97 protein-coding genes, 3 tRNA genes and 11 pseudogenes (2 of these 111 cut by a window edge) are annotated in these 115,343 nt (G+C 35.1%); 47 read left to right on the top strand and 64 right to left on the bottom strand.

What is annotated here, in order from left to right:
• The 6 genes from AAGD69_RS06560 to AAGD69_RS06535 all read right to left on the bottom strand — a co-directional run.
• Window positions 1–328: the beginning of a hypothetical protein gene (locus tag AAGD69_RS06560; RefSeq protein WP_341812083.1), read on the bottom strand. Its footprint begins 1,055 nt before the window's first position; the window shows 328 of its 1,383 coding nt (coding positions 1–328); the start codon lies at window positions 326–328; the stop codon falls past the left edge of the window.
• 104 nt (window positions 329–432) lie between these two features.
• Entirely contained in the window at window positions 433–1,473 is a 1,041-nt protein-coding gene (locus AAGD69_RS06555; RefSeq protein ID WP_341812082.1) for a nitronate monooxygenase, read from the bottom strand.
• A gap of 5 nt (window positions 1,474–1,478) precedes the next feature.
• A complete protein-coding gene (locus AAGD69_RS06550; protein ID WP_341812081.1) occupies window positions 1,479–2,000 on the bottom strand; it encodes a cytochrome b in 522 nt (173 codons plus the stop codon).
• 805 nt (window positions 2,001–2,805) lie between these two features.
• Window positions 2,806–3,045, bottom strand: a complete 240-nt coding sequence (locus AAGD69_RS06545; protein WP_341812080.1) for a hypothetical protein — start codon at window positions 3,043–3,045, stop codon at window positions 2,806–2,808.
• 64 nt (window positions 3,046–3,109) lie between these two features.
• The gene (locus AAGD69_RS06540) at window positions 3,110–3,451 is read right to left on the bottom strand and encodes a hypothetical protein (RefSeq protein ID WP_341812079.1); all 342 of its coding nucleotides are present in this window, start codon (window positions 3,449–3,451) and stop codon (window positions 3,110–3,112) included.
• Between the two features lie 317 nt (window positions 3,452–3,768).
• Complete coding sequence (locus tag AAGD69_RS06535; protein ID WP_341812078.1) at window positions 3,769–7,338, bottom strand: peptidase M2; 3,570 nt, start codon at window positions 7,336–7,338, stop codon at window positions 3,769–3,771.
• A gap of 245 nt (window positions 7,339–7,583) precedes the next feature.
• Here AAGD69_RS06535 and AAGD69_RS06530 point away from each other — a divergent pair.
• The 4 genes from AAGD69_RS06530 (at window position 7,584) to AAGD69_RS06515 (ending at window position 10,542) form a co-directional block, all read left to right on the top strand.
• A tRNA-Val gene (locus AAGD69_RS06530) sits at window positions 7,584–7,656 on the top strand.
• Between the two features lie 11 nt (window positions 7,657–7,667).
• Complete coding sequence (locus AAGD69_RS06525; RefSeq protein WP_341812077.1) at window positions 7,668–8,579, top strand: cation diffusion facilitator family transporter; 912 nt, start codon at window positions 7,668–7,670, stop codon at window positions 8,577–8,579.
• Between the two features lie 52 nt (window positions 8,580–8,631).
• Window positions 8,632–9,525 (top strand): hypothetical protein, encoded by an 894-nt coding sequence (locus tag AAGD69_RS06520; RefSeq protein ID WP_341812076.1) that lies wholly within the window; start codon window positions 8,632–8,634, stop codon window positions 9,523–9,525.
• Window positions 9,526–9,528: 3 nt separating this feature from the next.
• Window positions 9,529–10,542, top strand: coding sequence for a hypothetical protein (locus AAGD69_RS06515; RefSeq protein ID WP_341812075.1), 1,014 nt, complete (start codon window positions 9,529–9,531; stop codon window positions 10,540–10,542).
• Here AAGD69_RS06515 and plsY read toward each other — a convergent pair.
• The 6 genes from plsY to recA all read right to left on the bottom strand — a co-directional run bounded on the left by plsY (window position 10,533) and on the right by recA (window position 16,775).
• The gene (gene plsY / locus AAGD69_RS06510) at window positions 10,533–11,108 is read right to left on the bottom strand and encodes a glycerol-3-phosphate 1-O-acyltransferase PlsY (protein WP_341812074.1); all 576 of its coding nucleotides are present in this window, start codon (window positions 11,106–11,108) and stop codon (window positions 10,533–10,535) included. The two genes, AAGD69_RS06515 and plsY, sit on opposite strands and share 10 nt — an antisense overlap.
• A 124-nt stretch (window positions 11,109–11,232) precedes the next feature.
• Window positions 11,233–12,699, bottom strand: a complete 1,467-nt coding sequence (locus tag AAGD69_RS06505; RefSeq protein ID WP_341812073.1) for an amino acid carrier protein — start codon at window positions 12,697–12,699, stop codon at window positions 11,233–11,235.
• A gap of 1 nt (window position 12,700) precedes the next feature.
• A complete protein-coding gene (locus tag AAGD69_RS06500) occupies window positions 12,701–14,044 on the bottom strand; it encodes an amino acid carrier protein (protein WP_341812072.1) in 1,344 nt (447 codons plus the stop codon).
• Between the two features lie 31 nt (window positions 14,045–14,075).
• On the bottom strand, window positions 14,076–14,846 hold the full coding sequence (locus AAGD69_RS06495) for a CDP-alcohol phosphatidyltransferase family protein (protein ID WP_341812071.1): 771 nt from the start codon (window positions 14,844–14,846) through the stop codon (window positions 14,076–14,078).
• Window positions 14,843–15,535, bottom strand: coding sequence for a phosphatidylserine decarboxylase (locus AAGD69_RS06490; protein WP_341812070.1), 693 nt, complete (start codon window positions 15,533–15,535; stop codon window positions 14,843–14,845). Before AAGD69_RS06490 ends, AAGD69_RS06495 begins: the two co-directional genes overlap by 4 nt.
• Window positions 15,536–15,707: 172 nt before the next feature.
• Window positions 15,708–16,775: a recombinase RecA gene (gene recA / locus AAGD69_RS06485; protein ID WP_341812069.1), complete on the bottom strand. Its 1,068-nt coding sequence runs from the start codon at window positions 16,773–16,775 to the stop codon at window positions 15,708–15,710.
• A 141-nt stretch (window positions 16,776–16,916) separates the two neighbouring features.
• Here recA and truA point away from each other — a divergent pair, with 141 nt between their 5' ends.
• Entirely contained in the window at window positions 16,917–17,654 is a 738-nt protein-coding gene (gene truA / locus AAGD69_RS06480; protein WP_341812068.1) for a tRNA pseudouridine(38-40) synthase TruA, read from the top strand.
• Between the two features lie 96 nt (window positions 17,655–17,750).
• Here the strand turns inward: truA and dnaN are convergent, their stop codons facing one another.
• The 3 genes from dnaN to AAGD69_RS06465 form a co-directional block, all read right to left on the bottom strand.
• Window positions 17,751–18,908 (bottom strand): DNA polymerase III subunit beta, encoded by a 1,158-nt coding sequence (gene dnaN / locus AAGD69_RS06475; protein ID WP_341812067.1) that lies wholly within the window; start codon window positions 18,906–18,908, stop codon window positions 17,751–17,753.
• A 123-nt stretch (window positions 18,909–19,031) separates the two neighbouring features.
• Entirely contained in the window at window positions 19,032–19,529 is a 498-nt protein-coding gene (locus AAGD69_RS06470) for an invasion associated locus B family protein (RefSeq protein WP_341812066.1), read from the bottom strand.
• Window positions 19,522–20,415, bottom strand: a complete 894-nt coding sequence (locus AAGD69_RS06465; protein WP_341812065.1) for an RNA polymerase factor sigma-32 — start codon at window positions 20,413–20,415, stop codon at window positions 19,522–19,524. The genes AAGD69_RS06470 and AAGD69_RS06465 overlap by 8 nt, the downstream gene beginning before the upstream one ends.
• A gap of 443 nt (window positions 20,416–20,858) precedes the next feature.
• Between AAGD69_RS06465 and AAGD69_RS06460 the strand changes: the two genes are divergently transcribed.
• Window positions 20,859–21,671 carry a transposase family protein gene (locus tag AAGD69_RS06460; RefSeq protein ID WP_410529822.1) on the top strand — a complete coding sequence of 271 codons (813 nt, stop codon included), beginning with the start codon at window positions 20,859–20,861 and terminating at the stop codon, window positions 21,669–21,671.
• A 64-nt stretch (window positions 21,672–21,735) separates the two neighbouring features.
• On the opposite strand, the pseudogene AAGD69_RS06455 reads toward AAGD69_RS06460, so the two are convergent.
• From AAGD69_RS06455 to AAGD69_RS06430, 6 genes and pseudogenes are all read right to left on the bottom strand, one after another.
• A pseudogene (locus AAGD69_RS06455) lies at window positions 21,736–22,032 on the bottom strand (transposase); the annotation flags it as partial.
• A 9-nt stretch (window positions 22,033–22,041) separates the two neighbouring features.
• Entirely contained in the window at window positions 22,042–23,052 is a 1,011-nt protein-coding gene (locus AAGD69_RS06450; protein ID WP_410529846.1) for an IS630 family transposase, read from the bottom strand.
• An 84-nt stretch (window positions 23,053–23,136) separates the two neighbouring features.
• A pseudogene (locus tag AAGD69_RS06445) lies at window positions 23,137–23,532 on the bottom strand (IS110 family transposase); the annotation flags it as partial.
• 72 nt (window positions 23,533–23,604) lie between these two features.
• Window positions 23,605–24,951: pseudogene (locus AAGD69_RS06440) on the bottom strand (IS110 family transposase).
• 244 nt (window positions 24,952–25,195) lie between these two features.
• A pseudogene (locus tag AAGD69_RS06435) lies at window positions 25,196–25,897 on the bottom strand (transposase family protein); the annotation flags it as partial.
• Between the two features lie 690 nt (window positions 25,898–26,587).
• Window positions 26,588–27,724 carry a cysteine desulfurase family protein gene (locus tag AAGD69_RS06430; RefSeq protein ID WP_341812064.1) on the bottom strand — a complete coding sequence of 379 codons (1,137 nt, stop codon included), beginning with the start codon at window positions 27,722–27,724 and terminating at the stop codon, window positions 26,588–26,590.
• Window positions 27,725–27,879: 155 nt separating this feature from the next.
• Here AAGD69_RS06430 and AAGD69_RS06425 point away from each other — a divergent pair, with 155 nt between their 5' ends.
• On the top strand, window positions 27,880–28,578 hold the full coding sequence (locus tag AAGD69_RS06425) for an alpha/beta hydrolase (RefSeq protein WP_341812063.1): 699 nt from the start codon (window positions 27,880–27,882) through the stop codon (window positions 28,576–28,578).
• Between the two features lie 246 nt (window positions 28,579–28,824).
• Here AAGD69_RS06425 and AAGD69_RS06420 read toward each other — a convergent pair whose 3' ends face one another.
• Together AAGD69_RS06420 and AAGD69_RS06415 are read right to left on the bottom strand one after the other, a co-directional pair.
• A complete protein-coding gene (locus AAGD69_RS06420; RefSeq protein ID WP_253309781.1) occupies window positions 28,825–29,499 on the bottom strand; it encodes an ABC transporter ATP-binding protein in 675 nt (224 codons plus the stop codon).
• 39 nt (window positions 29,500–29,538) lie between these two features.
• The gene (locus AAGD69_RS06415; protein WP_341812062.1) at window positions 29,539–30,000 is read right to left on the bottom strand and encodes a HesB/IscA family protein; all 462 of its coding nucleotides are present in this window, start codon (window positions 29,998–30,000) and stop codon (window positions 29,539–29,541) included.
• Window positions 30,001–30,047: 47 nt separating this feature from the next.
• Here AAGD69_RS06415 and AAGD69_RS06410 point away from each other — a divergent pair, with 47 nt between their 5' ends.
• Both AAGD69_RS06410 and ribD read left to right on the top strand, forming a co-directional pair.
• Entirely contained in the window at window positions 30,048–31,229 is a 1,182-nt protein-coding gene (locus AAGD69_RS06410) for a deoxyguanosinetriphosphate triphosphohydrolase (protein ID WP_341812061.1), read from the top strand.
• Window positions 31,229–32,446: a bifunctional diaminohydroxyphosphoribosylaminopyrimidine deaminase/5-amino-6-(5-phosphoribosylamino)uracil reductase RibD gene (ribD, locus tag AAGD69_RS06405; RefSeq protein ID WP_341812060.1), complete on the top strand. Its 1,218-nt coding sequence runs from the start codon at window positions 31,229–31,231 to the stop codon at window positions 32,444–32,446. The genes AAGD69_RS06410 and ribD overlap by 1 nt, the downstream gene beginning before the upstream one ends.
• Before the next feature lie 72 nt (window positions 32,447–32,518).
• On the opposite strand, the gene AAGD69_RS06400 is transcribed toward ribD, so the two are convergent.
• Window positions 32,519–32,878 (bottom strand): hypothetical protein, encoded by a 360-nt coding sequence (locus tag AAGD69_RS06400; protein ID WP_341812059.1) that lies wholly within the window; start codon window positions 32,876–32,878, stop codon window positions 32,519–32,521.
• Between the two features lie 143 nt (window positions 32,879–33,021).
• On the opposite strand from AAGD69_RS06400, the gene AAGD69_RS06395 reads away from it, so the two are divergent.
• A complete protein-coding gene (locus tag AAGD69_RS06395) occupies window positions 33,022–33,834 on the top strand; it encodes a transposase family protein (protein WP_410529845.1) in 813 nt (270 codons plus the stop codon).
• Window positions 33,835–33,971: 137 nt separating this feature from the next.
• Here AAGD69_RS06395 and AAGD69_RS06390 read toward each other — a convergent pair whose 3' ends face one another.
• Window positions 33,972–34,673 carry an ABC transporter ATP-binding protein gene (locus AAGD69_RS06390; RefSeq protein WP_341812057.1) on the bottom strand — a complete coding sequence of 234 codons (702 nt, stop codon included), beginning with the start codon at window positions 34,671–34,673 and terminating at the stop codon, window positions 33,972–33,974.
• On the bottom strand, window positions 34,666–35,448 hold the full coding sequence (locus tag AAGD69_RS06385) for an ABC transporter permease (protein ID WP_341812056.1): 783 nt from the start codon (window positions 35,446–35,448) through the stop codon (window positions 34,666–34,668). The genes AAGD69_RS06390 and AAGD69_RS06385 overlap by 8 nt, the downstream gene beginning before the upstream one ends.
• A gap of 339 nt (window positions 35,449–35,787) precedes the next feature.
• Between AAGD69_RS06385 and rpmF the strand changes: the two genes are divergently transcribed.
• From rpmF to AAGD69_RS06370, 3 genes are read left to right on the top strand one after another with little or no spacing between them, the layout of a single operon-like run.
• Complete coding sequence (gene rpmF / locus AAGD69_RS06380; protein WP_096617771.1) at window positions 35,788–35,970, top strand: 50S ribosomal protein L32; 183 nt, start codon at window positions 35,788–35,790, stop codon at window positions 35,968–35,970.
• A gap of 10 nt (window positions 35,971–35,980) precedes the next feature.
• Entirely contained in the window at window positions 35,981–37,018 is a 1,038-nt protein-coding gene (gene plsX, locus AAGD69_RS06375) for a phosphate acyltransferase PlsX (RefSeq protein ID WP_341812661.1), read from the top strand.
• A complete protein-coding gene (locus AAGD69_RS06370) occupies window positions 37,011–37,967 on the top strand; it encodes a beta-ketoacyl-ACP synthase III (protein WP_341812055.1) in 957 nt (318 codons plus the stop codon). The genes plsX and AAGD69_RS06370 overlap by 8 nt, the downstream gene beginning before the upstream one ends.
• A 129-nt stretch (window positions 37,968–38,096) precedes the next feature.
• On the opposite strand, the gene AAGD69_RS06365 is transcribed toward AAGD69_RS06370, so the two are convergent.
• The 9 genes and pseudogenes from AAGD69_RS06365 to AAGD69_RS06325 form a co-directional block, all read right to left on the bottom strand.
• Window positions 38,097–38,297, bottom strand: a complete 201-nt coding sequence (locus tag AAGD69_RS06365; RefSeq protein ID WP_341812054.1) for a hypothetical protein — start codon at window positions 38,295–38,297, stop codon at window positions 38,097–38,099.
• A gap of 43 nt (window positions 38,298–38,340) precedes the next feature.
• Window positions 38,341–39,153: a transposase family protein gene (locus AAGD69_RS06360; protein ID WP_410529829.1), complete on the bottom strand. Its 813-nt coding sequence runs from the start codon at window positions 39,151–39,153 to the stop codon at window positions 38,341–38,343.
• A gap of 80 nt (window positions 39,154–39,233) precedes the next feature.
• On the bottom strand, window positions 39,234–39,476 hold the full coding sequence (locus AAGD69_RS06355) for a hypothetical protein (RefSeq protein WP_341812053.1): 243 nt from the start codon (window positions 39,474–39,476) through the stop codon (window positions 39,234–39,236).
• A gap of 493 nt (window positions 39,477–39,969) precedes the next feature.
• Window positions 39,970–40,254 (bottom strand): annotated as a pseudogene (locus AAGD69_RS06350) (hypothetical protein); the annotation flags it as partial.
• Window positions 40,255–40,563: 309 nt separating this feature from the next.
• Window positions 40,564–41,643, bottom strand: a complete 1,080-nt coding sequence (gene recF / locus AAGD69_RS06345) for a DNA replication/repair protein RecF (protein WP_341812052.1) — start codon at window positions 41,641–41,643, stop codon at window positions 40,564–40,566.
• A 16-nt stretch (window positions 41,644–41,659) separates the two neighbouring features.
• On the bottom strand, window positions 41,660–42,127 hold the full coding sequence (bcp, locus tag AAGD69_RS06340; protein WP_341812660.1) for a thioredoxin-dependent thiol peroxidase: 468 nt from the start codon (window positions 42,125–42,127) through the stop codon (window positions 41,660–41,662).
• A 302-nt stretch (window positions 42,128–42,429) separates the two neighbouring features.
• A pseudogene (locus AAGD69_RS06335) lies at window positions 42,430–42,645 on the bottom strand (PD-(D/E)XK nuclease family transposase); the annotation flags it as partial.
• Window positions 42,646–42,696: 51 nt separating this feature from the next.
• A pseudogene (locus AAGD69_RS06330) lies at window positions 42,697–43,173 on the bottom strand (ankyrin repeat domain-containing protein); the annotation flags it as partial.
• Window positions 43,164–43,640: a hypothetical protein gene (locus tag AAGD69_RS06325; protein ID WP_341812051.1), complete on the bottom strand. Its 477-nt coding sequence runs from the start codon at window positions 43,638–43,640 to the stop codon at window positions 43,164–43,166. The gene AAGD69_RS06325 and the pseudogene AAGD69_RS06330, both read right to left, overlap by 10 nt.
• Window positions 43,641–43,898: 258 nt before the next feature.
• Here AAGD69_RS06325 and AAGD69_RS06320 point away from each other — a divergent pair.
• Window positions 43,899–44,387: pseudogene (locus tag AAGD69_RS06320) on the top strand (IS481 family transposase); the annotation flags it as partial.
• A 100-nt stretch (window positions 44,388–44,487) separates the two neighbouring features.
• The gene (locus AAGD69_RS06315) at window positions 44,488–45,300 is read left to right on the top strand and encodes a transposase family protein (protein WP_410529838.1); all 813 of its coding nucleotides are present in this window, start codon (window positions 44,488–44,490) and stop codon (window positions 45,298–45,300) included.
• Window positions 45,301–45,351: 51 nt separating this feature from the next.
• Here AAGD69_RS06315 and AAGD69_RS06310 read toward each other — a convergent pair.
• The 5 genes and pseudogenes from AAGD69_RS06310 to AAGD69_RS06290 form a co-directional block, all read right to left on the bottom strand.
• A pseudogene (locus AAGD69_RS06310) lies at window positions 45,352–46,230 on the bottom strand (phage portal protein); the annotation flags it as partial.
• On the bottom strand, window positions 46,231–46,455 hold the full coding sequence (locus AAGD69_RS06305) for a gpW family head-tail joining protein (RefSeq protein ID WP_341812050.1): 225 nt from the start codon (window positions 46,453–46,455) through the stop codon (window positions 46,231–46,233).
• Window positions 46,455–48,272 (bottom strand): annotated as a pseudogene (locus tag AAGD69_RS06300) (phage terminase large subunit family protein). Before AAGD69_RS06300 ends, AAGD69_RS06305 begins: the two are co-directional and overlap by 1 nt.
• A 181-nt stretch (window positions 48,273–48,453) precedes the next feature.
• Window positions 48,454–49,791, bottom strand: a complete 1,338-nt coding sequence (locus AAGD69_RS06295; protein ID WP_341812049.1) for a hypothetical protein — start codon at window positions 49,789–49,791, stop codon at window positions 48,454–48,456.
• 274 nt (window positions 49,792–50,065) lie between these two features.
• Window positions 50,066–50,557, bottom strand: coding sequence for a hypothetical protein (locus tag AAGD69_RS06290; RefSeq protein ID WP_341812659.1), 492 nt, complete (start codon window positions 50,555–50,557; stop codon window positions 50,066–50,068).
• A gap of 45 nt (window positions 50,558–50,602) precedes the next feature.
• On the opposite strand from AAGD69_RS06290, the gene AAGD69_RS06285 reads away from it, so the two are divergent.
• Window positions 50,603–51,415 (top strand): transposase family protein, encoded by an 813-nt coding sequence (locus AAGD69_RS06285; protein WP_410529829.1) that lies wholly within the window; start codon window positions 50,603–50,605, stop codon window positions 51,413–51,415.
• A gap of 188 nt (window positions 51,416–51,603) precedes the next feature.
• Here the strand turns inward: AAGD69_RS06285 and AAGD69_RS06280 are convergent, their stop codons facing one another.
• Window positions 51,604–52,074 (bottom strand): hypothetical protein, encoded by a 471-nt coding sequence (locus AAGD69_RS06280; RefSeq protein WP_341812048.1) that lies wholly within the window; start codon window positions 52,072–52,074, stop codon window positions 51,604–51,606.
• 342 nt (window positions 52,075–52,416) lie between these two features.
• Here AAGD69_RS06280 and nuoE point away from each other — a divergent pair, with 342 nt between their 5' ends.
• From nuoE to AAGD69_RS06260, 4 genes are all read left to right on the top strand, one after another.
• Window positions 52,417–52,917 carry an NADH-quinone oxidoreductase subunit NuoE gene (nuoE, locus tag AAGD69_RS06275; RefSeq protein ID WP_341812047.1) on the top strand — a complete coding sequence of 167 codons (501 nt, stop codon included), beginning with the start codon at window positions 52,417–52,419 and terminating at the stop codon, window positions 52,915–52,917.
• Window positions 52,918–54,135: a tRNA guanosine(34) transglycosylase Tgt gene (gene tgt / locus AAGD69_RS06270; protein ID WP_341812046.1), complete on the top strand. Its 1,218-nt coding sequence runs from the start codon at window positions 52,918–52,920 to the stop codon at window positions 54,133–54,135.
• Window positions 54,136–54,277: 142 nt separating this feature from the next.
• Window positions 54,278–55,399: a hypothetical protein gene (locus tag AAGD69_RS06265; protein ID WP_341812045.1), complete on the top strand. Its 1,122-nt coding sequence runs from the start codon at window positions 54,278–54,280 to the stop codon at window positions 55,397–55,399.
• Between the two features lie 76 nt (window positions 55,400–55,475).
• On the top strand, window positions 55,476–56,288 hold the full coding sequence (locus tag AAGD69_RS06260) for a transposase family protein (protein WP_410529844.1): 813 nt from the start codon (window positions 55,476–55,478) through the stop codon (window positions 56,286–56,288).
• Between the two features lie 664 nt (window positions 56,289–56,952).
• Here AAGD69_RS06260 and AAGD69_RS06255 read toward each other — a convergent pair.
• Together AAGD69_RS06255 and AAGD69_RS06250 are read right to left on the bottom strand one after the other, a co-directional pair.
• Window positions 56,953–58,224: a pitrilysin family protein gene (locus AAGD69_RS06255; RefSeq protein WP_341812043.1), complete on the bottom strand. Its 1,272-nt coding sequence runs from the start codon at window positions 58,222–58,224 to the stop codon at window positions 56,953–56,955.
• 1 nt (window position 58,225) lies between these two features.
• Entirely contained in the window at window positions 58,226–58,834 is a 609-nt protein-coding gene (locus tag AAGD69_RS06250) for a superoxide dismutase (protein WP_341812042.1), read from the bottom strand.
• Between the two features lie 272 nt (window positions 58,835–59,106).
• Here AAGD69_RS06250 and AAGD69_RS06245 point away from each other — a divergent pair, with 272 nt between their 5' ends.
• The 10 genes from AAGD69_RS06245 (at window position 59,107) to dapA (ending at window position 68,504) form a co-directional block, all read left to right on the top strand.
• On the top strand, window positions 59,107–59,559 hold the full coding sequence (locus tag AAGD69_RS06245) for a hypothetical protein (protein ID WP_341812041.1): 453 nt from the start codon (window positions 59,107–59,109) through the stop codon (window positions 59,557–59,559).
• A 253-nt stretch (window positions 59,560–59,812) separates the two neighbouring features.
• Window positions 59,813–60,547, top strand: a complete 735-nt coding sequence (locus AAGD69_RS06240) for a hypothetical protein (protein WP_341812040.1) — start codon at window positions 59,813–59,815, stop codon at window positions 60,545–60,547.
• Window positions 60,548–60,710: 163 nt separating this feature from the next.
• Window positions 60,711–61,718 (top strand): tRNA (adenosine(37)-N6)-threonylcarbamoyltransferase complex transferase subunit TsaD, encoded by a 1,008-nt coding sequence (gene tsaD / locus AAGD69_RS06235; protein WP_341812039.1) that lies wholly within the window; start codon window positions 60,711–60,713, stop codon window positions 61,716–61,718.
• Window positions 61,719–61,892: 174 nt separating this feature from the next.
• A complete protein-coding gene (locus AAGD69_RS06230; RefSeq protein WP_341812038.1) occupies window positions 61,893–63,638 on the top strand; it encodes a type I secretion system permease/ATPase in 1,746 nt (581 codons plus the stop codon).
• A 326-nt stretch (window positions 63,639–63,964) separates the two neighbouring features.
• A complete protein-coding gene (locus AAGD69_RS06225) occupies window positions 63,965–65,404 on the top strand; it encodes a hypothetical protein (RefSeq protein WP_341812037.1) in 1,440 nt (479 codons plus the stop codon).
• A 4-nt stretch (window positions 65,405–65,408) separates the two neighbouring features.
• The gene (locus AAGD69_RS06220) at window positions 65,409–66,017 is read left to right on the top strand and encodes a hypothetical protein (RefSeq protein ID WP_341812036.1); all 609 of its coding nucleotides are present in this window, start codon (window positions 65,409–65,411) and stop codon (window positions 66,015–66,017) included.
• Between the two features lie 4 nt (window positions 66,018–66,021).
• Entirely contained in the window at window positions 66,022–66,837 is an 816-nt protein-coding gene (locus AAGD69_RS06215) for a hypothetical protein (protein ID WP_341812658.1), read from the top strand.
• Window positions 66,838–66,947: 110 nt separating this feature from the next.
• Window positions 66,948–67,021 (top strand) — tRNA-Arg (locus AAGD69_RS06210).
• A 67-nt stretch (window positions 67,022–67,088) separates the two neighbouring features.
• Window positions 67,089–67,562: a single-stranded DNA-binding protein gene (ssb, locus tag AAGD69_RS06205; RefSeq protein WP_096616007.1), complete on the top strand. Its 474-nt coding sequence runs from the start codon at window positions 67,089–67,091 to the stop codon at window positions 67,560–67,562.
• Window positions 67,563–67,571: 9 nt separating this feature from the next.
• Window positions 67,572–68,504: a 4-hydroxy-tetrahydrodipicolinate synthase gene (gene dapA, locus AAGD69_RS06200; protein ID WP_341812035.1), complete on the top strand. Its 933-nt coding sequence runs from the start codon at window positions 67,572–67,574 to the stop codon at window positions 68,502–68,504.
• On the opposite strand, the gene AAGD69_RS06195 is transcribed toward dapA, so the two are convergent.
• The 3 genes and pseudogenes from AAGD69_RS06195 to ligA form a co-directional block, all read right to left on the bottom strand.
• Entirely contained in the window at window positions 68,494–68,721 is a 228-nt protein-coding gene (locus AAGD69_RS06195; protein WP_341812034.1) for a hypothetical protein, read from the bottom strand. The genes dapA and AAGD69_RS06195 overlap by 11 nt on opposite strands.
• Window positions 68,722–69,022: 301 nt before the next feature.
• Window positions 69,023–70,046: pseudogene (locus tag AAGD69_RS06190) on the bottom strand (IS110 family transposase).
• Window positions 70,047–70,742: 696 nt separating this feature from the next.
• Window positions 70,743–72,740, bottom strand: a complete 1,998-nt coding sequence (gene ligA / locus AAGD69_RS06185) for an NAD-dependent DNA ligase LigA (protein WP_341812033.1) — start codon at window positions 72,738–72,740, stop codon at window positions 70,743–70,745.
• 229 nt (window positions 72,741–72,969) lie between these two features.
• On the opposite strand from ligA, the gene gltX reads away from it, so the two are divergent.
• Complete coding sequence (gene gltX / locus AAGD69_RS06180) at window positions 72,970–74,292, top strand: glutamate--tRNA ligase (RefSeq protein ID WP_341812032.1); 1,323 nt, start codon at window positions 72,970–72,972, stop codon at window positions 74,290–74,292.
• A 135-nt stretch (window positions 74,293–74,427) separates the two neighbouring features.
• Here the strand turns inward: gltX and AAGD69_RS06175 are convergent, their stop codons facing one another.
• From AAGD69_RS06175 to AAGD69_RS06165, 3 genes are read right to left on the bottom strand one after another with little or no spacing between them, the layout of a single operon-like run.
• Window positions 74,428–74,805 (bottom strand): cytochrome c-type biogenesis protein CcmH, encoded by a 378-nt coding sequence (locus AAGD69_RS06175; protein ID WP_341812031.1) that lies wholly within the window; start codon window positions 74,803–74,805, stop codon window positions 74,428–74,430.
• On the bottom strand, window positions 74,789–75,829 hold the full coding sequence (locus tag AAGD69_RS06170; protein ID WP_341812030.1) for a hypothetical protein: 1,041 nt from the start codon (window positions 75,827–75,829) through the stop codon (window positions 74,789–74,791). The genes AAGD69_RS06175 and AAGD69_RS06170 overlap by 17 nt, the downstream gene beginning before the upstream one ends.
• Window positions 75,822–76,184 (bottom strand): ferredoxin family 2Fe-2S iron-sulfur cluster binding protein, encoded by a 363-nt coding sequence (locus AAGD69_RS06165; RefSeq protein WP_341812029.1) that lies wholly within the window; start codon window positions 76,182–76,184, stop codon window positions 75,822–75,824. The genes AAGD69_RS06170 and AAGD69_RS06165 overlap by 8 nt, the downstream gene beginning before the upstream one ends.
• An 821-nt stretch (window positions 76,185–77,005) precedes the next feature.
• Here AAGD69_RS06165 and AAGD69_RS06160 point away from each other — a divergent pair.
• From AAGD69_RS06160 to AAGD69_RS06150, 3 genes are all read left to right on the top strand, one after another.
• Window positions 77,006–78,559, top strand: a complete 1,554-nt coding sequence (locus tag AAGD69_RS06160; RefSeq protein WP_341812028.1) for a UDP-N-acetylmuramoyl-L-alanine--D-glutamate ligase — start codon at window positions 77,006–77,008, stop codon at window positions 78,557–78,559.
• Between the two features lie 6 nt (window positions 78,560–78,565).
• The gene (locus AAGD69_RS06155) at window positions 78,566–79,165 is read left to right on the top strand and encodes a COQ9 family protein (RefSeq protein ID WP_341812027.1); all 600 of its coding nucleotides are present in this window, start codon (window positions 78,566–78,568) and stop codon (window positions 79,163–79,165) included.
• Window positions 79,166–79,264: 99 nt separating this feature from the next.
• Window positions 79,265–80,596 carry a hypothetical protein gene (locus AAGD69_RS06150; RefSeq protein ID WP_341812026.1) on the top strand — a complete coding sequence of 444 codons (1,332 nt, stop codon included), beginning with the start codon at window positions 79,265–79,267 and terminating at the stop codon, window positions 80,594–80,596.
• Here AAGD69_RS06150 and rsmD read toward each other — a convergent pair.
• The 8 genes from rsmD to AAGD69_RS06110 form a co-directional block, all read right to left on the bottom strand.
• Window positions 80,593–81,141 carry a 16S rRNA (guanine(966)-N(2))-methyltransferase RsmD gene (gene rsmD, locus AAGD69_RS06145; RefSeq protein ID WP_341812025.1) on the bottom strand — a complete coding sequence of 183 codons (549 nt, stop codon included), beginning with the start codon at window positions 81,139–81,141 and terminating at the stop codon, window positions 80,593–80,595. The two genes, AAGD69_RS06150 and rsmD, sit on opposite strands and share 4 nt — an antisense overlap.
• Before the next feature lie 119 nt (window positions 81,142–81,260).
• Window positions 81,261–81,893, bottom strand: coding sequence for a hypothetical protein (locus tag AAGD69_RS06140; protein WP_341812024.1), 633 nt, complete (start codon window positions 81,891–81,893; stop codon window positions 81,261–81,263).
• A complete protein-coding gene (locus AAGD69_RS06135; RefSeq protein ID WP_341812023.1) occupies window positions 81,877–85,257 on the bottom strand; it encodes a type IV secretion system protein in 3,381 nt (1,126 codons plus the stop codon). Before AAGD69_RS06135 ends, AAGD69_RS06140 begins: the two co-directional genes overlap by 17 nt.
• Before the next feature lie 90 nt (window positions 85,258–85,347).
• Window positions 85,348–88,356, bottom strand: a complete 3,009-nt coding sequence (locus AAGD69_RS06130) for a type IV secretion system protein (protein ID WP_341812022.1) — start codon at window positions 88,354–88,356, stop codon at window positions 85,348–85,350.
• Window positions 88,356–90,788: a type IV secretion system protein gene (locus AAGD69_RS06125; RefSeq protein ID WP_341812021.1), complete on the bottom strand. Its 2,433-nt coding sequence runs from the start codon at window positions 90,786–90,788 to the stop codon at window positions 88,356–88,358. The genes AAGD69_RS06130 and AAGD69_RS06125 overlap by 1 nt, the downstream gene beginning before the upstream one ends.
• Window positions 90,789–90,821: 33 nt before the next feature.
• Entirely contained in the window at window positions 90,822–93,365 is a 2,544-nt protein-coding gene (locus tag AAGD69_RS06120; RefSeq protein WP_341812020.1) for a type IV secretion system protein, read from the bottom strand.
• Window positions 93,358–95,763, bottom strand: a complete 2,406-nt coding sequence (locus tag AAGD69_RS06115) for a VirB4 family type IV secretion/conjugal transfer ATPase (protein WP_341812019.1) — start codon at window positions 95,761–95,763, stop codon at window positions 93,358–93,360. The genes AAGD69_RS06120 and AAGD69_RS06115 overlap by 8 nt, the downstream gene beginning before the upstream one ends.
• Before the next feature lie 9 nt (window positions 95,764–95,772).
• Entirely contained in the window at window positions 95,773–96,069 is a 297-nt protein-coding gene (locus tag AAGD69_RS06110; protein ID WP_253307377.1) for a type IV secretion system protein VirB3, read from the bottom strand.
• Between the two features lie 116 nt (window positions 96,070–96,185).
• On the opposite strand from AAGD69_RS06110, the gene lysS reads away from it, so the two are divergent.
• Window positions 96,186–97,859: a lysine--tRNA ligase gene (gene lysS / locus AAGD69_RS06105; protein ID WP_341812018.1), complete on the top strand. Its 1,674-nt coding sequence runs from the start codon at window positions 96,186–96,188 to the stop codon at window positions 97,857–97,859.
• A gap of 33 nt (window positions 97,860–97,892) precedes the next feature.
• On the opposite strand, the gene AAGD69_RS06100 is transcribed toward lysS, so the two are convergent.
• A complete protein-coding gene (locus tag AAGD69_RS06100; protein WP_341812017.1) occupies window positions 97,893–98,489 on the bottom strand; it encodes an RDD family protein in 597 nt (198 codons plus the stop codon).
• 24 nt (window positions 98,490–98,513) lie between these two features.
• Window positions 98,514–98,596 (bottom strand) — tRNA-Leu (locus AAGD69_RS06095).
• A gap of 107 nt (window positions 98,597–98,703) precedes the next feature.
• On the opposite strand from AAGD69_RS06095, the gene AAGD69_RS06090 reads away from it, so the two are divergent.
• Window positions 98,704–100,155, top strand: coding sequence for a replicative DNA helicase (locus AAGD69_RS06090; RefSeq protein WP_341812016.1), 1,452 nt, complete (start codon window positions 98,704–98,706; stop codon window positions 100,153–100,155).
• 100 nt (window positions 100,156–100,255) lie between these two features.
• Window positions 100,256–101,500 (top strand): hypothetical protein, encoded by a 1,245-nt coding sequence (locus AAGD69_RS06085; RefSeq protein ID WP_341812015.1) that lies wholly within the window; start codon window positions 100,256–100,258, stop codon window positions 101,498–101,500.
• A gap of 83 nt (window positions 101,501–101,583) precedes the next feature.
• Here AAGD69_RS06085 and metG read toward each other — a convergent pair whose 3' ends face one another.
• A complete protein-coding gene (gene metG, locus AAGD69_RS06080; RefSeq protein ID WP_341812014.1) occupies window positions 101,584–103,161 on the bottom strand; it encodes a methionine--tRNA ligase in 1,578 nt (525 codons plus the stop codon).
• A gap of 67 nt (window positions 103,162–103,228) precedes the next feature.
• Here metG and AAGD69_RS07025 point away from each other — a divergent pair, with 67 nt between their 5' ends.
• Window positions 103,229–103,771 (top strand): TrbC/VirB2 family protein, encoded by a 543-nt coding sequence (locus AAGD69_RS07025; RefSeq protein WP_410529843.1) that lies wholly within the window; start codon window positions 103,229–103,231, stop codon window positions 103,769–103,771.
• 60 nt (window positions 103,772–103,831) lie between these two features.
• Here the strand turns inward: AAGD69_RS07025 and ubiG are convergent, their stop codons facing one another.
• On the bottom strand, window positions 103,832–105,004 hold the full coding sequence (gene ubiG, locus AAGD69_RS06070; protein WP_341812013.1) for a bifunctional 2-polyprenyl-6-hydroxyphenol methylase/3-demethylubiquinol 3-O-methyltransferase UbiG: 1,173 nt from the start codon (window positions 105,002–105,004) through the stop codon (window positions 103,832–103,834).
• Between the two features lie 144 nt (window positions 105,005–105,148).
• Between ubiG and dnaG the strand changes: the two genes are divergently transcribed.
• Together dnaG and AAGD69_RS06060 are read left to right on the top strand one after the other, a co-directional pair.
• Window positions 105,149–106,897 (top strand): DNA primase, encoded by a 1,749-nt coding sequence (gene dnaG / locus AAGD69_RS06065; RefSeq protein ID WP_341812012.1) that lies wholly within the window; start codon window positions 105,149–105,151, stop codon window positions 106,895–106,897.
• A 431-nt stretch (window positions 106,898–107,328) separates the two neighbouring features.
• Entirely contained in the window at window positions 107,329–108,411 is a 1,083-nt protein-coding gene (locus AAGD69_RS06060; protein WP_341812011.1) for an efflux RND transporter periplasmic adaptor subunit, read from the top strand.
• A 73-nt stretch (window positions 108,412–108,484) separates the two neighbouring features.
• Here the strand turns inward: AAGD69_RS06060 and grxD are convergent, their stop codons facing one another.
• From grxD to AAGD69_RS06045, 3 genes are all read right to left on the bottom strand, one after another.
• A complete protein-coding gene (grxD, locus tag AAGD69_RS06055) occupies window positions 108,485–108,808 on the bottom strand; it encodes a Grx4 family monothiol glutaredoxin (protein ID WP_164224629.1) in 324 nt (107 codons plus the stop codon).
• Between the two features lie 15 nt (window positions 108,809–108,823).
• A complete protein-coding gene (locus AAGD69_RS06050) occupies window positions 108,824–109,042 on the bottom strand; it encodes a BolA/IbaG family iron-sulfur metabolism protein (RefSeq protein ID WP_341812010.1) in 219 nt (72 codons plus the stop codon).
• 78 nt (window positions 109,043–109,120) lie between these two features.
• Entirely contained in the window at window positions 109,121–110,443 is a 1,323-nt protein-coding gene (locus AAGD69_RS06045; protein ID WP_341812009.1) for a malic enzyme-like NAD(P)-binding protein, read from the bottom strand.
• A 126-nt stretch (window positions 110,444–110,569) separates the two neighbouring features.
• Here AAGD69_RS06045 and pgsA point away from each other — a divergent pair, with 126 nt between their 5' ends.
• From pgsA to AAGD69_RS06010, 7 genes are all read left to right on the top strand, one after another.
• Window positions 110,570–111,112 (top strand): CDP-diacylglycerol--glycerol-3-phosphate 3-phosphatidyltransferase, encoded by a 543-nt coding sequence (gene pgsA, locus AAGD69_RS06040; protein WP_341812008.1) that lies wholly within the window; start codon window positions 110,570–110,572, stop codon window positions 111,110–111,112.
• A 108-nt stretch (window positions 111,113–111,220) separates the two neighbouring features.
• Entirely contained in the window at window positions 111,221–111,637 is a 417-nt protein-coding gene (locus AAGD69_RS06035) for a hypothetical protein (protein ID WP_341812007.1), read from the top strand.
• Window positions 111,638–111,649: 12 nt separating this feature from the next.
• Window positions 111,650–112,207, top strand: a complete 558-nt coding sequence (locus tag AAGD69_RS06030; RefSeq protein ID WP_341812006.1) for a hypothetical protein — start codon at window positions 111,650–111,652, stop codon at window positions 112,205–112,207.
• 60 nt (window positions 112,208–112,267) lie between these two features.
• The gene (locus AAGD69_RS06025; RefSeq protein ID WP_341812657.1) at window positions 112,268–112,975 is read left to right on the top strand and encodes an outer membrane protein assembly factor BamD; all 708 of its coding nucleotides are present in this window, start codon (window positions 112,268–112,270) and stop codon (window positions 112,973–112,975) included.
• A gap of 59 nt (window positions 112,976–113,034) precedes the next feature.
• Complete coding sequence (locus tag AAGD69_RS06020; RefSeq protein ID WP_264732597.1) at window positions 113,035–113,775, top strand: YebC/PmpR family DNA-binding transcriptional regulator; 741 nt, start codon at window positions 113,035–113,037, stop codon at window positions 113,773–113,775.
• A gap of 3 nt (window positions 113,776–113,778) precedes the next feature.
• Window positions 113,779–114,675 (top strand): peptidoglycan DD-metalloendopeptidase family protein, encoded by an 897-nt coding sequence (locus AAGD69_RS06015; RefSeq protein ID WP_341812656.1) that lies wholly within the window; start codon window positions 113,779–113,781, stop codon window positions 114,673–114,675.
• 7 nt (window positions 114,676–114,682) lie between these two features.
• Window positions 114,683–115,343: the 5' portion of an SPFH domain-containing protein gene (locus AAGD69_RS06010; protein WP_341812655.1), read on the top strand. Its footprint extends 185 nt past the window's final position; the window shows 661 of its 846 coding nt (coding positions 1–661); it begins with the start codon at window positions 114,683–114,685; its stop codon lies off the right edge, out of view.

Below are 115,343 nucleotides of genomic sequence, written 5' to 3'. Positions count from 1 at the left end.
AACACTCATAATCTTCTCTTTGTTTTTTCAGTGATTCTTTTAATTCATCTGGTGTTTTAGGACTGTTTCCTTGCTTGGACAGATTTATATGTTTTGCGAGAGCCTGCTCATCTTGTCCTGCTCTAAGTAATTCTCCTAATTTAGTTAATACCTCCCTAGGATTAGCAGGACTATTTTTTTGCTTGAACAACCTTTTGCATTTTCCGGCAGTCTCTTGCACAGCTTTTTGATCTTCTTTTACTGTTTTACGTATAATGTTGAACAAATTCCAATCTGCGTCATTCCAAGATTCAGTAGAATTTTCTATTTTATTAGGTGAAACAGGCATAACATTTCTCCATACATAATAAAATGTATAGATACCTCTTTAGCGTTAATTTTACATTAAAACTGGGCAATTATGCCATATTATGGATAATTAATGGCAACTTGCTAACCATTTGCTTTGCTAACTACTGGGTTTTCTACTTCTACAGATTTGCTATCAATATAATTATTTGTCTGTTGAATTAATATGTCTATCACTTCTTTTACAGGCTTTTCCCTATCAACCATGCCAACACTTTGACCGGCCATTAAAGATCCCGTTTCAACATCTCCATCAATTACTGCTCTTCTTAAAGCTCCAGCCCAGAACTTTTCTATTTCAAGCTGCCCATCTTCTTTTGAGATCTGTCCCTTTTGGTATTCATCAATAACTTTTTTTTGATGCTTCATAAAATCATCACTTGCTTTGTTGGCTATAGCTCTTACTGGAATTACAGGAAAATCAGCACTTATCTGTACAGAAGGTATTGCATTACGTGCGGCTGATTTAATAAACACTTTCTTAAAATTTTTGTGGGCAATTGACTCATTAGTGCAGACAAATAATGTACCTATTTGACAGCCACTTGCCCCCATTTCTAAGTAATTAACTATCATTTCACCTCTTCCTATTCCACCTGCAACAAACACTGGTATTTGTTCATTTTTAAAATGAGGCAATATCTCTTGTGCGAGAACAGAAGTGCTAACTGGCCCTATGTGCCCGCCTGCTTCCATTCCCTCTATTATTAACGCATCTACTCCCATTTTTACTAACCTTTTCGCAAGGCTTAATGCTGGTGCAAAGCACATAACTTTAATGCCTGCACTCTTAATTTTTTCTATATTAGGCTTCGTTGGTAATCCGCCAGCAAGCACTATATGGCTTGCTTTCGTTTCAATACACACATCTATCAACTCACTCAACTTTGGGTGCATAGTAATTAGGTTTACACCAAATGGTTTGTTAGTTAATTCCTGTGTCTCTATGATTTCTTTTTTCAATAGGTCTGGAAACATTGCACCACATGCAATTACACCAAAACCACCAGCGTTTGAGATTGCCGAAACCAAGTTTCTCTCTGAAACCCAGCTCATAGCACCACCCATTATCGCAAACTCACTACCAAGAAAATCTGTTCCTTTTTTCCAGAGGCTACTTAACATATAACCTATATCATACGTTTAAAAATGTTTTGCTTATCTATAAATGTGTGTTTCAAAGCGCCAAGTATATGCAAGATTATAAAGAGTACCATAAAACATGCAAGCATCGAATGTAGCTGATTAGCCGTGTTAGCTAGATCTTTGTTTTGATTAATCAACAAAGGGATATGAAAAAAATACTTGATCTTTTTGCCAGAAGCAGAAGACATAACATAGCCAGATAGTGGCATTAGTACCATTAAAGAATATAAACCAAAGTGTACTGTTTTACTTGCATTGATTACAAATCGAGAGAAATTTGCTGGAAATGGTGGAGCATAAGTAAAGACGCGAAAAAATATGCGTACTATGATTAGTCCAAGAATAGTGATACCGCAAGCCTTATGAATAGCGTATATGTTGAACTTAATCTCATTGCTAAGTGGTAAGCTTTTCATGTAAAGTCCAGAGCAAAGCATACCAATAATAAAAACAGTCATCAACCAATGGATAACTCTTAAACCTAGGCTATATTTATCGTCTTCCATTTTGATTACCCTAAAGTAGCATTTATATAATAGAAAAACTATTTTTCAATCAAAATTATTAAAGCAATTTAGATTTACCGACAATGTAGCTATACAAATTCGACCCAGCCGGGAGTCAAGTAGCTGGCCGGCACCTAAGCCATAGAAAAGGATTAAATGCAAAACTTCCTTGAAAACTCCGTCAGCTCCCTTATTGTAGTATTAAGGGTATTTATAACTCAAAACTTGTTTTTGACCTGTAGGCTCAATGACAAAATTCAGTAAAAAACTTAGGGTATTTTTTGGCGGGTTACATAAAATTATAGCGGCTGCATGTCTTTTAAATTTTTTCTACATTCAGCCAAACCGCGCTTAATTTAAGCGTTAGCACATTATTACAGCGCCAGTTTAAATGATTATAGGGTCAAAACTCGCACCACGGGGCTTCTTTTGCCTTTTTTTTCGTTTAGTAAATTTCTTAAGTATTTATGACTAAACGACAACTGTCATCCCTGTAAAGGTCAAGTAATTCGTCATTCCGCTATGTGTTAGCGGATGAGATACCGCGAATGAATCGCGGTATGACGATTCGTGGCGGTATGACGGTTCGCGGTGGCATGACGATAAGCTCGTCATTCCGCTGCTTGTTAGCGGCTAAGAGATACCGCGGCGGTATGACGTAGAGCTCGCGTTAGCTATGCTTTTATACTCACCAAATAAGTTTGCTTGCTTACAAGCAAACTTTCCTGGATTCCAGCGTCACACGCTGGAATGACAGAGCTATAGGTGTCATCCAAGTAGCGTGACTACTTGGATCTGAGCTGTATTACCAAGTCCAATTAAGTGCAGCAGCATCACTTGTTGGAATCTTAAAGGACGGTTGTGACACTATCTCTTTTACCTCATTTCTAAGCCATTCACTACCATCTTTTCCAGCATCCGTAATATCTTGCTTGAAACTGCTTTCTAGTACACCTTTAGCAGCTTCAGTGACGTTACCATTACCATTTATAGCATTTCCTATTGCAGTTAACTTACCTAACTCAGTGTTTAAGTCAGCAGGCATCTTATCAGTCTTAGTCTTTATAGCAGTAACATCAGATCCTAAGGTATCTGTAATCTTATCAGTCTTAATCTTGTATGCTCTTCAGCTTATCCTCTAAATTAGGCTTACTTACAGCACCTTTTATAACGGTAACATCAGCTCCTAAGGTATCTGGGGTTGCAGTTAGCTTACCTAATAATTTAGCAACTGCACCATTAGTCATGAATTCTACTGCTAAAGGACTATAATCTATTTCATTACCATTATGAGATTGATACTTAAAAGTGCTAAAAACATCAGTATTATTGTCTACACCAAAGGTATACTTATTCTGTGCAGCATCTTCATAAACTATAGTTTTAATCTCACCTGTATTTGCTGCATCAGTTTGTCCATCTACTTGTTTAAATTTTAAACTAGCCGGCATATCACCCTCCATTAATTACAAAAACCATAGCATGCATGAAAAAAGTATAATTTTCGTTAATGCTAGATTTTACATAAGATTTCCTTGAAACTTTTCATTTTAGAATTCTTCTCTTGTCATTCCAGTCTGGAATCCAGCCTTTATTATGCAGTCACTTATTTGAAGTTAAGTTTTCTGGATCCAAGTAGTCAAGCTACTTGGATGACAGCTAGCCTGACAACCGTCATCCCGCTACTTGTTAGCGGCTAAGAGATACCGCGAATGAATCGCGGTATGACGTGTTGCTTGGGTCAGCTATACTTGCCTCCCTGTATGTATTAAATGTACGCCGAGTTGTGGTCGTGATAAATGTGGTCGCTTGCGCAATCGAACATTTTCGCAAAGCCATTCTCTAGATAAAGATTATATTCGTGATGTTGATCTGATAATACAATATTATCTTGCTCCCCTAAATTGAAATGACTTGAATCTGACAGCAATTCGTAATTTGGATTATCTATTTTACTAATGCTGCTTATTACTTTGCCATTACCACTTGATATAGCTAAACTATAACTATCACCGTCCTTCATTATCTTGATGGACACCTTATCTTCAGGTAACACTATAAGTTTCTTTGTGCCACTATCGTGGATTACGAATTTGCCTTTTTCAAAATAGTATTTGTCTTCCGGCAAAGCACCAACCTTGTATTCTGATGTGTGCAGTTTGTTCCAAAAATCTAACACAGATTGCTTTTCCGCTCCTTCTGCTCTATCAGATAAGGCTTTTATGTCGTAATAATCTATGGTTACATTTGCCTTGTGCTTCCCTTCTGAGTCCTGCTCGCGACTCTTTTCTATTTTTAGAATTGTATCTTTCAACACCTGCTCTTTCTCCTCCACTGAAGCTGACCTTTTTGCCCTTGTTGGAATTTGTGGCTGATCAGACTGCATTTCACTATTGTCGTTTGATGCAGTTTTCTCTTCAGCAACAACATTAGTAGTACTATGGCTCATGTGTGACGTATCAACTTCTGTCTTAGTTTCACTTACCTGCCCTTTTGGACTTTCGGTTTGTTTCTCTTTTGTGAATATTCTCTGATAGTCCGTGTAGCCTCTATTAGTATCACCGATATCGCCATCACCTTGATCGAAAGTTATTTTTTTACTTCCATTCCCCATGTCCTCAATTTCAACTTGAGGAGAAACAGATGCGAGGAAATCGTTATAACTGTAGTTGTAGTCAGCGGAAAAGAATATTTTCCCTTTGAAGTTATGGAAATTATTAGATAACATTCCAATTTCTTCATCAGTATCACCATCAAATAGTTTTACTTTAGTGAAATATGCTTGATCTTTTATTCTAACTATTTCACCGCTAGAGTTTCTTTGTATGTGGTAATCATTTGGGTCGTACTTTATAGCAAAAAGTTTGCCAGAGCCATATTTCTCTAAGTTTATAAGGCCTATATTTACATGTTTATGGGAATAATCTCTCTTCTCATATTCATGTGCAAATATTGGATCTATATATCTATATTCATCTGGTATGACATTATACTCTCTCCCTTCAGAATCAGATGGTGCTAACTTATATTGTCCATCCTTTTGCACTAACTTTAGATGAGTAACTTTTTCAGGTAACTGATAGCGCACATTTTTTCCGTGATCATGAATGAACAAGTTACTTCCATTTGTAATTTCACCTCTTTCATTTTTCACCTCTTCGGTAATATAAAAGCCCATATTTTTGAACTCATGTAAGCGCTCGTCTCCTTGCTTTACGACAGCTTCATATACATCGTCGTCTGTCCTATCTGTTCCCTTATTATCCAGTAATGTTCCTTTTTCCACGATTACTCCATTTGCCTTTTGCTCATCAGAATATTGTGCATGCTCTGAATCTTGATGATTCAAAATTTTGGTACCTCTAAGGAGCAGAGAATCTAAATCTTTTTGAATATGTCCAGTGCTGGGGTGCAACAATTCATTTTCATGTAAATGTGCTTCATCAAAGTATTCATCGCGTTCAACTGTTCTGCCATCTATCAGAGAAGCTTTATAATGACTATTTTCTTTTGTAATAGCCATATAAGCACCACCATCATATTGAGTATTTAAGTTGTGCAATATATCCTCAAAAACGAAAGTTTCTTTAGTTTGACCTTCAACTTGCTTAAAAAATCCTGATTCACTCGATAATTCTCCAAGCTTTGTATTTCCGTCATATATAGACAGTGCACCCATATCTCCTTGACCATGAGCTTGCATAGAAAAAATCTTACCTTCTTGTAGATCAATATGATTTGTACCTCTTATCAAGTTTGAATCGATATTGATCATCTCTTCTAACATCTTTTCTACGTCGATGTTCTTAGTCGCTTTTACTTGTTCTAAGCCAGTGTTTATGGTTTTATCAAGCAAGGTACTTTTTAAATTTTCATACTTATCTAGTATTGCATCTTTCAGTTGTGTATATTTGTCTTGTGTAGCACTATATAATCTCTTATCTTCATTACGATAATTAGTGCTGGCTGAATTGCATTTTTCTACAAATTTCTCATAAGAGATCTCTCCTCTTTTGTATTGCTCGTATGCATCATGATGCTGTGTTTCTTCCTGTTCACGCGGGCCTTTCAACACATCATCATATTCTATATCCTTCTGCTTATCTAAGTCTTCTAGCTCGCTCGCACGTATTTTTTCTAAGTCTTCTTTCCCATTATAGTAAGATTTTCTTAGATCTTCACCATATTTTGATAGCATCCTTAAAGCCTGATCTTTATACTCTTGACTGTTTTGATATTCATTACCTTGTTGATCAGAGTAAGTTAATTTATCCTGTCCATCAGAAGTTTTGATTACCTTTAAGAAATGATATTCCTTTGATATATCGAGGTTATCATTTGTTGCCCTATTTATAGCACGAGCAACATCATAAAATGATACATGTTCTACAGGAGAAAAACTTCCAACGTTTTCTCCATCTATTTTTTCTATATTTGCTTTATAGTAGGATATATTTTTAATTTCTCCACCCACTATTTCTTGACCAGTTGCTATAAAATCTCCTTTTGTAACTTGCAAAGCGTTGAGATGTTCCATTGCAGTTTCTGTATCATTCTCAGCAAGCCAACTTTTGAAGTCAGCATCATGTCCTTTTATATCTTTCAAGAAACTTTTTGACTCATCTGAGTTACCTTGACGTAAAGCATCTAGGTAGTCTCTTAATAAACTAGGATCTTTTTCCTGTAAGTACATTATCAACGCATGACCTGTTTTATAAACCAGGCTATTTGCTTCGCTGTCCTTTGAATATTCTAAACTTAAAATTTTATCTAAATCCAAATTTGCAGCTTCAGTTTTGTCGATACTTGATCCTTGAGAATTGAATTTATGATCTGAATGATGCTCAAAGTAATCTGCAATTCCTTCCATTAATACTGTAGGTAGGTGCTTACCTCCTGTAGCCAAGTAAGTTAAACCATGTGCAAATTCATGCTGAAGGTTATGAACGCCACCTTGCTGATAGACATGCATTTCAGCAAAAACATCAGCTTCCCCTTTGTAGTAACATTTACCACCCTCATCTCCAAGGTAAGAACCGAAACGCTCGCTTCCGCCAAGGTGAGTGTAATCATCCTTGTCATCAAACATATAAATTTTAAATGTTTGTTCTGAGTTGCTGTGTTCTAACTTGAATGTATCTTTAAAACTAGTAGCTGTTTCTTTTATCTCACTTTCAATTGTTGCAATTTTACTTGCTCTTAAATTATGAGAATAAACTTCTACTTTAATATTTAAATCTTTAACTTCTACAACATGTGGCGAATTAAACCCTTTGCCGTTATTGTTAAAGTATTCTTCTTTAGTTATATTTTTATTTATTTGTTGATTGATTATCATAATTCTAACCTCTAATTTATTAACTCTTCAAATATAAGGTGATCTCTACTAAAAAAGTGTGAATTTTCATATTGGTATAGTCTATATCTTAGTGAAGAAATATAAGTAATTAATTTAATATGAACAATGTAAGATATAGCTTGACCACAAAAAAAATCTAAATTCTAACGTTACATTAGGATAGGGTAAGAATTTAAAAGCAAATTGACTTTCATTCCACCAAAGCACTATACTAAAACCACGATGGGTAATTAGCTCAGCTGGTAGAGCACTTGCTTGACGTGCAAGCGGTCGCTGGTTCGAACCCAGTGTTACCCACGTTTTTGTTCATGAAAAGATTTTATATGACAGCAGTGCATAACGGCAAACACTCAGCAGCACAGTCCAAGCGCTTAATCTATTCCATAATAATAGTTGCGATAACAATGTTTATGGAAATAGTAGGTGGAATAATTTCACATTCGCTTGCTCTACTATCAGATGCAGGGCATATGCTCACTGACCTCTTTGCCTTAGTTTTAAGCTGGTTAGCACACAAATTTTCAGCTAAGAAATCTGATTTTCAAAGATCATACGGGTATCATCGGTTGCAGATAATTGCAGCATTTGTTAATGGTTTAACTTTATTCTTCATTGCAGTAATCATTATAATTGAGTCAATAAAAAGATTTATTTTTCCGGTAAATGTTGAGTGGAAAGTAATGTTAGTAATTGCTACACTTGGCCTGATCTCTAATATTATAGTCTTTTTTATATTACATAGTAAATGCGAGAGCAATATAAACATAAAAAGTGCTGTACTACACGTTATAGGAGATATTTTAGGTTCTGTAGCTGCTATACTTGCATCCATAATTATCATGTTTACTGGATGGCAAATGGTGGATCCGATTTTATCGGTATTTGTCAGTGTAATCATTTTGAATAGTGGCTACAAAATTCTAAAGAATTCTTGCCACATACTTCTTGAAGGCACACCTGAAGGGATATCTACTGAGAAAATAAAAAGTAAGATCACATCAGAATTACCTGAAGTGATAGATGTGCACCACATACATGCATGGTCACTGTCTGATAATTATTTTATAATTACCATGCATGTCAAAGTAAAGCAAGATGGACAACACACTGATATTTTGTATGAGATAAAAAAAATACTACTAAATAGGTTCGAGATAGCACACTCTACAGTCGAGATCGAATACGATGAGTGTGCGGATAATAAGATACTTAAACATTGACGTTTTAAATTACTATGCTATTACTAGAGTGTAATGATGTTGAAGGTAAGCTATGATAGGTATTTCTCAATTACAATTTCCTTCAAAGGAATCTAGCAGGCTAAAGTTTGTTAGTTATTTTGCAACTTTTGTTTCTTTAAGCATTATCACTAATCCCGTTAGTGTTCTTTTTTCTCTTGGTACTATATTCTTCAGGTCTGAAATTAAAACTCTTTATATCTACAAAGAAATAAAAACGGCAAAACAGCAAAAAATGAGCAAAAGGGAATATTGGGAAATATTTTTTAAGAACAATGCAATCAAGGTAGCAGCCTTCCTCTTGTTTTCTGCTTTCATAACATATCTCACTTTCACCTCCACTTTCTTACTAATTTCGTTGCTGGGAACTATACCACTTACAATGCTATTAATTTTATTGCAGAGTGAACTAAGGCCAAAAGATTTTAACCCATTTACGCTGCTTAAAGCTTCTATAAATTTTTTTTTGGAAGGTATAAAAGAGAATTTGCGTGGTATGGTTAATAGTTTTGATGTTAAGCTCGAACATTTGCTTCCTCATAAATTAAATGATGATATCAATAATAACGTTCACAAATTAAGACATAAGTATGGTGAAAAAGTATCAGAAGACGTTATTAATGATAGAGAATTTAAGCAATTTGTTGAATATATAAATGATTTATATGAACTTAATTATCGTCAATTTAGTGATGAAGATAAAGGAAGAGTAATTGCATTTTTAAATGACTTTTGCAAAGATGATCAAAAGCATAGCTCTAGCTTCACAGGCGGACAAATTTTACTTCTAACTCTTAGAGCCTGCAATGATGGAAACAGAGAAGCTGTAAAAAATAAAAAAGACACGTTAATTACAAATTTGCTTGATAGCCAAACTTTCTCTAGAAAAGAGCGAATCCCTAACACCTGTTTTACCGGTATTGTCTAAAGGATGGTAAGTACGCTAGAGAGTATTCATCCTGATCCAGAAATTAGATTTACTCCCCCAAGGGAAATGGTGCTCTCAGAAGCACAAAATAAAGCACGTGAGTTTATGTTAGACAGGTTAAAAAACAAGAAAAACAGTAAAGAAATTTTTAATGCTTGGTATAAACTTCAAAATAACCCTGACGATAGTAATAGTCAGAAGATAGTTGATGACTTTGTTGAAGAAGTTAGCATCCCTTTCATGAGAAAGTTATTAAGTTTTAGTGCAGGTTATACTGAACAAATCGTACTGACATTAATAAAAAATATTGGTTCTGTAAAATTGAATAAATTACAGTGTCTTGACGTAAATAAGAATTTTGACGTAAGTCGTTATATAAAAGATAAATTGAAAGAGCATGGCCTGGATGATCAAGAAAATTTATTTGAAAGCATTGAAGAGAAAGTTTTTTTAGAATTATTAAATAAAGATGTACTCTGTAGAAACTTTTTGGTAGGTAGAATTTTGTACTATAAAGCTGCAGAAGTAGCTAACATAATCATAAAAAAAGAAGTAGCAGAGTTTAAATTAAAGGCTGAGAAAACTATTGAAGGTCAAGTGGTTAGAATGTTAAATAAGTTAAAGATGCTGCTACAAAGTAAAAGATGCTATAGAGTATATGTAGAACTCAGTAAAAATAACGAAAATGATAAGGAGAAAATAAAGAAAATTTTGCAAGAAAGGTTAGAAGTAACAAAAGCAGCAATGGATGAAATGTTAAAAAAAGGAGCTTCACATAAGCTAGAGTTAGAAATTGAAAGTGTATATGAAGGAAATAAAGATCACGTTACTCAACTTTATGAAAAAATAAGAGAAACAAAAAAGGAATTCATTGAAGATGGTCTTTTAACACCTCAAGAAGTAGAGAATATAACAAAAGCAAAAATCATAGACTTAAACAAAGAGGACAAAATCATACCGTCAAGCAATTTGTCTCGTAGTTTAAGTGTCAATAATTTGGCAGTACATTATCTATAAAATTTATACTCTTTACCTTGCAGAAGATTCACAATATTTCTGTGGTGTTTTAAAAAAATCAGTGCTCCTATAATTAGTAATGTTAAGAATAGATCCACTTTGAAAAAGAATGAAGTTATCACGGCTATTGTAATAGCACTTAATGAAGCAAGGGAAGAATATCTAAAGATAAAAAATACCACTATCCAGGCAAATATAAATATCAAGGCAATTGGCATATTAAGTGCTATCAACACTCCCAGAGTTGTTGAAACTCCTTTGCCTCCTTTAAATTTTAGCCAAATAGGAAACATGTGCCCTAAAACTGCTAAAATTGCAGATACATATATATAAAAATCGTTATTATCACAAAATTGTTGTGCTATATAAACGGCGATGAATCCTTTTAAGGAATCCAGAAGTAATGCCAGAGCAGCAAGACATTTATTTCCTGTTCTTGCAACGTTTGTAGCGCCAATGTTTCCTGAACCTACTTCTCTTAAGTTTATCCCTTTTATTCTTGTAATGATTAAGCTAAACGGTATTGAACCGAGTACGTAGGATAATATGAGAACTATAGCTAACACAGGTAAGATTTACTATCGAAAGACCTCGTTACCCCACTGCTTGTTAGCGGCTGAGATACCGCGGCGGTATGACGTAGGGAAATCTTACTTATTATAGCTATACCTCTCCACATATATCAAAGATTTAATTAATTTTATTATTCCTCAGCCTTTTTAGGTAGCACTGAACTTCATCGTTAATCTGATTACTAAACAGTATAAGCGCTGTCATGTTGATGAGAGCTAAACAAGAGAACAAAGTTCCACCGATATTGGCAATAGCCATTATATCTTTAGAAAGACCAGAAAAAAACGCTACAATTATTACTGCTATGCGGTATATCACTATACTTTTTGCACCGAATAAATATAGCCACCCCATTTCACAACAATATACAAACGAAATTACTGAAGAAAATGCAAACAAAGGTGCAGCTATTGTTAGAAGTATAGGAAACCAAGGAGAAACTGTCTCAAATGCTTTTTGAGTGATTAATATCCCTTCACCAACACTAGTCTGGTATGCACCTGTTATTACTATTGTTATTCCTGTTAAACAGCAAATTAACATTGTGTCAAAGCATGGTTCTATCATAGCGACTAGTCCAGTTCTTACTGGTTCTTCATCTTTAGTTGTTGCATGAGTAATTGCAGCAGAGCCAACACCAGCTTCGCTGGCAAAAATTGCTCTTTGAATTCCAGCAACAAATGCTCCTACCATCCCTCCGCCAACAGCATTAAAATCTATCATGCTGGAAAATAATATCTTAAATGTGTGACCAAGATTGTGGATATTAAATCCAATAATAACAAGACAGCTACATATATATATGAGTGACATAATAGGCACTAGTGCAGAAGATACTCTAGCTATCCTTTTAATTCCGCCAATAATCACTAGAGCAAGCAGCGCAGAGATTATGGAAGAAAGAAACCAAGAGTGACCATCTACCCAACTTGAATAGCCAGATAATATTGAAACCATTTGGTTGGTTTGAAACGCTACACTTCCACCAAGACCTGATAATACAAAGAATACTGCATATATTGCAGCTAAAACAATACCAAGTTTTTTAAATCCAAATTCCTCCAAACCATTCCTTATATACTGAAAGGGACCACTAAAAAATTGCTCCTGATCTTCTGTTCTATGTCTAAATGCTAAAGTCACTTCGGCAAATTTTGCTGACATACCAAAAAAACCTGTAATCATCATCCAAGGTACCGCTCCTGGCCCTCCCATTGAAACTGCAATTGCGACTCCAGCAACAGTTCCAAGGCCTACTGTGCTTGAAAGTGCAGTCATAAATGCCTGAAAATGCGTAATATGACCATTATGGTGATTCGTGTCATATTTTCCACATAAAATAGCAAACGCATGCTTAAACATTCTTATGTTGAGAAATCCAAAACGTAATGTTAGAAACACATAACCAAAAGCTAGTAGAAAGATTATAAATGGCACGTAAAGGATTTTGAAAAACAGCACTTCATTCATGAAGTTATTTATTCCATTTAACACAGCATCATAACTTTCATAAAAACCTGAAGCAGCGTACACATCATTAAACAATAGGCAAAATAACACCATACAAAGTAATCTATAAATCATGTTAATACCCTTTAGAATTGTAATAAGAATCTATTGTATTCAAAACTTCCCTTCTTAGTAGATATATTGCAACAGCATTTGGAATCATAATGCACATGAACAAACTGTCGCCTAGGTAAGATATAAATTCTATATTTTTTGACATACAACTAATATACACTGAAACCACTATAAGAATTTGAAACGGTATCAGTATTTTTTTATTACCAAATAAATACAGCAGAGCAACTTCACAGTAGTAACAATAAGCTATTATTGTAGAAAATGCAAAGGAAAACATCATTAGCGGAAAAACTAACTTGCTGAACAAGGGCAAAACTGTTGAAAATACCGAACTAATTAGTGTAATATCACCCACGTTATCAGTGCTATGCATACCAGTAATAATTATCACGATACCAGTCAAAAATGAGATTAATATTGTGTCTATAAGTGGTGCAATCATTGCAACGCATCCAACTTTAATTGGATCTTCTTCTTTTACAGCTGAATGTGCTATAGCTGCTGTTCCGGTACCTGCTTCGTTAGCAAACACTGATCTTCTCACTCCTGCTATTAATCCGCTCAATACTCCGCCTCCTATAGCTGATTTATTGAAGATGTCTTGGAATATTATGGATAGAGCATTCAGCAAATTACTTCTGTTTACATAAATTAAATATATACACATACCCATATATAGCACTATCATAATTGGTGCTAAGCTCGTTGAAACGAAAGCAATGTGCTTTATTCCTCCCAATATTACAATAAAGACAAGCAGGGATATAATAATAGATGCGTTGTATTCGAAGAGGTTATTTGACAATGCTGCTATCTGATTCGCTTGAAATGGTATACCGCCCAAAATCATTGCAATAAGTAGCATAATCGCATAAGTAAAGGCAAGAAATCTACCAGTTTTTGCAAATCCAATTTTTGCAAGCCCGTACTTCATGTAATAAAAAGCCCCGCCAGTTGCATTTTCAGAGCGATAGGTGAATGCAAGTACCACCTCGGCAAACTTTATCGACATACCAAGTATTCCGGTAATTACCATCCAAAAAACTGCACTTGGACCCCCTATTGTGATAGCTATTGCAACTCCTGATATTGTTCCAAGACCAACTGTTCCTGAAATTACTGTTGCAAACGCTTGAATATGAGTGATTATGCCATTGTTATTGTTATTACACTTTAGATTGAATAGCGTCTGTATTCCATGCTTGAACAATCTAAAGTTAGTGAATTTGAATTGGATGGTACAAAAAACCCCAGTTGCAATTACCCAAATAATTATAAATGGAATGTTGAATATCTTTATGTACAGAAATGAATTTAACAGTTCACTTATTTTTACAATCATGCTGCTCACTACTTTTTATTACAACTTATAGCTAACGAGCTTTATACGAGTAATATATATAAAGCCCAGTGCTTACTGGAATAGTAAGTACATACACTACACCTAAAATTGGTAGCGTCATCCAGGGCTTACTGATGAAAAATATAATAAGTACTCCAAAAAATGACACAAATATATAGGATAGGCTTTTGGGAACATAAATATATTTTGCAGAGAAAGTTGGAATGTGACTTATCGAAAAAAATGAAATGGCCAGAAAGTAACAAGCTACGTTTCTTGTGTTAAAAAATCGCTCTATGAAAAGTAAGTATTCACTCTCATGAGATTGAAAGGTAATAATTATTGGTAACAAAGAAAGTAAAGCACACACTGGAGCTGGAACACCAGAAAAGAAAAATTTTTCCCAGTGTGATTGTTCTGAGTGTAGCGAAACATTAAATCTTGCAAGTCTTATTGATATGCAGATTACGTATATCATTACTAAAATCCAACCTATGACTTTGATTTCGTTTAGCTTCCAAAAATACAAAAGAAATGCAGGCGCTGCACCAAAATTTAGAAAATCTGCAAAAGAATCAAGCTGGGCTCCAAAATCGCTAGTTGATTTTAGAATTCTAGCTATTCTGCCATCCATTCCATCTATTATTGCTGCAATGATGATAAAAATTACTGAGAATTCCCATTGTTCATTAAATGTAAATTTAAGTGAAGTGAGACCAGAACATAAACCCAATAAAGTTATAAAGTTTGGGAATAATTTAGTAATAGGTAAGAATCTACTGTTACTTCCATCGTTATTCATATAACGTCAAAAGTAAGCTTCTCTTGAACGTTTTCATTATTTAAGTTTGCTATAATTGTTTCACCACCAATAACAGTTTGCCCTTCTGAAACTCTGACTTCTATATCAGCAGGAACATAAATATTCACTCTACTACCAAATCTTATAATTCCAAACCTTTCACCTGCTTTCACATTCTGGGATACTCCTAAATTACAAACGATACGACGTGCAATTAATCCAGCTATTTGCTCCACAATAATTTCTTTTCCCTTTTCGTATTCAATCACAATAACCTGCTTTTCATTTTCGTTATTAGACCTATTGCTCATTGCGGATACAAACTTGCCTTTTTTATAATTCATTTCCTTTATCGTACCAGATATTGGTATACGGTTCACATGGACGTTCAAAACACTTAAAAATATGCTAACAAGCATGAACTTCTTCTCTTCTCCATTTTCTGCCGATAAAGGATAATTAACTTCTTCAATTTTTGAAATCACACCATCAGCAGGACTTAATATAAGATCCTTATTGTTTGGCACAGCTCTTGTTGGATCGCGAAAGAAATAAGTACACAATAATGTCGGAAACAAGCACGTAACACCAAACCCCCAAGATATAGAGAATGCTATACACGTTACTATCAAGGCAACGACTATAAATAAATAACCTTCCCTGTTTATATTAGGTAAACTAAAACACATAATCTTATTCACAATAACCTATTGTTAACAATTTATCATTTATAATTTCTCATGAAAAGCTTTTTTTAACTGCTTCAGCAAAGTCCTCTTGATACAAGGTAACATTACAGATTAGCACACATAGAGTTACCGTCATACTGTAACAACCCATCCAACACAAACTAAGTTTAGATCAGAACACTGATTCTTCTAAAAGTTGCTCACTATCCTCGTCTATTATAATAGAATTATCATGATTTCTGAGTAAATCTCTGATTTTCATTTCTATTTCATTTGCGACTTCTTTGTTTGTTTTTAGGTAAGTTTTTACATTCTCTCTTCCTTGTCCAAGACGTGTGTTGTTATATGAATAGTAAGCACCTGCTTTTTCAAGCACACCAAGCTTTGCTCCCATATCTATTATTTCTCCGAGTTTTGATATACCTTCATTGTACATTATATCAAATTTCGCTTCTCTAAATGGGGGAGCAACTTTATTTTTTACAACTTTAACTCTTGTTTCATTGCCTGTAATATTTTCTTTGTCTTTTATTACACCAACTTTTCTTATGTCAAGCCTTACAGAAGTATAGAATTTTAATGCATTTCCACCCGTGGTAGTTTCAGGATTTCCATACGCTACTCCTATTTTCATACGAATTTGATTAATAAATATCAATATACAGTTCGCTTTTGAAACGGCAGAGGTTAGCTTTCGTAGCCCGTGACTTAGAAGCCTTGCTTGTAGCCCCATATGTTGATCACCCATATCACCTTCAATTTCAGCTCTTGGAGTTAACGCTGCAACAGAGTCAATAACTATCACATCAACCGCACCAGAACACACTAAGTACTCAACAATGTGTAATGCTTGTTCCCCAGTGTCTGGTTGCGAAATTACTAAATCATCAGTGCTTACCCCAAGTTTACGAGCATATAAGACATCCAATGCATGTTCTGCATCGATAAATGCGCATGATCCTCCTTTTTTTTGTGCTTCAGCAATCACGTGCAAGGCAAGAGTGGTTTTACCAGAACTCTCGGGACCAAATATTTCAATTATACGTCCTTTTGGCAGACCTCCAACACCTAGAGCCGAATCAAGCACAATTGATCCTGTGGATATTGTGTCTATTTTCTCTACAGGGTTTTGCTTCAACTTCATTATTGCACCTTTACCAAATGCTTTTTCAATCTGGCTTATTGCTTTATCTAATGCTTTTTGCTTATCATTATTTCTTTCTTCTGAGTTGTTTGCCATGGATCATTTATTAACTTGTATAACTTCCATGATAATCGAACGTGAACAACCTAACAAGGGTTTTTTAATAACGAAGAACGTTATCGTAGAAAAATTAGCTACCTAAATTATATTAAGATAGAAAGTTAGATAGACTCTGCAGTGCGATACAAAATAACGATAGAATACAATGGTAGTAGTTTCTCTGGCTGGCAGAAGCAGCAACATTCTGCTAATTCAATCCAGGAAGCCATAGAAAATGCTATATTTAATTTTAGTGGTGAGAAAGTTACTTTGTACTGCGGTGGCAGGACTGATGCAGGGGTTCATGCTTTAGGACAAATTGCTCATTTTGATATGGAAAAGGAATTTGAGCTTTATAGAATAAGAAACGCAATAAATTATCATTTAAAATCAATTCCCATAGTTGTACTGAATGCAGAAGTTGTAGATGATGCGTTTCACGCACGGTTTTCAGCAAAAAAAAGATATTACGAATACAGAATAGTTAATCGCTATGCTCCTGCCGCTCTGGAGACAGGTTATGTATGGCAAGTGTTTAACCCACTTGATGTAAATATTATGCGTGAAGCTGCTAAACATCTACTTGGAAAACATGACTTTTCAAGTTTTCGTTCAAAAGATTGTCAAGCCGCAAATCCGATGAGAACAATTGATGATATCGATATAATACAAAATGGGAATCATATACACATCAAAATATCTGCTATTTCCTTTTTACATAACCAAGTGAGGATCATTGTGGGTACTTTAGTTGAATTTGGAAAAAATAGAACTAATCCACAAGAAATGCTAAATATATTACACCAATGCAAAAGAAATGCAGCTGGAGTTACTGCACCACCTTTTGGCTTATATTTGGTAAAGATAGATTACTAATTTAATAAAAAGTAACGTTCTTAGTGAAATAAGTAACAACACGTCATACCGCCACGGTATCTCCAGATCCTGCTAACAAGAAGCGGGATGACAAGTTTAAGTTCTCATTGGCATCACTACATATAATACACTTGAAACGTCTTCATCAGTGATAATTGTAGCACTATTACCATCGGCTAAGCTAAACTTACATTTATTTTTTATGCAGGATAGAACATCAAGTAAATAACGCGAGTTAAACCCTATTTCTATAGGGGCTTCATTGTAGTCCACTTCTATGGATTCAGTTGCATCATTGCACTCTTGAGAGTTTGAATGCAGAGTCAGCAGCTTTTCTTGTAGTGAGAATTTAATGGATTTTACTTTATCAGATACAACAACGGAAACTCGATCTATAACATCTGAAAGTTTTTTACTTTCAATAATCATATGCTTGTCTTGAGATGCTGGAATAACTGCTTTATAATTTGGAAAAGTCCCATCTATTAATTTTGATATTAGAATATATTCACCGCATGTAAACTTGATTTTTCTGTCTGAGAGTTTTACATTAATTTCATTACAATCGTCCAATATTTTTAACAGCTCCATAACAGTTTTACATGGAATGATCACACCAAATTCGCCATTGATGTTCCCAGGCTTTGGTCTCTTTATACATGATAAACGGTGACCATCAGTTGCAACGCAGTACAGAAACTGTTCGTCTGTATGTAGATATATTCCATTTAAATTATACCTTGTATCATCTAGTGATACAGCAAATTTTGTTTTAGTTAATAAGTCTATCAGGTCCGTATTTAGTAGAATAAAATCATGTTTATAATTGTCTTCTTCAAGAGCAGGAAAGCTGCTTGAAACTACATTCTGTAAAGAAAAGTTTGCATTTCCGCAAGACATCAATAATTTTCCTTGGTTGTTTACTTCAAAATTGACATCCAAATCAGCGGGTAACTTCTTCACTATGTCATGTAAAGTATGCGCTGAAATTTTTACTTCTCCTTCTGTTAATACGGTTGCAGCAAGTGAGGCAAACATTGAAATGTCAAGATCAGTTGCCATTAATTTTATGTTGCCGTGTTGTGCTTTGATATTTATACATGCCAAAACATCTATTGCATTACGTCTTTCAACCACTCCACTTACTCTTGATAATGTATTTAAAAGACTTGTGCGGCTCACGCTAAAACGCATCTGCTCGCACACAGAATTTTGCTTTTTTATTTCTGTATCTACACCTGCAACCTCTGACATTGCTAACTCTCAAAAATATATTTTAAATGATATCCACATCCCATATAAAGTAAAGTGCTATTTATATTTCCATTGAAAGAGTAGTCTAGTTTATACTATAGCTGGGTATTCTGTTACAATGATTTACTTTGTATGGCATAAATCATGCATTTTTTGATACGCTTTTTGAAAACCAAGTAGGGAATAAGTATCATCAATGGTTACTGTTTTTGCTTTTCCATTCACTACCATTGATAATCCCTGCTTCATTTTTAGAATGAGATCTTGATCTATTTTTGTATGCTCTGCCCACGCAAAACTTCCCTGTATTATAGGCAGTGTATATTTAATTTTTTTGTCGATATTGAGAGCTACAGGCTCCTTATCATACTGAAAACCAGAGGTAACGCTTACCTCATCTGCTTTTTTATCAACATAACTGACCATTACATACGGCTTGCGATTGGTTTTATAATGCTCGCTTTTTGTCTTAGGGTAAGATACAATGTAACACACTTTCTCTCTATCTTCTGATGCAGTATATACAAGCCAATCTTTGTATTTTTCCTTCAATTGCACATCACTAACCGATGCAAAAGCGCCTATTGAAAAAAATATTAGAAATATAAAAAAACTACGCATGCAAACCAAATTTCAAACTTTCAGATTGTATATATCGTTTTACCTTGGCCATCACCTGCTCAGCTAACTGTCTTATTCTTTCTCTTGAAACACAATATTTTTTACTAAGTTCATCCAGAGTTTGAGTGTTTTCACACAAGTATCTACTAATAAAAATGTCTCTTGCCCTTTCGTTAAGGCTTGCTAGTGCATTGTTTAAAATTGTTTCTTTTAATTCTTTTTCTTCATGATTTTGATAGGTTACTTCTTGACTGACCGAGTTACATGGGATCATATCTTGTAACTCCCTTTTAGAGTCATCACCTATTTTTATGCAATCGTTTAGCGACTGATCCTTACAAGCCAAACGGTAATTCATCTGCAGAACGTCTCCTTCGGATACAGAAAGCTCATTAGATATTGCTTTTATTTCTTCATTGCTTAAAGTTTCCCTGTTTGTATACTGTAAAATTCTTTTTTTTATTTTACGTAAACTAAAAAATAGTCTTCTTTGTGCTTGCGTTGTGCCTATTTTCACGAACGACCAAGATTTCAATATAAAGTCTTTTATTGAAGCTTCAATCCACCACACTGCATAAGTTGAAAAACGAAACCCTAAATCAGGATTAAACTTTTTCACTGCATGCATTAAACCCAGATTCCCTTCCATGACCAGGTCCATCAACAATAGTCCATAATTTTTGAATTTCATTGCAATTTTTACTACCAAATTCAAATGGCTGGTAATCAATTTATGAGCAGAAGAAATATCCTTATATTGGTTCCAATTTTTTGCTAATCGTACCTCTTCCTCTTGAGACAGCATAGGAAATTTTTGCACTCTAGCAATATATTGGATGAGATTGGTTCTGCTATCAACACATAAGCTTGCCATTGGGGTCAACATAATAACTTAAATTAAAACTTCATATATATAATATATTGATTTGCCAGCAAAAATTCAAGCTTTGATTTGAAAAAAGTACAAACCTTCTATCTAATTGGGATCTTAAAGACGATAAGCCCCAGCATCAGCTACCTGGGTAACACTATATATGACATCCTGCCAGCGTGTAATGATGAACATTATAGTTTAAATACGTAGTAAGTGTTGTTATTCCAGTGCCTTGACACTGGAATCCACATTTCTTTTTTCTAGATCCCAGTGGGCTTTGTTGCATAGCAACGTAAGTTTTTTCCAGAGTAAATAATTTTATGCGACTATTTCAAATTTAGGCATACCAATTGCAAGACCTGCTGCAAAAGGTGATTGAAAAAATAATGTGAGAGAAGTAGAAGAAGAATAAGCAGATTGAGTAAGGTAAAAAAATGAGCTTTAGTTACTATAACATGAAGAAGCACCCAAGAAACTTTCGTAATATAACAGGTTTAACTATAGAGGAGTTCGAAAAGGTAGTGGAAAAAGTTAGGTCTGGGTGGGAAAGACTTGAAAAACAGAAAAAGTGCCATGGTAGAAGATCACAACTACCAACTCTAAAAGATAAGTTATTTTGCGTAATTTTGTACTATCGCACTTACATAACACATAGATTTTTAGGGTGCCTGTTCAATGTGCACAACGCAAATGTATGTAGGTTACTGAAGAAAATAGAGCCATTACTTGCCAAAAAAGTTACTATAACAAAAGATAGAAGTATGACACCAGAAAAAATACTGAAGATTCTGGCTGATATTACAGAACAGCAAATACAGAGACCAGAAGATAGTAAAAAACGGAAGAAATCATATTCAGGAAAAAAAAGAACCAACACTATGAAAACTGAGATTGTTATCGAAGAAGGTGGAAGAATTTTATCAGTGTCAAAGTCATATCGTGGTAGAATTAATGATTTTTGCATAAGGAAACAAGAAAAATATTTACCAATCGATAGCATAAAATATGCCGATTCTGGATATCAAGGTTGGCAAAAATTGCAAAGCAATGTTATAATTCCATATAAAAAGTATCGTAAAAAGCCATTAACTCCAGAGCAGAAAGAGCATAATAGAAGATTAGCATCATTTAGAATGAGAGTAGAAAATAAGATCCGTGAGATAAAGATATTTAAGATTATGTCTCATGTTTACCGCAATTTTCAGAAAAAATACAACCTGAGGTTCAATATTATTGCTGGTATTGTGAATCTTAAGCACGCCTTTTAGTTAACCTTGATTTTAGTCACCCTCCTTTCCTTCTTTTTATTGCTTGATTCTCAGCAGGTCTTTTGATTACTGGTAGCAATTTGTCGGTAATACTTGATATCTCTGCCGCTGATATTTTATGGTCGTAAATCTCTTCTACATGCGACGCTATATCTCTGTAGCTCATACCACTGGCAAACGTGCTCAAAATCTTCGTTTCAAGCTCTGGATGTAAGTTTGTCTGCCTTTTTTTGACTATTTGTGGTTCAAAACTTCCTTCTCTGTCCCTTGGCGTCAATAGCTCAAATGAACCTGCACTTGTCCGTAAAGTCTTTCCATTCCTCCCATTTCTTCGATTATTCTCTTCACTTTCAGCTAGTAATACCAATTTTCATTGTTGGCCAGTCAAAGAGGAGACATTGCAGAGTTGTTTAATTGTGGAGCTGGCAAGAGAAGTAATAAATTTGCACAAAGCACCCTCAAGCAGAGCAATTGTATCGTATATTTTATTGCGCAAAATGTTCTGTTTTATATATAACCAAAGCCTCTCAACAGGATTTAGCTCAGGTGAGTATGGAGGTAAGTATATAATATCGATATTTTTAGGTACCTTTAAATTTTTTGCCCTATGCCAACTAGCACAGTCCATAACGAGAAAAGCCTCTCGTGTTTCTAGATATTGCGACATCTGCTCAAGAAATATGTTCATGCAATCAGTGTTGACATTTGGTGCAAATAAGCTAGAACTCTCTCCATTTCTAGGATTAACTGCACTATAGAAATAGAAATTTTGCCTACCTAATTTTGTTTTAACCTGTGTTCTAATCCCCTTTTTAAACCACCCATGTCCAACCTTTGAATGTGTGCCAAACCTTGATTCATCAAAGAAAAATAGCCCTTTTTCTGGATACTTGCTAATAGCTCCATTGAGATTTTTTTTGAATTCCTCTTGTTTGCTTTTATCTTGTCCATTATGAACTGGCCTTGGTGTAATATATGAGAATTTCATCTTTTGCATATGGCGGTGTACTGTAGATTTGCTGATATTTAATCTGAACTTTTCCTGGATTCTTATTCTCATTTCTTTAATGGTAATGTTAGGATTTTCTTCTATCCACTCTTCAATTTGCTGTAGTTGAGCCTGATTTAATTTAGTTTTTCTACGGCGTTGTGGAGGAGCAAACAGTTTTTCTTCTCTGCCAAATTTCAAGAGTTTTACCCACGAAGTTAGTACGCTTCTTGAAATGCAATATATTTTTGCTACAGCCATTATACTGTACTTTTTTGCTGCAATTACAGCATTTAGTTTTTTTGAGACATATGCATTATTTCTTACTTTCTTCAGCATTTCTTTTGCTGATTCTACTACTTTTTCATCCAATAATTTTGATCTTAATGCCATTTATACCTCAACTATTTTACTTACTTCATTATGGCTTTTCTTCCATCATTGTCCATCTGTTCGCCTTGTAATGGGAATTGGTAGTAGTACGCACATTTGATTTTCTGGCCTGAATGATCCTTGAAGTAATCCATAACTGTGTAGTTGTTAGAGCCATTGGCAATCCTGGACGCCTGACTTCCTTCCGGGTACATTTTTTACATGTCTCGCATTTACAAGCTTTACTTCGAATCCATATGATTCAAGTACTTGAAATAAAGGAACCCAGTATACCCCAGTAGATTCCATAGCTACAGTTGTAACTTTACACCTCTTTAGCCACTTTGCTATATTATGAAGATCCTCTGTAAAGCAGCTAAATTTTTGTATATGTTGTTTATCACTTCCTTCAGGGACACATACATAATGTAAAGCTGAACCAACATCTATTCCTGCTGCGTTAGGATTCATTATCATGAATTTACTTTTTGCTTTTTTCATGGTAACTGCTTTATATAATCAGTAATTAAGGGAAACGCTTCAGCTTGGGGCGGTTGGTAATACAATCTCCTCCTAAGAAACTCCCTTAACTAGCGCTTCTTGTTGAACTAATATGTAGCCAAATTCCTGTGCTTTTTTGATTAAATTTTTTACAACTCTCTCTTTGTAACGTGTTTCGTAATAGCTCATTCCTTTTTCCACATACTCTTGTCCATATTTCAACATTTGGTAAAAGATGCATGCTAATTTTCTTGCTGTAGAAGTAATTGCTTTTATTGCTCCTAGCCGTTTTTTTAATCTCCTACAATATGCACCCAATGCACTTTTACTATTTCCCACAGCATAAGCAGCCATTCGCAAGGCATTCGTAGCACGATTAATAACTTTACGAGTTTTTGTTCAAAATACTTTTTCTCCTGTAATCTTATTAGCAGGGCTAAGCCCTAACCATGAGGTAAAATGCCTTTCTGATCGCCATTTATTATGATTAATGCCAACTTCCGCAATAATGGTTTGTACAGTTAGTACATCAAATCCAGGAATTTTAGTGAAATCTATACCAGTTACACGATACAATTCCTCACGCAGGGTGAAATTTGGTCTGCCTCTTCTAGACTTATTTTTTTCCTTACCTAACTCTTTACTCTCATCGGACTTCGTCTCTAATGCTTTGTAATAGTTCTCTATACTTTTATCACATTCAATTATTTTTTCTTGAAAAAAATTATATGCTTCATATTCTTGCTTTAATACAAATAAATGTTCTTCTCTATAATCGCCTGTTAATGCTTTTGCTATAGTAGCCTTATCATTCTTCATATTCACACTTCTGAATTCAGCTAGTTTTTTAGGATTCCTTTCACCTTCTACTATTGCTTTAATAATTTGCATTCCTGTGACGCCAGTAATATCGCTTGTCACTTTATGTAAATGAATATTCATTTGTACTAACACCTTTTGCATGCGATTAATATGTTTAGCAGCGTTTTCAATTAAGTTTTTACGTTGCCGAACATAACCACGCAATACACACATTTGATCATCTGGCCTAAATGATCCTTGGATTAACCCATAACTATGTAGTTGTTGAAGCCATTGACAATCCTGAACATCTGACTTTCTTCCAGGTACATTTTTTACATGTCTTGCATTTGCAAGCTTTACTTCAAGTCCATATGATTCAAGTACTTGGAACAAAGTAATCCAGTATACTCCTGTTGACTCCATGGCTACTGTAGTAACTTTACATTTCTTCAGCCATTTTGCTATGTTATGGAGATCCTCTGTAAAGCAGCTAAATTTTTGTATACGCTGTTCATCACTTCCTTCTGGTACACATACATAATGTACATCTGAACCAACATCTATTCCTGCTGCATCAGGATTCATGATCTCTAATTTACTTTTTGCTTTTTTCATAGTAACTCCCTTATTATAATTTGTAATAGGGAAACGCTTCAGCTTGGAACGGTTAGATAATACAATCTCCTAACCGAGGTAGCCTAAAAAACTCCATCAATGATTTGACCGTTCCTCCCAAAACCATGCTAAACGACGGGTACTTATGGCACCAGTGAAAATTTCGGTTATAACTTCAGAGGCGCTTCCTATACAACTATACTTAAAAACTACTAAAAACTTAAATTGAGGAGTTTCTTCCTGGTTTGACAGATTTCTTCTGTTCAGTGCTAAATGATGCTAATCTTCTATTATGCTCTTTCTGCTCTGGAGTTAATGGCTTTTTACGATACTTTTTATATGGAATTATAACATTGCTTTGCAATTTTTGCCAACCTTGATATCCAGAATCGGCATATTTTATGCTATCGATTGGTAAATATTTTTCTTGTTTCCTTATGCAAAAATCATTAATTCTACCACGATATGACTTTGACACTGATAAAATTCTTCCACCTTCTTCGATAACAATCTCAGTTTTCATAGTGTTGGTTCTTTTTTTTCCTGAATATGATTTCTTCCGTTTTTTACTATCTTCTGGTCTCTGTATTTGCTGTTCTGTAATATCAGCCAGAATCTTCAGTATTTTTTCTGGTGTCATACTTCTATCTTTTGTTATAGTAACTTTTTTGGCAAGTAATGGCTCTATTTTCTTCAGTAACCTACATACATTTGCGTTGTGCACATTGAACAGGCACCCTAAAAATCTATGTGTTATGTAAGTGCGATAGTACAAAATTACGCAAAATAACTTATCTTTTAGAGTTGGTAGTTGTGATCTTCTACCATGGCACTTTTTCTGTTTTTCAAGTCTTTCCCACCCAGACCTAACTTTTTCCACTACCTTTTCGAACTCCTCTATAGTTAAACCTGTTATATTACGAAAGTTTCTTGGGTGCTTCTTCATGTTATAGTAACTAAAGCTCATTTTTTTACCTTACTCAATCTGCTTATTCTTCTTCTACTTCTCTCACATTATTTTTTCAATCACCTTTTGCAGCAGGTCTTATGATATTATTTTTGTAACATTGTCTAAAGTGCCCAGTGTCAAGCATTGGAATGACACCATTTCCGTGAATATTGCTCTTAATTTGTAACTAACCTAAGCCATAAACATTAAGAAATTTACCAGGCAGAAAAAAAAGGCAAAAGAAGCCCTGGTTACTATCTATTTTCAGTATTGGCGTTTTTTAAGTCTTAAACACTTCAATTTAGCTGCTTTTAAATGCAACTAACCTTAGCTATAAATGTTTAAGAAATTTACCAGGCAGAAAAAAAAGGCATAGAAAACGCGTGGTAGCTAGTATTCAAATTCTCCCTTGTCTATTTGACGTCTTTTACTGTCTTAAACGCTTTATAAGCGCGTTTCGGCTTTTATAGGTAGAAACCTAAAGTTTTATAAAGACATAAGGTGCACATAGTGCAAAAAATTAAGCATGATTTACGCCAAATACATTAAGTTTTTTTGTCATTAATCCACTGCAGAGATTGCGAAGATAAATAAATAGCTTCAGTGTTATGATAAGGGGGCTGGCGAAGGGTGTCAAGTAAGTTTTTACATCTAATTTATAGCTCCCTGCATGATACCACGTATTATCTATACCAAGGTGTTCTTCTTGTAGATATTATACCAACAATCGACTATTTTTTTTATGTCTTGTGGTTTAGTTTCTGGACCTATACTGATTCTAATTGAACACTCTGCTTGCTCTTTTGTTGCCCCCATTGCAAGCAAAACATGGGAAGGCTCAACTTTTCCAGAAGAACATGCAGAACCATTACTAACTGCAATATGATTCAAGTCAAAATGCATGAGCTGCACATCACTCTTTACTCCGGGCATATAAATAAAACTTGTGTTTGGCAGCCTCTTAGAGTTTTTACCGAAGATTCTTATATCACTGGCAAGATTTAATAATTCACACTCTAATTGATCACGTAGCTCCTTTACTTCATCCATTTTTGATAGAAGGTCTGGAATATTTTGCAGTGCAGCAGAAAGGCCTGCAATCGCAACAATATTTTCCGTACCACCACGAAATCCCTTCTCTTGTCCACCACCTATTATAATAGGTTCTATCGCAAGTTCTTTATTGAATATTAAAACTCCACTGCCTGCTACACCGCCAAATTTATGGGCGGATAAAGTGAGTAAATCCACTCCTAAATCTTCCATATTAACTTTAATTTTCCCAACACTTTGAGCAGTGTCAGTGTGGCAAATTGCTCCAAATTTGTGTGCTATTTCAGCTATTTCCTTAACAGGCTGAATAACTCCGGTTTCGTTATTTGCCATCATAACTGAAACTATTGCTTTGTTTCCTTTAAGTTTGCTTAGAATTTTTTCTAGCTCTAAAAAGTCAACAATGCCCTCCAGATTAACGGGTATTATATATGGATTACATGCAGAATTAAGAATTGAAGAATGCTCTATAGCTGAAATTACATGCAGATAGCCTGCTATTCCTCTCATAACAAGGTTATTCGCTTCAGTCGCACCAGACGTAAAAACTATTTCTTTATCACTTGGAACACCAAGAGCATCACGTATGTTATCTCTTGCATCCTGAAGAATCTTCCTCGCTTCTTGTCCTCTTTTATGTAGTGATGATGGATTGAGCGTTTGTTTTAACAAGACCTCAAATATACTTTTTTTTACATTTTCACTAATTGGAGCAGTTGCATTGTAATCAGCATATACGCAACCACTATTTTCTAAAGAGAATGGACTCATCTGTCACTTAAATAAGTTTACCATCAACTATAGCCATAACTATGTACGTTAGCTTTAACACGATAAAAAATTTATTGCAAAAACAGCGAAATTAATACATAATTAATAATTCATGTCATCAATACCTGTCAAGCAGGTTTTTATTAGGAGTTACCATGGTAGAAGTTTTTTTGAATAATGCAACAAGAAAGATAGAAGGTGAATACCGCCAAAGCAAAGATGCCAACGCGCCGGTTGTGCTGGTTTTACATCATCACCCTCAATATGGTGGTAATATGGGTAGTAAAATTGTACATGGTATATATACGTCTTTTATCGATAACAATTTTTCTGCATTGAAAATTAACTTTCGTGGTGTGGGAAAATCTACCGGAACTTTTGATAAGGGTATAGGAGAATTAACTGACGCTGCGGTAGCTATTGATTGGCTTCAGGAACATAATCCTAGCAACGTTCCAATTTGGATCGCTGGTTTTTCTTTTGGAGCATGGGTGGCTATGCAGCTAACAATGCGTCGCCCTGAGATAGTGGGTTTTATTGCTCTTTCTCTTCCGGTAACTAAGTACGATTTTTCTTTTCTTTCTCCCTGTCCAGTTTCTGGGCTTATAATACAAAGCAGTAACGATACAATCTCAGAAGAAAGCGATGTAACAGAATTAGCAAAAAGGTTAATAAATTCAGTAAAAAGTGATCACATGAAATACCATATAATAGACGATACTAATCACTTTCTAAGGGATAAAGAAGAGGAAGTGACTCAAATCGTAGATGGTTATATAAAACTGCGCTTAAACAGTGCAGCTATTTCTTTTCAAAAGGTCAAAAAAGAGGTAAGGGTAAAAGAATATGCCTAACCTTTACAAACAAGAGAAATGAGTGTAGTAATATAAATGAAAAGGTTTTGTTATGTTTAAAAAGCTATTATTTTTTGTTTTAGCTGTGTTTATGTTATCGGGGTGTTCCCTAAGTAAACAGCGTAAGTTAAAAAGTCCGTGTATAAAAAGCAATGAAAGCGTTTCATGCGAGTTGTACTCTGTTAATGATCATTGGTTAGATAAGTATAAGGCATAGGTAGTTTTAAATTGTGCTATTTTTCCTATTCACAACTTCACTAATGATCGATCTCTCAATTGGAAAATGCAGTCTGCCTTTTCTGCAAGGAGATGATTGTGCGTTACTATAAGCATAGAGCTGTTATTTTCCTTTACGTATGAATGTAGCAGTAAAAACACGTTAAAAGAATTTGTTGGATCTAAATTTCCTGTTGGCTCATCTGCAAGTAAAAGCTTTGGAGAATTTACAATGCTTCTTGCAATTGCAACTCTCTGCCTTTCCCCACCCGAAACTTCAGATACCATGCTACTTGCTTTGTTTTCCAGACCAAATTTTTCCAACATTGCTTGCGAATTTTTTTTTGCTTCAGCTTTGCTTTTTCCTGCAATGAGTTGAGGAAGCATAATATTTTCCAACACCGATAACTCTTGTAACAAATAGTGAAATTGATAAACAAAACTAAGAAAATTTCTTCTTACATGGGTTTTATGCTTATTATTGGCTTGTGTGCAATTTATTCCATCTATTGTAACTATACCTGAAGTTGGCTTGTCCAACAAGCCTGCGATTTGCAATATAGTTGTTTTTCCTGCACCTGAATTGCCAATCAGCGCTACTACTTGCCCTCTTGTGACACTTAGGTTGATGTCTTTTACAACAGCAGAATTGTCCTTGAAGCTTTTATCTACAGAAGTTAGTTCTAGAGCTACATTATCACCCATGTTTAAAAGACCCAGAAGGCATCTAAATTTTGGTAATAATTAAACCGAAAAACTGTTACCACAACCACATTGAGACTTAGCAAGGGTATTCTTTATTTGAAAACCAGAACCACTGAGATCCTCAGTATAATCTATAACTGAGTTATTTAAAAATTTTGCTGAATAATTATCAACTATTAATACAGGATTGCCATTTTCATCATTAATTACTATATCTTTACCTTTTTCGCTAAAACTGGAGTGGCTTCTATAGTCCTCGCTTTCTTCATAGTCATCATCTTCGTCTTCGTCATCAAACTCATCATCGTAATCATCATCTTCATCATCCAAAGATAGATTTTTATTCATTTGATCCATAAGAAAATTGTATTTGAAGCCAGAACATCCACCACCTGAAACTGCAACCCGCAAAACGGAACTCTTATCCCCTTCCTGCTCTGCAAGAGAGTGGATTTTTTTTAGTGCATTATCAGTTAAGTTGATGTTGTAATTTGTTGACATAGCAACCACCGTTTATTATTGATAATTTATTATAGTAGAAATTTTACATGTCAAACAATAATTTTCTATTAAGTTATGCATGCTTTCCAAGCAAAACAAAAGGGAGATACTTCAAAGAGCCAGAAGATGAGAATCGCAGCTGCTTTCAGCGTGATAGGAATCGCATTGTTCACTCTAATGCGTTTAGGAAATTGGGGTACAAAACACAAGTTTTTATCAATTACGAGCACGATTACTATCGCACTCGGCTGACTCATAGCCTTGAAGTTGCACAAATTGCAAGATCCATTGCACGCAGGCTCAGCTTAGATGAGGACATCACTGAATGCATAGCGCTTGCACATGACCTTGGTCATTCCCCATTTGGTCACGCAGGTGAGGATGCTCTAGTTCAAGTTGATAGTGAGAAGTATGAGTTTGATCATAATGTTCAAGCTATAAGGATTTTAACTTATCTTGAACAAAAACATGCTGATTTTGATGGTATGAATCTAAGTTGGGAGGTGATTGAAGGGGTTGCAAAACATAATGGTCCCTTACTTGGTCAAAACGCGGATTCTTCTACAAATAATCAGCTGTTATTAGAATATAATGAAAAATATGATCTAAAACTTGAGGAATTTTCAAGCATTGAAGCGCAAGTTGCTTCAATTGCCGATGATATTGCTTACAGTGTTCACGATCTTGATGATGCACTCAGAGCAAATTTAGTAACCATCAAAGATTTGCTGAATGTCCCTTTAATTGGAAAAATGTTTAAAGACGTAAGGAGCGGATATTCAGAATTGCCTCAGAGCAAACTCATACATGAATCACTGAGTGGAACTATAGGAACTATGATAAGTGATGTTGTTTCTCAGACTGAAAGAAATATTGAAAATCACAAAATAAAAAGCGTAGAAGACGTAAGAAGTCTAAATAAAATGCTAGTCACATTTTCACCAGAAGTTGCGAATGCTATAAAAGAAATGAAAAGATTCAACATGGAGAAAATATACAGAAGCTATAAACTGAGTAGAACGATGAACAAAGCAAAACGCATAATACAGGAACTTTTTCAATGTTTTTATGAAAACCCAGGATTACTTCCCACAGAGTGGAGCAAACTCGCTTGTGAATCTCAGCGTTCAGTAATAATATGTGACTATATCTCAGGTATGACAGATAGATTTGCCATACACGAGCACAGAAGAATTTTTGATACCTCCTATGAAATGACTTCTTTCTAATGACAGATGATCACTTCATGTCAATTGCATTAAAGCTTGCAGAAAAAAATCTTGGAAATGTTGCACCAAATCCTGCTGTCGGGTGTGTTATTGTAAAGGATGGTACAATTATTAGTGAGGGATATACAGGGATCGGTGGGCGTCCGCATGCAGAGGTAGTCGCTTTGCAAAACACTAAAGATTCAACTCATGGTGCAACTATATATATCACTCTTGAGCCATGTTGTCATCACGGAGTCACAGGGCCTTGCACTGCAAAAATCATAAAAGCTGGTGTAAAAAGGGTAGTAATTGCAACTATTGACCCAGATAGTAGAGTTTCAGGTGGAGGCATTAAAGCTCTGAAAGAAGCAGGAATTGAAGTTGAGCAAGGTATTATGCAAAAAGAGGCAGAAGAACTGAATGTCGGGTTTTTCACCACTAAAGAATTACATAGACCATTTATAGCTTGCAAAATCGCAACAACTCTTGACGGAAAAATCGCAACATTTACAGGCGATAGCAAATGGATAACAAGTGAGGATGCAAGAAATTGGGTGCATGAGCTTAGAGCAAAATATGATGCAATTATGATTGGCAGCAATACTCTTATTAACGATAATCCACTATTAACTTGCAGATTACCAGGACTTGAAAATAGATCGCCAATAAGGCTAATTATTGATAGCCAGGAAAAATTGCAGGAAGAGCATAATATTGCAAAGACTGCAGGTCCCTTGTATAGCTATGATTTAAGCAAAGAGCCAACAGCTCACTCTTCGGTGTCATTCCAGCGCGTGACGCTGGAATCTAGAAAAAAAGAAGAAGAATTGATCCCAGTGTCAGCTACTTGGATGACATCAAGAGGCTTGGCAGCAACTTGGGTGATTACAAACGACAAAGTAAAGAAAAAAATAAAAAATATTAACTACTTAGTAGTTAATTCAAACAATGCTGGCAAAGTCTGCCTAAAAGACATGGCATCAAAACTTGTTTCAGAAGTTGGTATAACAAGGTTATTAATTGAAGGTGGAGGAGTGTTAATCACAGAGCTACTGAAGCATAGTTTAATTGACAGGCTGATAATCTGCCGTAGTGGTAAAATTCTAGGTAATGATGCCATCCCTTTTATAGGAGATTTAGAAATTCAATCTATTAACAAGTGCTATCAGTTCAAAAAAGCAAAGGTAATAGATTTTGATGAGGATGTAGCTGAGGTGTGGGATAGATTGCCTTAACCTTTACATATTCAAATGAAAGGAAAAAGAAAGAGGTAGAAAATCTACCTCTGGTTATGCTAATTTATTTAATTAGTTTGAAATATTAAGCGCAGTCTTAAATTGCTGTTTAACAGCATCATTATTAAGTTCATCAAGTAATGTTTTTACAACGTCATCTTTATCACCTTGAGGTCCTTTTTCACCAATCGCATTCATTTGCTGATATGAAACATAAGCTGCTGCAGCAAAATATATAGCGGCAACAAATAGAACTGCAATTCCAGCAGGTCTAGCAATAAGTGCTAAAGATGCAGGTTCAGCAGTTACTTTAGGAGCAATTAATATTGCTGTTATTGTTCCCGCTAAAGATGCACCTGCAACTAAACCTTCAATAACCATTTTTGTTATATGTGCAGCGTTTTCCCACTTCCATATGTTATCTTTCGGCATAACAATCTCCTAAAAGTAAAACTAATAAAAAGATTAAGTATGTAGACCTGCTGCAAAAGGTGATTGAAAAAATAATGTGAGAGAAGTAGAAGAAGAATAAGCAGATTGAGTAAGGTAAAAAAATGAGCTTTAGTTACTATAACATGAAGAAACACCCAAGAAACTTTCGTAGTATAACAGGTTTAACTATAGAGGAGTTCGAAAAGGTAGTGGAAAAAGTGAGGTCTGGGTGGGAAAGAGTTGAAAAACAGAAAAAGTGCCATGGTAGAAGATCACAACTACCAACTCTAAAAGATAAGTTATTTTGCGTAATTTTGTACTATCGCACTTACATAACACATAGATTTTTAGGGTGCCTGTTCAATGTTCACAACGCAAATGTATGTAGGTTACTGAAGAAAATAGAGCCATTACTTGCCAAAAAAGTTACTATAACAAAAGATAGAAGTATAACACCAGAAAAAATACTGAAGATTCTGGCTGATGTTACAGAACAGCAAATACAGAGACCAGAAGATAGTAAAAAACGGAAGAAATCATATTCAGGAAAAAAAAGAACCAACACTATGAAAACTGAGATTGTTATCGAAGAAGGTGGAAGAATTTTATCAGTGTCAAATTCATATCGTGGTAGAATTAATGATTTTCGCATAAGGAAACAAGAAAAATATTTACCAATCGATAGCATAAAATATGCCGATTCTGGATATCAAGGTTGGCAAAAATTGCAAAGCAATGTTATAATTCCATATAAAAAGTATCGTAAAAAGCCATTAACTCCAGAGCAGAAAGAGCATAATAGAAGATTAGCATCATTTAGAATGAGAGTAGAAAATAAGATCCGTGAGATAAAGATATTTAAGATTATGTCTCATGTTTACCGCAATTTTCAGAAAAAATACAACCTGAGGTTCAATATTATTGCTGGTATTGTGAATCTTAAGCACGCCTTTTAGTTAACCTTGATTTTAGTCACCCTCCTTTCCTTCTTTTTATTGCTTGATTCTCAGCAGGTCTATACTTTAAGAATCGAGCTTTGTCAATTTTTATGTTAAACTGTTTAATACTCACAATCTCGTTTGTGAACCTATAGCTATATATAACGAATGAATTTTTTTATATATTCGTTATTAGTATTTTGCATTTCCTGAACATTTCCATGGCAAATGATCTCCCCTTCATGTAATAATGCTATTTTATCAGCTATTTTAAATGCGCTATGAATATCATGTGTAATCGTGATAATTGTAGTGTTAAGATCTTTAGATAATTTTATTATTATCTCGTTTACTATATCTGACATAATTGGATCCAATCCTGAAGTTGGCTCATCTAATACGATGATTTCTGGATTGTGTGCAATCGCCCTTGCAAGTGCTACTCTTTTTTTCATTCCACCTGATAGCTCTATTGGAAACATATCTGCTATGCTTTCCTCCAGTCCAACATCATTTAACTTCTCGATTGCTAGCTGTTTTGCCTCCTTTTTGCTGATATTAAAGCGCTTTTTATAATTAAAAGATATATTTTCCCACACTGTAACGTAGTCAAATAAAGCGGAATTTTGAAATAAAACCCCAAATTTATTTTTGCTTTTACTATTTATTTTAACAGACCCTGAGTCTGGAGCAAGCAAGCCGATAATTGTTTTTGTTAGTACAGATTTGCCGCTTCCTGAGCCGCCAAGTATGACTAATGATTCCCCTTTTAATATATCGAAACTTAGATCTTTTAGTACTGTCCTATCATCAAAAGATAAGCTTAAGTTCAATATTGATATTATGGGGTTACGCATGTATCAAAGTAATCATGTAGTTTGCTAAAATGATCAGTATGGACGATAAAACAACAGTTGATGTTGTAGCAACACCTACTCCTCGTGCACCTTCTTTGCAATGGTAACCGTAATAGCAACTTGAGACAGAAATTATGGCGCCAAATGCAGTTGCTTTAGCTAGCCCAGTTATAAAATCGTACGTATTAAAGAACTGAGCTGTGTATTTAATGTATATATTTAAATTGTGGTTAAATTCGAAGACTGCAGTGATACATCCTCCAAATATTCCTATTAGATCTGCACATACTGTAAGTATGGGAAATACTATGATTGACGCTAAAATCCTTGGTGCAATTAAATATTTGAAAGGGTTGATGTTCAAAGTTGTAAGGGCATCTATTTGCTCGGTGATGCGCATTGCACCAATTTCTGCCGCAATTGATGATCCAACCTTTCCTACCATTATTAAGCTGATCAAAACTGGTCCTAACTCTTTAATGATAGTGATTGTAACAAGTTTGGGTATTATCTGCTCTTGGTTAATTAATGAGTCACTCAAGCTGCTTTGTAAAACTATCGCCGCTCCTATAAAAACTCCAGTGAGCCCAACAATTGGCAGAGAGAAAAAGCCTATCTCTATAATTTGTTTTGCTACGTTGCTAAAATAATATGGTGGCACAAAGCAGTGGTATAGAGATTGAATAAAAAATATGAATGCACTACCAAGTCTTAACAAAAAATTGATAAAGTACCTACCAATTATTCTAACACTATTTATATCAAAAAAGCTCACTTTGTATTCATTTTAGCTAGAGGTTAGTCTTACTGATTTTATTAAAATTTTTATTAACTTTATCGCAAAGTATAGCTGAGATATGTTTTAAGTTCAACATACTTGATGTTTTAATTTAAAGCTCATATAGCTAACCCAAGAAAGGTTTCCCTACGTCATACCGCCGCGGCGCTAACGAGTAGCGGAATGACGGTTTTTCAAATTGTAGTTAAACCTAAGCCACTTTAGCTATAGGACTCAATTACATAAGCAAACCTTACTTATTTTATTATCCCTGTTTACTTCTTGTAAAAAACATGTTACTAATGAATTGAATTTTGTAGTAGAATGGAGGAAGTTTTGGCAGTTCCAAAAAGAAAAAAGTCAAAGTCAAGGCGTAATATGCATCGTTCTCATCATGCTATTGAGCCTAAGAATGTTGTGGTATGTTCAGCAACTGGGGAATTCATGTTGCCTCACAATGTAGCAGTCGATGGCAGTTACAAAGGAAAACGAGTTTTCATTAAGCAACAGGCAGAATGACTATTATGGTATGTTACCTACGGTCAATAATCACATAGTTATTGCACTTGACGCTATGGGGGGCGATTTTACGCCTCTTTCCGTAATTCAGGGTGCTGGTTTTTTTTTGGATAATCTTGTTGACCCAGGCATTAAAGTTCTTTTTCATATTTATGGAGATAAGGAAAAAGTATCTCCTTTGTTTTTGAAATATAAAAAAGTAAGTAACAATTCTGAGTTTACTCATTGTTCTGACAATGTCCTTGCAAATGATAAGCCATCTTTTGCGCTGAGACATCGTAAAGACTCAAGTATGAAAGCTGCAATTGTTGCAGTGAAAGAAGGTAAAGCTTTCGGAGTGGTATCTTCAGGCAACACCGGGGCATTGATGGCAATTTCCAGATTTATTTTAGGAACATTACCAAATATTTATCGTCCTGCTATTGTCTCTATCTGTCCAACTAAGACAAAAAGCTTCGCTTTGCTTGACCTTGGTGCAAATGTCGATTGTAATGCCGATTCGTTATTCCAATTTGCATTAATGGGAAGTATATTTGCAAAAGTAGCGCTAAAAATTGACAATCCTGAGGTTGCTTTGCTAAATATCGGTACAGAAGAAGTTAAAGGTAATGACTCAGTGCGCGGCGCTTTTGAGTTGCTTAAAAACGCTCCAGGCATTAATTTCAAAGGGTATATAGAGGCAAGTGAATTTTTAGAGGGTAATATAGATGTGATTGTTGCTGATGGTTTTGTTGGCAATGTAATGCTCAAAACAGCTGAGGCAACCGCTAGTACTTTTATCAATCTAATAAAGCAGGAAGTATTCAACTCGTGGATAGCGAAAATGCTTATTGGTATATTGTTAAAATCTAAACTAAATAAAGCATTAACGCGTTTTAATCCCAAAATTAGAAGTGGAGCTATGTTTTTAGGGCTGAATGGTATCATCATTAAAAGTCATGGAAATTCTGATGCTATTTCTTTTGCCCATGCTATAAAATTTGCAGTAAATGCAATTAGTGAAAATTTAAATCAAAAGATAATTAACGGGGTAAGTCATATTGAATAAAAGTTTCATATTAAGCACTGGATCTTATCTACCAAGAAAAACGTTGAGTAACAACGAAATTGCATCGATAGTTGAGACAAGCGATGAATGGATAAGGCAGAGAACAGGAATAGTTCAAAGGCATATAGCAGATGAAGGAGAATTAACATCAGATCTAGCTGTAAATGCAGCAAAAAGTGCTATAGAAAAAGCTAAAATTTCAGTAGATGAAATTGACTTGATTATAGTTGCAACAACAACGCCTGATAAAACTTTGCCTAGCTGTGCAACGATTGTACAAAGTAAGTTAAAATGTAAAAACGCATTTTCTTTTGATGTACAAGCAGCATGCTCTGGTTTTATATATGCAGTTACAGTTGCTGATTCGCTCATAAAATCTAACAATAGAATTAAATATGCGCTCGTTATTGGTGCTGAAATAATGTCTAGGATTGTTGACTGGGAAGATAGGTCAACTTGTGTACTCTTTGGTGATGGTGCTGGTGCAGTGATAATAAAATCGGAAATGGGTAGCAGCGGCATCATATCAACAAACTTACACTCTGATGGCAATTTGGATATATTATGTACGAACGGAGGGGTATCCTCTACTGATGATTCTGGAAAAATATGTATGAATGGAAGAGAAGTGTTTAAACATGCAGTGGATAAGTTAACAGCCTCAGTAGAGGAAACACTAAGATGCAATAATTTGAAAATCACTGATATTGACTGGTTAATTCCCCATCAAGCAAACATTCGTATTATTGAAGCAGTAGTAAAGAAATTAGATTTTCCTATAGAGAAAGTGATTAATACCGTTGATAAGCATGCAAACACCTCAGCAGCGTCAATTCCACTGGCCTTAGACTATGCAATACAAGAATCAAAAATAAAATCAGGAAATCTGGTACTGCTGATTGCAATAGGTGCAGGTCTCACATGGGGTTCCGTGTTGCTGCGCTATTAGACTTGTTCGGTAGAAGTCATAGTCCTATACCTCTTGTTTGAGTTTTGTTCTTATAACTTCCCCACAAGAACCGTGCATGCAGCTTTCCTGCACACGGCTCCACAATAATAGCATTCATAGCATTCGCTCTCATGTATATAAAGAATAGTGTATTTTTGGCTTTGGTAGTGGATTGACTAGTAAGTAATGGTTGAATTGCTCCCACTTCATACTTCTCTTTTGGCTACGTCGGTTTATCCACTTAAATGCTAGCCTTGTTATCGATCGATAGAATTGACTTAAACATCGATAATTTCCGCTAATTCCGAAATAAGACCTGCTGAGAATCAAGCAATAAAAAGAAGGAAAGGAGGGTGACTAAAATCAAGGTTAACTAAAAGGCGTGCTTAAGATTCACAATACCAGCAATAATATTGAACCTCAGGTTGTATTTTTTCTGAAAATTGCGGTAAACATGAGACATAATCTTAAATATCTTTATCTCACGGATCTTATTTTCTACTCTCATTCTAAATGATGCTAATCTTCTATTATGCTCTTTCTGCTCTGGAGTTAATGGCTTTTTACGATACTTTTTATATGGAATTATAACATTGCTTTGCAATTTTTGCCAACCTTGATATCCAGAATCGGCATATTTTATGCTATCGATTGGTAAATATTTTTCTTGTTTCCTTATGCAAAAATCATTAATTCTACCACGATATGACTTTGACACTGATAAAATTCTTCCACCTTCTTCGATAACAATCTCAGTTTTCATAGTGTTGGTTCTTTTTTTTCCTGAATATGATTTCTTCCGTTTTTTACTATCTTCTGGTCTCTGTATTTGCTGTTCTGTAATATCAGCCAGAATCTTCAGTATTTTTTCTGGTGTCATACTTCTATCTTTTGTTATAGTAACTTTTTTGGCAAGTAATGGCTCTATTTTCTTCAGTAACCTACATACATTTGCGTTGTGCACATTGAACAGGCACCCTAAAAATCTATGTGTTATGTAAGTGCGATAGTACAAAATTACGCAAAATAACTTATCTTTTAGAGTTGGTAGTTGTGATCTTCTACCATGGCACTTTTTCTGTTTTTCAACTCTTTCCCACCCAGACCTCACTTTTTCCACTACCTTTTCGAACTCCTCTATAGTTAAACCTGTTATATTACGAAAGTTTCTTGGGTGTTTCTTCATGTTATAGTAACTAAAGCTCATTTTTTTACCTTACTCAATCTGCTTATTCTTCTTCTACTTCTCTCACATTATTTTTTCAATCACCTTTTGCAGCAGGTCTTATGCTTTTTCTTCATGCTATCCACTAGAGTTCTAAGCTTCTCTTCAAGATTTTCTCCGTAAGCTTCCACTGTTACCTGGTCTATACCGCAAGCCTTGTTTCGTTTTAGTTCCTTATAGCACTCTGCAAGATTCTCTGCATTTATCAGATGCACTAACGATGTGAATTTCAATCGTTTATCTCGCTTCGCTCTTTCTACTATCTGGTCTAGTTTTCCTTGCATATTCCTCCAATCTCTGTTGTATTTGTATAGCAATCCCTATACCAGTTACTATATTGCTAACCGCTTCCCCTTGTATGTGGCTTTCCCACACTCTGAGTACTATCAGTTAGTCCGACTTCCTTCGTATCTTTCCCCAGTCCTCGCCTTTATTGACTTGTTCTAGAGTACCCTATTGGGAATACAAAGGATCTCCCAAGTTCACGTAAGTTCCATCTCAACACATGACACGGCCTTAGATCCCGATGGAGCAAGTGATATCTTGCCTTTTCGTTATCACTTATTTTGTCTTCCGCCTGCAAGAGAGCGTCAACCTCCATATCGTCAAAAATTTCGGGACTCAATACCTTCACTTTCGTTGCATCCTATATTGTCCCTTCTATTAGCCCTACTACGCTTGTTACCTTACGTAGCATAATAGTTCGTTCCAGATTGCTGGCTAGGCTTTACCTGAGTTAGATTTTCACCAACTGTTCCTTACGCACTTCTTGGCGCACCTTGCATCATGCTTGTCTGTTTTGTGTATAGAGCGGCGCACAACTTCAAACTGTCCGGGAGCGACTATTATCACACGCTTAACGTAAGGTGAAACTGCATCATAAAAGAAACAGCTATTGCCTGTTGCTTCTATAGCCACTTTATCTGTTTCTTGAAGATTTTCGATAAAATTATCCAAGTCTTTTAAGCAAAACGTTTGAATATACTCTGGCTTCCCTTCTTGCAGATAACAAGCAGTAAAGCTATTAGTATAACTCCAATGTGACGCATTTTTTCCTCCAATTGCATATTTCAATATATCAGAGTACCGGTTGTTCCAAACTCCTATACGAGGTCATCACATTTTGTGAGCCTCGCCGGTGGCAGGGGTGGTTAATCTGGGTCACGAGGTCTTCTTCCTACACTCCATGTAAGAGCAGAAAGTGCCTCAAAAGAAGTACCAACCTGCCACCTATCCACTCTGAAAAGTTATTATCTTCTCTTGCTTTCAACCAAGCAATACTTATTCATATCATCTGGGTAAGGTCACAGTCATATAATAAAAGACCAAGGACGTAAGTATTTCTTTCCTTTTGCAGAAGAATATTGTCACTTATTTACTTAACAATTCAAAAAACTTGAAAGAATAAAGATAGCTATTGAAATTATCTTGATTTACATCAGTTATCCAAGTTTGACATTGAATACTTAACACTTCCTCTATTAACGCCTTTCTGTAATGTTTACCCAGATGAGACATTATATCATCAAGTAGAAGAAGTGGTGCCTTATTGTAATGAATACACCTTGCTTTTACACTGGATAAAATAATAGAAAGCAGTAATAACTTTTGTTCTCCAGTGGAGCACAGATTTATTGGTACGTTTCTTTTTTGACAAAAAACCCGAAAATTATCGTTATGCACACCAAGGGTTACTCTACCAGTCAATGAATCTTTTTCTCTGTTTTCCTTTAGACGATTCTGAAAATATTCTGCAGTATCGTCCAAAGTTAGCTGGCTGCTGAATTTCAAACTTGCCTTCGGAAAAAGCTTACTGGAATGGTTATCAATTGTATCTTGTAATATTTTTAAAACAGACGATCGCATATGTAAAATACTAACTGCATTAACGGCCATTATGTTTTCAAGACTAGAGAACCAGTTTTTGTTCAAAATGTTCTCCCTCAATAGTTTACTTCGCTCATGTTTAGCTTTTCTATATTTCATGTAGCAGCAAGTGTAATTTTCTTCAAACAGTGAAACTATACGGTCTAAAAATTTTAATCTGTCACTTGGAGAATTAAGAAGAATATAGTCCATTTGTGGAATCAGCCATATTACATTGGATATCTTATACAGAGATGAATAACTTGATTGCGTTTTTCCATCAATTTGTATTAGTTTCTTATCAAAACTCTTTGCGATACCAATTGAATTAAAATCCGTTCCATTAAAAAAATCATAGTGCACTACCCAATCTTCATTACTGAATCTATTTTGTATCTCACTGGCTTTTGCTTTTTTCATTCCATTGCTTTTAGCAAGCAACGAGATTGCTTCAAGTATATTAGTTTTACCAATACCATTTTCGCCAGTTATTACAACTGAGCTATCATCTGAATCCAGTTCAAAGTTTGAGTGGCTACGAAAATTATGTAATTTCAGCTTTTTTATGTAGCAATGGGTAGCCATTAACCTATTCTTTAGTTTACATTCTCCTTACTTCTTCCAGAACCTCATCAACATGCCCACTAACTTTTACATTTTTCCAGATCTTCACTACTTTACCTTTTTTATCTATTAAAAAAGTAGTGCGCTCTATTCCCATATACTTTTTGCCAAACATACTTTTCTCTACCCAAACACCATATTTTTCCAACATTTCAGCATTCTCATCAGAAACTAAGGAAAATGGCAGAGAATATTTTGCTTTGAAGTTAGCGTGGCGCTTAACACTATCTTTTGATACACCAATTATCACTGTGTCAAGGGAAGAAAAATCATCTATTTTATCTCTAAAGCCTTTTGCCTCCATCCTACAACCCGGAGTATCGTCTTTAGGATAAAAATAAAGAATTACATTTTTTTTATCAAAAAATTCACTCAATGATAAATTTTCACCAGAATCTGTTGGTAAGCTAAAATCAGGTGCATTATTTCCTACTGCTAATTCCATACCTTGCTCCATTAATAACACTTTTATGGTATTATAGTAATATGGTGCATTATTTCCTACTGCTAATTCCATACCTCGCTCCATTAATACCACTTCTGTGGTATTATAGTAGTATGGTACATTATTTCCTACTGTTAATTCCATACTTTGCTCCATTGATAACACTTGTATCTATAGTAGTATATTGTAGTCAGAGTATCAAATTTTATATATAGCTAACAGATAAGATTCTTGATGGGGGCTTATTGATAAGTTTCTGCCTTGTATCTTGTAAAAAGCATCTAATGCTTTAAGCTTAAGCATTGTAAGTCATGCTCATTAGTTTCCTCATCTCTTATAGTATGGCTAGATATATAATTGGATTTCTTAGGAAACAAAATACAATTTGAAATCGCAATAAAGAAGACCTTCTTTAAATCAGTGTATCTGCCAGACTGTCTTGAGTAAACTTTACCAGCATATGCTTGTGCGCGTTTTTCAAAGCCCTTGTCGCGAGCGAGCTGCATTTCGACCACAAATGCAGCCTTGTAGAGAGGAGTATCATCACCATTGGTCTTAGCATTAATATCAGCGCCTTTCTCTACAAAGTATTTCACTGCATTTAAATTACCCTGCTCGGCAGCTAAGTGTAAAGATGTGTTACTATAATCCTCTGTGACCTGTGGTACTTCTGTGACTTGCTGCACTTTCTTCGCAAGGTATTCAACTATATCTGAGAGGCCTTTTTCATTAGCTCTTTGCAGAGGAGTCTTACCGTCACCATCAGTAGCTTTCGGATTAGCGCCCTTCTCTATAAGGTATTTTACTGTATCTAAGTGACCATTTGCGGCAGCCAAGTGAAGAGCAGTGTTATAACCCCACCCACCTTGATAAACGTCAACATCAGCCCCTTTTTCTACAAGGTATTTTACTACATCTAAATTACCTTGCTTAGCAGCCAAATGCAGAGGTGTGTAGCCCATTTCATCTTGGGCACTAATACCAGCCCCTTTATCTAATAAAAACTTTGCTATATCTAAAAGACCTCTCCTAGCAGCTATATGCAAAGGTGTTTTACCATGATTATTTTAGTATTTATATCAGCTCCTTTATTAATGTACTCTTTAACCTCATTAAGATTAGATCGTTTTACAGCATTAATTAGCTCTAAGTTAAGCTGTTCTAGAGACATCACTGTTTGGCTATTTTGAGTAGTAGCCCCTTGTGACGTTCTGTTGTAAATAAGTTGATCTTCATAACCATCAAAATAATCTGCAGCCTCGCCTACTGTTTCCCGAGCTCTCTCCCTATTCTTCTTCGTATTCCACTTATTCCGTACACGCTGTTTACTTAAACCTTTCTTACCTTTTTTACTTCGCTTTGAACGACTAAGTTTAACTGTATCATCTATTAGCCCACTTACCCCTACATCACTAATTTTATCACTAAGACTTTTTTGCTTTAAAGTGCTAGACCGTAACATTAAATCTCTTGTAGCTATTTTACCAGTTAACTGTTGCTGACCTATACCCATTTCACCCTCCTTAAGTATAACTAAAAATTACTGCCACTATAAAACCAAATAATTGTAAACAATTTATGTAAATACCAAATTTAGCTTGCTTATAACGCAGATATTTTTAGTGTCAACAATTTTTTTGACAAATTCCATATGGATTAAAAAACTGTTTTTATTGCAAGAAATCACATTGTTTATTTGGAACTGCTGTACAGTCCCAGAGTGTGATAGTATGATAAAATGTGAGAAAAAAATACCATCAAAGGAGGAATTATGGGACAAGTATTACATGGGTGTGCCAAAACAACAGAGACGATTCGTAGAGCAATACAAAATAGTAAAGAGAGCATAGCAAAACTCTCAAAGTATTATAACCTTAATCCAAAAACTATTATTAAGTGGAGAAAACGCTCATTCACTAAAGACGCTGATATGGGTCCAAAACATCCAAGATCAACTGTTCTAACTTTAGAAGAAGAAGCAATAATCGTCGCATTTCGGAAGCATACACTTCTACCATTAGATGATTGCCTTTATGCCTTGCAGTCTACAATTCCGCACTTAACTCGTTCTAGCCTGCATCGCTGTTTACAAAGACATAACATTAGCAAACTGCCAGATGTTGATGGTGAAGCTAAACCAAAAAAGAAATTTAAGAAATATCCTATAGGCTATTTCCATATTGATATTGCAGAAGTCAGAACAGAGGAGGGAAAACTATATCTATTTGTTGCTATAGATAGAACATCCAAATTCACCTATAGACCTGCTGCAAAAGGTGATTGAAAAAATAATGTGAGAGAAGTAGAAGAAGAATAAGCAGATTGAGTAAGGTAAAAAAATGAGCTTTAGTTACTATAACATGAAGAAACACCCAAGAAACTTTCGTAATATAACAGGTTTAACTATAGAGGAGTTCGAAAAGGTAGTGGAAAAAGTGAGGTCTGGGTGGGAAAGAGTTGAAAAACAGAAAAAGTGCCATGGTAGAAGATCACAACTACCAACTCTAGAAGATAAGTTATTTTGCGTAATTTTGTACTATCGCACTTACATAACACATAGATTTTTAGGGTGCCTGTTCAATGTGCACAACGCAAATGTATGTAGGTTACTGAAGAAAATAGAGCCATTACTTGCCAAAAAAGTTACTATAACAAAAGATAGAAGTATGACACCAGAAAAAATACTGAAGATTCTGGCTGATGTTACAGAACAGCAAATACAGAGACCAGAAGATAGTAAAAAACGGAAGAAATCATATTCAGGAAAAAAAAGAACCAACACTATGAAAACTGAGATTGTTATCGAAGAAGGTGGAAGAATTTTATCAGTGTCAAATTCATATCGTGGTAGAATTAATGATTTTCGCATAAGGAAACAAGAAAAATATTTACCAATCGATAGCATAAAATATGCCGATTCTGGATATCAAGGTTGGCAAAAATTGCAAAGCAATGTTATAATTCCATATAAAAAGTATCGTAAAAAGCCATTAACTCCAGAGCAGAAAGAGCATAATAGAAGATTAGCATCATTTAGAATGAGAGTAGAAAATAAGATCCGTGAGATAAAGATATTTAAGATTATGTCTCATATTTACCGCAATTTTCAGAAAAAATACGACCTGAGGTTCAATATTATTGCTGGTATTGTGAATCTTAAGCACACCTTTTAGTTAACCTTGATTTTAGTCACCCTCCTTTCCTTCTTTTTATTGCTTGATTCGCAGCAGGTCTATAGTTCCTGGCTCTAACCCAGATAGCGCTACCCCTTTGTTCATTACTTTCTCCTTCTCCCATGATGTTTGCTTCAGGGTCAAGTCTTGTAATAAATCCTGCAAACATTGCTGCTGTCTTTTTCCTGACTAATTCTGCATCATCGTATTGATCAAGTTCATAGAGCTTTAAAAGTACTGTAGAAAGCCACGGTATTCCTCGTATTTGCCCAGGTCTTAGTGGTCTGTAGATATGCAAAACCTCACTTGCTGGCACTCTTACTGATTCTCCAAATGATCCTTCACCAGGGTGTTCTCTAAATAGGTAATACGCTTCCCTTTGCCCCAGTCGATTAAACTCAATCCCGTTTCTTATTACATTACCATTGGCGAGTAGTTGATTACTTTTATTATCTAAATGCTCCGACTCCAGTACTTGTAATTGCAACGGCACACATAGACCATCTTCGGATTTCCTATTACGCAAACGTACAAAACATTCCCCTCCTTCTATCATACTCCTACAAACCAATGCCTGTAGTCCATAAAAATCATTTATTCCGTCACTGTCTGCTTCATCTGTCCATTCCAGCCATAATTCTTGCACTTTTTTCCGAAACTCTGCATCCCTTGCTTTTGACTGTGGTTTTATTCCCGTACCAACACAATTACTCACTATCGTATCGATTATGTTTGCTGCATATGGGTTTTTCTTACCATGTCACGTGATCGACTACGTAAAGTTTCAAGGCTCTGCGAAAGTAAATTGTTTATACTTCCTGACTCTCCTTGCCAATACATTACCCTTCTTCCAGATCCACCCGCATCCCATGCTGAACCTTTTGCTTTTGGTGGTTTGTTAAATAATTGCTTGAAGCTTTTTAGTAGCATTTACAAAATTCCTTTACTCGTTGAAAAAACAATCTTTCTCTTGGATTTTTGACTTACGGTTTTCAGCTCAGCTTTAATTCTTTGTCTTAAGTCTAATAGATCTTTTATCTGAACTTCCCCGTACCGCACAACATGATCTCCATACCCAATCGATACTACTCGTTTCCCACTTTGCAGCTTTTTTATCGCTTTTTCTACCTGCTCTAAATATTCTTGGCTATACATCAACTTTTTTCACTCAGCCATTGGCTTTGCCTTACTTTCTTTACCTTTTTAACTTTTTCACCTGCCCACTTACTCTCTGGCCAACGATCAATTCCAAGGGCAATAGACGCTGCTCTTGCGTAAATCCGGCAATCTAGTACTTCATTTCTTTCTCTTACCTTTTGCCACTCTTGTTTAGTGTACCCTTTCACTACCTTGCTCACCAATTGCTCTGCTGTTAGCTGCTTAAAATATTCAGGCCCATACTCCGGAAAATGACATTATCCAGCCGGAGTTTCTTCACCCTTTTTTAAAATATTAAGTAGTTGAAAAAGCTCTGACTTTAATATCGATACTCCTACTGGCCATAGCTTTATTCCTCTTTTTAACTTTTGCCCGCCAACTGTTATATCTACTCTACTTGGGCTACTAAGTGGCACTAGCGCTTTGTTTACACCTTTCACTGCCATTACTCTTCCAGATCCTTGATGACTTCTCACCCAATTGTATACTTCTTGTGTTGCATACCCTGCATCTACTGCCATCATGCTTATCATGTACTCAAGCCCATTTTCACCGATAAAATGATGATTTAAGAGCTCTGAAAGTTTTCCCCATACTTCTCCCCCTCCAGTATCACCTTCCAATACTTGGTAGTCTATTGACCAATTTTCTCTGCCTTTTCCCCACGCTACTACTTCTACCTCTAACCGATCTTTTTGGACATCTACTCCTGCTGTCAAAACCACTTCACCCCTTGGTACTGTGCCTACGGGGAAAAATTCTCTTCTGTTAAATAATTGCTTCCAGTCTGGTACTTCTCCTTTGTCTACCCAAGTTTCTCCTAGCGTAGTGTTTATCCAGACTTTTAGTAATTGTTCACTTTCTTTTGCATGGAGAAAATCTTCTACTGCTTGTTGCCAACTATACCAGTCAACTGGACTATAAAGACTTGAAAGATGAAACCCTTTTTTCTCCCCTTTTATTGGATTAGTAGGCCTCCACTCTCCACGTGCTAGCATTTCTGTCTTCTGGTGATTTTCTATTTTTCCACCACATTCTATGCACATGTAGTGTGCTGTACTTGGTTTTTTCTCTTCCCACTTTATTTGCGACCATTTCAGCACTTGATAGTGATTACAATTCGGACAGGGAACAAAAAAGTATCTCTTGTCTGTATCCTCAAATTCTTTTTCAATCCTACTGATTCCATGAATCGTTGGTGTTGACACTAAAAAAATTTTTCGCCTTGTAAATGTATTAGTTCGGGCAATACTCAGTAGTACTGGGTCGCCTTCACCTCCTGAGTCTCCTGGATACGCATCAATTTCATCTAAAAAAAGATATTTTACTGGCATTGAACGTAGACCCACTGCACTGTTTGCCCCTGTTACTACTACCGTTCCTCCGGGAAATTCCTTACTTTGTACAGTATTGCCTGAATCTCTCGATCTTGGATCTTTTACCTTACTTTTTAAACATGGCGTTTCTTCAATCAGTGGCGCAAATCTTCCTTTTGACCAGCGTTTTCCCATCTCAACTGTTGGCTGTACTACCAGCATAGGGCCTGGCGTCTGATCAATAATATAGCCTATCCAGTTGTTTCCAGCTTCTGTTCCACCTATCTGCGCTCCTTTCATGAATACCACTTTTTCAGCCGGTGAAGACGAAGATAGTGAATCCATTATTTCTCTAAGGTATGGTGTTCTCTCTGTCCTCCATTTCCCTGGCTCTGATGATGCTATCGTTGAAAGTTGACGATTTCTATCTGCCCACTCTGATACTTTTAGTGGTAGATCGGGCTTTAATCCTGCATAGAAACTACTACTATATATCATCTGCTGTCATTTTCTATTTTTTACGGCTAATACTAAATCTCATCGGTAATAGCACTTTTTGCCTATGTATCGAAGTTTCCCAATAACAAGTATAAAAGTGAACTTTGATTAAAAGATGTTACAGTAGACTTCTTTTATAGCTGTTTCTCCATACAGTACAGAAACCTCTTTGTTGGCTCTGTTAACCAATACTATAAACAGCATCCTTACAATTGTGAGATTCAACCACTACTTGCTCTAGCGTTAAACTGCTACACTTAGCTTCCTTACTGTGATTTTCTTCAAGCACTTTTATCCTTTCTTCTTTTATTTCTTCAATGAATTTTTCATTAACTTTCTCAGGGTCAATCCTTTCTTCAGAATATACAAGGTTAGTACAATTTGTTTTTCTGTAGTAATGTACTCCAAGGCATACAATTAGTAATGCAACCATACTCGAGCCTATTAGCAACGATAATCCTATATTATTACTTAAAGGATTTTGATAAAATGTTTTTACGTTATTAACTCCACCTATTGCAAGTAGTCCTATCGGAAGTGCTATATTTGTAGCTACTACTGCTGTCAATAACGCTGTAAATATTGGCCTATCTTTGATTACTGCTTCTACTTTATTCCTTCTACTAATTACTTTTTCATCAATGTTAATGAAGTTTTTTTCACTTTTCCAAGCGTTAAGTGTAAAATTTGAATGAGTACCGTTGCTGTATTCCAGTCTTACTGATTTTATCACTTTATCCTTTCGCTGGTACTCCAACACTTTATTCAAAGTTTCATTCGCATTTTTTCCCTGTATGTGACATTCTTCAGTACTTTTAAATTGCTTTACTGCACAAAATATTGGACTAATTGCAAGCAATGAAGTAATTGCAACGATCGGTATAGTGATATAGAGAGGGCTGTTTGCAAAAAACCCGATAAATTGAGCTTTATCCTGTAAATATACTAAAGCTGCAGATGTGCTAAGTACAAGAGCAGTGATACTGAAAATTATAAATCCTTTCTGCTGCACTGCATACTTTACTCTTGGCCGAATTTTATTTATTTTCTTTTCTGTTTCAACTAATGAAGTTTCTGAATTTACTTCACCATCACTTTTTTCTGGTGAGTTAGTTGAAAGTATAACTGAACTATCATGATTTAATGATATATCCTCCCATTCTTGACTACCGCAAGACTCACTCATTTCTGTTTCTTGAGAATTTGACCTTGTCACCTCTGCACTTCTATTATCTATTCCACTATCACTTTCTAAACTCCTTTTTGAAGATTTTTTACTTGGGTCTATAGTTGCATAAATATGTTCCTCACTCACTTGTTCTTCTACATTATCTGGTTTTTCTTCACATGATTCTAACTGAAGACGTGGTGGTTTTGCTGGCGCTTTCCCTTCACTCAGAAGAGGTTTTGAAATATTATTCTCTGCTTCTTCATGGGATGATGCCTCATTATTTGTTTGCAACGTTAATTTTCTAGGTAATGGCATTGGTTTTAATCCTTGATCTGTTTGTCCTATCATATTTGATCCAAAATTGATTATTATGCTACGTTTACTACGTTACATTTATTAAAATACAGTAAATATCACCAATTTTATTTTACCATTAACATCTATCTCTTTTGCATATCATAACCCTATCTGCCTTAACTTTTGCACTTTTATGCCACTCAGAGCAAAAGGTATTCTCTGTCTACAATAGATATCTGCTGATGCCTTACTTAAAATTATTATTACAATCAATATACGAATTAAGCTTGCTAAACTAATACGGCAAAAAAACTTTTTCAGTAATTTAAAGTTGTATGTTATCCCCACTTTCCACCAACCCTTCCAATGCAACTCTGATTTCCTCAGTCAGTATCTCATGGACCTTTTCTCTATCATTCATCGATGCCAGTAGCGCTGATACTCTGTCTGGCATATTTAAAAGATTGTTTCTTACTACTCTTGCAACATTAAATGCTTCGGCTTTTATTTCCTCTATCGGCACTAGTTCGCCTATTTCAGCTTTTGCTTTTGCCTCAAGCAGTTTTCCTCGCTCCATCTCATTTTTTATCCGCGTTTTAAGCAACATCGTTGAAAGATCACTAGTTTTTACCCTTTCTCCCCCTCCTTTTCTCCTCAGTGGCTGACTTGGATCTCTTATTGCTACTACCGCTTCATTTGCTTGTTCTCGGTCAATGAGTCCATCTTCTAGCTCAACTATTCCTTTCTTTACTAAATAACATAAGACCTGCTGCAAAAGGTGATTGAAAAAATAATGTGAGAGAAGTAGAAGAAGAATAAGCAGATTGAGTAAGGTAAAAAAATGAGCTTTAGTTACTATAACATGAAGAAACACCCAAGAAACTTTCGTAATATAACAGGTTTAACTATAGAGGAGTTCGAAAAGGTAGTGGAAAAAGTGAGGTCTGGGTGGGAAAGAGTTGAAAAACAGAAAAAGTGCCATGGTAGAAGATCACAACTACCAACTCTAAAAGATAAGTTATTTTGCGTAATTTTGTACTATCGCACTTACATAACACATAGATTTTTAGGGTGCCTGTTCAATGTGCACAACGCAAATGTATGTAGGTTACTGAAGAAAATAGAGCCATTACTTGCCAAAAAAGTTACTATAACAAAAGATAGAAGTATGACACCAGAAAAAATACTGAAGATTCTGGCTGATATTACAGAACAGCAAATACAGAGACCAGAAGATAGTAAAAAACGGAAGAAATCATATTCAGGAAAAAAAAGAACCAACACTATGAAAACTGAGATTGTTATCGAAGAAGGTGGAAGAATTTTATCAGTGTCAAAGTCATATCGTGGTAGAATTAATGATTTTTGCATAAGGAAACAAGAAAAATATTTACCAATCGATAGCATAAAATATGCCGATTCTGGATATCAAGGTTGGCAAAAATTGCAAAGCAATGTTATAATTCCATATAAAAAGTATCGTAAAAAGCCATTAACTCCAGAGCAGAAAGAGCATAATAGAAGATTAGCATCATTTAGAATGAGAGTAGAAAATAAGATCCGTGAGATAAAGATATTTAAGATTATGTCTCATGTTTACCGCAATTTTCAGAAAAAATACAACCTGAGGTTCAATATTATTGCTGGTATTGTGAATCTTAAGCACGCCTTTTAGTTAACCTTGATTTTAGTCACCCTCCTTTCCTTCTTTTTATTGCTTGATTCTCAGCAGGTCTTTAGAAGTTTTATAGATGAAAGGAAGGTAGAGTTCTCAAAACCCTATAATCTACATTTAAAGGTAAATTTTTATTCGTTGTGTCTTATGCAGATTCCGCTAACAGGTAGCGGAATCGTAAGTTTTGACTAAGATCTTTGTTGACTCTCTCCTATGGCTTCTGCCTTTAGCTCATCTATAATTGTTTGAACCTCAGGAAGCATCTGATGTTTTTCGTAATCTGATTCATATTTTTCCCTTTTATCAGAAACTTTATATTCGTTTTCTTGATAAAGTGAATATAAAAATCCAACTCCAAAAATAACAATTGATGCAAGTGCCATGTATTCAAGTGGTCTTTGCACTTTTTCTCTTAAATCAAAATATCGAGACAGTAGAATCAGAGCGCAAGATGCTATTACTACTGCACCAGAAGCAATTTTATTTTCTCTAAAATGCTTTTGATTGTGACTCTGTTCATAATTTCTATAAACAGTTGTGGCATGAGCTTGAAGCCTTTTTTCTCTATCTTCTCCCTTATTGTCTAATATTGACATAATAAGTTTTCTAAAACTCTCTTCACCAGTTTCCTGTTTCCATAAGTTTAATTGTTTACTCATAGTTTAACCTCATATTAATAAATATAGTTTATTATACACAACATTTATAATAAATGTCAAGGATGGTATATTTATAAATAATATACTATAATTTCTTAAGCATTTTTTTAAAGTAGTTAGCTGTAGCTAAAATAATTGAGATTTACTAAAACAAACTTATGAAACAATTGAAGTTAACGCATGATCAGATTTTTTAACTGGATCCTATGGCCAAGCCAAAAGAATTTACAAGTTGGGCAGTATGGGTAGTATGATACTGCAAAATGCTATTTCTCAAAAAACCAACAATTGCAATCATTGGTTCTACAGGTATAATCTGTAAAGTTTACACGAGTCTCATGAATGATAGAAAAAGAAGAGCAGTTTAGTTTTACATCAGAAAACCTTAAGAAAGCGGGAAAGTTTATAGAGATGTATCCTAAAGGCAAAGAAGGCAGCGCTGTTATGCCTTTACTATATCTGGTTCAAGAGCAATGCGGATGGGTTTCTGAATCTGCTATGCGTTATGTTGCTGATATGCTTCATATTCCACATATTCGTGTATATGAAGTGGCAAATTTTTACACCATGTATAATTTAAAACCAGTAGGCAAATATCTAATACAAATTTGTAGAACAACTCCTTGCTGGTTGTGCAATAGTGAAGAAGTTTTAAATACCTTAAAAAAAAAACTTGGAATCAATATCGGTGAGACTACTAAAGATAATTTGTTCACTTTAAAAGAAGTTGAATGCCTAGGTGCATGCGTTAATGCCCCCGTTGTGCAGATCAATAATGACTTCTATGAAAATCTTACTCCTGAGAAAGTAGAAAACATCATAACAGAACTTTCAGGCAAATAGATGAAAGAAGAATTTGCATTCAAGATAATCAAGCAATCAGGTTCTGCAAAAGTTGGAACAATTAAAACTCCAAATGGAAGCGTAGAAACACCAGCTTTTATATTCTGTGCAACAAAAGCTGCAATTAAAGCTTCAGATATCGAGAGAATTAGTGAAGCAGGTACTCAGATAATACTTTCCAACACCTATCACCTAATGCTTCAACCAGGAGAGAATACTGTTGCAAAACTTGGTGGTTTGCACAAGATGATGGGATGGAATGGGCCAATGCTAACTGACTCAGGTGGATATCAGATATTTAGCTTAGGGCACGGATCAGTTTCGGAAGAGATAAAAGGAATAAGAAAAAAACAAAAAACTCTGATCAAAATTAATGAGGATGGGGCAATTTTTCGTTCTTACATTAATGGTAAAGCTTATTGCTTGACTCCTGAAAAGTCTATACAAATTCAACAAAAACTAGGTGCAGATTTAATCTTAGTCTTAGATGAATGTACTCCATTTCACATAAGCAAAGAATACACAGCAAAATCAATGCTCATGAGCCACAAATGGGCTGAACGTTCTTTAAATGAATTTGAAAAAAACAATAATGGCAAGCAGGCACTGTATGGAATTAGTCAAGGCGGAGTATATCAAGATTTACGTAGAGAAAGTTGTAATTTTATTAACGATTTGCCATTTTTTGGTCAAGCAATAGGTGGATCACTTGGTCAAAGTAAAGAGCAGATGTACGATGTAGTTTCTTTCACTATGGACCATCTGAAAAAAGATAGGCCTACTCATTTGCTTGGTATTGGTGGAATTGTGGACATCTTTCGCGGAGTTAGTCTTGGAATTGATACGTTTGATTGCGTGCATCCAACCCGTTTAGCAAGGCATGGTGGTGCGCTTATTAAAGTAAAAAATAGAGATTCTATTTCTTCAAAGTGCAAAGAGCATATTAATTTGCGAAATCAACAATTCGAGCTGGACAATAACCCAATTGAAAGTAACTGCTTATGTTTTACCTGCAGAAAGCATTCAAGAGCTTATATACACCATTTACTGAAAGCTAAAGAGCTCCTGGCTTACACACTCGTTACCATTCATAACGTTTTCTTCATGAATAAGTTAATGGCATCTATAAGGCAGGCAATATTGGATGATAGGCTAGATCAAGAGAAAAATAATTGGATTAGTGAAATACCATTGCACTTTGATTTGGCCTCTCTTTGAGTCTTTTCTTTATGCCGTTGATTTTTACTTCTTGTTATATTTACTTTATTTGTCACACTATTAATTAGAAAGGTTATAATAAAAATTAATCTATTAATGTTAGTCTCTACCCATATGATTTGTAAGGATTAGAGGTGAAGATATGGCTAAAGGAAATAATACCCTATTAATATTTGATTTTGATAACACTATTACTAATGGACACATACATAATATTTTCTCCGGTAAACACTCCGGGTTCAAAAAAAGTGATTTTAATTCTGGTGCAGAATATGCAGTGACCGATACTGATATAGGAAATTTTCTAAAGAATACAGGCGGAGTAAAAAATAAGGAGACATTAAAATCTGTGTTGCAATCTGCACTTTCAAATGGAGTGAAAGTTAATATCTCATCGTATACAGGATATTCAGACGCTGTGAGAAGGGTTGTAGAGAATCATTTGGGTTTATCTAAAGAACAAGCAGGCGGTATTTCTGTATTTGGTGGGTTTCCAGGAGATTATGATAATGAGCTTCCAAAAGGTCTCAAAGAACAAAAAAATCAAGTTGGAAAAAATTTACACATCTGTAAGGCAATTGTGGAGTATAAGGATAAACATGGTGAGTTGCCAAAAACTGTCATGCTAGTTGATGATGATGTAAAAAATATTCAAAAGATTAATGAGTTTGTTGCATCAATGAGTAAAAGAGAGGAATGGCTTGAAAAAAATGGGCTGAGTATTGAAGAGATACAAAAAATCAAATTTGAAGGTGCGCGAGTGCCTAAAGAGGATAAAAATGTTGGTTATCTAGAAAGAGTACAGGAGTTTGTCAATGCTAACTTAGTGCAAGAACCAATTTATGAAAATTTGAAGAAGGAAGAACCTATATACCAAAATCTTCAAGATATTCAAAGATCATTGTCTAAAACGGTACCAAAAGAACCTATATATCAGAACAATGGAAATCGACCACCATTGCCTCCTAAAAAAAGGAAATCAAGTGATGGTATGGTTGCTGATGGTGAGAATAAAAAACAAGATATTAAGGACATGTCGTCATCCGAAACACAAGCAAACCCAACACGCTCAAAACGTCATGCAATGATGCTTGACCCTCAGCAAATAGAATCTATACACCAGAATGCTGAAGAGTTATCACCAGGTAAAAAATACGCACATATTCAAATCGTTTCCTTAGCACCAGAATTCAAGGCAATCAAAGCTTTTTTTCAAGATTGTATTCAAGAGGTAATAAATAGACCTGCTGCAAAAGGTGATTGAAAAAATAATGTGAGAGAAGTAGAAGAAGAATAAGCAGATTGAGTAAGGTAAAAAAATGAGCTTTAGTTACTATAACATGAAGAAGCACCCAAGAAACTTTCGTAATATAACAGGTTTAACTATAGAGGAGTTCGAAAAGGTAGTGGAAAAAGTGAGGTCTGGGTGGGAAAGAGTTGAAAAACAGAAAAAGTGCCATGGTAGAAGATCACAACTACCAACTCTAAAAGATAAGTTATTTTGCGTAATTTTGTACTATCGCACTTACATAACACATAGATTTTTAGGGTGCCTGTTCAATGTGCACAACGCAAATGTATGTAGGTTACTGAAGAAAATAGAGCCATTACTTGCCAAAAAAGTTACTATAACAAAAGATAGAAGTATGACACCAGAAAAAATACTGAAGATTCTGGCTGATATTACAGAACAGCAAATACAGAGACCAGAAGATAGTAAAAAACGGAAGAAATCATATTCAGGAAAAAAAAGAACCAACACTATGAAAACTGAGATTGTTATCGAAGAAGGTGGAAGAATTTTATCAGTGTCAAAGTCATATCGTGGTAGAATTAATGATTTTTGCATAAGGAAACAAGAAAAATATTTACCAATCGATAGCATAAAATATGCCGATTCTGGATATCAAGGTTGGCAAAAATTGCAAAGCAATGTTATAATTCCATATAAAAAGTATCGTAAAAAGCCATTAACTCCAGAGCAGAAAGAGCATAATAGAAGATTAGCATCATTTAGAATGAGAGTAGAAAATAAGATCCGTGAGATAAAGATATTTAAGATTATGTCTCATATTTACCGCAATTTTCAGAAAAAATACGACCTGAGGTTCAATATTATTGCTGGTATTGTGAATCTTAAGCACGCCTTTTAGTTAACCTTGATTTTAGTCACCCTCCTTTCCTTCTTTTTATTGCTTGATTCGCAACAGGTCTAAGGAAGTAGTGAAATTACTGTCAAAGGAAGTAAGCCAATAGATGCTTCAAGAATAAACAAAGATATTATTGTCGAGTCCTTAGCTCAAATAATCGAGAAAAAAGAGAAAATCAAAGATCTTAACAATAATTATAAAGGTGATCAGCTAAAGCGAGAGATATCGAAATTATTGAACGCTGGTTTGCAAAAGGAAAATATAAACTCAAACTATAATGATGGAGAGCCTATATTCCAGACTCGTGAAGAGGCATCGAATTATCCTCCGTAAAAGAAAGACATAAACTCAAACTCTGTGAGAGGAAACTATAATGATGGAGAGTCTATATTTCAGACCGTTCAAGAAGCACGGAACTATCATCGGCAAAAGAAAGGTATAGACTCAAACCCTGTAAGCAAAAAACCACTTGCACCACCAGTACCTCCTAAAAATTATACGGAAAAAGTTACGCAAAATAGAAATAATAATATTATTGAAAGAGGAGGTCGAAGATTCGTATAATTTCTTGCATATCCGGTTCATGGTACATTGTTTCAACTTACACTTCTTTAATCACTGTGCTAAATTATATTGTAAAGCAGCCAAATCAATATAATAGAATGCTCTAAGCTTTAAGCATAGAAACCACTTTATCGTAACTTGGCAATGATTTAATTTCTCCAATTGCAGCTAGAGTGGTTTTTTCATGCTGAGATAACAATTCTTTTGCTGCTTTTTTTACGTTAGCAGTGGTAACTGCACTAATTTTTTCTATTAATTCATTTTTACTGATGTACCTATTATAATTACCATAGTAGTGTCCCAATGTTTCAGCGCGTGAGCTAACACTTTCGCGTGACATTAAAATTTGGGATTTTATTCGCTCTTTCACTCTATTTACTTCTTCTTCCCTCAGATTATCTTTAGACAGCTTCTTCAACTCTGTCGTCATAGATTTTAAAAGCTTATCTAAGTTACTACTATCTGTGCCAGCAAAAATGGAAAACATCCCTGTATCAGTGTAGCTGGAATTAAATGAATAAACAGAGTAAGCTAATCCCTGCTTTTCCCTTACTTCCTGGAACAGACGTGATGACATTCCGCTCCCTAATATAGAATCAAGCACTTGAAACGTGTGATATTTATCGTCATGGCGAGAAACACTAGGTAGACCAATTAGCAAGTGTACCTGATCTAATTTACGATGTTCTAAATACTCACCACCAGTACAGCTAGCATTTTGGCTTTTTTTCAGCTTTTTAGAATGAATCTTTGAGAGAAAACCTTTGGTTAATGCAATAACTTCTTCATGTTCAACATTTCCTGCAACGGTAAATAGCATATTCTCGCCAAAGTAATGTTCATTTATGTAATTATCTAGATCTCCTCGAGTAAAAGATTTTACAGTATCTTGCGTGCCTAAGATTGACCTGCCAAAAGGTTGATCTTTATAAGCTGCCTCAAAATATTTACCGAAAACAATGTCACTTGGTGAATCATTAGTTTGAAAAATCTCTTGTATTACAACGCCCTTCTCACGTTCCAATTCATCTTCTGGAAATGTTGAATTCATCAATATATCTATTAATATATCAATACCAGTTTTTATGTCTTTCTTGAGGACTTTTGCATAATAGGTGGTGCTTTCCCTACCGGTGCTGGCGTTGAAAACCCCACCTATGTCGTCAAAAGCTTTTGCAATTTCAAACGCAGTTCTTGTCTTCGTTCCTTTGAAAGCCATGTGTTCTAGAAAATGGGATATTCCATTTTGATTTGCACTTTCCGCTCTACTGCCAACACCAACTCGTATGCTTAAAGCTACGGAATCAACATCTCGCACCTGCTCAGTTATTATGCGCAGACCATTATCTAATTTTGTTACCTGAGGTGTATTCATCTTATGTATTCTTTTTTAAATTTTCTTCTGCAAAATTCCAATTAATCAAATGGTCAAGGAAAACTTTTATGTAGTCAATTCTACGATTTTGACAATCTAAGTAATAGGCGTGCTCCCAGACATCCATAGTGAGTAATGGAACTTGGCCATAAATTAATGGCAAATCTGCATTTGGAGTTTTGGTGATTTTGAGCTTTCCTTTTTCGAGCACTAACCATACCCATCCACTACCAAATTGGCTTACTCCATGATTGGCAAATTCCCCACAAAACTTATCAAAACCACCGATATCATCTTGAATTTTTTTTGCCAGAAAACCATCATCTTTAGGTTTACCACCACCATTCTTCTTCATTGAATTCCAATAAAAAGTGTGGTTCCAAACTTGCGCTGCGTTATTAAATATGGGAACTTTATCGCTATTACCATGCACTTTTGTTATTATTTCCTCAATTTTCACATGTTGATAATCTGTATTTTCAACCAGCTCGTTGAGTTTATTTAAATATCCTTTATGATGCTTATCATAATGAAAATCTAAGGTTTTTGCAGATATGTAAGGCTCTAAAGCTGTTTTATCGTATGGTAATTCAGGTAAAGTAAAACTCATGACAATCTCCTTATTTTTGACCTACTTGGATGGTATTGTAATATGTGCTCTTGTGCAACATATAATTAATAGCTAAAACATAGTTGATTAAGTATCTATTGCATTATTCTAAGTTTTATATCACAATAATGATTATTATATAACTTTCGAGAGGTAAAGATGTCAGGTGTGTATGAAAATTTTAAAAAATATGCTCAATATGGAACTGTTCCTACTGTAGAAAAAAGTGATAACAGTAGAGTTTCGCAAAACAGCTTCTAATTGATAGTGTTGTGGGACCAGTGAAGGATGCGCTTTTTGGCGTGGAGAGAAAGTTTTCTTTTGATATTAGCTTAGGTGATAGAAATCACGAAAATCCTGGCATGACACCAACTGCTGTTTTGGCACTAACTAACATAGTTCTACAACCTTTGTATCTAGCATTTGCGTATTTGTCATACTGGCCGGCAAAAGGGTCAGCAAAAGTAACAGATAAGTTTGGTCTTAAAGACAATACAAAATCGTTGGTAGATTATTCAAGTACGTTCCTAGATAAGGCATGGGAACATAGTGGGAAAGTAGGTAAATTTGTTAACACAGTTTTGAGTTACGTTTGCACTGCTGTCATCTGGGCTGCTGCATTAGTTATGACACCACTTACTTGGGCTGTTGATAAAGTGTCAAGTAAGTTTAGTGACGCAAAGACTGAAGCTGTTGACCCTAATGGGAAAGCTCCTCTATACTAAGATAATCTGCACAATCAATGTTCATGGCTTTAACATTTAGTCATGGGCATTTTGCATTTGTGAATCTCAGGGGTGCAGGCCAGACGTCATACCGCGATTCATTCGCGGTATCTCACCATAGATCCCGCTGACAAGCAGCAGGATGACGGTTGTCAGTAAACCTGAATTACTTTAGCTATGCAATGAGATTTCCTAAAAACACTTTGCAGCCAATTAATCCTTGATATAAAAAAAATTCCTTTAATAATAAGGCATGCTAATCAGGAATTTAATCAAACAAGCGACTAAAGTAGGAAGCAGTGAAAATGTACGATATATTGAGTATCTCTATCAATTTGAGAAGTTTAGAAACACATTAAATCTCACTTTATCACTAATAAAGCAAAATAGGCTTTCGTTTGAAATATACCAAGAGGGATTAGTGGATATGGAAGAAGGGGTGTGTAAGACAATCAGGTCTTCCGGTGTAAATAGGTATGTTATTGTGCTGAGAAGGTCAAATCCATACATTATAGTGCATGAACTTTCACATATGGTTGAAAATGAGCTTAACTTGAGCCTAGAACAGGAATTTCTCCATAAGGTTTACCAGGATATTGAGCAGAATTTAAGGCAAGCAAATGTTCTTGTGCAGAAAATTATTAGCCAAGTTATATTTAAGGAGATACAAGCTTATCAAACTGCAAAGTCACGCGCATCTGAATTGTTTGCACGCTATTTTGAGCTATTTGCTTGGGCACAAGAGGTTTATCCTAAGGATAAAGAATACTTAATTCGCACTCAAGATTTAAACAAAGTGTTCCTTGCTACTGATCAATGGAAAAAGAGCTGCCTGGATCCACAAATGATGGATAGAATAGATAAGGAAATCAAGGAATACAGCAATAAAACCGCCACTAAAGACGTAACCAAAGTGCAAAGCAGTTGGACTAATAAATTTTCTCCTGGGGGCAAAAAAATTAGCTCCATATTTGGAGATGACAATTAGCTTAGTATAGCTAGTGCAGGTTTTCCTACGTCATACCGCCGCGGTGCTAATACGTAGCGGAATGACGGTTGTCGGTAAATCTTTTAGCTATAGAAGTTAACTTTGCAGTTAACTTCTATAGCGTTTCAAGGTATAGTTTTTATAATAAAGTGTTCGAATATACATGAAAACCATTTTAGCTGTTGAAACAAGCTGCGATGAAACTGCAGTAGCGATTGTAAATAGTGACAAGCAAGTCCTTGCTCACGAAATTCTCTCCCAAGCAGAACACAAAAAACGCGGTGGGGTGATCCCTGAAATCGCTTCACGTGCTCATATGGAGCATTTAAGTGGTCTAATAAAAAGCGCCGTTGAAAAATCTAACCTTAACTTTTGTGATCTCAATGCAATTGCAGCAACATCAGGACCAGGACTCATAGGTGGATTAATAGTTGGTACAATGATGGCTAAAGCAATTGCACATGTAGCACAAAAACCTTTTATTGCAGTTAATCACTTAGAAGCGCATGCATTAGTTATTAGGTTACTGCATGAGGTGAAATTTCCGTTTTTAGTTCTATTAATATCAGGCGGCCACTGTCAATTTTTAATTGCACAAGATGTAGGTAAATATATTAAACTTGGAGAAACACTTGATGATTCGTTAGGGGAAGCATTTGATAAAGTTGCTAAGATGTTGGGTTTAAGCTATCCCGGAGGCCCATTAATTGAAAAGTTAGCTAAAAAAGGCAATGGTGCAAGATTTAAACTGCCAAGGGCAATGATAAAACGTTCTGGATGTAATTTTTCGTTTTCTGGAATCAAAACAGCAGTAAAAAACTTGGTGCAAGAACTTAAAATGAGCGAGCAAGATGTATGTGATGTATGTGCTTCGTTTCAAGGGTGTATTAGTGAGATATTGTTAGACAGGGTTAGCAATGCAACCATTATGGCTGAAGCTCTAAATATCAAAATCAATGACTTTGTTATTACCGGCGGAGTTGCAGCAAATAATTTCCTGAGAGAGAAATTAAAGAAACACATAAACTTAAATATATTTTTTCCCCCTAATAACCTATGTACAGATAATGCAGTAATGGTTGGATGGACAGGAATTGAAATGTTAAGGAAAAACTATATCGATTCTCTCAATTTTGCACCAAGGCCAAAGTGGGAGTTGGAGAGTTATTAAAAACTCTCAATTTTGAATTAGGTAATGAAGGAAATATTAACTATACTTCTTTGTTTATATTTCCTATTCACATATATTAATATTTTACTCACTTAAAGCAGGCTAACTGCCGTTATTAATATTTTTGTGATAAAAATTATATATGGTGCATGTAATCAAATTAAGAGGAAGATTGTGGAAATTACGCCATCAATAAAAAAAGAATTGAAGCAAAGTACTCTATATATTTGCCTAGAAAAATGCAAAAGTGCATTTTGGTTCATTTTCTGGTTTAGTGCGGGAATCAATTTATTAATGTTATTCCTACCACTTTATACCTCTCAAGTGCTTGATCGGGTTATATCGAGCGAAAGCGTATCAACACTAACTATGCTGACAATTATCACTTTATCTGCATTTGCATGTTCTGCAATGCTTGAAACTTGTCGATATTTAGCCATGGCAAAAATAGGTGATTGGATCGATAAAACTGCAACACCAGATCTGATAGTAAGGTCAATCAGGCTAACGTCAGTGCAGAGCTCAACTTCAAGTGGTGAAGCAATACGAGATCTCGGGGTAATAAAAAATTTCATTACAGGAAATGGTATATTCTCACTGTTTGACACTCCATGGTCGTTAATTTACCTTGTTGTGATTTTTATGATACACACCTCCACGGGGTTTATAGCTATTGCTGGAATCATTATATTAGTCTCTATGGCAATATGGAATGAACTTGCCACTAAACGAATATTACAAGAAACCAACGAAGAAACTATACGGAATGTCAATGCTATAGATGTTGCAACAAGAAATGCAGAAGTAGTTGAAGCTATGGGCATGTCAGAATTCATAGTCTCTGATTGGTGTAAACGAAATGATCAGAATCGAGCAATGCAAATTAAAGCACAAAATCGCTCTAATGTAATTACTGGAATCACTAAGTTTTTGCGCTCAACTCTGCAAATATCAGTAATTGGAACAGGTGCATTACTTGCAATTACAGCTCATAAAACTGCTGGTAGCATCATCGCTGCTTCAATTTTAATGGGTAGAGTATTAGCACCATTTGACGCTGCGGTTCATACTTGGAAGTTTTTAAATCAGGCTAGAATGTCATATGGAAGGCTACAAAGACTTATATTAACATCGCCAAAAAGAGAGCAAACGATGGCTCTACCAGAACCTGAAGGAAAATTGGAATTTGATAGAGTATTTTTTACTCCTTATGGAAGCAATAAGCCAACAGTAAAAGGAATATCATTTATTATAGAACCAGGGGACGTAGTAGGTGTGATTGGTGCAAGTGCTTCTGGTAAATCCACTATCGCAAAATTAACTGTTGGTGTATGGAAGCCAATATCTGGTGTAGTCAGACTAGATGGCGCTGATGTATATACTTGGAATCGAGAAAATTTTGGTAATTATGTTGGCTACTTACCTCAAGATATTGAGTTATTTAACACTAGTGTCAAAGCTAATATTGCTCGCATGAGACCAGATCCAAATCCTGAAGAAATAATCAAAGCAGCAAAAATTGCAGGAATACATGAACTAATACTAAGCTTACCAAATGGATATGATACAACAATAGGAGGTCCTGGAGGAGTAACGCTCTCTGGCGGCCAAAAACAGCTTCTTGGACTTGCCAGAGCTTTTTATGGTCACACAAAACTTTTAGTACTTGATGAACCAAACGCTAACTTAGATAGCAATGGAGAGGCATGCTTAATTAATGCAATTGGCATTGCAAGAAAGCAAAATACTACTACTGTTATCATCACTCACAAGCTACCGTTATTGTCCGTAGTTGATAAGGTGATCCTCATGTCAGATGGTGTCATTTACGCTATGGGACCAAAAGATGAGATTTTGAGCAAATTAGTTGCTCCATCATCAAATACTACAGAAGATGAGCGCTCTTCAGCAAATGGTTAGTTTACTTACACTAAATTCTGTATCTGAAATAACAACTGTTCCAGTATTACTAGAAATGTTTACCATTAGAAATAATATTACAAGAATAGTAAAGAGATTAATAACTCCTATTAATTAAAGTTAATCGGCAGATAGTGTATATTTCTAATTAATGATTTTTCTTAATTTATTAATTAAATAGCTTAATATTAGTAAAGTGATTTTATAAAAAAAATTATAATATAAATAATGTTGCTGCGAAAACTTATAACAATATTTCCCTCTAACGTTTAATGAATTTCAATAAATTGCCTTTTTAATTCTAGATAAGTATACGTTTTGTTAATATGTTTAGTTCAAAATCCAAAAGTAAGTTTATGCTTTCTATTGGAGAAGAAGGCATAATGTTACTATATTTTAAAAATAATACTTTAAATAAAAGGTATTTTGTTAAGGGCAAAAACGATAAAGCAGTTTCCGATTTAATTTCATGTCTTTCGTCAGATAAAAAAGCACCTTTATACCTAGTGCTTAATCATGCAGATCAAAATTACTCGCTACAGTTTATTACAAGGGCAAACAAGATTAGTGCCTATCTATCAGCAAAAACAAAGATGGAGCATTTTTCTCGTAATAATGACATAAGTTCAGTTTTTTTGGTTGAGAAGCCAAACAAATTCAATCAAAACTGGTGCTATCTTCTTGTTTCATCAAAAGCAAAGCATTTAGTAGAATATTGGTTGAATGTGTTTATTGAGATAGGCTCCAACTTTAAGGGAATATTAATGTTTCCTATAGAAATAAGTAATATAACAAAAAAGATTCTACATAAAGATCCTAATAATTGGAAAATTATAGTTGCTGCAACTAAAACGGGAGGCTATAGACAAGTGGTTTTTAAAGAGAATAAAATGATATTTACGCGTTTAGTACCATTTACTAATGATAATTTACCAGGAATTATTGCTGGTGGAATATATCAGGAATTGCAAGATACTATTCGATCCTTAACTAAGTTTGGGTTTGAAAAAAATAACCCTATCGACCTTTGCATCATAGTGTCAGAAGATATTAAAGCTAGTTTATCAGTCATAAATTTTTCAGAGAACAGTGTGAACATATTAACTCCATATGAGTTAGGCAAACTATTAGGAGCAGAACTAGCTATAAGTGAAAAAGATAACTTTTGCGATACCATAATTTTGTTTCACAGCTTTAAGAATAAATTAGCAGCTATTTTTAATACAAAGGAAACTAAAGAATTTTATCTATTCAATTATCTTTATTTAAACTCTCCTCAAATTTTTCTATACTTTGCTTTGGTTTTAGTTGTAATTAACGCCCTTTGTTTGCTAAATTTGTATTCAAACTTCAGTTTCGCTGATAATTTATCCGCAAAGCAGAGCACCTTAAATAACCAATTAACAAAACTTAGCCAAAGCTATAATGTAAAAAAAATAGATGAAATTTATGATTTTATTAATATCAATAATATTTTATCAAAAATAGAATACTCTCCTCTTACACAAGTTAAGTATGTAGAAAAGTTAAAAGTACCAGGTATAGAGCTTCGATCATTTGAATGGAATTATGATGAGGCAAAAAGTTATATTACCACAACTTTAAGGTTTAATTTTCGATCCGGTAAAAATATTTCCTATCAATACGAGAAACTACGAAAAAATTTAAACGATAATTTTCGTACCTATGACATTAATATTTCTAACTTACCTGCTGCTAAAGGGCAAAATCCATCTATTGATGTTGAAATAGGAGAGGCAATGTAGATTAATGACTATCTCTCAATTAAAAAGAAAAGCTACAATTCAGTTTATATCGTATTTGTTATTATCTGTTGGATTAATAGGGTTATTAACATATGTTGTTATCTATAACGAAAAGGTTTATAATAAAAACCAAATTGCGATTGATAAAATACGTTCTATTAATTTACAGATTATTGGAATTCAAAAAAAGGAAGTTGTTCTAAATAAAAACCTAGATTTATGGAAAAAAATTTCTTCTTCAAATTTACACAGTAGCAGATACATTGCAAATTTAAATTTCGAGCTTAGCAGGTTATATAAAAAGTACTATATATTAGAACCTGAAATATCAATTTCTATACCCGAAGAAGTTGAGCTCCACAACAAAAGTGAACGCACAAAAGTAATAAAAAGTGAAGTGGTCCTAAATTTAAGTTCAATAAGCGATAAGCATATTTTTTTATTTCTACAGTCCATTCCAAATTTGCCCGGTTATGTTATGATCAAATCTCTTATTTTAAACAAGCAGAGAAATATTGATGCTGCAACTATGAATCAAATTTTGAATGGTAATATGATAGAGATAGTGAGAGTTAATATAGTCTTTTATTGGTATACTATATTAAGTAGATAAGGTGATGAACATAAAGCTGTTTTTTATTTTTACGCTACTCATTTCCAATGTTAATGCATATTGCAGTTGTGAAGATATCATAGAAAGCATAGAAATTTGTAAGGAGTATTCTTGCCGACAATATATTGGCAATGAAGATTTTATTGAACATAAAATATTAGGATTAAATAGTGGAAATTTATGCGTATATATAGAAAAACAAGGTGATGATGAAATGGTTTGTCATCATTCTCAGTATGGAATGATGATAGAAAAAAGATATTTTGAAAGTATTCTTAAAGTTGGCAATCAAGAAATCGATGATTTTATTGATATAGCAAATTTGCGTGCAAAAGAGTGTTTCTTTATTAACAATCAAAAACTAAGCTATACAGATCGGGACGATATAATAAGAGAAGCAGTGGAAAGTGACTTTGACGTTTTGTCACAATATAGTAACGTAAAAAGCATTTTTTTTGATGAAGAGCCAGTTAATAGAATAGTCAATGAAATGGAAAAGTTCAATTTACGGTCTTCAAGAGCTGCAAAAGAGGAGGTATCAGATAATTTCAACTGTAAGGTAGTAAGTTTAGACTCAATTTTATATCTTTCTTCCGGTACATGGAAAATATGGGTAAATGGAAAGCTGTTTATAAATACTAAGGACTTAAAGGTGCACTCAGTCACTGAAAATTATGTGACTTTTGTATGGACCGTAGATCAAAAAGTAATAAAAAAGCATGCGAATGATTCTCAAAATGTATATCTTGGACATGGGAGTGTTATGTTTACGCTTTATCCAAAACAAAAATTTGACTTGGATAGCTTATCTATTAAATAATTTAGTATATAGCCAAAGTGACTTAGGTTTACCGACAATTTGAAAAACCGTCATCCCGCTGCTCGTTAGCGGGATCTCAACATAGATACCGCGGGTAGGTAGCTATATATGCGCTTGTAGCTCAGTTGGATAGAGCATTGCCCTCCGGAGGCAAAGGCCGTGGGTTCGAATCCCTCCAAGCGCACTTTTAATTAAATTTGACAATAGTACTTTCACATAAGATAATAAAGGGATTTATTTAGAGCATAATTATGTCTGGTGGTACCATAAACAAAGTCATATTAGTTGGTAATTTAGGAAAAGATCCTGAAATTAGGACTACACAAAATGGAAAAGAGATGGCAAGTTTTTCAATAGCCACGTCTGAAAGTTGGACTGACAAACTTTCCGGTATGCGCTCTGAAAAGACAGAATGGCATAATATTGTAATTTTTAGTGAAGGATTAGTAAAAATCGTCAAAGATTTTGCACGCAAAGGCAGTAAAGTTTATGTTGAAGGTTCTTTGAGAACTAGAAAATGGACTGACCAAAACGGTAGTGAAAGATACACAACAGAGGTGGTTCTATATAATTTTAATAGCGCTCTTACTCTCTTGGATTCGCGACCAAATTCCGATTACAAGCCAAGTGAATACAAGCAAAATGAAACAGAACAAAAAAATAAGCACGAAAGTTTTGACAACGATATAAAAGATGAACTAATCGACGATGAAATACCATTTTAACAATTTAAATTGAAATTTACATTTTTATGGACTGCTTGTGTTACTCTTTTTAATTGCAATGGGGATGACATAGATTACCGCAGTTTGCAGCGTTTACTTACAATACAAGCTGAAGCTGAAAATGGCGTAGTGTTACTGGGTAGCACAGGTGAAGGCCTATCGCTTACTGATTCTGAAAAGCGTACATTAGTTGAATTTGTATGTAAGCTAAAATTAAATACGAAAATTATAATTGGTGTACCAGGAGTGAATCTATATCAAACTCTTGAATGGCTTGATTTCTGCAAGGGTATGCCTATTCATGGCTATCTAATGACAACTCCCATTTATGCAAAGCCCGGAATTATGGGGCAGACTTTATGGTTTGAAAAGCTGCTTGAGAAAGCACATGTGCCGGCTATGTTTTACAATATTCCATCGAGAGCAGGAGTGAGTCTTCACGCTGAAACTGTACGCAACTTATCCAGCCACGAAAAATTTTGGGCTATCAAAGATTCAAGTGGCACCGTTGATACTTTAGCTCAGTATAAGAAAGTTGCTCCAAATATTGAGGTCTTTTGCGGAGATGATAATATGATATCCGATATGGCCGCTTATGGTGCGGCTGGTCTGGTTTCCGTTGCTTCCAATGTTTGGCCACATGTAGCACATGAATATGTTAAGCAATGCCTACTGTCATTCCAGCACGTAACTAGAAAAAAAACAACTCCTCAAATGACAGGAAATGACATGAAAAGTTCAACAGATATCTGGCAACAAGCTTGCAAAGCTCTATTTATTGCCAGTAACCCAATACCCACTAAAGCACTTTTGCATGATATTGGTCTTATAGAACATCAAACTGTCCGCCTACCACTCAGCACAGAAGACTTGCCTTCTGTTGAGATATTAAGGCAAGCCAATAAAATGATTCTTGGATGGAAAGAACTGACTAATGACTAGGGCTAGGAACACAACCTGCACTAGCACCATTAACTTTCACACCGCTGTCAACCAAGCCACTTGGTGGTGTTGGTGGAGAAGAAAAGCGTTCAGTTATTTTACTCACAAGTTCCACAACAACTCCGTGTGCTATTAGAGTTACAACACTTATAGCTATAGGTGATGTGACACCAAGAGCAACTAAGCCTGCTCCAACTCCAAAACAAAACAACAGCACTTGCTATCAAAGGTACAACACGCTCACTCATGTTATCAATAAGTTTAATATGTTCTTGTTTATCTAGATTTTTTTTTAAAAACTCTTTATTAAGTGACACAATGCCAGAAATTATAAGCCCAATTAGTGGGATCATAGAGCCAATCATTCCCCCTACAATAAGAGGTGATAAACTAGAATGATGCATAGTAAGAGCTATGGTATTAGCTATAAGCCCTATAGATACCGTCTAGTTAGTCAACAAGAAAATTACAAAATAAGGCAATATTTCATATAAGATTGAAAGTATTTTTTTTAACAATCAGCTAAGTAAACCTTCCTCCAACAGCTTTGCCCTGTAGTTTTTGATATGATCTGGATCAAAAGCCTTCTTTGAACCTTAGAACACCAAAAACAATATGGAGTAACTTACGCATCGCAGCTCCCACAATGGCCATATTATGCTTGCCTTTTTCTTTTAATCTCTTGCAAAAAGTCATAATAATAGGATTGTGATTTTTAACTACTATAGCAGGAAAATACATTGCCTTACGTAGTGTTCGTGAACCTGATTTACTTAATCTGGGCTTGGCATATACAGAGGAACCTGACGTTATATTTCGTGGTATAGCTCCAGCATATGCTGCCAATTGCCTGGCATTTCTAAAAGCTTTTATGTCAGGAACTTCAGCTAAGATAGCTATTGCTGATTCCTCTCCTATGCCTGAAATAGTTAATAGAAGTTGAAAATTTTCCAACAACTCTTTGTGTTGCTTTAATAGTTCACGTATGGAGTTTTTTATTGTTTCTATTTTTTGAGCTATATTCATTGCAAGGTCTTCCCAAGCATTTGTAACTTCTTTAGGCAGTCTCTCTTTTTTTTCTAAGTGGTTATTTACTAATGTCAATTCATCTTTTAACGCAGCCGAGCAACGATAAAGATGTTTTAATTTTTTTAACTCAGGAGAAGGTGGTGTCCAACGAGTTGGTTCCTGTCTTTGTCAGTAATCAGCAATAATTTCCGCATCGGTCTGATCATTCTTTTGTCGTACAAGCTTACTTCTTGCATAAGATCTTATGCAAGAAGGATTTACAACACTTACAAAATGTCCAGCATTGTGTAGAAATTCAGCCAGAGCTTCACTATAACAACCAGTAACTTCCATACAAGCTTTCACTTGCTCTACGTTATGTTTTTGTAGAAAGCTCTGCAGACCTTGAAACCGATTATCATCGTTCTTAAAGCTTCTTTTCCTAGTTTCACGTTTTCCTTTTTTACTTATAAATGAGAGAAAAACATCAAAGCGATCTTTTGATACATCTATTCCCAGAAAGTTGTTGATCATATATAACCCCATACGTTACCATTAAAAATGAAAAGTAAGGCTATTCTTGAGGATATAGAATTAGAACCATTTAGGTCTTTCTACGATACCTTCCAGCCTATACCTTTGAGAAGGGAGCTCTTATCTACTTGACAGATTTTATATCTAAGCCCTATGACAGAGTGCTTCCCTTCTCCATCTAATGCTTAAGCTTAAAACATTAGATGCTTTTTACAAGATATAAGACCCTATGGTTATTACTGCATATGATGCAAACTTTTTTTGATTAGGCATAAATTCCCTCTTTATTGATATAATCCTTTATTGTTACATAATGTTGCAACCAATGTCAATTATATAACTGAGGGTTTTTAATTGACTTTGAGCGCACTTTAGTCTATACAATTTTAATATCTTAAGCTATAAGACATGTCAGATCTATAGCTAAAGTGGATTAGGTTTACCGATAATTTGAAAAACAAAAATTCGTCATTCCGCTACTTGTTAGCGGAATCTATGCTGAGATACTGCGAATAAATCGCGGTATGACGTGTTACTTGGGTCAACTATAGGACCTGTACCAGCACCATGACCTTACCCAGAAAAAATGGAGAGAAAGAAAGGAGTTTTTTTGTGGTAATGACCCTACCCAATCAATCCAATTAACAGCTTGCTCATTATAGTCTTGCAACTTTGATTTAATATACAATCCAAGTGTCATTTGAACACTCCCGAACTTATCACTTTATGCCACTGGTCTTCATCTAAAATTTCTACACCTAATTCCACTGCCTTTTTATATTTGGATCCTGGTTTTTCTCCTGCAATTAGGTAGTCAGTTTTAGCAGAAAGATGTGAGCTGACCTTTCCTCCTAGAGTTTTGGCTCTTACTTTTGCCTCTCCTCTACTCATAGCAAGTAGCTTACCAGTAAACACTATAATTTTATTATTTAAAACAGAGTCACTAGAGTTGGAGCTCACAGGAAGAATTTGAAGACAAGCAGTAAGATCATTTAACATTTTGATGTTATGTTCCTTAGAAAAAAATGATTCCAAAGATTCAGCCCCTTTTTTTCCTATGCCGTCTATACCGACTAGCTCAGTATTATCTGATGACAGTTCAATCATCGAATTATACCAATTATAATAAGAAACATAATAATCTGCAAGCAATTCTGCTGCAACTTGGCCAATAAATCTAATACCTAAAGAAAATATAAACCTATCTAGAGTTATTACCCTTCTGCTTTGTATAGAATTTAACAAATTAGCTATAGATTTCTCGCCCCAGCCAGACTGTCCTTCCAGATTAAATTCATCCAATTTTTCTTCTAAAGTAAAAATATCATGGATTTGTTTTATCAGATCAAGGTCGTAAAAAAACTCTATCTGCTTATCACCAAGGCCAACAATGTCAAATGCATTTTTCGATACAAAATGCTTTAGTTTTTCTATTATTTGAGCTTTACAGGCAAATTCCTCAGGACATCTTACTGCCGCCTCTCCCTCAACCTGACGTACTTTACTACCACATTCATGGCATACTCCAGGAAACACAAATTCAGGTGTATTTGGAAGACGAGAATCTCTGTTCACTTCAATGATCTGGGGAATTACATCTCCTGCCCTTTTGATTGTTACAATATCTCCCTCTCTTATGTCTTTACGTTTTATCTCATCTTGGTTATGCAGACTTGCTCTACTAACTAGCACCCCACCAATATTGACTGGCACTAAATCTGCAACTGGAGTTAAAACCCCTGTTCTGCCCACCTGTATAAATATCTTATTTAACTTTGTTTTTGCATAAACTGCAGAAAACTTGTATGCAAGTGCTGAGCGCGGTGCTTTGTGAGTATTCCCTAGACGATTTTGTAGTACCAAATCATTTACTTTATAGACTATTCCATCAATATCATAATCCAAGTTATAGCGACAATTATAGGCCTCGTTATAGAACTTCAGCATTCCATCCAAACTACTCGTTAAGGACTGATGCTCATTTACGCAAAAACCAAGTGCCTCAAGCTTATTTAGTATTTCACTTTGACTTTTCTCTGCTCCACCAATCAAAGAATAAGCAAAATATCTAAGTGGTCTACTTGCTGTAATGTTTACATCCAATTGCTTTAGAGAACCAGCAGCTGCATTTCGAGGATTGGCAAATTCATCGTTTTCATTTAACTTTAAAAAGTCGCTGTTACTGATGTATATTTCACCTCTTACTTCCAATCTACCTTGCACACCTTGCAAAAACTTAGGAAAGCCTTTTATTGTTGCAACATTGTGAGTGACATCTTCCCCTAAAAAACCGTCACCTCGAGTTGCAGCTTTAACAAATCTCCCATCCTCATAAATTGCAGAAAACGACAACCCATCAATTTTTGGCTCACATAATATCTCTATTTTGTCCTCAATTAAAAACCTCTTTATTTTAGACAAAAATTTCTCTACATCTTGTTCGTCATAAGCATTCTCAAGAGAAAGCATAGGTTCTTGATGTTCCACCTTAGAAAACCTCTCATCAGGTGGAGCACCAACACTATCTTGTGTTGCATAAATTTCTGGAAATTGTGCCTCTATTTCAGCTAACTTTTTCTTCAGTTCATCATATTCAGAATCACTTATTTCTGGCTTATTTTTTTGGTGATACAAAACATTATGATAATTTATTTGATCTTGCAGTTTTTCTCTCATCTTTTCTAAGTTAGTCATGATATCAATATAATGCTACATTAGCCTTTGTCGTCAAGTTGTGAATTTTCTTGAATTTATCATATGGTCTTAATCCATCAAATATCAAAGGTGCCACAATGCTATAGCCATACTTATTCTTCTCTTGCTCAATTATATTAGCAGATCTCACTTGCTTTAGCCGTATATTTATATAAAATTAAAATAAATTAGAGTAAATAAGTTATTATTTTACAATATTACTATTTAAATGTTAACAAGATTCGCTCCAAGCCCAACTGGCTATCTCCACGTAGGAAACGTACGGACTGCTTTGGTTTGTTGGATGTACATATGTAATCAAAATGGAAAATTTTTACTCCGTTTTGATGATACTGACCTTCAGCGTTCAGATGTCAAATATATAAATAATATCATAGAAGACCTAAAATGGATTGGTATCGATTGGGATGCAAGTTTTAAGCAATCAGAGCGCTTTGAGCGCTATAACGAGGTGTTCTTGCAGTTAATAAAAGAAGGGCATATTTATGCATGCTATGAAACAAGAGAAGAGTTAGAAATTAAACGAAAGTTGCAATTAAAACAAGGACTTCCTCCTGTTTATGACAGAAGTGCATTGCTTCTAACTGAGCAAGAGAAAATCCATTATGAGCAAGAAGGACGAAGACCACATTTCAGGTTTAAATTGGATAGAAATGAAGTTGTTAAATGGAATGATGAAGTTAAAGGTGAAATAAATATTGCAACAAGTCACATCAGCGATCCTGTGGTAAAAAGAGAAGATGGAATTTATACATACATGCTACCTTCTGTTATTGATGACGTTGACTTTAATGTAACCCATGTTGTACGTGGGGAAGATCATGTAACTAATACCGCAGTTCAGATCCAAATGATTAAAGCATTAAAAGCGAAAATCCCTATATTTACTCACCTTTCTCTACTACATTTTGATGATAGCAAGATATCGAAACGGAAAGGCGGGCTGGATATCAAGTCCATAAGAGAAGATGAGACTGAACCAATGGCGCTAACTAGCTATTTAGCAAAACTTGGAACATCTGATCCGATAGAAGCTCATGTTGACATACAGTCTTTAATTGACTCATTTGATATTAAAAAATTTAGCTCAGTATCTGCACAATTCAGCTTGAGTGAAGTATACAAGCTAAATAGCAAAGTGCTGCAACAAATGTCATTTGAAATTGTACAAGAACGTTTAAATCAAATTGGAGTGGGCTCCTCAGAGTTTTGGTATTTTATAAGGAACAATATAGAAAGGTTTTCTGAGGTGGCCAAGTGGTGGAAAATATGCAAATCTGATATAGAGCCTGTGATTCTTGATAAGGAGCTTATAAAAATTGCGTTCAATGCATTGCCTCAAGGCGACTGTAACGAAAACACATTATCAGAGTGGGTAAAAGCTATTCGACAGACAGTGGATATAAAGGCAAAAGACTTATTTATGCAGTTGCGTTCAGCTTTAACAGGAACAGAAAAAGGACCAGAGCTCGCTAAATTATTAATTTTTATCGGCAAAGAAAATATCATTGCAAGGTTAAAAGAAAAGTGAAAACCAAAGAGTTATAGCTAATGCAAGTCAGTACGTCATACCGCGATTCATTCGCGGTATCTCTAGATCCCGCTAACAAGCAGCGGGATGGCGGTTAGCGGTAAACCTAAGTTACTTTAGCTATATATAAAAGGTTTAAGAGGTTGTATTGATGTATCTTTGTATTAGAAAACACCCAATAAGCAGAGTTGTGAGTGGAATAAACCACAAAATGTAAGTGCTAGGTGGGGTAGTTATAATTGAATTGCCGTAAGAATTTTTTAACTCTGAGATTATCTCTTCATCTGTGTATCCATAATTGATTTTTTTACGAATTGCTTCTCGCATATCATACGCAATCTGAGATCCAGATTCAGACAATGATTCGCCAGAACATATTGGACACCTTATTATTTCAAATAAACTGGTTGCTCGTTTTTCCATGCTTTTATCTCTGAGTTTATTATCCAGAGTAAAAGCGTTTACGCCTGAGTGAAATATCAATATGAAAAGTAAACTAACTACTGCTCTCATCCTTGGTTAATTGGGTTATTTTACTGAGTTGGTTCATAAAATCAGTGGTGGATAACTTTCCAATAAAGCTTGACTCTACATCATCATCGTACTTTATTGAAAATCGAACGCTGTCATCAGTTGTTTTTTCTGATAAGGAAGACATTAATTTTTCAAACGCATCTGAAGTTTTTGAGTCACCAATCATAAACGAGATTAATTCTTTATAATTTGATATAGCCACGTTGATTTTGTCTTTAAATGAAGACGTAACCAAATTATAATTTTGCATTCCACCATCTGCAGCAAGAGAAAAATTATTACTTTGAATTAAAAATTTCTCTATGTTGAAATTAACTCTGGAAGCTGAGATGTGGTTTACAAATTCGTAATCAAATTTAGTGTCGATACTAAGGTAACTTTCAGGACTTGCAGTATTTTTATACCGATAAGTATAAAAATCAAATCCTAGTTTAGTATTTCCACTTGGTTCTTTATCGAGGTGAAATTGAATGTAATTGCTTTTATCATTCACTTCAGTTATAACACTTTGCTGATTTTCTGAAACATCACATTTTAATCCATAATCTTCGTAACGAAGTGTATCTATATAGTCTATCACGGTACTATTTCTGTTGAATTGCAATGAAGATGGTAAATCATTTAGTCTAACAACAAAGTGGCTGCTATCGTTTGTGTGGCATTTTATATTCTTTTTCTCATCACCATGAACAGCAATGTTGACTCCATTGCTTGGTATGTAGATATATACTGATTTATCAAACAATCTATTTTTTATCAATAAAGCATCAGATGAGATGGTTAATTGCTCATTGGAAAATTTTGGGTTTGTCACACGGAAAATTAGGTTAGAAGGAAATCCACTAAAATCATGTGAAATATCGAACTTTTCGTCGTTAATGTATAGTATTGTTTCAGCTAAAAGATTTTTTACCTTACATGCAGAAAAATACCAAAAACCACTATACGCTACAGGAATAAACAAAAGTAAAGAGAGGATAATATAGATAAAAACCTTACGCATGATTCCCCTGTTTATCTAATGATATATTTCTTGTACCCTTTGGTATGGTTACACACAAACCGTCGATATCTTTTGTGATTTTTATTTGGCATCCAAGCCTCGACGTCTCTGTTAAGCCGAAAGCTAGGTCTAACATATCATTTTCCTCATCAGATATGGGATTATGCGTTTCTACAGCATCATAAAATTCTGGATCAACAATCACGTGGCATGTAGAGCAAGCAAGAGAACCTTCACATGCACCTTCAAGCAAATCTAGATCACTTCTGTGGGCTAAATTAAGCAGAGTTTCTCCCTCTGCAGCTTCATAGCTTTTCTTACTCCCATCAGGTAAAACAAAAGTAACAGATGGCATATTATTTCCCTATTAAAATTCTTACTAATTTCTCTGTATTCTACAGGTAACAATTAACATTTGCAAACTCTTTGCAATTCCAGTGCCTATTTCTTGTCATCCAAGTACTCCTTTCTTGTCATTCAAGTAGCTGACTACTTGGATCCAGATTGGATACTGAGTTGGTGAGTATAAAAGTATAGCTTCTACGTCATACCGCCGCGGTATCTCATCCGCTAACACGTAGCAACTGTTCTCCCTCGTCATACCGTCACGGTATCTCTAGATCCCGCTAACACGTAGCGGGATGACGATTCTTCAAATCGTCAAGGTGTCATCCCAGTGCCCTGACTACTTGGATCCAGAAAACTTAACTTTAAATAAGTGGCTGCATAATAAAGACTAGATTCCAGCGTCACGCGCTGGAATGACACCATTTTCGGTCTCTTAAATTGCTTTAGCTACAAACATTAAGAAATTTACCAGGGAGAAAAAAAAGGCAAAGAACTCCCGTGGTGCAAGTTTTGACTCTCTAATACTTTAAATTGGCGCTGTAATAATGTGCTGACGCTTAGTTTAAGCGCGGTTTGGCTGAATGTAGAAAAAATTTAAAAGACATGCAGCCGCTATAATTTTATGTAATCCGCCAAAAAATACCCTAAGTTTTTTACTGAATTTTGTCATTGAGCCTGCAGGTCAAAAACAAGTTTTGAGTCATAAATACCCTTATTATCATAATAAGGGGGCTGGCGGAGGGTGTCAAGTAAGTTTTTCGTTTCTACTGAATGACAGTTGTAACCTATGCAAGAAGTCTGTTGTAGTTTGTACGATATCTTTATAAAATGGTTCGCATAAGTTATCTAGCAGTGCAACTAAACAAATACAAAAATCAAAACGTCGCGGTTTTTGGTCTTGGTAAAACTGGTTTATCCGTCATTAACGCTCTGATAAAGAGTGGTGCAAGAGTATATGCATGGGATGATCATGAAGAGCAAATAGCAAACGCAAAAATGATGTATAAAAAATGTAATTTTATTCATCCCAAGGAATATAATTGGCATGAGATCAGTGCATTGGTTTTAAGCCCTGGAGTGCCAACAGAGCCACATTGGATAGTAAAACTTGCAAGAAGCTTTGATTGCAAAATAAAATCAGACATTGAGCTATTTCTTGAAGCTAAAACTACAAACCAGAAGGTAATAGGCGTCACAGGAACAAATGGTAAATCAACCACTACATCACTAATAGGGCACATATTAAAATCTGCAGGGAAAAAAGTGGCTATTGGCGGAAATTTAGGTGTTACTGTTTTGGATCTAGAAAGAGATGCAGAAATTTATGTAATTGAATTTTCCTCTTTTCAATTGGAGCTGATGAATAAAATTAACGTGGACATTTCAGCACTGCTCAATATTACACCAGATCACATAGATAGGCATGGAAGTATGGAGAATTACATAGCAACTAAATTAAAACTGATAAACGGTAGTGAGATTGCTGTGATAGGATGTGACAATGAGATTACTGCTGATATATTCAACAAATTTACTGGAAACAAAATTCCAATTTCAGTAACATATTCCCCGGTGTCATTCCAGCGCGTGACGCTGGAATCCAGAAAAGAAAAACCATTGCCAACTACTCAGATGACAGAGGGTGGTGCAAGAGATCTAATATCATTGGCAGGTAACAATTTGCTTGATTATAGTGAACAGATTACTGGTATAGATCGAAATTATCTGGATCCCAGTGTCAGCTACTTGGATGACAAAAGGGGCACTGGGATCCAGAAGATCTCGTTAAAACTAGAGAATCATAGCTTATCAGTAAGCGACGTGAAAATAAACCTAATATCCAACGCAGAAAACATAGCAGCCGCATATGCCGTATGTAAGCTGCTTAAAATAGATAGCAACACTATTATCAATGGAATCAAGTCCTTTTCAGGACTGAGGCATAGGAATGAACTGCTTGGCAAAATAAGAAATGTGTTTTTCGTGAACGATAGCAAAGCAACTAATGCCAAGTCGAGCGAAAAGGCGATCTTATCTTATGAAAACATAAATTGGATCGTTGGTGGAAGAAGCAAAAAAGGTGGAATAGAATCATTAAGCAAGCATTTCACAAGGATTAGAAAAGCTTTTCTTATTGGGGAATCAACCGAAGCCTTTGCAAATACTATGGAGAATAAAGTAGATTTCGTGAAATGTTGCAATTTGAAAAACGCACTTAAACTAGCTTTTGAAGAGGCCATAAATAGCGAAGAAGAAGTAACAATATTACTTTCTCCCACGTGTGCTTCTTTTGATCAATGGAAAAATTTCGAGGAACGCGGCGAAGCATTTTGTAGAATGTTTGAAAATCTCAGGTACAATCACACATGCTGTTTAGTATAATGTTGCGTGGAACAAGATGAAATAAAGTTAATAATAGATAAGCTAATTAGGGTTATTCCATTTGAAGGGATAAGCGATGAAACCCTATTAAAGGTGTGCACAGACCTTAATCTAGCTAATAGCTTTTGCAAATTTCAGAATGGAATATATAGTGCTTTGGAGCACATAGCAGAAAACTTAAATAGCTCAATGGAGGCTGAACTAAGAAATTCTAATTTAGAGGTTATGAGGGTACGAGAACGAATAAAGTTAGCTATTCAAATACGCCTTTCAAACTACGCTAAGCTACCGAATTATAGAGAACTTTTAAAAAATGTTTTATTATTCTCTGTATCACCAAAAAATACATATTTTTCTAGTAAACTTTTATACAGAACTATTAGCGCGATTTGGTATGGCATTCATGATCAATCAACAGATTTTAACTACTATACAAAAAGAGCAATATTAGCTGGAGTGTGCTTAAGTACGATACTTTTTTTTATCAATGATTATTCAGAAGATTTTGCGGATACTTTATCGTTTCTTGATAACCGTATTAACAATGTCATGACATTTCAAAAATTCAAAACTCGCTTAAAAGGAATCATAAGAAATTTCTTATAAGCTTTTCATCATACTGGTTATTCATATTTATATTCTAAAACTATCTTGATTTTTTTTTGATCTTTATGTTAAAATAGCTTAATATTTATTAACAATAAAATGAAAGTTATTTATTACACCAATGGTAATATCAGGCCAGAAGAAAATGCAAAACACGTGATAAACTTTTTTGGAGTACTTGGGTGTATTAAGGTTAATGCTCTTGGTAAAGATGCACCTAAGGGGCAAGAAAGTAAGTTAGTTAAGCATTATTTTGACTATCCCTATTTCTCTAGAATTGTTAATTCAGAATTCTTTCAAAAAGAATTAAATGCTGAAGAAAAAAAATTCAAAAGGAGAATAGTATCACTATGGTTATGTTCTGCTATATTGTCTACTGCTTCTATTGTATCGTTATACTTGGCATACCAGAATCAAAAATCAAAAAAGGTGCTTACAGGGTTAGCTTTTGCATCAGTAGTGCTATCAATTTTGGCTACTGTGTGCTTTGCTGTAGTTTGCTTATGGATGTTTTTTGACTTTATTAAGAAGAGATTTGTAGTACACAGAATTAAAAGCTTTTTGGAAAGTGAAGTCAGCCCTGAGTGGATAAAGTGTTATAAAAAAGAACTCACAGGTGAAAATCCAGCAATAAATGCAAAAGCTCACGATCAAGAGTTAGGAGAAAATAAAGATATAGAAGATATTGTAGAGTTCCTCTTGGAAAGAAAGAAAATTGTAGCGCTATATAATTTTCTAACAAACGGTGAAAAGTTAGTTCAAGCTGGAATGGCAATGGTAAACATGTTGCTTGTACAAGGTGTGCATCCAAACGATATAATTTTGGATACTAATTCTCTTGGAGGAGGAGTTGCAGCAGAAGTTTTAAAAAGGTTTCAAAAGCAAGGGATTTATTTAACGCTAATTCATAGTAACTCTTATAGCTCACTTAAGGAGACAGTCAGAGATTCTCCTAAGAGCTTAGTGAAATGGCTTCCCTCAATGCTCTTGAATCGTTGGTTTGGGAGATGTGAATTAGATTTTAATCCACGAAAAATTGTAGAGGATACAAAATGCCCTGTCTTAATTGCTGGCAGGAAAGGCGATACTGTGATTCCACAGGAAATACAACTTGTTGGTAAACTTGAAGATCAATCCACCACAAAAAGGCTAAGAAGAAATATAGTGCTTGCACATGATCCTGCAATACCTTGCGAGAATAAGAATATTCATACTGATTACAAAGAACATTTTATTCACCGTCAGGATAACAATAATGGAACAAACTACAAAGAAGAGGTGAAGCAGTTTATCGAAAAAGCACATAAATATTTGTTGGAAGGTGAATTTAATAAAAAATTTGATCTAGAGAAGTACAGAGTAAGTGGTATCTTCACAAGCTTGGAGAAAATAGAACTGAAACCCATCAATGAAGAGTATATGCAAGTTTAAGTTAATAGAGAAAGAAAAATTATTCTTGCTATACCATAGGTACGTTCCAAGATTATACTAAAGTTTTTATTGCACTCAAAACCTTCGTTTTTCCTAATCTCTAGAATTATCAATGCATCATCACTTAACCAGCCTGAGTGAGCTAGTCCATTCAACGTTGATTCAACTAGATTGCTATTGTAAGGTGGGTCTATAAAAACTACATCGCACTTTGAAATAGGTTGTGGCAATTTGTTAGCACTGCAACAAATTAGCGTGACATTGTTCGTAATTCCAAAATCTTCTGCTGTTTTTTTAGGCAGTTGCAAATTGTAATAATCTGAATCCAACATGAATGCATGTTTAGCGCTGCGAGAAAGTGCTTCAAATGAAAAAGAGCCACTTCCGCAGAATAAATCAAGTACATTCAAGTTATAAATAGGTTTTCTTGAGGAAAGTATACTAAATATTGCTTCTCGGACAACACTCATAGTTGGCCGTGCAGCTAAATGCTTACCTGTAGTTATTTTTCTTCCGCGATATTTGCCTGCAATGATGCGTAGCATACTAAATAAGCTCCAAAATAACTAATTATTTATACTATATGATTAATGTCAATATGGCTTTAGCAGTTTAATAGAGAGAAGCTATCGAGTCGCTTGTAAGAAAAACACAAACACAAAACTCATCCGTTATTTTTTTCTGATTTGCTTACTGCATTAATTGCTTGACCAATCTCATCTTGTAAACCACCATAATCATTTCTTTCATCATGATTTATCCCTTCAATTCTGCTTTCTAACTCCAGCTTAATTATAGTATTAATTTTATCTATGTTATCGAGAAAGCTTTTACATTCTTCATCACTATACTCTTCGCCAGATGCCTTTTTTTCGATAAATAGACTTTTAAATTCTGCGAGATCAGAATTCTGATCGGTATTTAGTACAACATTTCTCTCTATGAAGCTAAGATCCGACAGTAATAAACTAATCTCTAATAGATCTTCACTTTTCACGCTTTTAAGGTCTTCAAGGCTTTCTAAAATACTAAACACCTTAAGCCTTTCTTGTGCAATCTCTTTGTCTTCCTTATCAAATTCAGACAATAAACTATGATTATCTACAAATTTCTCACTCAAAGCTTTATTTAATTTAGTGAGGTCGATATTGTTGTCTGGTGTGTTGTCTAATAGTAGATCTACTCTTGCCCTACGCGCATTTAAAATGTCATCGTAGTCATTTAACTTTATATTACCATCACCGTCTTGCTGCAGACCATAATAATTTAATCCTTTAAAGTTATGATTCTTCGTCATTATCACCCCTTTCATTATTCTCACGTTCTGTATCTTCTCCAAAAAGTAATGAGGTGTCGTAATTTTCGCCTTCTCGATCTCTTTCTTTTTTTCTTCTAGCTCTTTCAGCACGTTTTTCTATAGCTTCCGGAGTATTAGTGTATTTTTCTGTGCCTAACTCTCGTGCTAATTCATTTGATTGATCAGACTTATCTTCCTTTAGTGGTTGATCAAGCTTGTCTTTTTCTGGTTCTCTCTTACGTCCGATAGTGTAATCATGAAGTTTTTCTAAGAAATCTCGCCTATGCGATTTTGCTCTACAGAGCAGATTACCTTGGTAACCATCTTTTTCTCCTGTACGGTGGCTAACTCCTATAGAATCAAGGCCATGCTCCCAAGTAAACTTCATAGCATCTTCTATTGTATAGCCCAAATGTGACCCTACATATCCTTTATAATAATCTAAATATTTACCAATCCTTCTATGTGTAATATCTTCTTTATCAACTCCAAATGCCCTGTAAATTTTTTCCTCAAGCTTGTCAATATCATTTTCAGGCGATGTTGCAAACTTCGTTGCTTCAATAGTAGTACCTACAAATTTACGTGGCACATCAATAGCGTATTTTAGCACTCCTCCAACTCTTGGTATTCTCCCCAGCAGATTAGCTGTACCTCCGGCTAATCTATCCGGTAAATGAGTAGCCCAATTACCTAAAGATTCTAGTTTTCCACCAATTGCGTCTTGCCAATAACGCCGTTTTAATTCTTCCATTATGCCAACCAAAGGCGATGCTTCATACATTTTAGATATATTGTAAACGCTGAATCCACCACCAGCTATACTTGAGCCCATTTGTTGTACGAACTCGCGTAAAGAGAACATTAAAAATGAAAGCAAGAATAATATAAAGATTTCCCCTGCATTGATTAAATAACCTTTCTGTATGTCTTGCACCCTTTGGTAATCACTATTTTCTTGATAATTTTTGCAATCCTCACAATCTTTACATTTCTGACAGTATTCACTGTTGGGATCCCTATATAATTTGTGCAAATCCTGTAATTGGCAATGTGGCTCTCGTCTAATAACATCCTGCACCAAAGACTTTATCTCTCTTTTGAGATCTGGTCTTATGATACCATTTCTATAATCATTCATCATCTCCCGATAATTGCTGCATTTCTCATCTACTGACCTGCAGTAAAATTCTCTTATTTTACTGTCTATATCTATTCCTCTATCTATACTATTAATCAGCAATAAGATATCAGTCTTGTCCACTGCATGTGATAAACTATTTGTTAAGCGTACTAGATCTTTTGCACTACAGCCATTACTAACTATCATATCACTTTCCGCAATATAGTGGTCTGCTGGATTCTTTTTAGTACCAGGAATTGGGTTAAAGAAAGGGTAATCTATATAACGAAAACCTTTTTCAATGTAATCCGGTGGAAGAGGGATATACCCAGCACCGCCAGTAAATTTTATTGTACCACCTTCTCTGCTTATCTTTTCTATACCTTCTATGTTCTTATCTACGTTCAGCGGAGAAGCTTCTCCAAGAGTGTAAGGTACGAAAATTTGCCCTGGGGTCCAACCAAAGTACTGCTTATCAACGATACAAAAACCGCCAAACACCCATTTTGGAGCACATAACCTTACCTCAAAACATTTATTGTAGCATACAGTAAAACCTAACTGCCTATAAAAGGTATTCATTATAATGGAAGCCAGTAATGACAAGAGAGCAAATATCATAATCGACTGTAAACAAAAGCTGATGCAGAATTTTATCCAACCTTCAAACAGACTTTTCAGCGGTGAAAATAAAATAGAGATCAGGAACAATGGCATGATAGCTATAAGAAAAGCTATACCCATAAAACCAGAGAGAAATATTATGTAAGCATATAAGCACAGCAAGAAATATAAAACTATCCCTATGAAAATTGCTGCTATCATAAGTAAGCTTGCCCACATTTGGTAATGTAAAAACGCTGCAAACTTTTTCCAAACAGAATAAGCAAAAAACTTATTGAACATATCCTCCATGAAGCTGAACAATTTAATACGGGCAGCTTCATCTCCTTGAGCAACGTTTGAATTACCTCCGGTGTTCATGTTGGGAGCAAAATTAGTAATTATGCTTATCAATTGTTCAAGACCTTTGACAAATAAAACAAGAAAATGATCATAGAAAAATCTAAAACTTCCAGGAGATATAAGCACTATTACTAGAGTGATTTTCATCATTCTGATGAGCATATCGTGCTTAGTTTCTCGTATCATACCAAAAAGATAAAGAAGCGATGAAATCACTACAAATAGAACAAGCAAGGAAAGAACAAAATTGTGAAAGCTCGTACTTTTTTCAGCTATGTTTTTGAACATAGCTTGTGCAACTGCAGGATCATTGCTATTAAAATGTTCTTTGCAATTTTCGTTAATCAATAATGCACATTTTAGATAGTTATAAATGTAATCAAAAAACCCAAAACTACTTGGCTGCTGCACTCCACTTAAGAACTCAAAAGAGTAGCCACCTACATTATCTAAGTAATATCTATCTAATATTTTTACATATATTTTCCATCCCTTTTTTAACTCCAATGCATCACAATTTTCGTCCTTTAATTTAGTGCTATCTCTGTCTAAAGTAAAAAGTCCATTGTCGCCCTCAGCTGTGGAGTTATAACCTAGATGTACAGTAGGAGATGAAGGATTACGCATAGATTTCAAATCTTTGTTAGGATTATCGTCACCAGGTCTTTGAAACAAAAGGTAAGCACCATGACCGTTGGTAAACCAACATGGAGCACCACGTGATACTGTATTTGCGCTATTATCTTCATTAATGCACTTACAATTCACAGTGCAACTTGCATTATGATTACTTGAAAATTTTTGTATCCTAGGTTTATAATCATTACAAACTAAGTGAAAGTCAGGTAGACTATTATCACCTGACTTGCCTTCAAATTTCGTTGCGTATCTTAATTGCTCCAAACTTTGCAAATTATAATTACCTCCAGATTTTTTCTTATTGTTATTACCCCAAGATGTCCATGCACCATTAACTCGCACTTTTAAACTATCTCCATTAGTTTCGAGTCCAGTATCCTTCCACTTCACCACTTGGTTATGGTGAAAACCAGAATTAATTTCGCCAGTTTCAGGATCAATAACTTCTCTATCTTCTGGAATAAACGCATCGTGGTCGCTTGAAAAATGAGCGCTTACTGCAATAGGTTCAGGACCAAAATAGTCAGCAGATATGCACCTTGGAAAAGGCATATCGTTCTTACTACAACCTGTGATCAGCACATAAGCTGCAAGAAGTAATACCCTAAACCAACATTTGCCTAAGCGTGATTGCATATCTAAACTTTTTCCAAATATAGAAATAAATTTCTAAAACTTTACTTAAAATATCTTTTTAATTAGTTACTCCATAACATCATTCATATCTTACTTCTCTCCATTTCCTTCCTTGTTTTTAGCTTTATCACTAGGATCACTTCTTATTGTTTCGTCAGGATTTTTTTGCTGACCTGATTGTTTTGGTGCTTCAGGTTTAGAGCTCCCCCTCTCCTTTTTATCAGGACCTTCTTGCTTACCTGATTGTTCTGGTATTTCAGATTTAGAGCCCATGGAATTATCCTTCACGTCAACTTCCGTCCGATCTTTACCCACTTGTTGCCTAATGTTCTGTATCATACCTTGGGTCTTATTATCAAGGCCAACAGCCGACAGTATAGATTGCGATGCGCTTTTGGCAACGTTACCAACACTGTCAGCAACTCCCCAACCAGAGCTGAATAGTGCTTGTGCCATAGCTTCCGATATAGAAACAAAAGATTCCATTGCACTAGCAATAATTAAGTACATAAATGCTTGGATCAGATCTATGGGCAACGCTGCAAAGTGCCCACCAGCCCTTTCCCCGGTACTTAATGCAACATCAACATTAGTGCCAGGACTGTATCCAAGAGGCAGTATTGATTTCATCAAGCACAGATCATACGATAAGAAATTTACGCTAATTAAACATTGATAGCATGCAGAAAAATTTGTGAGATTGTATAGAACTGAATACATCAACTGATTTAAAAGAGATAAAGATGAAAATAAAATAACTGGTTGTACTGCAACGTGAGCCAGCGTTTTTATCCAGTTATCAAACAAGGGTTTAGTCTGTTGAAATAAAATAAACACGATAAACAAAGGTGTTAATGACAGTAAAAACGCTACTAGAACAGTAGATATTACATATTTAAACGTAGCGCTAATAATGCATTTTAAAAACGCAAAAGTAGCGTAGAGTATTGCCAAAAATGCAATAAAGCCAAAAGGACCAGAGAGCATCAACGATAAAAACTTTAACCAAGTTTCTGCTGTGAATAATACTCCTGCTGTCAAGTCTAAGAATGCAAATTTTCTCTCCCCTTTCCCTATATAGCCAGAAAAGCTATCAACTAAACAAGTGCTACCATCTATAAAAAGTCTGGATAAAGTTGTACCAAAAAGCTCCCAGCTTCTATCGCTAAAGGCAAAAGCTATAAATGCTATCTTGAACATTCTTACAATGAAATCAAATTTACTTAGCTGTATTGTTCCAAGCATATAGCCAACGACAGTAAATATAACGTATAGAGTAAGCAAAGCTCTTACTCCTTGAAGAAGACCTCTTGCATATCCTTTGTATGAATCTTTAACGCTGTCCCCAATTACTTCTTTTTTCATAAAACCAAATATCTCGTTTATATTTGATGAAATAAAATCATTAATTTTTCTTTTGACAAATAAAGTTACACTATACTTATTGTTTTCGTAATATTTGCCATTGTCTGTAATGTCATCTCTCTCTACGTTGCTTACATCAATACCAAAATATATCTTCTTAGATTCTTCGTTCTGAAAGTGTTTTCCGCTTATTACATCTAATATGGTGTACTCATCTTTTCCGTTTACTCTTTCTCTCACTCCTACCACTTTGAAATCATTAGTTCCCACACTATGCAAATCTTTAGGTGGCTCATCACCTAAATATACATATAATTTTTCGCCATTAATGTATTCACATGATCTAGTGACTTTAACATGGTACCCACCCCTATTAGCTTCATAGTGACCATAATATGCAATGGCAAGCATCACACTGCTACCAGGTGTTACACTTCCTATTGGATAGTCATGATTTAATTTCAAGGAAAAATGTTCAAAATTATCACTAATTTGTGAACACACATTATCCCCTTTTGCACCCCTTTCCTTTGGAAGACATTGAATACCTTTAGCAGTATCTTGATCACCAAGATCACCAACTTTTGCAACAAGAGCTTCGGCCCAGGAAATATCTTCTTCAGTGTTTGATGCAAAATCAATAATGTTAATCTGCTTGGGATCCCCTTTATTTTTCTTAACCTTCTCAAGTCTATCTTCAACCTCTTTAAGGTGAGAATACATGTCACATTTATTGTCTTTATCATATCTTTTATACCTTATAGAAGAGACACAATTCCGTTTGTTTCTTTCACCTAAACTCCAATTACATATACCTTCTTTAGTATAACATATGTTCTGATAGTAACAGTTAAGCTCATAAGAGCTATACTTTTTCACCTCGTTAAAATCGCAGTTTTTTCCGTCGCATAGTTGTTCCAATCCTGTTTTAGTGCGGCGTAAATCAAGTAGTGAACCATATCTCCATGGTTCGTTGTCTTGAATATAACCTTTATTAAAATGTACCTTATTATCATATGGGGTATACCCATTGCCAACTAGCACTTTGCTTTCCTTTGCTTTTGTTTTATCAAGAGGTAAAAATTTTATTTTATTTCTCTTTCCATCCTTGCCCTCACAAAAAAATTCCTCTCCCTCTTGCTTGCTAACATTCAATATTTCACTTGCTGACACTTTTTCAACTCCTTCTTCAGCTCTATAACAATTGTCATCAAAGCTGATACCTTTCCCTCCTGGATTGTCATAATCAATTGTTATTTTTCTGGGAACTAAGCTGAAGCTTAACTTATCACCACGATTTACTTTTATTCCAGTGTCTACATAACGTCTATTGCTGCCAAATCCTTTACCGCCGCACAATTCGTTTTCATTTACGCCTTTTTCATCAACGCCATAATTATTAGGCACATCGTTAATATTTGCAGCTTTACTATAATTTGGTTCTGAGCCATCAGCACAAAAGCTAGCTGGCACAAGTACTTTCCTTGGATTTTTGTCTTCTTTAAAAGGGCAAAAATTTACTGATCCATCAAGGGTGAATTTGATTTCCTCACCCTTGCTAATTATCTGACCAGAATCAACCCAATGAATTTTAACTCCTTCATCTGCTTTATGAACTGGAACATCCACATTAACGCTGGTGTTTCTGCTCTGTAACCCAGGCTCAACACAATCCATAGTACAACCAGTGATTGCAAGACACAGTATCAATAATAGTGATCTTTTACTTATCATTATGAGCCCCCTGGTATCTTAGGTCCTTGAGGTCCTTGAGCCCTTTGCGGTATTTGAGGTCTTGATGCACCTGAATGTTGAGAAGCACCTCCTCCTCTTCCGCCTTCTGCTCCTCTTCTTTGAACGCTTTGTTCATCTAACCCTACTGTTCCCATTAAGCTTTGTTGATATTCTTTTCCAGGTTCGTTTTGCACATAAACACCAAACAACGAGTCAGATATTTTCGAAGAAGCTTCAACTAAAGCTTCCATAGCGTGTCCCAAAATAACAAAAGCCATCATAGCGGTAATATTAGGTGTATATTTGGAAGCATAACCATAGAAGATACAAGGGTTAAAAATCTTTAGGTTAATACTAAGTATACACGTAGAGCAGACTTCAAAATCAAATACTGAATATATGATATAATCCATAACCTGACTTATCAGTGATATAAAAATTAAAAGCACTACTGGATGAATCGCAAATCTTGCTAAATTTTTAACCCAGTTGTGAAACATCTGCCTAGTATACGCAAATAAAAGACAAATAATAAAAATAGGTGTTAAAGAAAGCAATAACGCAACTATTGCTATAGATGTAATAAAAGAAAATAAGGCATTAAAAATAGATAAGCTCACTGTGATTAAACCCCAAATCACCAAGCAAAAAGATACAATGCCCAAAGGGCCAGAAAATATAAGAGATACTATTAACAATACTGAATGCGATGACAGAAATCTATTTAACGGCAAATCAAGAAACTCAAAAACATTTGAAGTAGTGCCTCTGAAATTTGCTATTTCTATTAACTGTTTTGGGGTGTTAATAAAAATAGAAAATGCATTGTTATAAAAAAAATTCCAACTGTTGTCCTGCAGCAGCTGGGTAATAACTCCTATCTTTACGCATATAATTAGAAACTCATATATAGAAATATGAGTTAATCCAAAAAAGTAGTAAAGCGTATATAAGATTATGTATAATACTAACAGCGATATTATCGTAGATCTAATGGTGTTTGTTTTGCTTGATTTTACAAAACTTTCGTAAAGATGCTTTACAGGACTAGTATCAGAGTGAATCGCGTTGGAGTCTTTATAGCTGGAACCAAAAAATGCAGTTTTTACTTTTTCGTCAAAAAAATTATAGATTGCACTAAAAGTTCTTGTAGGTGGCTCTTTAGTTGTTAGGTTAATGCTAAACTGACCTTCATTTTTGTAATCGCAGCCATGGTCTCTTATTCCATAATATATGGTGCCTTTTTTTTCTTTTAACTTTTCTTTTAAGCCTTCCATGTACTCAGTATCATGAACTTGGCTAATATCAACAGATATATCTCCCTGTGTTTCATCAGGGTTATGCTCAGGAAGTTTGTCAGAGACGCGTATATACAAGTTATTTTTTAGGCTATGGTTCTTTGTTACTCTTATGTTGAAACCACCTTTGTCATTTCTATCGTAGCAGTGCTCGTCATTTCTACTACATAAACTAAAAGTTAAACTTGGTGTTCGATGGTATTTTTCTATCTTATAATCACAGTTAGTACATATGCCACCTGTTGGAATGTATTCAAAATCTTCACCATCCATGTGAACACGTAATAGTGTAATGTCAGTTTTTACCTGTTTTTCCTTTAATACGTTACTAATAGTTTCAGCAATAACAGATTCACCACTAGAATTTAAAGCATTGAATATCTCACCTTCTATACTATTGTATTCAATATATGCGCAACCTTTGTTTCCGCTGTCGGAAGGAATTTTACATATACGTCCGCAGAGTAAATTCAAAATGCGCGTATCTATTTTGCTTTTCTGATCACTTGAAAGCCCCCTGCAGTCTATATTTCCCCCTTCTTGTTTTATAGAATTGATGACATTTTTAATCTCCTCTCTCCTTTCATCTTTATCTAACTTCGAAAACCAGTACTCTTGCCCATTCAACCATTGCGCATCGCCTATTATATATTTATTAGGACATATTCCATCCTGACATCCTTCTCGATTTAAAACATGTGCAAAATACTTCTCTTCTTGTTCGCTGCACTTTTCATCGATTTTCACGTACCTGATTTTTGTATCATCCTCTTTATCTTGACACACTTTACTACCAATTACACTAAAGCTTATCGTATCGCCTTTTTTAAGTGCAAATGGTAATATAACGTCATTTCTCCCAGGCCCAATTGCAAAATCTGCATACTGCTTAGGACAAAAATTAACCTTATTAGGCACTATATTAATCTCTGTTACGCTTTTTATCCCATCTGAGATGTAAACACCAGAATCAACCCACTTCTGCTCTGTTGACACTATATCTAGTTTTTCACGCAAACCTGATAAATTTTCTGGCTTAATACAGTGATACTCCCCGCATCCAGACAATAAAAAAAGCATCACAAAACTTATGCATAGCTTACCCAAGTTTTGGTTACTTAAACGTTTAAGCATCTGTTACTTACCTTAACTAGCATCACCGCCACCTTAGTTAATCTTTTCGCTGGAACCTTTACCACTATCTCCACCTCCTCCACCAGTATCTCTTGCCTTCTTGACAGCCGCAGCAGCAGCTTGACCAACACCTCCAGCAGCAGCTTTGGCAGCAGATAAAGCTTTGCCCACCATTTGTCCAGGTGTACTACCAGAACCGAGTGATGCTCTATGGTTACCAGCAAGTTCGGCAGCCATGTTAGGAAGAATGTTTAAAAAGTGGTAAAAGAGGAATAATACTAAACACAATTTTAATAATTCTCCGATGAGAGGGCTGCCAAACTCCATGTATGTAAAGTCGAATAGACCAAGTATGCTGCTCTTTTTAAAGCTATAATTTTGCATCATACATGCAAGAGTAGCTTCATTTTTATCACATTCCCCATCTTTCAATTTAAACCACTGTTTTTTCTTACTATATGAGATTTCTGCTTGTTTCTTTTCATATGACTTGTCCGGTTGTTTATTTTTATATGACTTGTCCAGTTCAAAATTTAAATTTTTAAAATAGATTTTATCACATGCTATGAACATAAAGGACAAAAACGCAAAAAGGATAACCGGGTATAAACTATAGGTAATCAACTCTTTCACCCAGCCGTCAAAATATCCTTTAGTGTGTTGGAATAAAACCATAGGAATGAACAAAGGTGATAAAATGATGATTACACTTAAAGCAACTAGAGATAAAATAAATACATAGCACAGCCACAAAATAACCATCATCATCAGAATGGCCATAAATATAGCAACAAGAGCTATTAAAATCTGTCCACCAGCAAAAATAATACCGATTACCGAACCTGCAACTAACAATACAGGAGCAGCACCAAGCAAGACTGCTAACGTTGCAACACCTCCATCACCAATTTTGCCACCAATTCCATCTAAAGGGGCACCTAAATAAAATAAAATTCTACAATCAAGCCTATCCCAAGGTGCAAGATAACTGTAAGATACCTTCTTTCCTGCACGAGTATATTCATAATCTGTACCTGCTTTATAATTACATATGCCTTTACTTTCAGATGACGCTTTTAGCACTATCTCTGACAAACCATTTGAGAGACGAGTTAATTCTCTATAATAATGAGACATGGTGCTGCCCGTTGTGAAGTAAATCACTAAAGCGAATTTAATAATCAACATATACATTTCTTGTGGGCTACGCACTCCACCAGACATGGCTTTTATAGAGAACAGTATTAAAGCTAAAACTAAAACAGCAGTTACGGTGTTTTTCAGCTTTTCTTGTGCTACAGACAAGAAACTGCCCTTATCATGTCCATTTTCGTCCTTAAGTGAGTTGCTATTTGAATCAATACCTGCCACTAAATTATCTAACGATTCCTTAATGCATTGCACTATCATAGAAGTTATGGGAATAGGAGCTAATGATTTACTTCCAGCCTGGTTATAACAAGCTTCAGAAACATATGAGCTAAAACAGCCTTTATTGTCGTAACCTACAAAAATTTTTCCGTCTTTTTCCTTGTCTTTTATCAGAGTTTTGTAATCTTTATCTTTATGGTCGTTAGAATCAACTCTATATTCACCCGTACCATCTTTATTTTTGAATTTCATCACAGATTCTTCACACATAGGAGCAAGTGGATCAGGCGGCAATTCCGTGCACCCCATATCAACCCCTTGCGGCCAAGGAGTCATTTCGATACCAAGCATTCTCACACTTGCTAACTCCACACACAATCTGCCCATTTTTCTCACTGCTTTGAATGTAGCTCCATGTATGGGTTCGCTCTGTCCTGCTTTGAGAACTTTACATTTCAGCTCACCATCAACCCTCGGTGACCATGACCCACCTTCATATCCAGTGTCTTTCTCCCTAATATCAAATTGTATATCTGTAAAAGGATCAAGGTTACCAAAAGTTAAAGGATTTCGATGACATACTTCTATATATTCACTGTATTGCACACCGTTTTTTGGCCAGTAATAACTTTCTGTACTCTCCTGAACGTTAGAATTTAAGGCTTCTTTTTCTGCTCTTTTCCCTTCATAGTCTTTTTTGTTCACGTCTTCCCGAGCTTTATCTTGCAAACAAGAAAAATATTCATCTTCTGTTTGGTAATTTTTATTGGTACAGCCACTATAACGTGTGTCTTCTAATTTAAAATTTTTGTATTTTCCATCATGACCACGCGCAACTGGGTGTTTAACAAAACTATGTTCACAAACAACAAGCCCCCCTATTGCTTTCCAGACTCCAACAATTGCAGCTATCATTCCAACAATAACAAAAGCAGTAAATAAACCATAAGAAGAGACGATCAAAACAATGCCAGTAAATATTGTACCAACAGCAATCGCTATTCCAGCAAGTGCTGCAGCTGTTTTAAACGCCCCACAATCAGGGTTAGAGGCACGGCTAAAGTTGCCAGTAGAATTAAATCTACTAACAAATTCTGTCTTGTCAGTACCACTTACTTCATCTGCAAGTACTGGATATGAGAGTAAAAAGTCTATATTTAGTAAAAATATTGCAATTAATAGCAATGACAGCTTAGTCTTAAACATTTTTCACCTTCTGATAAAATATAGGCAACCATACTTTTGGGTTATCCCCAACTTCTTTTAATATATCATGTAACAGTATGACACTTTCTGCACGTCCAGATAATACGTTGATTATATCATCTAAGTCTTTTAAGTCTATTCTAGCTACCACAGCATTGACTCCTTGTTTCACCAAAAAGAATCTAGTACTTGGATCTGTATGTTTAATTAATATATACTCACGTTCAGTTAACATAAAAACATCCCGATAGACACTAGTAGCTTTCAGATTTGGTAAAAAAATCTGTGTCGCTGTTTGTTGTACAAGCGTATCGCTAATAGCACTTTTACTTGCATCCTCAACACTCTGAGTAGCAAAAATCACAAAAGCATTTAGTTTTCTCAGTACCTTCAACCAGTCTTTTATCTTGGGTGCAAAAACTGGATTATCTATTAATGCCCATGCCTCATCAAGAACGATAATAGATGGAGTGCCATCAAGAGATATACTAATCCTATGAAATAAATAAATCAATACTGGTCCAAGGGCAACAGGATCTTTGAGCAAGCTAGCCATCTCAAAACCAAATACTCTTGCTCGTGAAAAATCTAGCAAATCTTCTTTATTGTCAAATATTGCAGCATGAGAACCATTATCATGCCACATAGATATTGCCCCAGCTAGAGTATCAGGACCTGCAAGTCCTAAAAACGGTACAAGGTTTCTCAAGAACCTGTCTTCTTTTCTTAATTTAAAATTTCCTTCAATTGCATCATTAATTCGTGCAATATCTTCTGAAGTAAATTTATCATTATATACCGAAATTAAAGACTTTATCCACTCCATTAAAAATGTTCTATTATCAGAGGTGTCATCAAGTTGCAAAGGATTAAAATTTGTTTTAGTTCTTGGTTCTATTACAGTATAGATACCACCAAGTGCTCTTAAGAAAATCTCTGCACCGCGATCTTTGTCAAAAAAGAATATCCTTGGAGAAAATTTTATCGCTTGAGCACATAAGAAATTCATTAAAACAGTTTTACCAGCACCAGTTGGGCCAATTATCATAGTGTGTCCAACATCCCTTATATGAAAGTTAAAAAAAAATGGAGTACCAGATGTCGTGTCGAAAACTGTAACGGCATCTCCCCAGTGGTTATTGAATTTATTACCAGTAGGATAATTATGTTGAGATGCAAATCCAGCCAAATTAAGACTACTTATTGTAGCTTTTCTCACTATATAATCGAAATTACCAGGAATTTGCGCCCAAAATGCTGGTTCAAGGTTAACTCTCTCACGGACAGGGTAAACACCGCAATTAGAAAGCTCTGATTCTACCAACGACAGAGCGTTATCCAATGATTTAGGACTTTTTTCTATACATAAAATAGTCAGGTGATGTTGACCAAATGCAATCTTACCACTCATTGCGTCATCAAGCGCTTGAGAAATTTCTGCTATTTGAGAAATAGCTTTATCTGCAGACTGTATCATTCGATTTTGCTGTATCTGCATTTTTCCAATCGCCATTTGCCTGTTTATAAATTGAAAAGATTGCGTAATTATAAACTCGTAAGGAAGTTGTAAAAACGAATCAAGCATTCCTGCAGAAGTATGATTTCCATATTCTTTGATACTAACTACTCCAGCATATTTACTCTCATTATGAGTCACAACCTGTATCATCTTACGGCCAAAGAATAACCTATGTACTGGTAAGTATCTTGATATTTCAGTTCTTAGCGGAAAAAGCGTATTTGTAACGAAGCCACAATTTACGATTCTAGATAGAAACTCCATTATTTCGCAGAACAAACCATCTGGAGTTTCTTTTACTCCAAGAATTTTAGGCGAATAATTTCTAAGGCTTGTCACTACACGATTTGTCGTTTCCTCTAAATCTTCATACGTAGCACGCATATCACTTTCCCAAGCATGTTTTGAAGTTACATGTCCGAATTTTTTTAGTAGATATGACAAAAATTCTACTCCTTTTGTGTCTGCTCTACGGATAATCGTAATGTATAGGTCATTAATAAATGATTGCCTTGTTGCGTGTTTTTCTCTCCATTTTAGATTTACGTGATTAGCGAAAAAATTCGGCAAATCTTGACTTGCAAATTCATCAGAAAAAATATTTTTTTTACGTCTGATAGTATGAAAATACAAACTAAATGCCGGAGATGAAATGCTTCTGAGCATCTGATTCCTGATATTATTTTGTATTACTAAATCCTCGTCATCGGCGGTTTCAAATGCAAAGCCACTTAATTTTATAACCTTAACCAACCAATTTTCTTTTGTCATCAAGGTTGTGCTATTCCAATAGCAAGAATAAGGAATAAATTCAGCAGCGTGAACTTCCCTGCTCAGAGTAGATTTACTCTTTGATTGAATAGCCCTAAACCTCAGCATCACATAACATTAAGCAATATCATAAGAATTGGCTCCATGATAAAAACGATTTAAACATTTCGAGCACTTTCCTAATTTTACCATAAATAATTCAATAAACAACGGTTCTTTTGCAGAAGCTATATAGCCAAGTCCATGTATACCTGGTAACATTAAGAGAATCACTCTCAAATCATTTGAATTAATGAAAATTAGCAGGCAAATCAGGACGTTTAATATTGCAAACATATAACTCACACCAAAGAGCATTGCAGGTCTTGTAAGACCTTTAAATAATTGATCTGTTTGTATACTACCTGTGGACATATCTTTAACCTTCTAATAATAGCTCTAACACTAATACTATATCATTATATTAAAAATCCATTGAAACTAGTAGCACTTTAAGTTAAGATACATTGATTAATAATTTAACTCAGATAATGACAAGTTGGCCATTTCAAGAAGCAGAAAAAATATTGCAAGAGTTTCCTAATAAAACAGAAATAATATTTGAAACTGGTTATGGACCCTCTGGTTTACCCCACATAGGAACCTTTGGAGAGGTTTTCCGCACTACAGTTGTTGTAAATGCATTAAAAAAAATAGCTCCTGGTATAAAAACCAAAATCATTGCAGTTTCAGATGATATGGATGGTTTGCGAAAAATACCAGATAATGTGCCAAATCAAGAGATGCTAAGGGAGCACTTAAATAAACCATTGACTATGATACCCGATCCATTTGGCACTCATGAGAGTTATGGTCATCACATGAATTTGTTGTTGTGTAAATTTCTTGATTTGTTTGAATTTGAATACGAATTTAGGAGTGCAACAGAGTATTATAAATCTGGCATTTACGATGAAAAACTTTTACTCCTGCTGAAAAATTATGATAAAGTGATGGACGTAATGCTTCCATCATTTCGGGAAGAAAGGCAGCAGACTTACAGTCCATTCTTGCCGATATGCCCAAAAACTTCCCAAGTTTTACAAGTTCCAGTAATTGAAACAAATACAGATAAAGGAACAATCACGTATGAAGACCCAAACGGGGAAAAAATAGAAGTTCCAGTGACAAAAGGAAAATGTAAACTGCAATGGAAACCTGATTGGGGAATGAGGTGGGCCGCATTGGGAGTAAATTATGAAGCTCACGGAAAAGATTTAATTCCATCTGCTGTGCTTTCAAGTCAAATATGTGAAATACTTGGAGAAAAGCCACCACTTCTGTTTTGCTACGAGTTTTTCCTTGATAAAGAAGGAAAGAAAATATCAAAATCAAGAGGAAATGGCATTTCAATTGAAGAGTGGTTAACTTACGCACCAACAGAGAGTTTAGCATTGTACATTTTTCAGAGCCTTAAAAAAGCTAAACGTTTATATTTTGATGTGATACCAAAATCAACTGATGAATATTTAGAATTTGTAAGACGTTACAACGAGAACAACGGGGAAAACACAAATAGTAAATTTCATACAGAACCTGGTTATAATGAGAAATTTCTAGGAGAAGTGCAGGTGAGCACCGCAGAATACTCGAATGTATTTAAGGAGCGCAAGCAAGCTTTAACGACAAAATTGCCATCAGAAGCAAGGTTATGTAACCCTGCCTGGCATATCCACCAGGGCAATGTTCCCAATATAGAAACTTCAGGCATAAATTTCTCACTACTTTTAAACCTAGCGACGGCTTGTAATGCTGAAAACAAAGAGATCCTATGGGGTTTTATATCCTCTTATGCACCGAACGTCACACCAGAAAATAATAAAATGCTTGATAGACTTTCAGACTTTGCAGTAAAGTATTACCACGATTTTATCAAACCAACAAAATCATATAAAACTCCAAATGCAAAAGAGAAAGAAGCGTTACTAGATTTGAAGGACACTTTACATTCTCTATCTACAACTGTTACTGCTGAAGAAATTCAATCTCAGGTATTTTCTATTGGAAAAAAATATGATTATACCAACTTACGTGACTGGTTTCAGCTATTATATGAAACGTTACTTGGCCAAAAAAACGGTCCAAGAATGGGATCTTTCATAAAGCTTTATGGAATAGATAATACGATTTCTCTCATAGAAAGCGCTACTAAATGTATACTTTAGAGTTTACCTTCTTTCATTTGAGCTCTTTAGTTTTTAGTTCTGCCTTCTAAGGCTTTTACTCATGACAACCACTGTGCCTGCGATCTTGTCGTGCCAAGTTTGACAGCGTTTGTTGAAATTTGACCATAAAAAGCCCAAGAATAATGGTGCAGCTGACAATATAAAGGAAAAAAATCTCTTTGTTGCTTGTCTTAGGGTCATCTTTTCGAAAGTTTGTGCATCCACAACTCTAAGCCCAAGTAATAGTTTTCCAGGTGTGGCAGCAAACCTTACCCACATATATGTTACATAGCAAAAGAGCATAATGCATTGGACTATTTGATTTAGGATTTGTAATTTTACAAGTCTACTCTGCGTTGTCTTTTCTTCTGCAGACAGTGGCGCTTGCATTTGGTATTTTGCAGCAATTTGACTTAATATTTTGCTATCCTCTGAGTTCATAAAGAGCTTATTTAAGGCTTGGCTGCAAAACTGCAAGAACAAAACGATAATAATCAAATCAAGCAATACTGATATATAGCGCCTAAGTCCTGTTACATAACATATCCCATTTTCATCTTTCTTTACCTTTTGAATAACATTTATAGAAGAAAAAATAGAAAATAAACGATTAAAAAATTTATGTAACATATATATACTTTCCAATATTTAACGTGCCCCTGGCCGGACTTGAACCAGCATGCTTTTGCAAGCAACAGATTTTGAGTCTACCGTGTCTACCATTCCACCACAGGGGCATTAAGTTTTAATGCTATAGGCAACACGGAATTAGTCAAATTTTATATGTCTTTCAAATGAGGACTAAATATTCTACAATAATCAACAGTTACTCTCAAAACTTAAAATGAATGAATTAGCTAGTCTCCTCAGTTCAAGAAGTGTAGATAAGGAAATATGTAAATTACCGCATAATTTAGAAGCTGAACAGATGCTTATTGGTGCAATGATTCGTGATAATAGAATCTGTGATGCAGTTGAAGACACAATCACAGCAGAAAATTTCTATGATCCATTACATCAAAGTATTTTTACGCAGATATCCAAAACCAGGAAACACGGTATAGTTGCCAATGAACTAAGCCTCAAAATGTTTTTTGAGAACGACCAAGCGTTTACCGAGTGTGGTGGGGTAGAGTACTTAGCAAAGCTTGCAGCAAAGGCAAGTATTGCACTCGATATCTATAGTTTGACTAGAATAATCCGTGATACTTACTTAAGGAGATGTTTAATTAAGCTCGGGCAAGAAATAGTTGGTGATAGCTACAACTACGATATTGAAAATCCTGCACAGGCGCAAATTGAACAAGCAATGACAAAATTGTTCAACTTAGCAGTAAAAAAACAAGGTGAGAAAACATATATAAAACTTGCAAGTTCAATTAAAGACGTAGTTGAGAAGATCAGCACACTGAAAAATAATCCAGAAGCGCTGGGCGTTACAACCGGACTTCAAGATCTAAATCAGCTTCTTGGTGGCCTACAAAAATCTGATTTATTAATTTTAGCTGCAAGGCCTTCTATGGGTAAAACAGCACTGGCGCTAAACATCGCACTTAATGCTTGTAAGATGTTGCAAAAAAGAGCAGATAAACAACACTATGTAGCGTTTTTCTCACTTGAAATGTCAGCAGAACAATTAACCGCAAGGCTGATCACTATAGATTCAGGGATTAGTTATTATAAGGCATTAACCGGGAGAATTAGTGATTTTGAATTGCATGAATTTATCAATGCTAGTACAGAATTATCTGAACTGCCTTTCATCATAGATGACACCCCTGCGCTATCAATTAGTGCCCTTCGCACCAGAATACGCTTGCTTTATCAATTATATAATGTAGAAGTGGTATTCATTGATTATTTGCAGCTAATCAGAGGAACAACAAAAAGAAGTAATGAAAATAGAGTACAAGAAATCTCGGAAGTGACGCAGGGTTTGAAAGCAATTGCAAAAGAGCTGAATATTCCCGTTGTTGCACTATCTCAGCTCTCTCGTTCTGTTGAGCAGAGGGATGATAAAAGACCACAACTTTCTGATTTACGTGATTCAGGAAGCATAGAGCAAGACGCAGATATAGTGATGTTCCTCTATAGAGAAGAATACTATGAATTAAGAAAGCAGCCAAATGAAGGAAACAATAAACATCGGGAATGGCAAGAGAAAATGGAAAAAATTAGAAACATTGCAGAGCTCGTTATTGCAAAGCAGAGAAATGGGCCAATTGGCAGTGTAAAGCTATATTTTGACTCTAACAGAGGTGCATTTAAAGATTACACGGAGAGGCATAGTTCATAGCCTTCAGTGATCTTTTGTCAATATCTATCCTTATTGACATATCTTTTTGTTTGTGCTACAATCTTTAATAATAAATTGATTACTTTAGTTGGGGTACACAATGAGAAATATATTTAGTAAAACTAATGTACCTTATCTTGTAGCTGGTGCTCTGGCTACTCTAACTTTATTAGCATCTGGAGTGTTTGCTGTAGCTCCTTATATTGGTTTCTTAGCTCCAGTTGCAGCATTAAGTGTTGGCCTGCCATTTATTATTGGTTGTGCTGTATTTTCTGTTGTAACTATTGCACTTTCGCATAAAGCAATTAGTAAGAACAAAACTATTTCTGAGAAAGATGTTCAACTGGCTGAGAAAGTAGAAGAAATATCTAAAAAAGATGCTCAACTAGCTAAAGAAGAAGATAAAGTACAGGCTCAAAAGCAAACAATTTCTGGACAAAATGACCAACTGACTAAAAAAGAAGCGGAAGTAAAAGCTAAAGAGGAGGAAAATTCTAAGCAAAAAATTGAAATTAATAAAAAAAATGAGGAGATTGATAATCAAAAAAAAGAAATAGAAGAACTTAAACACAAGAAAACTTTTGTTCCGCAAGCAATGAAGAATATCAAAGAAGCATCTCAAGAAGTATTTGCATATGTAGCAGAAGCCTACAGTAGTGGGCGCGTTCATAGTACTATTAAGCAGCGCCGTAGTGATGTTGCGAATGACTTAAAAAATGTCGTAGGTAGTGCGAAAAATGCTTATGGCACATCAGTTGAGTATGTAAAAGGGAAATTTAATAGTGCTGGAAATAAATTAAAAAATGTTTATGGTACATCAGTTGAGTATACAAAAGGAGCACTTAACAGCGTTGGAAGCAGCTTGTACAGTAGACTTTATGGTACTAAGGTTTCTAGTCCGGAAGAGCAGTTTAAGCGTGAAGATGGATCTAAACCTAGTACGCAAGAACTAACTCGTTTGGATTACTTAGATCTTGCAGTTTCTTCCAGTGAGCAAAAGCAACGAGCTAATAGTTTGGATTATTTAAATATTGATAACGACGTTCCTAAGCAACCTGATCATTTAAGTATTGATGCTGCTAAAAGGTATTTAATGAGTCTTTCTGAGGATCAGGATGTATTTTATGATGCAGAATCTGGTGGTGAAAAAGATCCTGAGATTTCTAGCCCAGAAAGTCAGCCGGCTGAAAAAGAAGAAACTAAAGTTAGTGGTTATTTTAATCAAGTAGTAAGCACAGCTAATTGGCTTACTAGTCAAGCAACAAAAGCTATGGGTTATTTGCCTTCTGTTTTTATAGTTATGCTACCACTCCTGTATCAGCATCGCTTGATGATGTTAACATAACTAAATCGTTTGTTACTGATTCTAGTATAACCAGCCCGTTACTTTAAAACAAAATAGTAGAGGGCATATTATATGCTCTCTACTCAAATATCAACCCTCAAAAAAACCGGCGTAGGTTTAGGTAGTGTAATGCCTGAGCTTACGCATGCGTTGCACAGAGATTTTAAATCACGTTGCTCTTTTGGAATTTGCAATTGATTAAGTATCATTTCCGCTGATTTGGGAACGATTGGCTGCAATAAAATGCCTATTATTCTTATATATTCCAGTAATTTGTAGATTACTAAATTCATGCGTTCTCTATCAGTTTTGCTTAATGTCCAGGGTGCACTTTTGTCTATATAAGCATTGGCTTCAGAAGAGATGTTGATAATTAGAAGTATAATCTGGTTAAACTCATACTTTGATAGGTGATTCATCACCTGATCGAGTATAGCTTTGCAACCTGGAAGACTTTCTTCACCTTTAAGTAGGCTTTGATCGATTGTTGGTACAATTCCAGAACATTGCTTGTGCAAAAATGAAATTGTTCTTTGTACTAAATTGCCTATGTTGTTTGCAAGTTCTGAGTTTATGCGGCTGATCATGTTTTTCTTACTAAAGTTGCCATCCTGGCCAAAACTTGCTTCTCGAAGGAGAAAATAGCGTAGTTGATCAACACCAAACTCTTGAGCGAGGCCAATTGGATCTATCACATTACCAAGGGACTTGGATATTTTTTCTCCTTCGTTTAGCCACCAACCATGAACTGCAATTTGTTTTGGTAGTGGCAAATCCGCTGCAAGGAGAATCGCTGGCCAATATACAGCGTGAAAGCGCAATATGTCTTTACCAATTACATGAACGTTGAAAGAGCTGTCAGCTAGGTTTGCAGCGCGTGACGCTGGAATCTGTATTTCTGATTCTGCCCAAAATCTTTTATATTCCTCACCCTCAGTACTAGGGAAACCTATTGATGTAAGATAATTGGTTAATGCATCTATCCAAACATAGATTACGTGTTTGTCATTACCTGGTACTTTTATTCCCCAGTTAAAACTAGTGCGAGAGATTGAGAGGTCAATGAGCCCTGATCTTACAAACGATACCACTTCATTTTTTCTGCTCTCAGGAAAGATAAAATTTGGTTGACCTTCATATAGCTCAAGTAATTTGTCTTGCCAGTTTGATAAGCGAAAAAAGTAGCTCTCTTCTTTTACCCATTCAACCTCAGCACCTGTTGGTGCTTTGCCATCTATCAGCTCTGATTCCTGATAAAATGCTTCATCACGAACTGAATACCAACCCGAATAGGAATCCAAATATATTTGTCCTCTCTCTTCAAGCCTATTCCATAAAGCTACCACTGCTTTTTCATGACGTTCCTCCGTAGTGCGAATAAAATCGTCATACTCAAAATTCATGAACTTAGCTAATTCTTTAAATGAAACACTCACTTCATCTGTAAATTCTTTTGGCTGCATTTCCTTTGCTTTAGCTGCTTTTTCTATTTTTTGTCCATGTTCATCTGTACCGGTGGTAAATTTGACATTTTCCCCAGCTAGTTTCATGAACCTTGCCACCACGTCACACAAGAGAGAAGTATATGCATGACCGACATGCGGCTTGTCGTTTACGTAATATATTGGCGTGGTGATGTAAAAGTTCTCAAATCGATCCATGGTTTAGCATTTTGATAAAAATCAACTGAGTTAATTATAGTATTAAAAAGGCAGTAATAAATAAATATTGATTGGGTTAAGCATAATTTTTGAAAAAAGCTATTTACTGAAATTTTATAAAAACAAGAAACAATCAGGCATGATTATTGAAAGAACAATGGGAAATTTTCTTGTAATTCTATTTATAGTTTTCTATGCATTTGATGCACACGCTGATGGAGCAACAGATGTAATGTGTAATGTAATAGGTTACGTTCATGGAATAGGTGGACCAATGATTACAGTGGTAATAATTGGTTCAAGCTTGCTTGCAATATTTGGCAAAATGCCTTGGCCTGCGCTTTTCTCACTGGGTATGTTCGTTGCAGTGTTTTTTGGTGGTCCCCAAATTACAAAAGCGATAACAGGAAGGGAAGTTTGTTGTCTTTTTAAAGGTCAAACCTTGGAGAATGGAAAGTGTGTTGCTGCTACTGGGCATGAACTTGTGGGTAAACAGTGTGGTATATCTCCTGACAAACATAATAAGGGACAATATGTTTGTTGCCCTCCTGGCTCTATGATCACTAATCAAGGAGGTTGTACTAATAATCCTTCAAGAGTGTGGAAATGAAGTAATACTTTATATAAAAAAACATTGTTATATTAAAGATCTACTATGCACTGAATCTGACTATTTACAACAGAGTTCCCCACAAAGTATATAATTAACATCCACGCCTTTAGTTAAATTCCACTCGCGTTTTATTACGTTGTACTCCATGCCAGCCATGTTTTGCAGCGTTACATTATTTTCTCTTAAGTGATTTGCAATTTCTGACGGTTTGAGAAATTTATTCCAGTTATGCGTACCTTTTGGCAGCCAGTTTAATATGTACTCTGCACCAATTATTGCAAGGCAAAAGGATTTAATAGTTCTATTTATTGTGGATATAAAGATTAGCCCTTCTGGTTTAAGCAGTTCTATTGCTTTTTTCATGAAAAACTCTAAATTATCCACATGTTCAACTACTTCCATCAACAGAACCACGTCGTACTTCTTGTCATTGCTTAACTCTTCAATGCTGGTGTGCATGTATTCTATATTAAGCCCTACTTTTTTCGCATGTGATTGTGCCACTTTTATATTTTCCTTACACACATCTATTCCTACAACGTTAATACCAACACGTGCAATTGACTCTGACAAAATACCACCACCACAACCAACATCAAGCAATGATAATTCCTTTAAATCGCATTTTTTTAACTCTTTTATTTTCTCGATAATGTAAGATACTCTCACAGGATTCATCATGTGCAATGGTTTGAATTTGCCGTTCTCATCCCACCACTGGCCTGCCATTTTAGCGAATTTTGATATTTCATCTTCGTTATAAGTTTTTGTTTTTTTTTTCTTAGAGATTATATTGCTGAGTTTATCAAGACGTTTTTTATGTCTGCTTTCTTTTGAAAATTCTGTTTCGAGGAATTGTTTGATTATATCTTTTGCTAATCCACTTGCAGTAAATCCTGCACCAAGACACAGTACATTTGCGTTGCCATGCTCGCGAGCTAATTTTGCGATCTCAACACTATTGCATAAAGCAGCGTAGATTCCTTCAAAACGATTTGCCACAGTACTCATGCCCAAACCTGTACTACAAATTAATATCCCATAATTTGCTTTTTTGCTTGTTATATCTTCTACAACTTTAACAGCATAGCCTGGATAATCCACGCACTTTTGCTGAGCAGTGCAGCCTTGATCTACCACTATGTAACCCAGGGTTTCCAGGTAGGATTTTATTTCTGATTTTAATTCATAACCAGCATGATCTGAAGCAATTGATACTATATCTAACATATAAGAAATAAGGACATTTTACATGGGTAATTTATTTTGAACTTTCTGTCAAGTCATTCAGTACCTTTTGAAAGCTCAAAATAAATTTCGAGTCAGATGTGTATAAATTCTATATAATTTTTATCCTACTACTAATTTAACAAGATGGATCATATAGATATTATAAAGTCAAAATTGTTATTATCTGACATAGTAGGTAAAAAAGTCAGGCTAATAAAAAGAGGAGATAGTTTTGTTGGGCTCTGTCCATTTCATAACGAAAAAACCCCATCTTTTTCGGTGAGCAATACTAAGGGGTTATATTACTGTTTTGGTTGTTCAGCTAGTGGTGATGCATTTGAATTTATTTCACAAACTGAAGGATTAAGCTTTAAAGAAGCATTGGAAAGATTAGCATCGGTTACAGGTGTTGAACTGCCCAAAAGTCTTAGTATTACAAAAGGGGACAATAAACTATTTTTAGCGCTTGATTTAGCTGCAAATTGGTTTGCACAAAAAAATCAGGGTGTTGTAGATTATTTAAAACAGCGCAAGATTTTACCTGAAATCATAGATAAATTTAAGATAGGTTATGCACCAAGCTCTGGTTTGAAAGAGTATTTAAACTCTTCAGGTATTGAAGACAAAATTTTAATTGATATTGGATTAGTAAACAAAAATTTTCATGGTTATTTTTATGACCGGCTGATATTTCCTATATATAACATTGCAGGAGGAGTTATTGGTTTTGGCGGACGTGCGCTGAGTTCTGAGCAACAGCCAAAATATTTAAATAGCCCAGAGAGTCAGCTCTTCAAGAAGAGGGAGAATTTATACGGATTAAACTTTGCTTTAAGCGAAATACGTAAAAAAAAGTACATATTTGTTGTTGAAGGATATATGGACACTATAGCGCTACATCAAGCGGGAATTAGTAATGCAGTTGCTCCACTTGGTACCGCAATTTCTGCAGAACAGATAAAAAATCTATGGAGATTTGCTAAAGAAATCTCCATCTGTATGGATGGCGATAGTGCTGGACGTCATGCTGCTACCCGAGTTGCAGAAGTTGCTCTGCCAATATTAGAGCCTGGATACACGTTAAAGTTTGTGACTTTGCCGAGTAATAAAGATCCATACGATATATGTAACGAACTGGCATACAAGAAAGAAGACGTGTTGACTGCTCTTGACCATTCAACAAAACTGCATTCTGAATATTTATGGCATCACATAATCGATAGCAACTTGCAAAATTATGAAAAACTTGCTCCGGAAAAATATTCAATTCTTGAGCACAAGTTCATGGAATATGTAAATACTATTAGCAACAGCAGTATTAGAAGGTATTATAGAGATTATTTTTACAATAAGGCTAGTGAACTAAGAAGTAGCTTCAAAAAACAGATTTTTAATAGTAAAACTAGAGCAACAAAAGGTGAGTATCTTCATAACAAATCTCCAGAGCTAATTGAGGCAGAGCAAAATCAGGCCATAATTTTGCGTATAGCCGTAGAATTTCCTGAAATCTTGAACCGTCCTATATTTTTTGAGCAATTTTCTCATTTTGAATTTACTAATGAGATGAAAAGATTACAACAGCGTGTAATTGATGTAATAAGTAACAAAAGCAAACTTGTTAAAGAGGCTTTGTTACAAGAATTGAAACAGTTTGACGTTATAAAGTATGTATTTAAAAAAACTAGTGTACTAAATAGCCAACTGAACGAGAGAAAATCTGCAGAAATTATGTGGAATAATATAGTGTTACTAAAAGAATTAAATGCGTTACGAAAAGAAAGAACCGAAGCGAGGCTGAGCGGTAATCTTGACTTAGAGGAAAGGTTGATAGAACAAATAGAGCAAATAGAAAGTAATATACAAGAAATGCAAATGGAGTTTATTGGAAAGTAGAGCTGTTATAAAAAGTTTATGCCAAATTCCAATAAATATAGAGTTTTAATGAACATAGGACAGGCTAATGAATTTATAAAGGACACTTTACAAATTGAAATTGATAGTGTTGAACAATTGGGTATCCGTTTAATGGAGCATTAAAACTGACCTTACCCTATTTAAATATATGCTAATATATTTAGTTTTGTTACAATAATTTTATATTCTTATTTCCATAATATGATTCTATGGAAATTTTTTAAAATCCAGTCTTATGTACAACTTTATTTGCAATTTTACATTTTTATTTAATTAAAAATTGCATCTTAGTAATAAAAAACTTACTTATTGTAGGAAAATGACATACTCTTGTGTTTGTTCTCATATAAAACTATTTATGGAGTGACAATGGTGCATGTATTATACTTACATTTCTGATTCGAAAATTTATGCAGTTGTTTCTAACAAAATTAGTCAATAAATTCTATTGTTTAAAGATGAGAAATAAAGTAATCATCATTTCTAGTATTGCTTTTATTCTACTGTTTTTTATCAGCAGTGCATTTTTAAAAAAAGATCAGGCGGTTCATAGTGATAATGCAACTAGTAGCTTTTCAGTAAAAACTCAAGAATGTGCGCCGCAAAACCGCACTATATATTTAAATTTTTCTGGTACAGTAAATCCCTTACATAGAGCTAGCCTTGTCTCAAAAATAAGTGGTAAGATTATTGCTATTTATTTACCTGATGGTGAAAAGGTAAAAAGAGATGATGTAGTGTTAAAGATAGAAGATTATGGCAGAATTGAGCAAGCTCAGAAAGCCAAAGCTTTATTAAAGCAGCGTGAAATTGAGTATGATTCCTCTCACAAACTGAATAAAACAGGCTATGGAGCACAAATACAAGTAGAAGCAGCTTTTACTGCGTTACAAAGTGCAAAAGCTGACCTAAAAAGGCTAGAATTGGATTTAGAAAATACTGCAGTCAAATCTCCTATAGATGGTTATATTGATAAAATCAATGCAAACGAAGGGGATTTTGTTAATGCTGGGCAAAAAATAGCTGACGTGGTTGATTTCGATCAAATTCTTGTAGTGTTATACGTTTCGGAAAATGAAGTAAATAAAATAGAGCTAGGCAGCACAGCTCAAATTGGTTTACTGGACGGAAAAGAATTGGCAGGTGAAGTAAGTTTTATTAGTAAAATTGCTGAGCCTAAAACTGGGTCTTATAGGGTAGAGGTAAAGGTAATTAATAATAAAATGATATCCTTGCAGGGACTAACTGCCAACGTAAGACTACCTTCAGGCGAAAGATTTGCATATAAAGTTCCTTCTTCAGCCCTGAGCTTAAGTGACGAGGGTGCTCTTGGAATAAAGATTGTTGATGACAATAATTATGTAATATTTGTACCAATAGAAATTGTTGATCATGAGAGCGATGGGGTTTGGATAGTAGCAAATAACGAAGGTAAACCCATAAAGTTAATAGTATTGGGCCACCTATTTGTTAAGCCTGGTGATAAGGTTTAAGACATAAGATCCTTTTTCATAGCTTATACTACGTTATACCAATCCCAGCGTCTGGGCACTGGTTTCTTGGTACTTATTCCGCAATAATTTTTTTTTCCTTCAATAAATTTTGCAGTTCGCCTTTTTCGTACATCTCGCGAGTGATGTCGCAACCACCGATAAACTCTTCCTTTATATATAATTGTGGAATTGTTGGCCAATCAGAAAACTTTTTTATAGATTCACGTATTTCATCATTCTCCAACACGTTAATATACTTAAACTTCACGTTCAATTTTTTTAGGATTGACACGACGAGTCCAGAGAATCCGCATTGAGGAAAATCAGAAGTGCCTTTCATGTACAACACCACATCATTTTCCGCTATATCTTTTTTTATTTGTTCAAAACTGCTCATAAATTCACCTTATTTTTAAGTATTAGTTTCCAGTTGCAAGGCGTGTATAGACTGACCTTCCAGAGCTTTATATACCATTTTATGCTGTTCTATTTTTGTCTTTCCAAGAAAGCGCTTGGAGGTTATTTTTAAATGATAATGATCATCATCTCCAGCAAGGTCATGAACCTTTATATCATCGTCGGGGAACGATTGTTTGATGATCCTTTCTAATTCGTGAATTGCAATAGTCATTGATTTGCTTTAAATTACAATACTTTCATTATAAATCTAAAACGACTGGGTGCAATTGAATTATTGATTATATGGTTATTAATATTGTGAAGACAGTAGATTCAGCGTGTTAAGTGCACTAGCAAGGCGAGATTTCAATTGATTTTCATATTTACTCCAATCTTGTATTGCCTTTCTTGCAATACCTGAATCAACTGCGGCTTTTGCAACAGAAGGAGATACTATAGAAATTAATCTTGGGTCAAATGGAGTAGGTATTATATATTCACGTCCATAGCTCATTTTACGACCGCCATAGGCTACAGATATCTCGTCAGACACTGGCTCACGGGCAAGCTTTGCTATTGCATCTGCAGCTGCAATTTTCATCTCATCATTTATTGTTGTTGCATGTACATCAAGCGCTCCTCTGAATATATAAGGAAATCCCATTACGTTGTTGACTTGATTGTTGTAATCTGACCTGCCAGTTGCGATTATTGCATCTGGCCTCACAGATTTTGCAAACTCAGGCCTTACTTCTGGATCGGGGTTGGCGAGAGCGAAAATAATCGGGTCTTTGCCCATACTCTTTAACATCTCTTCATTTAACACATCTTTTGCAGATAATCCGATGAATACATCAGCGCCTTTTATTGTATCAAGTAGAGAACGTTCGGAAGTATCAATTGCATATTTTTCTTTCCACTCATTCATGTCCTCGTTTCTACCTTTGTATATTACTCCTTGTTTATCACACAGCACTATATTTTTAGCGCCCATGGACTTTAGTATTTCTAAACATGCAATACCGGCTGCTCCAGCTCCATTCATAATGATCTTAACGTCCTCTAATTTCTTTCCGACAATATCAAGAGCATTTTCTATACCAGCTGCAACAACTACTGCAGTTCCATGCTGGTCATCATGGAACACTGGAATATCCATCAGTTCATTCAGACGTTTCTCTATTATAAAACAATCGGGAGATCTTATATCCTCTAAATTTATCCCCCCCCAACTTGGCCCAAGGTACCTTACTGCATTGATAAAATCTTCTATATTTTCTGTACCAACTTCTATATCAACTGCATCAATATCAGCAAAACGCTTAAATAAAACAGCTTTGCCTTCCATGACAGGTTTTGCAGCAAGAGGACCGATATTACCAAGCCCAAGCACTGCAGTGCCATTTGAAATGACAGCTACAAAATTGCTTTTTGCCGTATAATCATAAACAAACTCAGGATTTTTAGCTATTTCAAGGCACGGAGCTGCAACGCCAGGAGAATAAGCAAGTGACAAATCATACTGGGTAGATAAAGGTTTTGTTGGCATGATTGAAATTTTACCAGGGTTACCACCTCTACTGTGATACTTAAGTGCCTCTTGTTTTGTGGTATTATCTAAATCATCGTTCATTCTTATATTTTAAGCTTGTAATTTTTAAGTATATGGAGTTTTTATAAATGTTCAATTGTAAACTATTAGCTTGTGAACTCTGTTGTACTTCTGTATAAGTTTACCTATTACGTAAGATGATATTACATGCTTAAGAAAAACGTGCCTAATTTGCTTACAATTTCTCGTGCACTTGCAATACCAGCAATAATATTAAGTTTTTATATAGAAAATAAATATGCAGGCCTGATAACAATATCAATCTTTGTGTTTGCGTGCATTACGGATTTTTTTGATGGTTACTTGGCGCGTGCGTGGAAAGTCCAATCAAAGTTTGGCAAGCTATTTGATCCAATTGCTGATAAATTAATAGTGGTTTCAACGATAATTATGCTAGTTTATAAGCAGAAGATAAATGATTTTACAATAGTACCATCGATTATCATCATCTGTAGGGAAATATTAGTTTCGGGTTTACGGGAGTTCTTTATAGCTATAAATGTTAGTCTACCTGTAAGCAAAGCTGGCAAAATTAAAACATTTTTGCAGATGGTTGCTGTAGTAGCGCTAATAATGAACGATTACGACACAACTCAATATATAGGTGCAATTTGTTTATGGGTTGCAGCTATTATAACTATGTGGTCAGGCTATAATTATATCCTAGCCGGCATCAAACAGGTTGACTGAATTTCTTGAGAAACAGTTAATATACAAAAGTGGTTAACATTTTTATAATGTTGACTGAATAGTTAAAATCCTGTATAATATATTAGTTCATAAATCAACGTGATCTATATGACTAGTAACCCTAAGACTACGTTTTCTCCTGGAGATTTTTGGCTGACAGTTGATAAGGAAGTCAAAAAAGAAAGGTCAGAACAAGAGTCATTAACACTAAAAGAAGAAGCGGAAAAAAAGAAGAAACTCGAACAGGAGTTATTAATGCTAAAAGTAGGAGAAGCAGAAAAAAAGAAGAAGCTAGAACAAGAGCTATTAACACTAAAAAAAAGAGAGCTATATAGACAATGTGTATCATTGGCAACAATGGTCCCATTTGCATTGCTGATGGCGATTGAACTGGAAAAAACATGTAGCGATCAGGTATTACTTGGCGTGATAAGTGGCGCGCTAAGCCACACTATATTACCTTCTATGGTCCTATCTCTTATTTGTACGCTATATTTAATTTACAATAATAGGAAAATAGCATAAAAAGAACGAGGGTTGGAGAATATTGAAAATGGAGAGGAAGTAAAGGAAAAAGAGCACAATATTTCTGATATAGGTCAGTGTTTGATCTATATTGAGGCTATACCAACTGCACTAATTATTGTAGTTATGATAATGGTTGAAACATCTTCACTTGAAGCAGCAGAGGATGCAATTTTATTTCTTGCCAATGCAATTGCTTTTCTTGTAACTCTTGTTTCTTATATTGATGAGCATGAAAAAAATAAGAAAAAGGAAACAGAAAAATCTAATCTTGATGAAAAATCTAGCAAGAAAACTAGCAATATGTCTGTAGCCGGATTGGCGCTTGCTGGTTCTTCTATATTTTTAATAAGAAGGATAATGTTAATGGCATTAGCATCGTCCTTAAATCCTCCTGTTGGGCCTACTTTAGGCTTGATAGGTATTGCACTTTTTATGGTTGTACAGATATTAACTACACATTCCTACAGCAAAACGCTGAAAGATCCAAAAGTGGAAGGACAAGGTAAATCGAGGAATGCAGGTAGTTCTGACCGTAGTTATAAAGAGGAAGGGCCGGCTATTGCCTAAGAAATTTATTTATTTAAGTAATATTTAGGTCTATACTTTATTTTGATCGAAAAAAATCTTATGTATAAGACTTTAATCACGTGCTTTATTTTCCTAATTTGCTCCTTTACACAATCGTATGCGGATGATCTTGAAAAAACTGAAGCTGAACTATATGAGGAAGCAGTTGAACTTTTTGACCAGAAAAAATATAAACAAGCTATTAGGGCATTTCACAAGATAGAAGATTTGTACCCTTTCTCTTATTGGGCAAGGAAAGCAAAATTATTATCTGGTGTGTCTCATTATAACATGGGTAACTATAGCAGTGCTGCAAGTGATATGGATGATTATATATATGTTTATTCAAATGGTGAAGATTTACCATATGTATACTACTTAAGAGTATTATCTTGTTACATGCAAATTAATAAAGTGCAACTTGGACAGCAAACTGCATATAAAACTTTAGAGCTGGCTACAGAGTACATTAACCTTTTCCCAGACAGCGAATATATAGATGAAATCAAGGAAAAAGCAAAATTAATCACAGAACATATATCAATAAAAGAGTATTCTATCGGTAAATTTTACCTGAGGCGTGGTGAATATTTAGCAGCAATTAAGCGTTTCCAGAATATAGCAAGCTATAAGGATTCTAAATATTTTTCTAAGTCTATTAACTATTTAATAGCAGCCCATTCAGCTATTGGCCTTGACTTAGAAGCTGAACAGTATGAAAGTATGCTATTAGCAGAAAACCTGCAAGATGCCAAGCCGGAGGCTTGAAAATTTGCTTTAGTTTTTTCTATGCTTTGATATATAATTAGGTTTTTAACTATTTGAATATGGCTGGTCATTCACAATTTTCAAATATAAAACATCGGAAAGGCACTCAGGATGCAAAGCGCTCTCAAAAATTTACGAAGCTGATTAGAGAAATAACAGTTGCTGCAAAGCAAGGGCTGCCCGATCCCGAACTCAACCCGCGCCTTCGCTCTGCTATATTTGCTGCACGCAAGGAAAATCTACCAAAAGATAAAATAGAAACAGCAATAAAAAATGCAACTGGTAACGTTGCTGGAGAAAATTATGAGGAAATCCAATATGAAGGTCATGGGCCTTCTGGCACTGCACTTATTGTCCATGCCTTGACTAATAACCGCAACCGTACTGCTTCTGAGGTACGTTATATATTTTCTCGCAAGGGTGGAAACTTGGGAGAAACAGGAAGTGTTAGTTACCTTTTCGATCATGTAGGCTTAATCGTCTATAAAGCAGAAGGTGTGAATTTTGATGATTTATTTAATTATGGGATCGAGTTAGAAGTATTGAATGTTGAGGAAAATGACAAAGAAGGATTACACGTTATAACTTGTGAAATAAAAGATTTTGGTAAAGTACGCGATGCCTTTTATGCAAAATTCGGAGAACCAGAACTTGCTCGTCTTTCGTGGCAACCAAAGGATCTAGTTGAAATTAGCGATAAAGAGTTGATCGATAAATTATCCACATTGGTTGAAGAATTAGAAGATAATGATGATGTACAGTATGTTGAAGGTAATTTTACTTTTGTTGATGCTGTTTAAATGATGAAGCTGATTATATTTATACTACTTTATATTTTACCAATATTTAATATACACGTCCTTAAGACTCCAGATAACAGTAAAGAGACTTTTTTAATATCCAGCACCATAAAATCTTCTTTTTTTGCCACGGGAATTGAGCAAGGGTTGGCGCCAAATACAGTGGTAAAATTGATCAACATATATAAAGATTTTGGTGTTGATTTTAAAAAAGACATTGTGCCGAAGAGTAAATTGGAGGTTCTTTTTGAGAGATCGCTCAGTAATCAGAAGACTGAAGAAAAGATTTTATATGCTTCACTGACAATAAACAAGAAAGCTATTAGTTTATATCATTATAAATCGCAAGATGGCAAAGAAAGGTATTTTAATAAAGAAGGAATAAGCTTAAAAAATGGCGAAATTTTTGCAAATCCTTTAAATGGAGATTATCGCATATCCTCAAAATTTGGCAATAGAAAGCATCCTGTTCGCGGTAAAATTGTTTTTCACAAAGGAGTGGATTATGCAGCTAAGCTTGGCACTCCCATATACTCTGCTGCGGAGGGTGTGGTAGAATATATAGGAAAGAATGGTGGCTATGGAAATTACATCAAAATAAAACACAAAAATGAATATTCAACCTGTTATGCGCATATAAGTAGATTTAGTGGCGATATAAAGTTAGGCTCTAAAGTAAAGCAGGGGCAGGTCATCGCCTATGTTGGTAGCACTGGTGTTGCAACAGGACCCCATTTACATTACGAAGTTATATATAACGGCAAACACATCGATCCGCTTACGATAGCGCATAAAACTGAAGTAAAATTGCCTGATCATGAATTAAGAGAGTTTAAACTATTTGTAAATAAGATAAATAAAACGATCAACAGAGAGGGTTCAAGTGAAAAAGAAGTTTAAAGACAATATGGATAAGAATACGATAAACGATAGAAATTTAAGTCAACTCCGGTTTTTTCCTGTACTAATAGCGCTAGGATTAATTTTATCGCTGCTTTTTTTGGCATATGACAGCACAATTGCGCTTGGAGTTGCTGCTGTTTCAATTTTGACTTTTCTTCAAGGATTTTTTATTAATGACCCTAATGAAGCAAGAGTGATAGAGTTTTTTGGTCATTATATTGGAACTTATTTTAAGTCTGGAATATGTGTAACGCTTCCCTTTTCAAGCAAATATATAGTTTCCCTAAAATTTCAAAATATCAACACAGAAAAAATAAAAGTGAATGATGCAAATGGAAGTCCAATAGAGATTTCTGCAGTAATTGTTTGGAGAGTAAACAGCCCTGCAAAGGCGTATTATAATGTTAACAACTATCACGAATTTGTTTTTGTACAAAGTGACTCAGTAATAAGAGAATTAGCAAGCAATTATCCGTATGATAGCGAAAGCGATGAGGAATCTTTACGTAAAAATTCTGATAAAATTTCAGATGAATTGCGGTCAATGTTACAACAAAGATTAGATATTGCAGGAATTGAGATTACAGAAGCAAGAATATCGCATTTGGCGTATTCTTCCGAGATTGCACAAGCAATGTTAAGGCGTCAACAATCACATGCTATCA

The organism is Wolbachia endosymbiont (group A) of Conops quadrifasciatus, from assembly GCF_964027015.1.
GTDB lineage: Bacteria > Pseudomonadota > Alphaproteobacteria > Rickettsiales > Anaplasmataceae > Wolbachia.
Note: the sequence above shows the minus strand (reverse complement) of the source record. Positions and strands in the feature narration are given on the sequence as shown.

Excerpts from the sequence above, each read along its gene's own strand:
- AAGD69_RS06505 (WP_341812073.1), bottom strand. The coding sequence starts at position 12,699 with ATGATTTATAGATTACTTTGTATGGTGTTATTTTGCCTATTGTTTAAT.
- AAGD69_RS06130 (WP_341812022.1), bottom strand. The coding sequence starts at position 88,356 with ATGATAAGTAAAAGATCACTATTATTGATACTGTGTCTTGCAATCACT.
- plsX (WP_341812661.1), top strand. The coding sequence starts at position 35,981 with ATGTTACCTACGGTCAATAATCACATAGTTATTGCACTTGACGCTATG.
- nuoE (WP_341812047.1), top strand. The coding sequence starts at position 52,417 with ATGATAGAAAAAGAAGAGCAGTTTAGTTTTACATCAGAAAACCTTAAG.
- AAGD69_RS06415 (WP_341812062.1), bottom strand. The coding sequence starts at position 30,000 with ATGTCAACAAATTACAACATCAACTTAACTGATAATGCACTAAAAAAA.
- metG (WP_341812014.1), bottom strand. The coding sequence starts at position 103,161 with ATGGATCGATTTGAGAACTTTTACATCACCACGCCAATATATTACGTA.
- AAGD69_RS06550 (WP_341812081.1), bottom strand. The coding sequence starts at position 2,000 with ATGGAAGACGATAAATATAGCCTAGGTTTAAGAGTTATCCATTGGTTG.
- AAGD69_RS06015 (WP_341812656.1), top strand. The coding sequence starts at position 113,779 with ATGAAGCTGATTATATTTATACTACTTTATATTTTACCAATATTTAAT.
- AAGD69_RS06120 (WP_341812020.1), bottom strand. The coding sequence starts at position 93,365 with ATGTTTAAGACTAAGCTGTCATTGCTATTAATTGCAATATTTTTACTA.
- AAGD69_RS06110 (WP_253307377.1), bottom strand. The coding sequence starts at position 96,069 with ATGTCCACAGGTAGTATACAAACAGATCAATTATTTAAAGGTCTTACA.
- AAGD69_RS06135 (WP_341812023.1), bottom strand. The coding sequence starts at position 85,257 with ATGCAATCACGCTTAGGCAAATGTTGGTTTAGGGTATTACTTCTTGCA.
- AAGD69_RS06115 (WP_341812019.1), bottom strand. The coding sequence starts at position 95,763 with ATGCTGAGGTTTAGGGCTATTCAATCAAAGAGTAAATCTACTCTGAGC.
- AAGD69_RS06535 (WP_341812078.1), bottom strand. The coding sequence starts at position 7,338 with ATGATAATCAATCAACAAATAAATAAAAATATAACTAAAGAAGAATAC.
- AAGD69_RS06400 (WP_341812059.1), bottom strand. The coding sequence starts at position 32,878 with ATGCCGAAAGATAACATATGGAAGTGGGAAAACGCTGCACATATAACA.
- ssb (WP_096616007.1), top strand. The coding sequence starts at position 67,089 with ATGTCTGGTGGTACCATAAACAAAGTCATATTAGTTGGTAATTTAGGA.
- AAGD69_RS06295 (WP_341812049.1), bottom strand. The coding sequence starts at position 49,791 with ATGATAGGACAAACAGATCAAGGATTAAAACCAATGCCATTACCTAGA.
- AAGD69_RS06035 (WP_341812007.1), top strand. The coding sequence starts at position 111,221 with ATGACTAGTAACCCTAAGACTACGTTTTCTCCTGGAGATTTTTGGCTG.
- AAGD69_RS06170 (WP_341812030.1), bottom strand. The coding sequence starts at position 75,829 with ATGCGTAAGGTTTTTATCTATATTATCCTCTCTTTACTTTTGTTTATT.
- AAGD69_RS06045 (WP_341812009.1), bottom strand. The coding sequence starts at position 110,443 with ATGAACGATGATTTAGATAATACCACAAAACAAGAGGCACTTAAGTAT.
- AAGD69_RS06390 (WP_341812057.1), bottom strand. The coding sequence starts at position 34,673 with ATGCGTAACCCCATAATATCAATATTGAACTTAAGCTTATCTTTTGAT.
- AAGD69_RS06545 (WP_341812080.1), bottom strand. The coding sequence starts at position 3,045 with ATGCCTGCTGACTTAAACACTGAGTTAGGTAAGTTAACTGCAATAGGA.
- AAGD69_RS06175 (WP_341812031.1), bottom strand. The coding sequence starts at position 74,805 with ATGAGAGCAGTAGTTAGTTTACTTTTCATATTGATATTTCACTCAGGC.
- AAGD69_RS06495 (WP_341812071.1), bottom strand. The coding sequence starts at position 14,846 with ATGAATAACGATGGAAGTAACAGTAGATTCTTACCTATTACTAAATTA.
- AAGD69_RS06150 (WP_341812026.1), top strand. The coding sequence starts at position 79,265 with ATGAAAGTTATTTATTACACCAATGGTAATATCAGGCCAGAAGAAAAT.
- AAGD69_RS06355 (WP_341812053.1), bottom strand. The coding sequence starts at position 39,476 with ATGCAAGGAAAACTAGACCAGATAGTAGAAAGAGCGAAGCGAGATAAA.
- AAGD69_RS06090 (WP_341812016.1), top strand. The coding sequence starts at position 98,704 with ATGAATGAATTAGCTAGTCTCCTCAGTTCAAGAAGTGTAGATAAGGAA.
- AAGD69_RS06220 (WP_341812036.1), top strand. The coding sequence starts at position 65,409 with ATGACTATCTCTCAATTAAAAAGAAAAGCTACAATTCAGTTTATATCG.
- AAGD69_RS06025 (WP_341812657.1), top strand. The coding sequence starts at position 112,268 with ATGTATAAGACTTTAATCACGTGCTTTATTTTCCTAATTTGCTCCTTT.
- AAGD69_RS06430 (WP_341812064.1), bottom strand. The coding sequence starts at position 27,724 with ATGAGTCCATTCTCTTTAGAAAATAGTGGTTGCGTATATGCTGATTAC.
- dnaG (WP_341812012.1), top strand. The coding sequence starts at position 105,149 with ATGGATCATATAGATATTATAAAGTCAAAATTGTTATTATCTGACATA.
- AAGD69_RS06305 (WP_341812050.1), bottom strand. The coding sequence starts at position 46,455 with ATGTATAGCCAAGAATATTTAGAGCAGGTAGAAAAAGCGATAAAAAAG.
- AAGD69_RS06100 (WP_341812017.1), bottom strand. The coding sequence starts at position 98,489 with ATGTTACATAAATTTTTTAATCGTTTATTTTCTATTTTTTCTTCTATA.
- AAGD69_RS06260 (WP_410529844.1), top strand. The coding sequence starts at position 55,476 with ATGAAGAAGCACCCAAGAAACTTTCGTAATATAACAGGTTTAACTATA.
- AAGD69_RS06490 (WP_341812070.1), bottom strand. The coding sequence starts at position 15,535 with ATGTGTTTTAGTTTACCTAATATAAACAGGGAAGGTTATTTATTTATA.
- gltX (WP_341812032.1), top strand. The coding sequence starts at position 72,970 with ATGTTAACAAGATTCGCTCCAAGCCCAACTGGCTATCTCCACGTAGGA.
- ubiG (WP_341812013.1), bottom strand. The coding sequence starts at position 105,004 with ATGTTAGATATAGTATCAATTGCTTCAGATCATGCTGGTTATGAATTA.
- bcp (WP_341812660.1), bottom strand. The coding sequence starts at position 42,127 with ATGGAATTAGCAGTAGGAAATAATGCACCTGATTTTAGCTTACCAACA.
- AAGD69_RS06470 (WP_341812066.1), bottom strand. The coding sequence starts at position 19,529 with ATGCGTAGTTTTTTTATATTTCTAATATTTTTTTCAATAGGCGCTTTT.
- AAGD69_RS06500 (WP_341812072.1), bottom strand. The coding sequence starts at position 14,044 with ATGATTGTAAAAATAAGTGAACTGTTAAATTCATTTCTGTACATAAAG.
- AAGD69_RS06280 (WP_341812048.1), bottom strand. The coding sequence starts at position 52,074 with ATGAGTAAACAATTAAACTTATGGAAACAGGAAACTGGTGAAGAGAGT.
- AAGD69_RS06460 (WP_410529822.1), top strand. The coding sequence starts at position 20,859 with ATGAAGAAGCACCCAAGAAACTTTCGTAATATAACAGGTTTAACTATA.
- AAGD69_RS06395 (WP_410529845.1), top strand. The coding sequence starts at position 33,022 with ATGAAGAAACACCCAAGAAACTTTCGTAGTATAACAGGTTTAACTATA.
- AAGD69_RS06325 (WP_341812051.1), bottom strand. The coding sequence starts at position 43,640 with ATGGGTATAGGTCAGCAACAGTTAACTGGTAAAATAGCTACAAGAGAT.
- AAGD69_RS06525 (WP_341812077.1), top strand. The coding sequence starts at position 7,668 with ATGAAAAGATTTTATATGACAGCAGTGCATAACGGCAAACACTCAGCA.
- AAGD69_RS06240 (WP_341812040.1), top strand. The coding sequence starts at position 59,813 with ATGCTAATCAGGAATTTAATCAAACAAGCGACTAAAGTAGGAAGCAGT.
- grxD (WP_164224629.1), bottom strand. The coding sequence starts at position 108,808 with ATGAGCAGTTTTGAACAAATAAAAAAAGATATAGCGGAAAATGATGTG.
- AAGD69_RS06165 (WP_341812029.1), bottom strand. The coding sequence starts at position 76,184 with ATGCCATCTGTTACTTTTGTTTTACCTGATGGGAGTAAGAAAAGCTAT.
- rsmD (WP_341812025.1), bottom strand. The coding sequence starts at position 81,141 with ATGCTACGCATCATTGCAGGCAAATATCGCGGAAGAAAAATAACTACA.
- AAGD69_RS06285 (WP_410529829.1), top strand. The coding sequence starts at position 50,603 with ATGAAGAAACACCCAAGAAACTTTCGTAATATAACAGGTTTAACTATA.
- AAGD69_RS06425 (WP_341812063.1), top strand. The coding sequence starts at position 27,880 with ATGGTAGAAGTTTTTTTGAATAATGCAACAAGAAAGATAGAAGGTGAA.
- dnaN (WP_341812067.1), bottom strand. The coding sequence starts at position 18,908 with ATGTCAGAGGTTGCAGGTGTAGATACAGAAATAAAAAAGCAAAATTCT.
- ribD (WP_341812060.1), top strand. The coding sequence starts at position 31,229 with ATGACAGATGATCACTTCATGTCAATTGCATTAAAGCTTGCAGAAAAA.
- AAGD69_RS06085 (WP_341812015.1), top strand. The coding sequence starts at position 100,256 with ATGAGAAATATATTTAGTAAAACTAATGTACCTTATCTTGTAGCTGGT.
- tsaD (WP_341812039.1), top strand. The coding sequence starts at position 60,711 with ATGAAAACCATTTTAGCTGTTGAAACAAGCTGCGATGAAACTGCAGTA.
- AAGD69_RS06050 (WP_341812010.1), bottom strand. The coding sequence starts at position 109,042 with ATGACTATTGCAATTCACGAATTAGAAAGGATCATCAAACAATCGTTC.
- AAGD69_RS06265 (WP_341812045.1), top strand. The coding sequence starts at position 54,278 with ATGGCTAAAGGAAATAATACCCTATTAATATTTGATTTTGATAACACT.
- AAGD69_RS06020 (WP_264732597.1), top strand. The coding sequence starts at position 113,035 with ATGGCTGGTCATTCACAATTTTCAAATATAAAACATCGGAAAGGCACT.
- AAGD69_RS06450 (WP_410529846.1), bottom strand. The coding sequence starts at position 23,052 with ATGGCATTAAGATCAAAATTATTGGATGAAAAAGTAGTAGAATCAGCA.
- AAGD69_RS06225 (WP_341812037.1), top strand. The coding sequence starts at position 63,965 with ATGTTTAGTTCAAAATCCAAAAGTAAGTTTATGCTTTCTATTGGAGAA.
- AAGD69_RS06410 (WP_341812061.1), top strand. The coding sequence starts at position 30,048 with ATGTCAAACAATAATTTTCTATTAAGTTATGCATGCTTTCCAAGCAAA.
- AAGD69_RS06315 (WP_410529838.1), top strand. The coding sequence starts at position 44,488 with ATGAAGAAACACCCAAGAAACTTTCGTAATATAACAGGTTTAACTATA.
- AAGD69_RS06420 (WP_253309781.1), bottom strand. The coding sequence starts at position 29,499 with ATGGGTGATAATGTAGCTCTAGAACTAACTTCTGTAGATAAAAGCTTC.
- AAGD69_RS06540 (WP_341812079.1), bottom strand. The coding sequence starts at position 3,451 with ATGCCGGCTAGTTTAAAATTTAAACAAGTAGATGGACAAACTGATGCA.
- AAGD69_RS06360 (WP_410529829.1), bottom strand. The coding sequence starts at position 39,153 with ATGAAGAAACACCCAAGAAACTTTCGTAATATAACAGGTTTAACTATA.
- recA (WP_341812069.1), bottom strand. The coding sequence starts at position 16,775 with ATGGCAAACAACTCAGAAGAAAGAAATAATGATAAGCAAAAAGCATTA.
- ligA (WP_341812033.1), bottom strand. The coding sequence starts at position 72,740 with ATGACTAACTTAGAAAAGATGAGAGAAAAACTGCAAGATCAAATAAAT.
- AAGD69_RS06555 (WP_341812082.1), bottom strand. The coding sequence starts at position 1,473 with ATGTTAAGTAGCCTCTGGAAAAAAGGAACAGATTTTCTTGGTAGTGAG.
- pgsA (WP_341812008.1), top strand. The coding sequence starts at position 110,570 with ATGCTTAAGAAAAACGTGCCTAATTTGCTTACAATTTCTCGTGCACTT.
- AAGD69_RS06215 (WP_341812658.1), top strand. The coding sequence starts at position 66,022 with ATGAACATAAAGCTGTTTTTTATTTTTACGCTACTCATTTCCAATGTT.
- AAGD69_RS06140 (WP_341812024.1), bottom strand. The coding sequence starts at position 81,893 with ATGACGAAGAATCATAACTTTAAAGGATTAAATTATTATGGTCTGCAG.
- AAGD69_RS06255 (WP_341812043.1), bottom strand. The coding sequence starts at position 58,224 with ATGAATACACCTCAGGTAACAAAATTAGATAATGGTCTGCGCATAATA.
- AAGD69_RS06125 (WP_341812021.1), bottom strand. The coding sequence starts at position 90,788 with ATGCTTAAACGTTTAAGTAACCAAAACTTGGGTAAGCTATGCATAAGT.
- AAGD69_RS06515 (WP_341812075.1), top strand. The coding sequence starts at position 9,529 with ATGGTAAGTACGCTAGAGAGTATTCATCCTGATCCAGAAATTAGATTT.
- AAGD69_RS06465 (WP_341812065.1), bottom strand. The coding sequence starts at position 20,415 with ATGTTGACCCCAATGGCAAGCTTATGTGTTGATAGCAGAACCAATCTC.
- AAGD69_RS06520 (WP_341812076.1), top strand. The coding sequence starts at position 8,632 with ATGATAGGTATTTCTCAATTACAATTTCCTTCAAAGGAATCTAGCAGG.
- AAGD69_RS06160 (WP_341812028.1), top strand. The coding sequence starts at position 77,006 with ATGGTTCGCATAAGTTATCTAGCAGTGCAACTAAACAAATACAAAAAT.
- recF (WP_341812052.1), bottom strand. The coding sequence starts at position 41,643 with ATGGCTACCCATTGCTACATAAAAAAGCTGAAATTACATAATTTTCGT.
- lysS (WP_341812018.1), top strand. The coding sequence starts at position 96,186 with ATGACAAGTTGGCCATTTCAAGAAGCAGAAAAAATATTGCAAGAGTTT.
- tgt (WP_341812046.1), top strand. The coding sequence starts at position 52,918 with ATGAAAGAAGAATTTGCATTCAAGATAATCAAGCAATCAGGTTCTGCA.
- AAGD69_RS06250 (WP_341812042.1), bottom strand. The coding sequence starts at position 58,834 with ATGAGTTTTACTTTACCTGAATTACCATACGATAAAACAGCTTTAGAG.
- AAGD69_RS06060 (WP_341812011.1), top strand. The coding sequence starts at position 107,329 with ATGCAGTTGTTTCTAACAAAATTAGTCAATAAATTCTATTGTTTAAAG.